This is a genomic window from Brevibacterium permense (assembly GCF_025506275.1).
GTDB classification, from domain to species: domain Bacteria; phylum Actinomycetota; class Actinomycetes; order Actinomycetales; family Brevibacteriaceae; genus Brevibacterium; species Brevibacterium permense_A.
Genome location: NZ_QYCP01000078.1, coordinates 1 through 86,284, shown reverse-complemented (window position 1 = coordinate 86,284; position 86,284 = coordinate 1). Strand labels below are relative to the sequence as shown.

Here is an 86,284-nt window from a genome sequence, read left to right as displayed (position 1 = left end):
CGACTGAGACTGGCCGACTGAACCGCAGCCGCCACCCGCCGCGCCCGCCCGGCCACACAAACGAACGCACCTCCTGACCACCGACCACCCGACACACTCCACACCCCCAACAAGGAGAGACCAATGCAGATCATCGACCTCCTGGTGATCATCGCCTATCTCGTCGCAACGGCGTGGCTGGGACTGGCACTGAGCGGCAAGCAGAGCAGCCTCAAGGGCTACTTCCTCGGCGGGCGCGACCTGCCGTGGTGGGCCGTCTGCCTGTCCGTCGTCGCCACCGAGACGAGCGCGCTCACCGTCATCGGCATCCCCGTCATGAGCTACCTCGGCGACCTCAACTACCTGCAGCTCGGACTCGGCTACATCCTCGGCCGCGTCATCGTCGCCTACTTCATGCTGCCGCGCTACTACGACGGTGAGATGATCACCGCGTACGCCTACCTGGGCAAGCGCTTCGGCCAGTCGACGCAGACCACGGCCGGCGTGACCTTCCTCTTCACCCGACTGCTCGCCGACGGCATCCGCGTGCTCGCCGCGGCCATCCCGCTCAAGGTCATCCTCGACGGGCTCGGCATCCACACGAACTACTTCGTCATCATCGTCGTCCTCTCGCTCGTCACGATCGTGTACACGTTCATCGGCGGCATCAAGGCCGTCATCTGGGTCGATGTCGCACAGATGATCCTCTACGTCCTCGGCGGGATCCTCGCGATCATCATCATCTCCGCATCGATCGGCGGCGGATGGCTCGCCGAGGCGGTCGAGGCCGGAAAGACGAACATCTTCGTCTTCGAGGGCAATCCGATCTCCGCGGACACCTCGTTCATCCCGTCGGTTCTCGGCGGTGCCGTGTTCGCGATGGCCTCCCACGGTTCCGATCAGCTCATCGTCCAGCGCCTGCTGTCGTGCCGGTCGAAACTCGAGGCGCAGAAGGCCCTCATCACCTCCGGATTCGTCGTGGTCGTCCAGTTCGCGATCTTCCTCGCCGTCGGCCTGGCCCTGTGGGCCTACTACGATCACGCGCTGCCTGCCGACCTCGGCCTAACCCGCGACGACGAGATCTTCCCGCTGTTCATCATCGAAGGACTGCCCACGGGAATCTCCGGACTGCTGCTGGCCGGCATCCTCGCCGCCGCGATGTCGACGCTGTCCTCGTCGCTGTCGGCCCTGTCGTCGTCGACCGTCAACGACGTCTACGCGAAGCTCAAGCGCACCCCGATGACCGACGAACAGGGTTTCAGGGTCGGCCGCTGGGCGACGATCGGCTGGGGCATCGCGTTCATCCTGCCCGCAACGGTCTTCGAATCCGACTCCGGCAACATCGTCATCCTGGCGCTCGGCATCGCCGGCATCACGTACGGCGGTCTGCTCGGTGCATTCGTCTTCGGCATCGTCAACAAGCGGGCCCGTGCCGTCGACGCGAACATCGCCTTCGCCCTGGCTGTGGCCGTCAACGCGTTCTTCTTCGTCATGGAGAAGTACGTCACCGGCGAAGTGTGGGTGGCGTGGCAGTGGTACCCGCTGCTCGGCGTCATCGTCACCTTCATCGTCGGCGGCCTGCTCGGTCTGCGCCACAAGACCAAAGTCGAAGAGCCCACCATCGCCGAGGTGGAAGGAAGCCCCCGTCCATGACCTCCTCCCAGCCGGGCTCAGCCCACCCGACCTCACCGACGTCGGAACCGACCCTTCCGACGTCGGCTGGACGGCCGCTGTCCCCGACCGAGCAGCGCAATCCGGCGAGCTCCGGACTCGACGGCCTCGACACGCTTGGAGTCTTGCGGGTCCTCAACGCCGAAGACCACGCCGTCATCGATGCGGTCGCCGCGGCCCTGCCGCAGCTGGCCGAACTCGTCGACATTGCCGCTGACCGCATGCGCCGAGGCGGCCGAGTCCACTACTTCGGCGCAGGTACCTCGGGGAGGTTGGGCGTCCTCGATGCGAGCGAGCTCCTGCCGACATTCAATCTCGAACCAGGGCGGGTCATCGGTCATATCGCCGGCGGTCAGGCGGCACTGGTCAATGCGGTGGAGAACGCCGAGGACTCTGGGACCGACGGGTCCGCGGCCGGTGCCGAGCTCGGACCTGACGACGTGGCCATCGGCATCGCCGCGAGCGGGTCGACCCCGTACGTCGGCGGGGCGCTCGACGCGGCGCGAGCCAACGGCGCTCACGCTGTGCTCATCTCGAACAACCCGCACGCCTCGCTGGCCGACAAGGCCGATGACCACATCGTGCTCGACACCGGCCCCGAGGTGATCACCGGATCGACCAGGCTCAAGGCCGGCACCGCCCAGAAGCTCACCCTCAACGGTTTCTCGACCGCACTCATGGTCGCTCTCGGCCGGACCTGGGACAACCTCATGGTCTCCGTCGTCGCGACGAACGCGAAGCTGCGCGAACGCACTGTGCGCATCCTCCGCGAGGCCGCCGACCTGGGAGACGCCGACGCGCGAGCCCTGCTCGAGCGCTGCAATGGCGATCTCAAGATCGCCATCGTCGTCTCCTTCACCGAGGCGGCCCCCGCCCTGGCTGCGTCGACCCTTGAGTCCCATGACGGATCGGTCAGGGCCGCGATCGCCGAGCTTGTCCGGGTGGGCGCATCGTCCGATGTTGGAGCCGGCTCCGGACCGGAAGATTCCGGCCAGGACACCCCTGGGCCGGGTACCGTGGGCGCATGAGCCTGATCCTCGGCATCGATATCGGCGGCACCGGCAGCCGTGCCGCGCTCGGTGACGTTGGCGACGTATCTGACCAGCGGGGCAATGCCGCCAGCGGAACGTGCGCCGCCGCCGGTGCGGACTCCGCCCCACGTGTCCTTGACAAGATCTCCGGCCCACGCATCGAGATCGGGCCGAACGGCAGCAACGTCCTGCATGTCCTCCGAGAACTCGTGGAGTCGGCCGCCGATACCTGGTCGGACCGTTTCTCTGAGGTCAGCGGCATCGGCGTCGGTGCCACTGGAATCGCTTCCCTCGCCGCCGATCCAGCCGAGGCGCTCGCCGAGATCTCAGCCGAGTTCGGAGGGCCGGCCGTCGCGGCCATCGATGCTGTCACCGCCCACCTCGGTGCGCTGGGCGGTACCGGAGGAGCGATCACCGTGCTCGGCACTGGAGCGATCGCCATCGCCCATCCGGGTCCGGACGATGCCGGCCACTGGTCAGCCGAATGGTCACGAGCCGATGGCTGGGGACACCTCTTCGGCGATCGCGGGGGAGGAGCATGGCTGGGACGTCATGGTCTCGAACGCGCTTTGCGCACTCACGACGGAATCGACGAACACGGCCGTGCTTTGCTCGAGACGGCAACCAGACGATTCGGCCCACCCGACTCGTGGCCGGGTCAGTTCTATACCCGCAGCGACCGGGCCGGACTCCTCGCCGAATTCGCCGTCGACATCGCCGAGACTGCTCGAACCGGCGACACAGCATCTGCCGACCTGCTCCGCGAAGCTGGACAGGAAGCGGCCCGCAGCGCCGTCGCCGCTCGAGCGCGAGCCACGGGTAAGCCCGCGCGCATCGCAGTCACCGGCGGAGTTGCGGCCGCGGGGAGCCGCCTCGTCGAGGGATTCCGCACCGAAGCCGCACGACTGGATCCGACCATCACCATCGTCGAGCCCGCCGGCGGTCCGCTCGAGGGGGCACTCACGCTCGGTCACCTCGGTGCCGGTGGGACACTGGGCGCACAGGATAAGGTCCTCTGGGCCTGATCGGGCGTCAGTCGCCCCTGGCCTGCCGCACCATCCGCACCTCGCGCACCCCGTCGTACTCGTCGGTCTTGACCGTGCCGTCGGCGACGAACCCGTTCTTTGAGTAGAACGCCTGGGCACGGGGATTCGGATCCGCCACCCACAGCGCAGTCGTCACGGACGGATCGATGACGGCGTCGAAGAGGTCCTGGCCGGCGCCGGTGCCGTGCATGGATCGATAGGCGTAGAGAACGTAGAGGTGCCGGTCTTCGACGCTTCCGTCGGTTTCCGGCGGTCCGGACATGGCGATGCCGACGATCTCACCGTCGGATTCGGCGACGGCGCAGGTGAACTTCGATGGAGCCGCCTCGGCGAGGATCTGCGTCCACATCTGTCGGCGTCGATCGATGAGGTCGGGAGCATCGAGGAGTTCGTCGGGCATGATCCCGCGGTAGGTCTCACTCCAAGTGTCGACGTGGACGCGCGCCATTCCGGCGACGTCGGCAATGGCTGCGGGGCGGACTGCAAGTGTCATGAATCGACTCTACCCCTGAGTGCCGATCGTTCTCCTGGCCGACGACCATTCACAGCACATGCTGGAGCCCCGGTCGCCGGCACGAAATATTCACCTGACCTGCACCTGCCGACAAACCGCTGTACAGCCGGGGCACCCAGGATCGAGAGAGTGAGAGCGAACCGCCAACCAGTCACCTCCGTCGAATCGCCGACATCGGGCCACCCACTTCCTCAACCGCTCCGGCCGTCACCACCCGGTCCTCGGACCACCGGCGGGGGAGCCGTCGCATTCGAGCCGGTCGCAGCACCACCGCCCACCGACCTCGAGCTGCCGATGGGCCCGCGTACCCGGCTGTATCGCTTCTTCGAAGCCCTGCCGGCGGCGATCAGCTTCACCGCGGTCGGGCTCGTGTTCGTCCTCCCCTTCGTCGACGCAATGCTCGGAGCGGTCTATGTGCTTTCGATCGTCGGGCTGATGTTCGTCCGCGCCATGTTCGGCGCGATCGACGTCGCCCGCGGGTTCCTTCGCTACCGACGCAGCGCTCGCGTCGACTGGGCGGCACGCCTGACCGATCTCGAGCGGGCCCTGGACGGTCGCCCTTCCTTGTCTCATCCTCGGGGCGGGTTCTGTGCTGCCGACCATGCTGCCCTCGTCGCGAAAGTCAGCGCCGATCCGACCTCGATCATGCGTCCATCGACCCTGCTCCACGCGGTCGTCGTGGCCGCGTTCAACGAGCCCTATCCGGTCATTGCTGACACCATCCGCACCCTGCTGCACACCTCGACGAAGCCCGAACAGCTCCTCGTCTTCTTCGCTTATGAGGAACGCGGCGGACCTGCGATGGCCGAGACGGCTCGCCGCCTCGAAGCCGAGTACGGCCACCGCTTCGGGGCCTTCGTCCTCGTCGAACATCCAGCCGGATTGCCCGACGAGATCGCCGGCAAGGGAGCGAACATCACGTACGCCGGTCACCGCCTGGCCGAATGGGTGCGTGACGAGGCCATCGACCCGCGTCGGGTGATCGTCACGAGCCTCGACTGCGACAACATTCCGCACGAGTCCTACTTCGACTGTGTCGCCTACGAATATGCGACCGCGCCGGACCGGGAGCGTCTGTCGTTCCAGCCGATCAGCCTCTACATCACTAACATCTGGGACGTGCCCGCTCCGTCGCGAGTGGTCGCCAGCGCGAACTGCTTCTGGAACCTCACGACCACCGTCCGGCGGTTGGCGCTGCGCAACTTCGCCTCCCATGCGCAGCCGCTGACGGCTTTGGTCGAGATGGGCTTCTGGTCGAAGCGGACCATCGTCGAGGACGGTCACCAGTACTGGCGCAGCTGGTTCCACTTCGACGGGGACTACCGAGTCGTGCCCATCCACGTCCCGATCTTCCAGGACGCTGTGCAGGCGGGGACGTTCAGGGCCACCATGATCGCCCAGTTCAAACAGCTCAGTCGCTGGTCCTACGGTGCCTCCGACGTTCCCTATGTCGGGGTGCGCGTGTTCGCTCCCGCTGCCCGCGCGCCGTTCTGGCCAGGCGTGCTCCGGTTCTTCTCCCTGCTCGAGGGGCATGTCAGCCTCGCTTCGATCTCGATCATCATCGCCATCGGCGGCTGGATCCCCTTCGTCGTGGCCACGCAGACGGGGCAGGCCTCCTCGTTGGTGGAGCGCATGCCGATGACCGTGGGCATCGTTCAGCAGATCGGCATGATCGGTCTCATCGTCTCGATCGTCGTGTTCAATGCGCTGCTGCCGCCTCGGCCGATCCACGTTCCGCGCGAACGCCGCGTGACGATGTGGCTGCAGTGGCTGCTCTATCCGCTCACCCTGCTCGTGTTCAATTCCTCGACCGCGCTGTACTCGCAGTGGTGCCTGCTCACCGGCCGCTACCGCGAACGCTTCGACGTCACGGAGAAGATGGCCGGCGGACGCTCCAACTGACCCGTCGCTGAGGCAGTCAGCCGACTGGCCGGATCACGTTCCCCATTTCCGTCGCCCGGTTCGAGGTCTACGCTGGGAACTGAGCGCCAGCGTTCACAGAGTCAACTGTGCCGCCGGTTCCCGGAGCCGCAGTGCCGCCCAGCCGAGGAGAGTGTCATGGCCGACACCGACAGCACACACGCCGCCCGACACGACATCGAGCATTTCGGCTGCATCATCAGCGGAGGCGGCCCTGCCGGAATCGTGGCCGGCCTGCTGCTCGCCCGTGGCGGGGTGAGAGTCGTCGTTCTCGAGAAGCACGAGGACTTCTTCCGCGACTTCCGCGGCGATACCATCCACCCGTCCACTCTGCGCCTCCTCGACGAGTTGGGCCTCTACCATCGGTTCGCCCGCATCACCCACCGTCGAGTGAGCAATATCAGCCTCCAGGATCGGAAGGGCGAGGATTTCGTCCTCGGCGACCTGTCGCGGCTGAACACCGCGCACCCTTTCATGACCATCGCACCGCAGTGGGACTTCCTCAACCTGCTCGCCGAGGCGGGAGAGGACGAACCGGGATTCGACCTGCGGATGGGCACAGAGATGCTGTCCCTGATCTGGGAGGGCGACCGTGTCATCGGCGTCCGCGCGGTCGGGGTCGACGGCGAGATCGAGTTCCGGGCGCCACTCGTCGTGGCCGCCGACGGTCGCTGGTCGAAGGCGCGGGAGGAGGCGCGACTGCCGGTCCGCGAACTTCATTCCGGGATCGACGTGTGGTGGTTCCGGATCGACACCGAGGCGGAGTTCCCTGATTCCGTGGCACCCCGCTCACACGACGGCAGCGTCTTCGTCGCCATTCCGCGGGACGGGCACGTGCAGATCGCCCGGCTCATTCCGAAGGGAGAAGACGCACGCTTCCGAGCGGAGGGCGTCGAGGCGCTCCGCAGCGCGGTAGCCGGAACCTTCCCCGCCCTCGCCGAGGATGCTGCAGGAATCGAGATGGACGAGGTGAAGCTGCTCGACGTGCGTCGAAACGAGGCACCGAGGTGGTTCGTCGACGGTCTGCTGTGCATCGGCGACGCGGTGCACGCGATGAGTCCGCTCGGCGGAGTCGGCGTCAACCTCGCCGTCCAGGACGGCATGGCCACGGCTCGACTGCTCGCCGACTCGCTGCGCGCCGGCGAAGTGCCGATACGGCAGCTGCGACGGGTCCAGCGCAGACGCCTGTTGACGACGAAGGCAGTCGAACTGCTCCAGGGCGGCATCCACCGGATGATCGAACCCGTCGTCCACCACGGCGGCGACGTCCGCCCGCCGGCGCCGTTGGAATGGCTGCTGAGGACCTTCCCCGCGCTCACCGTGGTGCCGGCGCGTATCCTCGGCATGGGAATCACCGCAGAACACGCCCCGGAGTTCGCGAGACGCGAGGAACCGGCATTCGGAGGAGCACGATGAGCCAGATCCTCCAACTGCGACCCTTGGCTCCCGCCGATGAAGCGGTGATGAGGGACTTCCATGAGCAGCTGCGCGCCGACGACTTCGCATTCCTCCAAGCCGAGGGCACCTGGGACGACATCATCGCCACCCACGAGCGCGAGGCTCGCGGTATCGATCTCCCACCGGGGCGAGTACGCGCGGAATTCCTCGTCGCCGCGGTGGACGGTCGACCTGTCGGTCGCACCTCCATCCGATACGAACTCAACGACTTCCTGCTCGATCTCGGCGGGCACGTCGGATATGCGGTCGCCCCGGAATTCCGTCGCCGAGGATACGCCCGGCAGATCCTGTCACGTTCGGTCGAACGTCTGCGATCGGCCGGAGTCGAGAACGTGCTCGTCACGTGCGATGAGACGAACACTGCTTCGGCAAGTGTGATCGAACGGTGCGGCGGAGTCCTCGAGGACGTGCGTGCGAACGGAGACGAACCGGCCAAACGGCGCTACTGGATCGGCGCGGATCCTCGGGAAGCGCATCAGCGCCGAACACGCACCGGACTCTGCGCACCGGAGTCCGGAGCGGTCTGAGCCTCAGTCCCTGGCCCGACGCTGCCTAGACAGCAGAGCCGTCAGCTGACGGCATTCGGACGCGGACATCGTGCCGAGCCCGAAACGGATGTCGGCGACGAGGTGGCTGGCACGGTCGGTCAAGGTCCGCCCCTTCGGAGTGAGTTCGGCGACAACCTCTCCGTCATCCCAGGGTTCCAGACTCCGCTTGATGAGGCCGTTGTCCTCGAGCCACCTCACTGAGTGGAACGACGAGCTTGCTTCGACCTGAAGTCGGTCGGTGAGTTCGACGAGGGGGATGGCCCCACTGGACTCGAGGAACAGAAGGAGGAGGATCTCGTACCGCGCGTAGGACAGCCCCAGGGGGCGCAGCTTCTCATCGAGATCGGTGATGAGGCGTCGGTGGGCGTGCATGAGTTCCGTGGCAGCCTGCATCCGGTTGCGTTCGGGCCAGCGCAGCTCCCATTCGCCTGCCGCTGCTGAGACGGAGTCCTCGAGAATTGGCAGCGCACTGCCGACTCTGAACTCCTCGGAGTCGCTATGTCGGTAGCTGGCGTCGATCTCTATCGTGTTCCACTCTTCGGTGTTGACCGTTGATTCGGTGCCGTTGCCGAAGACGGGCTCGCTCTCCTCGTCGCTCTCGCGGCTCTTGGCTTGGGAGTCGAGAGCCGCGAGGTCGTCATCGGTCAGGAGGTCGTCGACTGTGCTGTCGTCGTCATCATCGTCATCGGCGTTGGAATTGAAGGACTTGATGGTCGCCCGCAGTCCGGAACGCTGGATGACCGTCTGGATGGTGAGGTCCCGCTCATCGGGTCGACCGACGTATCTGATATCGCGCAGCCCCTGGTCCTGGGCGGCAGATTCGAAGACGAAGTGCCCGTAGCGGAAAATCCGGCCCAAGAGCGGTTTATGGACGGAGATGTCGAGGATTCGCGCCATCGGCATCGTCGCCTTGTGCTGCGTGAAGATCCCGTGTATCCGAAACACCCGCATGTTCGTGATGACGAATCGGTCCATGTGCACGAAGAGCGCGCGGTAGACCCCGAAGAGCATGACGAGGCAGCCGATGCCCAGGGGGACCGTGGCGAACTTGAGCGGAACAGTGAAAGACAGGGCGGCGAGCGCGAGTCCCAGGAGGATGATGAGTGTGGGAGTGACGAAAGCAAGCGGATGACGTCGCACTTCGTCGACGATGACCTCACCTTCTTCGCTGATGAGGTGGTTCTCGACCTGTGGGTCGGTCAGCGAGCTCAACACTGTCGCCTGCGCACAGATCCGCTATGCGGAGAGTGAGGTGAAGAACGTAACCAAGGAGCCGACGCCCGTGCCGACTGCGGCAAATGCGGTTCTGACCGCCTCCGCGGAATCCTCCGGCCGGCTGAACAGATAGAACGCCACGAAAACAACAACGAGTGTGAGAATGGCCTTCTTAACCCACTTCACAATGGACTCCTCTGTGCCGCGTCGCTGAGGCAGCGGAAGCGGACATTTGATTGCACAACTCAACCAGCGTAACGGCCCATGTACTTTCGAGTCCGGTGGACGCGCCAGGGAATTGTGACCGCTGTCTCACTGACTGAGATTGTGACTGGTGGGTAGCTTACAGGGTCCGCTTCCAGCGACTCGGATTCCGGTTTTCCTCAATCGGCCTCGACGGTCACCACCAGTGCCGCGATGAAGTCCGATCCGTAGAGTCGAAGACATGAACTCACTATTCGACTCCATCCGCAGAATTGGTTTCCGTCGCGGCCCCGACCGCATCCTCGGTGGTATCGCCGGGGGCCTCGCCGAAGTGACCGGCATCAACGTCTGGGTCATGCGACTCATCGTCCTCGCCTCGTTCCTGCTCCCCGTGCTCGGAATCGGTGCCTACCTCGTCGCTTGGATCCTCACCCCGTGGCAGGACGATTCGATCCCGCTGCAGCAGGTCTTCGGCGGTCGCTCGCTCGAGTGATCCCAGGCTAGTGATCGCTTGATGCGCAAGAATGAGGGCATGAGCGAAAGCGAATCCTCCGCATCGGCTAACCGCTATCCGGCAGCCGATGAGTGGCAGGCGGTCGACAGGTACTTCGCTGAAATCCTCGTCGAGGAAGATGCCGCCTTGATCGCAGCGCGCAGGTCCGGCACAGACACGACAATGCCGAATGCGGAAGTTGCGGCCAATCAAGGGGCGTTCCTCGGGCTCCTGGTCACGATCGCCGGGGCGAAACGCGTCCTCGAATTCGGCACGCTGGCAGGCTATTCGACCATCTGGCTCGCACGAGCCGTGGGAGAGGGCGGGCGCATCGTCACGCTCGAACTCGAACCACAGAACGCGGAAGTCGCCGAGGAGAACTTCCTGGCCGCCGGCGTCGCAGACCGCATCGAGACGATCGTCGGGCCGGCGGCCGAGACTTCGGCTCGACTCATCAGCGAAGGTGTCGAACCGTTCGACTTCGTGTTCATCGACGCTGACAAGCCGAACAACCCTGCCTATCTCCAGGCGGCTCTCGAGCTCACCCGGCCGGGCGCGGTGATTGTCGTCGACAACGTTGTCCGCAATGGGGCAATAGTCGACGACAGCAGCGCCGATCCGCGGGTCCACGGAGTGCGAAGCGTCGCCGACGCAATCGCTGCGAGCCCCGATCTGGAGGCCACGGCACTTCAGACGGTCGGCGAGAAGGGATGGGACGGACTCATCATCGCGCGACGGCGGTGACCCGATTCGGAAGCGGCGGCCAGGTGCCTACCAGACCGGTGGAGCCCTGCGGTCATAGACGTCGATCGAATCGAGGTCCATCGTCGGCGCGTCGAAGAACGTCCAGATGAGGAGAACGGCCGTGATCGGGAAGAACGCGACCGCCAGATAGCGCGTCGTGCCCCTCCAGAATCCGACGCGTCTGCCGCTGTGTTTGAGCGTGACGACCCCGCACAGCACCTGGCCGGGGGAGACGGTGCAGCCGTAGAGGGCTCCGAACACCAATGCCATCAGCGGATAGCTGGCGAGAGCGACTCCGGTAGCTGCATCGAGCGAGACGATGTTGATCCCGGTGAGGGCCAATGCAATGCCGATGAGCATCCCGGTGCAGAAGAGGACGAAGATCGCGTCGATGACCCTCGCCCACCAGCGCCTGCCCGACGGAGCCGGAGTCAACGGACCGCGGTTGCGCCAGGGTCCGGGGCCGTGGACGGCAAGCCCAGCCTGGGCACGGTAGTTCCGACTCAATGTGTATATCCTTCTTGCTGCTGCCCGGTAGACGACTCCGACTCTATGAGGTCGCCTGCCTGCAGGGGGTGTTCGTCGGGAAACATCCTGTGCCAGTCCCGGTACAGCCTCACTCGACTACCCGTGGTCGGACCGAGAACTGAATCGTCTGCTGGAAATGACGCACCCCCGAAGCTCGTAGCTTCGGGGGTGCATCATTCCTGTTCAGGACGGGTGGGCCCCGTGGGGATCGAACCCACGACCCGCGGATTAAAAGTCCGCTGCTCTACCAACTGAGCTAGAGGCCCCGCCCCATCACGAGCGCAGTACACAGGCCTGCTGACGCATGATGGAGACGAACCAATAGTAGAGGTTCGAGATCGAATTACTCAAACCAGGAACCGCCGTCGAGAGGAGTCCCTTAACTTCCTCCCGACGAAGCTCCGCGGCTCACTTCTCCAGTCCGCGCCGATCCTCAGCGGTGTACGTACGAGGCAGACTGTCCGGGGCCTCGAGCTCCTCGGTGTCCGTGGGTTCGATGACGTCGGACTCGATGGCCTTGTTCTTTTTGACCTTCCCGAGCAGAGCCGACACGTGCTTGAGGTTCGACAGCAGCTTGTGATCTTTCTTCGGCGCAACGTAGTCGGGGTCTGTCTCGATCGGGAAGACCGTCGGCGCAGCGCCGAAGGCCTCCTTCGATTCCCCAGCGACCTTCCGCGCCATCTGCGCATTCACCACGGCGCCGATGACCGCGCCGACACCGAAGGGCAGCAGGCGGCCGACCAGCGAACCGCCGGCACGGGCAGCGAACTTGCGGATGAAGGTCTTGCGCAGCTTGCGCACGAGCAGATCGACCAGCGGGGCCGGCAGCTGCTTGGTCACGGTGGCGCCCCAGCTGCCGAACATCGACTCCACGCCGCCGTTCTGCTTGCCGAACTTCTGGATGAGGTTCTTCCCGTCCTTGCCCAGCATGAGGCCGAGGACCAGCGCGTTCGCCCGCTTGGCGTCGGCCACCGGCAGTCCGTGGATTTCGGCAATGGACTGCGCAAACAGTGCAGTGCCTTCCAGGAAGCCAGCGGTCTCGACGCTGGCGACACCCAGTGCGGCCGTCGTGCCCAACCCCGGAACGGCCGCGGTCGCACCGACCGCGGCTCCGCCCGAGGTCGTCAGGGTCAGATAGTGCCGGCGAATGATCGTGATGAGCTCTTCGGGGGTCGCGTCCGGATGTCGGCGGCGCAGACTGCGCACATAAGCCAGGGCGACGGGCCGCTGCACGGACAGCAGACGCGACAACATCGACTGGGCGCGGGGATTGAGGGTCCCATCGTCATTGACTGCCAACTTCGCAGCCTTGTCGAGACCCTTCTTCGCCACTGATGATTTTGCCACGAGAGTTCCTCCTCGTTTCGGTCACTCGCGACTGCCGGTCGCAGTCACGAATCAGACCCAAGTTTAATAGCGTCCGTTGTGAGTCCTGGGAGCAGAACCTGACCGTGCGGCGAAAGCCCGAATGTGCTCCACGTCCTAGTCCGCGCACCCTGACAGGGACTAAACTGCCCTGACCATGTCACAGCGCGCATTCCACCGTCCCGTTCCTCTGGCCGACCTCGACTCCATCGGTGCCGTCGACGATCCCGTCGCCCGGTCGGAGACCTCGCACGCCACCGCGGCACTGCTGCTCGGCGATGCAGAGGGAAACCGCGACGAGGCTGCCACCAGGCGCTTCGTCGAACTCGCCGATGACATCGGCTTCGAGATCATCGCCGAGATGTGGTCAGCCGCTCCCGCCGTCTCCGCACCCGGCGCACTGTGGCGCCTCTACGCCCTGCGCCAATGGATCAAGTCCGCACCTCGCGAACTCGCCGAGATGTTCTCCGACGGCCAACGCCGCATCACCGAGGGCATCGGCTACGACGAGATCCTCGCCGGCGTCGAACTGCCCGCCGGACCCGACGAAGTGGCCCACGCTATCGACGAGATCCTCGTCGGCGCCTTCCGCGGTGACGTCGTCATCGCGCTGCTGCGCGCCTCCGCCTTCGTCGGCATCTGCGCGGCAGGCGCCGACGACCACGACACCGCCGTCCGCCTGCGCCAGCTCTCCCAAGACCTGTCCGACGCCGCGGTCGCCCATCGCCGAGGCGGCCTCGACTGATCCTCAGCCCGCCGGCAATCCCCTCGCCGAGGCGGCCCCACCCGACCGAATGAGCGCGGTCCCCGTATGGACCGGATATTCCCGCCCGACCACGACATCGACTGTGAGATTCTCAACGGACGAAGAGCCGCCTCGGCGGTGGATTCATAAGCATGAACGAGTATCGTAGGGGGTGGCCTTCGGGCCACCGGACGCTGGATCGCTGAAGCCCCGGGCTCCAAATTCAGCCGCTTCGAGCGGCCTTCCGCCGAGAGGCGCTCTCGGTTCAGCGTCCGGCACATATCATTGAGGCATCATGCATATTCGTCCGGCTTGTCCGGGCCCCGGGCAGGAGGAGCGCATGCGGCTCAAGCGGGTACCGCAGGACAAAGTGTTCTATGAGCGGTTGTCCGATCTCGTCTCACAGATGCGGCAGTGCAATCTGGTGCTCGCCGAACTCTCCGGAATCGAAATCAGCGAACGACGCGACGTCGCCGACCGCCTCCGCGAGATCGGAGACAGGGCCGATGAGGACATGGGCGCGATGCTCCGTGCACTGCGCGAGAACTACATCACCCCGTTCGACCGCAACGACCTCTACCTGCTCAGCCACCATATGCGCGATATCTGCCACCGGCTGCACGGAGTCGGTTACGTACTCGCCTCCGGAGCCTTCGACCCGCTGCCCTCCGGCGTCCCCGAGACCCTGGCCGTGCTGTCGAATCAGACTGACCACACCTCGCGGATGATCACCCGCCTGCCGGGCAAGCTCGACCAGTGGGACTACGTCGACGCGATCAACCGGCTGACCTACCAGGTCGAGAGCCTGCAGTGGCGGATGTCGGACGCGGTGCCGAACTCCAAACGGGGACTGACATATATGGCGGCCGTGTCCCAACTCGGGCAGGCCTTCGTCCGGGCCGCCCACGGGTTCACCGAACTCGGCAAGGTCGTCGCAGCCATCGCGATCAAGGAGTCGTAGTCCGTGGAGCTGCTCTTGGCGGCAGTCGTCATCGTCGCGGTGATCTTCGCCGGCTCGAACGGATTCCACGACGCCGCCCTGACCGTCGGCAACGCGGTCGTCGGACGAGCGATGCGACCGGGCTGGGCGCTCAGCCTGGCCGTCGTCTTCAACTTCATCGGTGCGCTCCTCGGTGAGGGAATCGCCATCGTCGTGGCCAACCAGATCGTGCTGTTCTCCGGTTCGAGCGACCTCATCCTGACCACCTTGCTGATCGCCTTCGTCGCAGCGACGACGTGGAGCCTGTTCACCTACTATCTCGCGCTGCCTGTGTCGTCGACCCATTGTCTGATCGGCGGTCTGCTCGGCGCGGGAGTCGTGTTCGGGTTCTCTGTGAATACCGGCGAAGCGATGGACTCCGTGGTGTGGCCGCTGGTGCTCTCACCGATCCTCGGGTTCATTCTCGCGTGGGTGCTCACGCTCATCCTGTCGAAGTCGCTCGCGTCCACTCCGCCCAAGCCGCTGTTCCGGGGTGCGCGCATGGTCGACTCCGTTCTCACTGCGGCCCTGTCGCTCGTCCACGGGGTCCAGGACGCGCAGAAGATCGCGGCCCTCGTCATGGTCGCCATTCTCGCCGTCGACACGCAGCAGCACGATGTCCTCTCCGTGGTCGACATCTCCTGGCCGGTGCGCCTGCTCATCGCCGCGGCTCTGGCTCTGGGCACCGGATTGAGCGGGTGGCGAGTGGTCCAGACACTGTCCGTGCGCATGGTCCGCCTCGACCCCCTCAAATCCTCCATCGCCGATGGCGCGGCCACGATCCTCATGTACACCGCAGCTCTGATCATGCGGGTTCCGGTCTCGCTGACCTTCGTCCTCGGATCATCGATACTCGGCACCCAATACGCCGGGCGCAAGGGCCACGCCAGAGCCCGGTACTTCGTGCCGATGTTCGCCGTCTGGCTTCTGACGATCCCGGTTGCCGCGCTGTTGGCCGTGGTGCTCGGGTGGATCGTCAAGGCCTCCGTCGGGCTCTGACGGGCCACCCGGTTCCTGCTGTTCGCTCCCGCCGGAGCCGAACCCGGGAGCGCGAGGCGCCCGGGCTCGGCTCTGCCGAAATCGCTGACCACGGTGCTGACGAATCAGCCCCGAGGCTTCCGCCCGAAGACGAAGCCGGTGGTGATCATGGCCGCGGCGAGGACGAAGTGCAGCCAGTTGTCGGCGGTGTTGAGCCCGACGAAGTTGCCCATCGACTCCATCGGAATCACCATTCCGTAGATCCACAGCACCGCATAGATGATTCCGCCGACGACGAGGTAGTTCTTCGCCAATGCACGTGAGCGGAGTCCGATCATCCCGACGACTCCGAAGAGCAGGTGGACGATGTTGTGGAGCACCGTGACCTGGAAGAGGCCGAGCAGCGCCGCGTCGGTGTGATGTCCGACGAAGCTGATCGAGCCGAGATTCGCGGTGATGCCCGGGACGAAGCCGAGGATCCCCACGAGCAGGAACACTGTACCGAAGAGCCCGGAGACCATCTGCACCTGCGAACGCGCACCGCGTGGAGCGGCGGGCGACTGTGACGACATCGAGATATTCACGACGATCCTTTCCCAAAGTTGGCTGGTATCGGTGATTCGGAGCAGATGCCGATTCGGATGGCTGACGGGCGAAACTTTCCGGCCGCCGTCTCATGTCGGCCCGCCGCTGTAGTCTGGTGGCAATGGGAGCTTGGGCAGCGAAGCTGTGGCGCAGACTGCTGGTCCTTCTGATCGGCGGGGTCATCGCCGTGCCCTATATGGCGGTCATCATCTGGGCCGTCTCCGCGTGGAACGAGGTCAGCGATCGGTCTCTGGCGTTCGGCATGCTCGCCTGCAGCGCCGTCGTCCTCGTGCTCTTGTGCATTCCCGCGTTCCTTGCCGTCATCCGCGCACTCGAACGGACCCTGGCAGAGCAGCTCCTCGAACTGTCCATCCCCACCCCGCCGAGGCGGCCGACCTGGTCCGATCGCCTCCGCGGTGCCCTGTTCTACTTCGGCCACGCCTTCGCCGGTGCCCTGCTCCTGATCACGGTCGTCGTGGTCCTTCCTTCCGTGCTGCTGATGGTTGCGGACCCACAGCAGGCCTCGGAACTGTCGAACGGACTCCTCGGCATTGCGGGCTCCCCAGCCGGGTCGACTGCTGGATCGCCGGCCGGAAATGCCGATCCGTCGGCCGGCACCGGTGCCGAGACCGTCGTCGTCCTGTCCGCCGGGCTCGTGCAGATCCTCGCGCCCGTGATTCTGCTTCTCCTCACGGCCACGATCATCGCCGAAGGCTACTTCCTGCCTCACTACGCACAGATCCTGCTCGGCCCCTCGGCCGCTGACCGGGCTGAGCTCGCCGGGGCCGAGCGAGTACGTCGGTTCCGCCGCACCGTCCTCGCCCGCGAAGTCCACGACTCGATCGGTCACGCCCTGACCGTGACGACGATGCAGGCGGCCGTGGCCAAACGTGCCCTGCATCAGGATCAGAAACTCGCCGAGGCGGCCGTCGACGAGATCGCTCGCACCAGCCGTGAGGCGGTGGCCGAGTTGGACCACGTGCTCGCGCTGCTGCGTGCGGAGGCCGACGGCGCGGGCAGCGATGAAAGCACCCTAGGGGACGCCGACGCCCTGGACAGCGCTGATGCCATCGATGGTGCCGAGGGCGACGCCGTGGAGTGCGGAAGGAATGCGGGGGACGGCGACAGCGAAAGTGCACGGCCGCCTCGGCGGACAATGCTCGACATCACCCGATTGGCCGAGGAGGCCCGTGCGATCGGGCACCCCACCCGACTGACGGTCAGCGGGGATGCCACCGGACTGCCGCCGACCGTGGTCCACGAACTCCACCGGATCGTGCGCGAGGCGGTGACGAACTCGCTGCGGCACGCGACGAGACCCGGCCTCGAAGTGGCCATCGACATCGGCGCCGACTGCGTACAGGTGGTCACGCGCAATGCCGGCGCGGCTACCGGCCTGGTGCTCGGCTCATCGAAGAAGGGACGGACCGATGGGAAGGCCGCGACTGACGAGAAGGCGGCGGGCGCTGCGAAGGTGGCAAGCGATGCGAAGGGGATGGCCGCCTCGGCGAGGCAGTCACGCGGACTCGTCGGCATCGGTGAAAGGGCCGCTCTGTTCGGCGGAAGCGCCGACTGGGGAATCGAGAACGGACAATGGATTCTGCAGGTGAGGCTGCCGTACTCGGAGGGAAAGACGCCATGACCATTTCGGTGATCCTCATCGACGATGAACCGCTCGTGCGTGCGGGTCTGGCCGCGATCATCGACTCCGACCCGGGACTCGAGGTCGTCGGGGAGGGCGATGACGGGGCGGAAGCACTCGATCTGGTGACTCGGTCGGATCCTGACGTCGTGGTGATGGATGTGCACATGCCCCACCTCGACGGATTGGAGGCCACGCGCCTGCTCATGAGCAGGCAGGAGCCGCCTCGGGTGCTCATCCTCACGACCTTCGACAGCGATGACTACGTCTTCGAAGCTCTGCGCGTGGGCGCGGACGGCTTCGTCCTCAAACGGGCTCAGCCGTCCGAACTCGTCCGGGCGGTGCATACCGTGGCCGGAGGGGAGACTCTGCTCTACCCGCAGAAGATCCGGGACATGGCCGCACGGTCGCACCGAGCCGTCGATCTGGTGAGCTCGGCTGAGCTGAGCAGCCGGGAACAGGAAGTCCTCACTCTCATGTCCAGAGGAATGAGCAACGCCGAGATCGCCGGGGAGATGTTCCTCGGGGCGGAGACGGTGAAGACCTACGTCAGTTCGCTGCTGTCGAAGCTCGGGGCAAGGGACCGAACGCAAGCCGTGATCAAGGCTTTCGAATCGGGGTTCGTCGAGACCTGATCCCAAAGTGAGCAGGCAGCAAGGCCGTTCACCCGCCCGGTGTGTGCATTCACTCTCTCGGGAGCCGGCTTCACCCTTGTGGGGGAGCCCCCGGCGGGCCTTCGGGGACGAGCCTGGATTCATGACACGGAAACAGCTCACTGAAACTGCCCATCATCCATCACAGAACAAGTCCGTCGCCGTACAGGCGGGACTGACGGCCGCCTTGGCGTGGTCGCTCTTCCTTCTCGTCATGTCGGCCCTCTGGGGGTTGGGGATCGTCGCCTCACCCCTGGCCGGATCCGAAGAGTGGACGTTCACGTCGATGATCGCCGCACTTCCGGGACCGTTCGCGGGGCTCATCATCGGTGCCGTCGCCCTGCTCAGCTTTGTCGGCTCGGCGGCCCTGCTCACCGCGCCCCGCCTACGGCAGCGCTTTTTCGACAGAAGCGGGGCACGCGTTCTCGGGGTTGTCGTTCTGGCCTTCGCCGCTGTGGTCACGGTCATGCTCACCGACACCTTGCTGCTGGCCTACCTCGGCTATGCGCTCAGCCTGCAGTTCCCACCAGTCCCGACTCCGGTGATCTGGCAGGGGGTCATGCTGCTTGGTCCGCTGCTGTGGATCATCGTGTGGGCCGGTGCGGAGAAGACCAGTCGTCGGATACACGAGGACAGTCATCGTCATCTGACCGAGACCGTTCAGGTTGAGGATTCCGCCGCCGGTCACAGGCGTGCAGACGGTGACGGTGCCGGACTCGTGAGGAGATCGACGTCGGTCACCGCAAGCGCGAAGATCGCCGTCGCCGTGGCTGTCATCGTGCCGGGCTTCTATGCCCTGACGCGGGTCCTCTGGGCCGTGGGAATTCCCTTCGGCCTGAGTTCCGGACTCTTCGAGGAAGGGCAGCGCGTCGGACTCTGGCATTCGGGACTCGCGCTCGCCTTGGCCGCCATCGGTGGGATCCTGCTCACCCTCGGTCTCATCCAGAGATGGGGAGAGCGGCTGCCAACATGGCTTGGGCCTCTGGGCGGAAAGCGAGTGCCGATCACCCTGGCGACGATTCCCGCGACGATCGTGTCGTTGGCGATCTTCACCGGCGGAGTCGGCCTGGTGCGCACAATCTTCTCAGAGACCCCCGAAATCTTCGCCGACAGCTGGTGGGTGACGATCGGGCCGACGTTGCTCTTCCCGCTCTGGGCCGTGGCGCTCGGCTGGGCGACCTATGCCTATCGAGCACGCCGGTTGGCAATCGACGCGGAATCAGTCACTGAGTCGCGCAGCTGACGCAGAGGCACGCCGGATTGCGGAATCGCGGTGCTGATTCTGAAACATCGAGGTGGATCCACCCGCAGGATCAGCCGGGGAACGGCCCGTAGGTGGCCAGCAGGTTGCCCCTGCTGGTCCGCTGCACATCCTTGAGTTCCAAGCGAGTCGTCGTTCCGCCCTCGAAGAGGGACCGTCCGCTGCCGGCGACGACCGGGTGGAGGGCAAGCGTCAACTCGTCGACGAGGTTCGCTTCGACGAGCTGACGGACGATCGACATCGATCCCTCGACAGCGATCTTGCCGCCGTCGCCGGCCTTGAGCTCGCGGACGAAGTCGACGAGCTCGCCCTGGATGAGCCTCGAATTCTCCCAGCTGAGATCGGCCTGCGACAGCGTCGTCGAAGCGACATGTTTAGGCGTCGAATTGATGAAATCGGCGAACGGGGCGTCCTCGCCTTCTGTGTGGTTCGGCCAGTAGCCCTCCCACTCCTGATAGGTGACACGGCCGAGAATGCAGTCGTCGACTCCTCCGATGGCAGTGGTCATCCACTCGCCCATCTCCTGGTCGAAGGAATCGAATTGGAAGTTGAACGGATCGGATGCGATCCCGTCGAGCGACTGGAACAGTGCGGCGATGACAGTGCGGGGCATGGTGATCTCCTCATCGAGTAGTCGTGTAGGCCGTTGCGTTGCGTTCGCCCGAAATCGTGTCCGGCGGACCTGTTAACGCAAAGTGGTCGTTCTGGTCGCGTTCGGCTGAGCAGAACGTGACCAGAACGACTACTTACTGCGGGGTCCACCACTGAGGAGGCACCCGCCGGTCGGGCGAGCTCTCAGATCATCCGAAGCGACCGGAGATGTAGTTCTCGGTCTCTTCCTTGTCCGGGTTCGAGAAGATCGTCGAGGTCTCGTTGAACTCGATCAGCTTTCCGGGCTTGCCGGTGCCGGCGATGTTGAAGAACGCGGTCTTGTCGGACACTCGAGCTGCCTGCTGCATGTTGTGCGTAACGATGACGACCGTGTACTTGTCCTTGAGGTCGTTGATGAGGTCCTCGATCGCCAGGGTCGAGATCGGGTCGAGAGCCGAGCACGGTTCGTCCATAAGCAGGACCTCGGGCTCGACGGCGATTGCGCGGGCGATGCACAGACGCTGCTGCTGACCGCCGGAGAGACCCGAACCGGGCAGGTTGAGGCGGTCCTTGACCTCGTTCCAGAGGTTCGCGCCGCGCAGGGCGCGTTCGGTGAGATCGTCGGCCTCGGTCTTCGACAGACGCTTGTTGTTCAGGCGCACGCCGGCGAGCACGTTCTCCTTGATGCTCATCGTCGGGAACGGGTTCGCCCGCTGGAAGACCATGCCCACCTCGCGGCGGACGTTGACCGGGTCGACGCCGGCACCGTAGATGTCATTGCCGTCCATGAGGACCTCACCGGAGACGCTGGCGCCGGGGATGACTTCGTGCATGCGGTTCAGCGTGCGCAGCACCGTGGACTTGCCGCAGCCGGAGGGGCCGATGAAGGCGGTGACGGAGCGCGGCTTGATCTGCATCTGCACTCCGTCGACGGCGCGGAAGTCGCCGTAGAAGATGTCGAGATCCTTGATGTCGATCTGCTTGGACATTGTGTTTCCTATCCGTGGAAATGGGTGAGTCTGGAGGTCTGTGGGCAGTCGCCGGTCAGCGGCCGGCCTTCGGTGCGAGCACCTTCGCGATGATGCGGGCAAGCAGGTTGAGCACCATGACGAGGGCGACGAGCACAAGGGCTGCGGCCCAGGCGCGTTCCGAGCTGGCCAGGGCGGCGGCTCCCGGCGAGACCGGGCGCAGCTGTGAGTCGTAGATGAACGTCGGCAGCGTCGACATCCAACCGGAGAAGAGGTTCCAGTTGAGTGTCTTGGCGAACCCGGCGGTGACCATGATGGGTGCCGTCTCACCGATGACGCGGGCGATGGCGATGGTGACACCGGAGAGGATTCCCGACACCGAGGTGGGCAGAACGATCTTCACGATCGTCTTCCACTTCGGCACGCCGAGTGCGTAGGAGGCCTCGCGCAGGTCCATCGGCACCAGGCGGAGGATCTCCTCCGTATTGCGCACGACGATCGGGATCATCAGCACCGACAGCGCCACGGCCGCGGTGAAGCCGGTCTTCGCGATTCCGGCCGCGCCGGGCAGGAGCACGTTGGCAATCGTGGAGAACAGAGCGAAGGCGAAGAGACCGGCGACGATCGAGGGGATACCGGTCATCACGTCGACGAGGAAGGTGATCGCCTTGCCCAAGCGGTTCTTGTTCGAGTACTCGACGAGGTAGATGGCGGTGAGGACGCCGATCGGAATCGAGATCACGCAGGCGGCGAGTGTGATGAGCACGGTGCCGACGATGGCGTGGTAGAAGCCGCCGGCCAGAGTGGCCTCACCGGCGACGTACTGCTGATCGAGGACGCCCTTCATCCCGAGCATGGTGCGGGTGAGCAGGTCACCGCTGATGGCGGCCCCACCCTTGGACACGGTCAGCCACAGCAGCGAAATGAGGGGAACGCATGCGAGGACGAACGTCGAGGTGACGATGGTGGTCGCGATCCGGTCGACGGCCTTGCGGCGACCTTCGTAGGACGCGGAGACCGCGAACACGGCGATCGCGTTGATGAGGCCGGCGAGGACGGCCACGACGGGGATGTTGAAGCCGCCGAAGGCGATGAGGCTGATGACGATCGCCACGATGATCGAGGCGACGGCGACGATCCACGGGGTGGCCTTCGGGAGCTGTTTGGAGGTGAGCTTCGCCGGTTTGGACACGGCCGCCTCGGTGGTGGTGTTCATGGTGGTCATTGGTCTCAACTTCCCTTCACCGAGGTGCGGGCGACAATGGCGCGGGCTCCCATGTTCACCAGCAGGGTGATGACGAAGAGCACGAGGCCGACGGTGATGAGCTCGGACAGGCGCAGGCCCGCGGCCTCGGGGAAGTTCTGCGCGATCTCGGAGGCGATGGTCTGGTTGCCGCTGACGACGAGCGAGGCGGTGAGGACGCCGGGCGAGAGGATCATGGCCACGGCCATGGTCTCACCGAGGGCGCGGCCGAGGCCGAGCATCGTGGCCGAGACGATTCCGGACTTGCCGAAGGGCAGCACGGCCATGCGGATCATCTCCCAACGGGTAGCGCCGAGCGCCAGCGCCGCTTCTTCCTGCAGGCGCGGGGTCTGGAGGAAGATCTCGCGGGTCAGCGAGGTGATGATCGGCAGGATCATGATCGAGAGCACGAGCGAGGCGGTGAGCAGTGTGCGGCCAGTCTGCGACACGGATCCGTCTGCGGCCGGAGCGAAGATCGGAATCCAGCCGAACCACTTCGACAGCCACAGGTAGAAGCCGGTGAGGTTGCCGGCCAACGCGATGCCCCATAGGCCGTAGACGACCGAGGGGATGGCGGCGAGCAGGTCGATGACGTACCCGAGCACCGGAGCGAGCTTGCGCGGGGCCATGTGGGTGGTGAACAGCGCGATGCCCAGCGAGAAGGGAGTCGCAACGATCAGTGCGATGGCCGCGGAGATGAGCGTGCCGATGACCAGCGGCCAGACATAGGAGAAGAAGCCCTTGCCGCCGGTGATCTGGGAGGGATCGCTGATCTGCGCCGTGATGGTGTCCTTCGACTGAGCGAGAAGGAACAGGGCGACTCCGGCGAGGATCACCAGGATCAGGATGCCGGCGATGAGCGTAGCGGCGGAGAAGATGCGGTCACCGGGTCGGACGACGGCCTTCTGCTGCCGAGGCGCGGGGCTCTGCGGCGGCTTCTGCCCGGACTCGGGCGTGGAGCCGGGCCCTGTGGGGCCTGACTCAGTGGTCTGTGTGCTGATCGGCACAAGTACTCCTCATGTGACTTGTGGTGAAACCGGGGTGGTTCCACAGGCGCGGAAAAGCGGCGCAGGGCTTCTGCGCCGCTCCCGACTGGCTATATCTCCAGGTCAGAGACTGAAATCAGCCTTCGACCTTGATCGAGTCGATGACTTCTTCGATCTGCTTGCGCAGGTCGTCCGACAGCGGTGCGGACCCGGCGGAATCGGCAGCGGACTTCTGTCCCTCTTCCGAGACCACGAACTTCTCCCAGGCCTTGACCATGTCCACGGTCTCCTGGTCCTTGTAGGACGAGCAGACGAGGTGGTAGGAGACGAGCACGATCGGGTAGGCGCCGGACTCGGTGGTGTCGCGGGCCAGGTCGAAGGCGAGGTCGCCTTCGCTGCGGCCTTCGACCTTCTCGGAGGCGTCGACGACCTTGGTCGCGGCTTCCGGGGAGAGCTCGACGAACTCGTCGCCGACCTTGACCTTGGCGGTGGAGAGTTCACCGACGGCCGAGGCATCCGCGTAGCCGATGGCTCCGTCGGTGTCGGAGACGGTCTGGATGACACCGTCGGTGCCCTGCGCGGCCTCGCCGCCGTACTCCTTCGGGAAGTTTCCGTCGACCTCGGCGTCCCAGTCCTTCTCGGCGGTGGCCTTGAGGTACTCGGCGAAGTTCTCCGTGGTGCCCGAATCATCGGCGCGGTGAACGGCGGTGATCTTGAGGTCCGGCAGCTCGGCATCCGGGTTGTCGGCCTTGATGGCCTTGTCGTTCCAGTTCGTGATGTCGCCCTTGAAGATCTTTGCGATCGTTTCGGGGGAGAGGTTGAGCTCGTCGACGCCCTTGACGTTGAAGGTCACGGCGATGGGGGAGATGTAGACGGGGAACTCGTAGGCTCCGTCGGCGCCGCAGGCTTCCTCTCCGGCCTTGACCTCGTCGTCGTCGAGGTGGGCGTCGGATCCGGCGAACTGCGCGTTGCCGGCGAGGAACTGTTCACGGCCGGCACCCGATCCGTCGGGGGAGTAGTTGACGGTCACACCGGAGTTCTGCGAGGTGAAGTCCGCTGTCCAGGCATCCATGGCCGCCTTCTGCGAGGAGGCGCCGATGCCGGTCAGGGTGCCCTGCAGGTCACTGCTGCCGCCGGAGGCCTCTTCGCCGGTGGCGGACTGTCCGCCGCAAGCCGAGAGGGTGATGGCGCCGACCGCGAGGATCGCAGCGGAAGGGGCGAGATGCTTCATCTTCACGAAGATGCCTTTCATGTTTGTGGACACAGTTCGAGAGTTCTCGATTGCTCGTCATCCACGCTAAAGATCACCCGTGAAGTGCAAGGAGTTGAAACGTGAATGGAAGATGAATGAGGGGCGAAGGGTTGGAGCCGCTGTGAGTGCTCCATCACAGACTTCGTCTGTTTCATGAAAGGATTATTGTCGGGACCGGCATTCCCCGCCGAGGCGGCCCGCCCAACGCGCGTGCTCGACCGTCGAGGCGGCCCGCCCAGTACGCATGCTCGACCCTGAGAATCGGCTCGCTCGTGGGCCGTGCGCCTCGGCTAGCTGTCGATGGGGCGGACGCGTTCGATCTCGACGATGCGCGGCACCGGTCCGGGTCGCACATAGGCGATGAGGACCTCACCGGGTTTGAGGTACGGATCGTCCTTCGGCAGCTTCGCTTCCACACGTTTCGGGGAATGAGCGGCGTAGACGGAGAAGATCGTCGGCAGCACCGGCCGGTGCGTGCAGTAGATGACGGGTTTGCCCTTCGCCAGCAGCTTCTCGATATAGCGGGCGGTCTTGTCCGGGTTCGCGGCGGTGGCCTTCTCGCTGAGCGTCGACACCTTCTTGATCGACTTGCCCGTCGCCGCCGACAGCGGAGTTAGCGTCGCCACGCAGCGCTTCCACGGACTCGAGACGAGCTTGCGGACGCCCCAGGCTCCCAGCAGCCCGGTCAGTGCCATGGCCTGTCGGGTGCCGAGTTTGAGCAGGGGCCGCACATGCTCGGTTTCGTACCACTTCGCACGTGGGAACGCCTTCCCATGGCGGACGAGGATGAGCGGCCACGCTCGCAGCGCGTCCGTCTCGGCGAACTTCTCCAGCGCATCGAGCTGTTCCCGGTCCGCGAACGACGTCAGCTTCGAACGGGCCTTGTCGACAGGGAACCAGCCGGCGGTGTCGACCTCTCGCTTGTTCACCGGGGCGAAGTCCGACTCGTCCTTGACCTCGGCCGACCAGTAGAAGACCTTCTTCAGCGTGTTCTTGCCGACCGTGTACTCGGCCGACGGCAGAGGGATGCCGAGGTGGATGTCGAACCCCGTCTCCTCCTTGACCTCGCGGATCGCGGCCTCCGGCAGCGTCTCACCCGGGTCGACCTTGCCCTTGGGCCACGACCAGTCGTTGTACTTCGGGCGGTGGATGAGCACCACCTCGAGACCTTTCGGACCGTGTCTCCAGCAGACGGCCCCGGCGGCGAGGACATCGGCGGTGACGCGCGATGATGCCTGTGCCGAGGCGACCTCGGACCGGCTCACGCCTCATCCCCGATTCGCCGACGCTTCCGGTGCCGACGGATGAGCTCCGTCTGATAGTCGGCGAGGATGCTGCCCTCGTCGTCGTGGGTCCGCCGGGTCCATCTGCCGTCACCGGACAGATCGAATGCCGAGGTGCTCGGGGCGAAGACAAGATCGAAGAGTTCGATGATCTCCGCCCGGTGACCGTCATCGACGATCTGCACGAGCGCTTCGACCCGACGGTCGAGGTTGCGGTGCATCATATCGGCCGACCCGATGTAGACGATCGGATCGCCGTTGTTGCCGAAGACGAAGGCGCGGGAGTGTTCGAGGAAGCGTCCGAGCACGGATCGCACCGTGATGTTCTCGCTCAGGCCTTCGATGCCCGGGCGCAGGGCGCAGATTCCGCGGACGAAGACTTCGACGGCGACCCCGGCCCGGGATGCCCGGTAGAGGGCATCGATGATGGCCTCGTCGACGATCGAGTTGACCTTGATCCGCACCTGCCCCTGTCCGCCGGACTGAGCGATCGCGATCTCGGCGTCGATGAGATCGATGAGTCCGGTGCGCACATTGCTTGGGGCGACGAGGAACCGTGAGTATTCGGACTTCGGCGCATAGCCGGAGAGCTGGTTGAACAGCTTCGTCAGATCATCGGCGACGGCCCGATCACGGGTCAGCAGCCCGAAGTCCTCATAGCCGCGGGCGGTCTTCGGGTGGTAGTTGCCGGTGCCGACATGACAGTACCGGGCCAGCCCGTCGGCCTCCTGACGGACGACGAGGGAGAGCTTCGCGTGCGTTTTGAGCCCGACGATTCCGTAGACGACGTGGACGCCGGCGCGCTCCAGTTTGCGGGCCCAGGTGATGTTGGCCTCCTCGTCGAACCGGGCCTTGATCTCGACGACGGCGAGCACCTGGATTCCCGCCTGTGCGGCGTCGACGAGGGCGTCGATGATCGGCGAGTCTCCGGAGGTGCGGTAGAGCGTCTGCTTGATCGCCAGAACGTTCTTGTCCGACGCCGCCTGTTCGAGGAAGGCCTGCACGCTCGTGGAGAACGAATCGTAGGGGTGGTGCAGCAGGATGTCCCGGCTGGCCACCGCGTCGAATACGTCGACCTGATCGCTGGACTCCCGCAGCGACAGGTCCTTGTTCATCTGCGGAACCATCTTCGGATAATGCAGGTCATCGCGCGGGACATCGGCGATATCGGACATGCCCGACAGGTCCAGCGGGCTGGGCAGATGGTAGATCTCCGAGTCGTGGATGCCCAGTTCGTCCTTGAGCATCTCGAGGACACGAGGGTGGATGTTCTCCGTGATCTCCATCCGCACGGCCGGACCGAAACGGCGGCGCAGGAGCTCCTTCTCCAGAGCCTTGAGCAGGTTCTCCGCGTCATCCTCCTCGACCTCGAGGTCCTCGTTGCGGGTCACCCGGAAGGTCGAATGGTGGACGATGTCCATGCCGTCGAAGAGAGTGCCGAGGTGCTCGGCGATGATGTCCTCGAGGGCGACGAAGCGGGCGGGGACGTCGCGTCCGGCGGGTCGGTCGGTCGCCTCGGCGACGTTGAAGAACCGGGGCAGACGCGGGGGGACCTTGACACGGGCGAAGAACTCCTTGCCCGTCTCCGGCGACCGCAGGAGCACACCGAGGTTGAGCGAGAGACCCGAGATATACGGGAACGGGTGCGCCGGATCGACGGCCAGCGGCGTGAGGACGGGGTAGACGTGGCCGAAGAAGAATTCGTCGACGCGGTGCCGTTCATCCTCGGTGAGGTCCTCGACCTGGACCTTCGTGATCGATTCCGCGTCGAGGCGGGGCCCGATATCGTCCTTGAGCAGGGCGGCATGCCGGCTCATCAGCTCGAATGCGCGCACCCCGATATCGTGCATGACCTGCGCGGGCATGCGGCCGGTGACGCTGGGCACGGCCAGACCGGTGTTGATGCGGCGTTTGAGGCCGGCGACGCGGACCATGAAGAACTCGTCGAGGTTGGTCGCGAAGATCGAGAGGAACCGGACGCGTTCGAGCAGCGGGATCTCCGGATCCGAGGCGAGATCGAGGACACGTTCGTTGAAGGCCAGCCAGCTGAGTTCACGATCGAGGAAGCGATCTGCCGAGTCGGGCAGTCCCAGCTCCTTACCCGAAGCCGCGATGTCGTACAACGCTCTACTCCTTCTCGTCCGTCGACGCCGTGCTCGCAGATTCAGTGCCGGTGACCTTTGCGGAGGCCGGTGCATAGGCCACGTGCGCGACCGCGACATGGAAACCCAGTCGCTCGTACAAGCCTAGCGCTGGGGCGTTGTCCGATTCGACGTAGAGTTCGATCGTTTCGGCGCCGGCGGTCACCATCCGCCTCATTCCCTCGACCGTCAGCGCCTTGCCCACGCCCTTGGCGTGGATGCGCGGATCGACGCCGACGACATAGACCTCGCCGAGGCGGCCCTCATCATCCGTGTCCGCGATCTTCGTCTGGTGGAATCCGATGACCTTGCCATCGCGGGCGGCGATGATGAAGGTGGTCGGGTCGAAGTCGGCAGCGGTGACGACGGCATCGATATCGGCGCGGGTCTGGCCGCCCTGTTCGGGATGCCAGTCGAAAGCGGCGTTGTTCACGGTCAGCCAGCCGTCCTCGTCGCCGGGAGCGAAGGAGCGGATCTCGACCCCGTCGGGGCTCTGCGTCTCGGGGAGGCCGTCGAGGCGCAGACCGGTATCGGTGCGCATCTGGTAAAGGACTCGATCGCGGCCGAGCCCGTGCTTCTGTGCGAGGTGGGCCGCGGCCGGGTGGTCGCCATGCGACCAGCACCAGGCTTCGGGCTCTTCGTCGAGGATCGTTCTCAGCAGCTGTTCGCCCAGGCCCTGACCGCGATGGTCGGGGGCGATGAGGAACTCGGCGGCGTGACGATCCCCCTGCAGGGCGCGGATTCCGAACCCGATGAGCTCGCCGGTCGCGTTTTTGCCGGCGGGGCCGGAACCGTCTGCATCGTCGGCAAAGACCCGCCAGAGGCTCGACGCGGTCTGCGCCTCGTGGGCGGTGTCCTCACCGGTGGCGACGGCCATGAGCCCGCCGGAGATCTCGGGGGCGCCATCGGTGGCCGCCACGTCATCGAGGAACTTCAGCTCATCCTCGGTGAGGGTGTCGATCGGGGTGGAGGTGATTGCTCCGCTGGCCTGGATTCTCATGCCGTCACGTCCTCTGAATCTGTGTCTGTGACGCTGTCGGCGCTGAACCGGTAGCCGACGTTGCGCACGGTGTGGATGGCGTTCTCAAGGTCTTTGCCGAGTTTCGCACGGAGGCGGCGAACATGCACGTCAACGGTGCGGGTGCCGCCGAAGTAGTCGTCGCCCCACACGGCGAGCAGGATGTCGTCGCGGGTGAAGACGCGTTCGGGGTGCATGGCGAAGAACTTCAGCAGGGCGAACTCGCGGTAGGTGAGGTCGAGGCTGCGTCCGCCGAGCTCGGCGGTGAACGCGGTCTCGTCGATGCGCAGGTCCCCGGTGACGACGACCATCGGTTCGCCATCGGCATTCCACATTTCCTCGCCCGTGTCGCCGAGGCGGCCGGACGTTCCGGCTCCGCCTCCTCGGGAGGTGCCGACGGGGCCGCGTCCGGTGCGAACCGGTCCCCAGCCCCCGGCGTCGCCCTTCGCACCGAGCCGGCCGGACCCGGCATGCAATCCGCCGGGGAATCCGCTGCCGGAATGAGTTGACGCGGATGCGGCGTGACGGTCACGGGCCACGCGCAGCCGCGCTTCCACCTCGGCGGGGCCGGCAGTGGTGAGGACGAGGTCGGACACGTTCCATTTCGCCGAGGCGGTCGCCAGTCCGCCCTCCCCGAGGACGACGATGACGGGGGCGGTGATCCGTGCCTCGGCGAGGAGGTCGGAGATGCGCGGGGCCAGGGACAGATCGAGGCAGGCGTCGGCGATGACGACGTCGACCGCGGCGGATTCGGCCCTGCGGCTGGGCAGGTCCTCGGCGGCGCAGCGGTCGATCTGGTGACCGAGGTACTGCAGGGATTCGGGAGCGAGCGGGGCGTCGAGCCTGGCCGTGGGGCAGATGTGCAGAATCCGCATGTGCTGCATCCACCTCCTCGGCGCCCGTCGTCTCGCCCGTCGTCTGAGGAAGAGTATAGCGAGGCCCCGGACGGGGCAGCTCCGACGCGCTGCCACCGGTGGTTACCGCGGGTGTCGCCGGATAAGGCACGATAGTGCTGTGATCAGATGGATTCGAGTAGCCGTCGCCCTGGTGCTGGTGTTGGCCCTCAGTGCCTCCGTGTACTGGGGCTATACGCTGTTCCTGCTGGCGACCGGGCTCATCGTCTTCGGCGTCGCCTATGGTTGGCCGCGTCTGACGGACTCCCCGCAGCCGCGGGCGACCTCGATCATGCTCGCCCTCTTCGGCGTCGGCGGACTCTACGCCGCCTGGCAGGACTCTACGGCTCCCTACCTCGACTGGCTGCCCGTGCTCGCGGGACTTGGTCTGCTGTGGACCTTCGTGCAGAACCTCACCCGCGGAATCGGTGCCTCCTATGCAGTGGCGAACGTGTCCGCGCAGGTCTCCGGTCTCGTCATCGTCCTGTCCGCGAGCACCTGGGTTGCGGCGATCACGGTCCCCGGTGACAAGGAGGCCATCGTCATCGGCCTCGCCTCGCTCATCGTGGCGCAGTGCATGACCGCGCTGCCGTGGCCGGCGATCTACACCTCGCCGTTGGCCATCGCCATGTCCACGGCCGTGGCGGGGATCCTGTCTGTGCTCGTGTTCGCACCGGCGATCTCCTTGGCCATGGCGCTCATCCTCGGTGTCGTCATGGGCCTGCTCGTGGCAGCGGTCGATCGGATGCTCGGGCTCGTCGCCTATGCGAAGTTCCAGGCCGCCAACCTCGAGGCCTCACAGAACATCGAGGTGAAGAAGAACGTCGAGAAGGCCCGGAGCTTCGCCGTTCAGCTCGCCCTCGGTGCTGCCCCGATCGCGCTCGGCGGAGTCGTCGTCTACGCACTCGAACGCGTCGCCTCATGACCTGGGTTCGTGATCTGCGTTCCTGATCTGCGTTCACGATCTGTGCGGCAGGGGTGCTTTCCCGGGTGCTCCCATCAGGTGCTTTCGGTCTGGGCGGCCATGGATCGCGTCACCGGGCTGAATGCACATCACTTTGTCAGGAACTGTAGACTGGGAGCATGGAAAATCTTGTTGCTCTCGAAATCGTCTTCTCCAGCCTCGTCGGCATTGCCGCACTCGGCGCCCTGGGTGTCGGGATCAAGGTCGTCACGGCGCTGTTCAAAGACAACCGCTGATCCCTGATGGTGATCGAACTCGATGCCTCGGTCCACCCCGAGCTCGTCCCTCTGTCCTGGCTGATCGGGTCGTGGGAAGGCGTCGGTGTCGTCGGCTATGCGGACACTCCTGAGAAGCAGTTCGGCCAGCGCATCGACTTCGTCGCCCATGAGGGCACGCCCTTCCTCCAGTACACCGCGCATGCTTGGCTGCTCAGCGAGTCAGGTGAACTCGAGTCGACCCTGACTCTCGAGACCGGAATCTGGCAGCTCGTGCGTCAGCACGACGACGGCGACGTCGGCCCGGGGATGATGGTGCCGACCGAACCGCAGTCCTTCACCTCGGCCGCAGCGGTCGAAACCCTGCGCACGAACGACGACGCCTTCGAGGTCGAAGCCGAGATCGTCCACCCGCACGGAGTCATGGAACTCTACGCCGGCACCGTCAAGGGACCGCGCATCGATCTGGCCACCGACGTGGTGGCCCGGACCAAGACCGCGAAGGAATACACCGCCTCGACGCGGATGTACGGCCTCGTCGGCGGCGAACTCATGTGGGCCTGGGACATGGCAGCCATGGGCCACGAACTCGCCTCCCACTCCTCTGCCAGATTGAAGAAGCTGTCTTAAGATGACTGATCCCGTGTCGCCGAATTCTGACTTCAGCGATTCGCCGTCGCCGGAGAACACCGATACCCCCACCGGGGCGGTTCGGCGCTCGTCGCTGGCCCGCGGGCTGAGTTCGACCGCGGTGCTGGGGGACGGCGATCTCGCTGAGACTCCCATCCACTACGGAGCTCCTCTGCGAGAGCAGCGGGTGCTCGAGGAGAAGGACGGTCTCGTCGACCTCGCTCACCTCCGCGTGCTGCGTCTGAGCGGACCCGACCGTCTGACCTGGCTGAACTCGATCACCACGCAGAAGATCGACACCCTCGCCCCCGGCGTGTCCACCGAAACCCTCGTGCTCGATCCGAACGGTCGCATCGAAGGCTGGCTGAAGCTCGTCGACGACGGTGAGGCGCTGTGGGCGATCAGCGACCTCAACACCGATGCGACGCTGGACTTCCTGCGCAAGATGGTCTTCATGATGCGCGTCGAGATCGAGGACCTCAGCGACGACTATCAGTGCTTCGGCGCCATCACCGCTCTGCCGGAGACCCTGCCCGTCACCCGGACCTGGTCCGATCCGTGGCCGCACATCGGAAGCGGTTCTGCCTCATACGCGCAGATCGACATCGGGCACGACGTCGCCGGAACCGACCACCCGGGTCTCGAGACTCCGTTCGTCATCGGCATCGTCAAGCGCTCTGACCTGCAGGGGCTGTCGGAGAACAGCTTCGACATGGCCGGCTTCGACGCCTGGGAGGCCCTGCGGATCGCCGCCTGGCGACCGGGCCGAAATGAAATCGATCACAAGGCCCTCGTCGGCGAACTCGACCTGCTGCGCACGGCCGTGCACCTGGCCAAGGGCTGCTACCGCGGCCAGGAAGCGGTGGCACGCGTCCACAATCTCGGTCAGCCGCCCAGACGTCTGACCTTCGTCCATCTCGACGGGTCCGGGCACATCGCCCCGGATCCCGGCACCGAGGTGCTCGCTGAGGTCCGCGGGTCCGAACGATCCGTGGGCACTCTGACCTCGGTGACCGTGCACTGGGAGCTCGGACCGATCGGTCTGGCCGTGGTCAAACGGAACCTCGCCCCCGAGGCGCAGCTGAGCTTCGAAATCAGTGACGGCGAACGCGTCATCGGTGCTCAGGAGACGATCGTTGTGCCGATGCGCGAGCACGAGCGCGTGCTTCCGGAACGGAACAGGGACGTCGACGCCCGCAGCCAGAACCGCTGATCACAGGGAGTCTGGGGTGCGGCCAGGGGTTGCTTCTGCCTTCGGTGCCGACGGCCCGACTAGGGGATTCGGCGGCCTGTGAACGGCTGCTGATTTCGTACCCGAACTGGACCGAATCCGCGCGTTCGTCTCTCCAATGCGGGCGGTTCTGCTCAGCCCTCGGACGGCAAGTGACAAAAAGCGTCGATAACCCCTATTCTTCCCCTTATGACAGCTTTGGAAATTGGCGGCGAAGCTCTGCCGCAGGAACGTAAGATCGTCACCGAGATTCCGGGACCGAAGTCCCGTGAGATCGAGGAACGTCGCAAGTCAGCCGTGGCGACCGGTGTCGGTTCGAGCCTGCCCGCCTACGTGGTTGCGGCCGGCGGCGGCATCCTCAAGGACGCCGACGGCAACCAGCTCATCGACCTCGGCTCGGGCATCGCCGTGACCACGGCCGGCAACTCGAACCCCCGCGTGGTCGAGGCCGCGAAGGCCCAGCTCGAGGCCTTCACCCACACCTGCTTCATGGTCAACCCCTACGAGAGCTACGTCGAGGTCGCCGAAGCCCTCAACCGCCTCACTCCGGGTGACCACGAGAAGCGCACCGTGCTGCTCAACTCCGGTGCCGAGGCCGTCGAGAACGCTGTGAAGATCGCTCGCGCCCACACCGGTCGCGACGCCGTCGTCGTCTTCGACCACGCCTACCACGGTCGGACCAACCTGACCATGGCGATGACTGCGAAGGCAGCGCCCTACAAGGCCGGTTTCGGTCCCTTCGCCGGTGAGGTCTACCGCGCACCCATGTCCTACCCGTACCGCGACAACGATGCGGCCGGCACGAAGATCAGCGGAGAGGACGCAGCCAAGCGCGTCATCACGATGATCGAGAAGCAGATCGGTTCCGAATACGTCGCCGCTATCGTCATCGAACCCATCCAGGGTGAGGGCGGCTTCATCGTCCCGGCCGAGGGCTTCCTGCCCACACTCGTCGACTACGCCCGCGAGAAGGGCATCGTCTTCGTCGCCGACGAGGTGCAGGCCGGATTCGCCCGCACCGGCAAGATGTTCGCCTCGGAGTGGGAGGGCATCGTGCCCGACCTCATCACCACGGCCAAGGGAATCGCGGGCGGTCTGCCGTTGTCGGCCGTGACCGGTCGCGCGGACATCATGGACTCGGTCGGTCCGGGCCGCCTCGGCGGAACCTACGGCGGCAACCCCGCCGCCTGTGCCGCAGCACTCGGTGCCATCGCCGCGTACGAAGAGGACGGACTGCCGGAGCGCGCCCTGGCCATCGGTGAGATCATCGTCGACCGCCTGACGAAGCTGCAGTCGAAGTACCCCGAGGTCGGCGACATCCGCGGCCGCGGTGCCATGATCGCCGCCGAGTTCGTCGAGCACGATTCGATCGAGCCGAACGCGGATCTCGTGAAGAAGATCGCGGACTACTGCGCGAAGAACGGCGTCCTCGTGCTCACCACGGGAACCTTCAGCAACATCCTGCGCTTCCTGCCGCCGCTGACGATTTCCGACGAGCTTCTCAACGACGCCTTCGACGTCATCGAGGCAGCCCTCGCCGAACTCCTCGGCTGACCCTCCTCCCAATTGCTACCTGACGGCGGCCCAGCAACCTCGCGCGAGGTTGCTGGGCCGCCGTCAGGTAGTTCGGGGGATGCAGTTGTAGCACAATAGAGGCCATGACTTCAGAGATCGACAGCGCGACCGGCACGTCGGCGAGCGTCCCGGCCCGAATGTGGCACTTCCTTCGGGGGCAGCGCTTCGTCGATCTGCCGATCCGTCTGCTGGCCCTCATCATGGGTCTGACGATCCTCGTGCCCGGGTCGTTCGAGATCACCGAACCTCGCTACGCAGGCCTGCTCATCCTCGCCTACGGACTCATCGTCTTAGCCGGCTTCCTGCCGCTGAGCATCGTCATCGCGACGACCGGACTGGGCATCGCGTTCTCCATGCTCTACCCGGACCTGGAGAACATGTTCCCCGAGGCGCTCATCCTCGCCACCGCGGTCCTGATCAGCCGCCGCCGCTGGATCGGTTTCGCGCTGGGCACCGTGGGACTGGCCGTCTACCTCGGTGCATCGACCCGACTCGGATCCTACGACGCCGGCTTCGAAGGACTCACCGACCTCGGCTACGGCTGGCTGACCTACTCGATCCTCGGCCTGTGCGCGTCCTTCGTCGAGGCTCGAATCCGCAGTGAGATCGAGCGTCGCGAACGCGCCGCCGTCGACCACGAGAAGTCACTCGATGCCATGCGCGCCCGGTTCACCAGCGACATGCACGACACCATCTCGCACTCGCTGACCACCGAATCCGCGATCATCCGCACCCTGGCCAAGGAAAGCGATCCCGAGACCGCGGACCGCCTCCTCGCCGAGTTGGCGCTGGTCAACGCCGAGGCCACGAAACGGCTCCGACAGCTGGTGACGAGCCTGAGCAGGTGGGAGACCGAGGCCTGCACCGGGGACTCCGCCACCTCTCGGGTTCGGTTCCGCGCCGAGGCGGAGCAGCTGACGACGGCGATCGAGGACGGGTGTGCGGCCGGTTCCGTTCCGCTGACCACTGAACTCTCCCCGCTGCCGACCCACGCGACCGGCACCATGTCACACCATTTCCGGGCCGTCATGCTCGAGCTCGCCACGAACGTCATCCGCCACTCCGTTCCGGGCACCCCCGCCACCCTCGCCGTCGAAATGCGAGGTGAGCGCGGTGACCGGGCCGAACTGCTCTGCCGCAGCACGAACGAATCCCCGACCGCCCTGACCAAGGCGCCGCGGTCTCTGTCCCGCCGGGCCACGGCCGTGGGCGGCGTCTGCCGGGTGGACGAGGATGAACGGAGGAGAACCGTCGTCGAGGTGGCCCTGCCGATCCGTTTTATCACCCCTTCAGCTCCGGCTCCCTCGAAAGCGGAAACCGCGCGGTCTTCCTCGAACGCGGACATGATCGACGTCGTCGATGACGACTTCGACACCAGCGCAGGGGCAACAGGTACGTTGCCGATCTCTGCCGAGGCGGCCGCCACCGACGCCCCCGTCCGACTCACGGGCACGGACACCGCTGGTTCCGCCCTCTCGGGCGACGAGACCTACCGCCTCAGCAACGGCAGCCTCAGCAACGGCAGCCGCACGAAGGGCGGCCGGGACAAGGTTGACGCCTGATGACGTCGCACTCCCACGCGGCCCCGCACCGGACCTCGGAGGCGGCCCCTCACGTGGGACCGGAGACGACCATGCCGCAGGCCGACCACTACATGACCCCTGACTCCGCCGCACGCACCTCCGTGCTTGTCGTCGATGACGATTCGTGGACGACCCGAGCGGTGGCCCAGGCGCTCGATGATGCGGGTTCCTTCCGTGTCCTCGACCCCGTCCACTCCGGCGAAGAGGCCATCGCCGCCTTCGATGCCGAACGGCCCGACCTCGTCCTCATGGACGTCAACATGCCGCCGGGAATGAGCGGCGTCGATGCGACGGCGGCGATCATGGACCTCGACTCCGAAGCCCGCGTAGTGCTCCTGACGACCGTATCGCCCGGTCCGGGAATCGCCCGCGGGCTCGAAGCCGGCGCACTCGCCGTGATCAACAAGACGGCCGGGGAGAGGGAACTCGTCTCGATCGTGCGGGCCGCCTCGGCGGGGGAGAGCCCCGAACTGCTCAGAGGGCTGGCCGAGGATATCGTCATCAGCGGAGATCCCCTGCCGGACGCCCCCGACGAGGCACCGCAGCTGACCGCCCGCGAGATGGAGCTGCTCACCCTGCTCTGCCAGGGCCACAGCTATGAGGAGATCGCCGCGGACCAATCGGTGGCCATGTCCACCATGAAGTCGCACGCCCGCAACCTGCGCCTCAAACTGGGGGCGCGCAATCTCGCACAGCTCGTCGTCCGCGCCCTCCAGTTCAAATTCTTCTCCCCGGAATGATCTACCCCTGCCGAGACGGATGGTTGATTCGACTCAGCCCCACCCCGCCGAGGCGGCTGACCCGTCCGGTTCATCCCACCCCGCCGAGGCGGCTGACCCGTCCGGTTCATCCCCGCCGAGGCGACCGGTTCCGTTGATGCGGATCCTCCCGACCGTGGGCGCTCGTTGACTACAGTGGGAGCATGACCGACACCGCGAGTCCGCGACTGTCCCGCCTGATACGGGACACGGAGGGGTTCCTCCTGCCGCTGACGGAGGTGGCCGACGACGTCGCGGTCGCGCGAGTCGAATTCGGCTTCGACCTGCCAGCCGCTTCCACAGAGCCGTCGGCCGCAGCGCTCACTGCTCCACGCACGGCTCCGCTCACTGCTCCACGCACGGGTTCGACCGCCGAGGCCGCCGACCACGGCTCCTTGAACGGCACAGTCGTCCTCGTCACCGAACCGGTGCGCAGCCCTGCCGGGCTCGATTCCGTGCTGACCGACTATGCGGGAGCCGCCGCCCTCGTCGTCCCGCCCGGAACGCACAGCCACCTCGGCGACGAGGTCGACCTGCGGGGGAGTTTGGGCCGGGCTCCGGTCCTCCTCGAACGATCGCCGCATGTGACGTGGTCGGAGATCCTCGTCCATCTGCGACAGCTCATCGAAGGGGCGACGAGCGCCCTGGCCTGGCCTGATGTCGACGACCTCAGCGCCCTGGCCGCCGTCATCGCCGAAACCACGGGCGCCTCGATCACGATCGAGGACCCGGCCTCGCGAGTGCTCGCGCATGCCAACCTCGGCGACGAACTCGATGAGATCCGTCGCGAGACGATCCTGTCCGGGGCCATTCCCGACTGGCGGATCGCCGAGCTTGAGGAATCCGGGTTCCTCGACACGATCCGCCGTTCCACCGATGTCGTCGAACGTCCCGCCGAAGGCACATCACCGGCCCGATCGGTCATCGCCCTGCGCAGCGAGGGCGAGCTCATCGGGACGATCTGGGCGGCCTACCCGGCCGAGGTCGACCCCGAACCGCTGCGCGAGGTGCTGCGCGACGCAGCCCGCGCGGCCCTGCCGGTGATGCTGCGGACCCTGCGCCGGTCACCGTTCGAGAAGCGCATCCGCCGGGAGGCTCTCGGCGGGATCCTCGCCGGCTCGGCCGATCTCGGGCCGTCGGCGACCCTGCTGTCGCTGCCGTTCTCGGGTAGCTTCTGCGTGCTTGCCTTCACCGAGGTGGCCCCCGACCGAGAGCCCGTCCTGCGGTTCCATCTGCGGGCCGCCTTCGCCGATGCCGTGCTCGCGCACGTGAGCTCCGCCGGTGCCGCACATGCCGGATATGGTTCTGTCCCTGTCGGCCCGGCAGATGTCAGCATGGGTCGATCCGGAACCGGGGGCCGGGTCCACCTCGCGGCATTGGTGCAGATGAGCGAGCCGATGAACGCCGGTCAGGTGCGCGATCACGTCATCGCCGCTCTGCGCAGGTCCCTGCCGAATTCGGAGACCCTGTGCTTCGGAGTCGGCACCCCGGTCGACCGCCTCGATGCCGTTCACCGGTCGTGGACCGAAGCCGCATACGTTGTAGACGCCGTGCAGACCGTCACCGAGGCGGGTCCTGGCGAGGACGACGGCGAGGACGTGGACCCGACCCCACAGATGAGTTCGGGCACGCTCCGAAGTCCGAGTGCTCACGGCCGAATCGTCGGGGCGACCATCCGCGACGTGGCAGCGAGGGTCGTCGGTCTGCGGGTCGCCGATACGCTGCTGGCCGCAGATGAGCGCGTGATCGGCGGCGGGCCCGGACCGGCCGACGGGCGAGCACCCACCGGCCACCGGACTCCGTCGGGCGCCGGAGTGCTCGGTCCGGCACAGGCACTGGCCGCTCACGACGGTCAGCACAACGGCAGCCTGCTCGAGACCCTGCGCGTCTACTTCGCCACGGTCGGCAACTCGGCCGAGGCCTCCCGCCGACTTCATGTGCACACGAATTCGCTGCGACATCGCCTCGGCCGGATCGAGGAGATCACCGGTCTCTCAACGGCGGAACCGGCCGAGCGGCTCTGGCTCGAACTCTCCGTGCTCGCTCACGACCGGTCGTGAGAAACCTACAATCAGCCCCCGCGAACATTGGCGAATTATCGTGCGTTCTTCGAGGTCAGCCGTCCTAAAGTGACAACAGATCTCGAACAAAGGACGTTATGCCCAGTCACCACCATGCGATTCCGAACCGTCGCGCCCGAGCAATCCGAACGATCGCAGAGAACAGTGTGTCGCCTCACCGCTCAGCCGATCCGGCGCAGTCGGCACATGTCTCCGCGCAGTCGGATTCGGCTCCTGCACCGCTGGCAAACGCCTCCGCGCAGTCGGACAACGTTCCCGCGCTGACCGATGAAGCGGCCGTGCTCGGGCTCATAGATCTCGACTGGGTCGACACCGCCTTCCACCGGCTGACCTCGGCATTCGCATCGGACCGCGAGGTGCTCCACGCAGTGGCGTGCAAGGCGGTGCCGCTGCCGTCGCTGCTGCGCCGATTCGCCGAGGCGGGAGCCGGCTGCGAGGTCGCCAGCCCCGGCGAACTCGAACTCGCACTCTCGGCCGGGTTCGCCCCCGACCGCATCGTCTTCGACTCCCCGGCCAAGACCTGGGCCGAACTGTACCGAGCCGTCGACCTCGGCGTCTCGATCAACGTCGACAACTTCGACGAACTCTCCCGCCTCGACACGATCCTGGCGGATCGGAACAGCACGGCCGCCTCGGCGAAGATCGGAATCCGCATCAATCCGCAGTCGGGCACGGGCGCGATCGGCGCCTTGAGCACAGCCACCGAAACCTCGAAATTCGGTATCGGACTCGCCGACCCGGGCCTCCGCGAGGTCCTCATCGAGGCCTACCTCGCTCGCCCATGGCTGAGCCAGATCCACGTCCACTCCGGCTCGCAGGGCATCAGCCTCGACAAGGCCGCCGTCGGAATCCGCGCCGCCGTCGACCTCGCCGAGGAGATCAACTCCCGTGCCTCGACCAGGCGGATCACGCGCATCGACATCGGAGGGGGACTGTCGGTGAACTTCGACGGTGAGGACATCAACCCGACCTTCGCCGACTACCGCTCGGTTCTCGAGGAGGAGGTGCCGGGCCTGTTCGGCTTCGACATCGTCACCGAATTCGGCCGCGCCCTCCTCGCCAAGGCCGGCACCATCCTCACCCGCGTCGAATACGCAAAGACCACCGGCGGGCGCCGGATCGTCATGACCCAGGCCGGTGTCCAAGTCGCCACCCGTACCGCCTATGCCCCGAACGACTGGCCCCTGCGGATCCTGCCGTTCACCCCGGACGGGAACCCCAAGACCGCCGAGGAGGCCGACACCGAGATCGTCCCGACCGACGTCGCCGGACCCGCCTGCTTCTCCGGCGACCTCCTGGCCCGGGATCGGATGCTGCCGCGTCTCGACGCAGGTGACCTCGTCGCCGTGCCCGAGACAGGTGCCTATTACTTCTCGAATCCGTTCTCCTACAATCTGCTCCCGCGAGTGCCGATCTTCGGCTACCGCACTGCTCCTGACGGCGGCATCGAGTTCAGCATCATCCGCCGCGGGCAGACGATCGCTGAAATCCTCGCCGAGGCGGGCGAGACCGAACTGCGCCCGCTGAACCCGGATGATCGCGAAACCGCCGCCGAGCCCCTTGCCCACGGCAGCTGATTTCGAGTCGCCTGTGGCATCTGCACAGTGACCGGCAGGCATATTTGTGCGTTGTTGTGCCGTTTTCACGTCACTTCGAACGTAGAGTGATGGAGAACACATCTGCTCTGACCCGGGAGAACACCCCGATTCACCCGGGTCAGGGGAGGACAAGTGAATCACCGCACGAGAAGAAAGACGAAGATGTTCACTTCACACTCACTGCGCAGAGGCTGGCAACGGTGCCTGGCCGGAGTCGCAGCACTCGCCCTTGCCGGATCGATGGCCGCCTCCCCGGCGCAGGCCGCCACCTCGGAGGCTCCGGCCTCCGAGAACGTGCTGCGGATCGCCACCGACGGTTTCATCGACTCCTTCAACCCGTTCACGTCCTTCTACCTCGTGCCGACGAACACCTTCCGGTACATGTACGAGAACCTCGTGGCCAACGACGCCAAGGACGGTTCGGTCACCGAGGGGCTCGCCACCGAATGGAACACGGACTCCGAGGGCAAGGTCTGGACCTACACGATCCGTCCGGACATGAAATGGTCCGACGGTGAACCGCTGACCTCGAAAGACGTCGCCTGGACCTACAACCAGATGATGGAGAAGGAAGAGATGGCGGTGGCGAACGGCAGCCTCGTCGAGAACTTCGACAAGGTCGAGACCCCCGACGACGACACCGTCAGGATCACTCTGAAGAAGCCGCAGGCGAACAACCCCGGCCAAGAGATCCCCGTCGTGCCCGAGCACGTCTGGTCGAAGATCGACAAGCCCGGCGAGTTCAAGAACGATGAGAAGTCCGTCGGCTCGGGACCCTTCCAACTCGAGAGCTACCAGGCGAACAAATCGATCACGCTCAAAGCGAACCCGAACTTCTGGCGCGGCAAGCCGAAGCTCGACGAGATCCAGTACCGCTACTACACGAACTCCGATGCGCAGGTGCAGGCGATCCGCTCCGGCGAAGTCGACTTCATCACAGGGCTCAGCCCCGACCAGTTCACGGCGCTGGAGAACGCGGACAACGTCGAACTCAACGACGGCAACGGCCGCCGCTTCAACGGAATCTCCATCAATCCGGGCGTCGCCGACGCCGAGGGCAAGGAATTCGGCACCGGCAATGAGGCGCTCAAGGACAAAAAGGTCCGTCAGGCAATCCGCGCCGGCATCGACACCGAGACCCTGCGCAAACAGGTCATGCAGGACTATGCGCAGCCGGCCACGAGCTTCATTCCCGCCGTCTACCCGGACTGGGCACTCAAGTCCGACAACTCCGTCATCAGCGGATTCGACGTGGCCAAGGCGAAGAAGCTGCTCGACGGCGCCGGCTGGAAGGAAGGATCCGGCGGCATCCGCGAGAAGGACGGTGAGAAGCTGCAGCTGCGCTTCCTCACCGACGCCGACGCGCCGATCGAACAGAGCACCGCGAAGTTCATCAAACCGTGGATGAAGGACATCGGCATCGACCTGAAGAACGAGTCCTCTGACGTCGACACGGTGTCCGAACGCACCACCAAGGGCGACTACGATATGTACTTCTCCGGCTGGTCGATCAATCCCGATCCCGACTACCAGCTGAGCATCAACACCTGCGGTCAGCGCCCCGACGCCGACGGCAACGGCGGCACCAGCCAGGACGGCTGGTGCAACAAGGAATTCGACAAGCTCTATCAGGCTCAGCACGTCGAGCTCGACCAGGCCAAACGTCAGGACCTCGTGCAGAAGGCCCAGGCCATCCACTACGAGGAAGCCCCCTCGGTGACACTGTGGTACCCGAACCAGCTCGAGGCCTACCGCTCCGACCGGTTCGACAACTTCACCAAACAGCCCAGCGACGGCGGTGCTATCGCCAACCAGGTCGGCTACTGGGGATATTCCTCGGTCGAACCCGTCAGCGAAGAGGAAGCCACCGGAGGCGGAATGGGCGCCGGCGGCTGGATCGGCATCGCGGCAGCGGTCATCGTCGTCCTCGGCGGAGGCGGCTGGCTGCTCAGCCGTCGCAAGAAGTCCGACGACCGCGAATAGTCCCCACACCCACAGTCCGGGTGCCGCACCACCCGCACTACCCGCACTACCCGCACCACCTGCGGCACCCGGGCCCACGGGCCCGTCCCCACCACCGGGAGCACCACAGTGAGCACACCCACCCACGATCCCCATTCCGGGGATCGCCCTGACCGAGGACCGGGCACGTCGAACCCGGGCACCGACCCCACGAACCCCAGTCCCGCCTCGGCGAGGGGATCCGCGGCAACCGCCGACGCGGACCCCGCCAACCCGGCGAACCCCGCCACCGCCGATATGGACGAACCACCGGCCGGCGGATCGTTCACCCGCTACTTCCTGCGCAAGCTCGGCGGGGCCGCGACCTCGATGGTCCTCGTCATCGTGCTCGGTTTCTTCGCGTTCCGGATGCTGCCCGGCGATCCCGTGCTCAAGATCGCGAAGGAACGACCGATGTCGCCGGCGCAGATCGCCGAACTGCGCAGCCAGTACGGACTCGACAAACCCGTCATCGTCCAGTTCTGGGACTACCTCGTCGGCATCGTCACCGGCGACCTCGGCGAGTCCTACGTGTACCGGAAGTCCGTGTCCGCGCTCATCGGCGAATACCTCGGCCCGACCCTGCTGCTCACCGCCACCGCGGCCGTCATCGCCATCGTCCTGGGCCTGTGGCTCGGGCAGATCTCGGCCTGGCGACGCAATTCCCTGTTCGACAAGCTCGCGTCCTCGACCTCGCTGATCTTCTGGTCCGTGCCCACGTTCTGGCTCGGCCTCATCCTGCTCATGATCTTCGGCGGCACCCTCCAATGGCTGCCCACCGGCGGCATGATCACCCCGGGGCTCGACCCCTGGTCACCGGCCGGAATCATCGACGTCATCAAACACCTCATCCTCCCCGTCATCTCGCTCGTCGCCGTCGTCTATGCGCAGTTCCTCATGATCATGCGCGCCTCTCTGCTTGAGGAGATGAACGAGGACTACCTCACGACCGCCCGCGCGAAAGGCCTCACCGAGGATGAGGTCCGCCGCCGTCACGCCGTGCCCAACGCGCTGCTGCCGACCGTCACCGTCGTCTTCCTCCACATCGGCGGGCTCATCGCCGGCGCCGTCACCGTCGAAGCCGTGTTCTCGTGGCCGGGACTGGGCAAACTCACCTTCGAGGCCATCCGCGGCCCCGACCTGCCGCTGCTGCAGGGCACCTTCGTCGTATTCTCGGCGATCATCATCGTGATGAACCTCGCCGCCGACATCGTCTACCGATTCCTCGATCCCCGCGTCAGGAGGGCCTGATGAGCGCGAACACCCCCGCCGAGGCGGCCCCCGGCCCCTCATCGAACGAACCGAATCCGCGTGGTTCGGAAACCCGGGGATCCACACCCGCAATCGACGGCGCGAAGCTCGTGCGCGAACGCCGGCTGAACAACGCGAAGAAGAACTGGGCGCTCTTCCGCTCCGACGTCCCGGCGCTCATCGGTGCCGTCGTGCTCCTCTTCTTCATCGTCATCGCGATCGCCGCACCGCTCATCGCCCCGGCCTCGATGCTCGATGTCACGAAGCAGCTCGACGTGCCGCGCTATGCCCCGCCGAGCCTCGACCACCCCTTGGGCACCGATGACCTGGGACGCGAGCTGTGGGTGCGCATCCTCTGGGGAGCGCGCGTGTCGATCCTCGTCGGCGTGGCCGCGACCGTCATGTCGATGATCATCGGCACCATCATGGGACTGGCCGCAGGTCACTTCACGGGACTGTTCGGCGGCATCATCATGCGCATCGTCGACTTCTTCATCGTCCTGCCGTCCCTGCTTCTCGCGATCGTGCTCTCCTCCGTGCTCGAGCGCGGTGTCTTCACGATCGTCGTCGCCATCGGACTGACCTCATGGGCGTCCACGGCACGGATCGTGCGCTCGCAGACTTTGAGCGTCGAATCTCGGCTCTACATCGAAAGGGCGCGCATCCTCGGTGCCGGTCATTCCCATATTCTGTTCCGTCACCTGCTTCCGGCGGTGATGCCGCTCGTGCTCGCGAACACGACGCTGACCGTCGGTGGGGCGATCATCGCCGAATCGACGCTGTCGTTCCTCGGCCTCGGGGACACGTCGAAGGAATCGTGGGGCACGATCCTGAAGAACTCGATGGACGTGTCCGCGGCGACCTCCGGCTACTGGTGGTACGTGCTCACCCCGGGTGTGGCGATCCTGCTCGTCGTGCTCGCCTTCACGATGGTCGGGCGCGCTTTCGAAGCCATCATCAACCCCGCCCTGAGGAGCCGCTGATGACCGACCTTCAATTCGAGAACGTCTCGATCACCTACCGCTCCTCATCAGACCGCGGCGACGTCGTCGCCGTGCAGGACGTCAGCCTCGACCTGCCCGCCGGTGCCACTCTGGGCATTGCGGGGGAGTCCGGGTCGGGGAAATCGACCCTGATCATGTCGGCTCTGCGCCTGCTGCCGAAGTCGGTTCGCCTCGAGGGGCGGGTCCTGCTCGGCGGGCAGGACATCCGGGAGCTGAGCTTCGGCCAGATCCGCGCGGTCCGGTGGGCGCAGGCCTCGATCGTCTTCCAAGGAGCTCTGCACTCTCTCAATCCCGTCCGCGAGGTCGGGAGCCAGATCATCGAAGCTCTCGAACATCACTCGAAGGGCACGTGGACGACCCCGCAGAAGCGCCGCGACCGGATGTTCGAACTCCTCGCCGAGGTCAACCTCGAGGCATCGAAGTCGAGCGCGTATCCGCACGAGCTCTCCGGCGGGCAGAAACAGCGCATCATGATCGCCATGGCGCTCGCCTGCGAACCCGATATCATCATCGCCGACGAGCCGACGACGGCTCTCGACGTCATCGTGCAGAAGCAGATCCTGTCCGGCCTGGCCCGCCTCGTCGCCGAACGCGGGATCTCGCTGCTGATGATCAGCCACGACCTCGCCGTGCTCTCCGCCGTGTGCGCGAATCTCGCGATCATGCGCCACGGCCGCCTCGTCGAATACGGACCCAGCGACGAAGTGTGCCTGTCCCCGCAGGAGGACTACACGAAGCAGCTGGCCGGAGCGTTTCCGCAGATCGGGGACCCCGAATCCCGGCTGAATCCTCGAACGCTCAAACCCGCCGAGGTGGTCCGGGCCGAACCGTTCAACATGACGGATGAGGTGGTGCTCGAGGCGAAGGATCTCAGTGTCTCCTTCGACACCCGGCGGGGTCGTGAACGGGCGGTGCGCGGAGTGGATCTGCAGCTGCGGAAGGCGGAGATCCTCGCCGTCGTCGGCCAGTCCGGTTCGGGGAAGACGACTCTGGCGCGGTCGCTGCTCGGTCTGCAGGAGGTGGAGGCGGGTTCCCAGCTGTCATTCGCGGGCAAGGCTCTGCCGAAGAAGGCGAAGGAGCTGCGAGCATTCCGGCGGAAGGTGCAGATGATTCTGCAGGATCCGGCCGGATCGCTCAATCCCAAACGCAGCGTGTACGAGGCCGTTGTCGAGGGCCTGAAGGTGCAGGGGATCAGGGACCGGGAGTACGAGAGGGTCATCGGCGCGCTCGAAGCCGCCGAGCTCACCCCCGCCGAGGACTATCTCGAGTCGACTCCGCAGGAGCTCTCCGGCGGACAGCGGCAGCGCGTCGTCATCGCCGGCGCACTGGCGCTCGACCCGAAGGTGCTCATCGCCGATGAGCCGGTGGCGTCGCTGGATGCCTCGGTGCGCGGGGAGATCCTGTCGCTGTTCCTCGCACTGAAGAAGAACCTCGGAATGAGTGCGCTCATCATCACCCACGACCTCGGGCTGGCCTGGAACATCGCGGATACGGTGGCCGTGATGAAGAGAGGCGAGATCGTCGAATACGGTGAGGTCGACAGGGTGCTGTCCGATCCGCAGCACGAGTACACGCAGGAGCTGCTCGCCGCGGTTCCCCGACTGGGAAGCCAGAGTCTGGTGAGGAATGAGTAAGCCGAGCCCCTATCTCGATTCTGCGCCGCTGGCGCCCGGTGACACCGTTCGCCTCATCGCGCCGTCCGGGCCCACCGACGAGGATTCGCTGCAGCGAGCCATCGCCCAGCTCGAAACATGGGGGCTGCGCGTTGTGACCGGTGAGCACATCCGCGCCCGCCACCCGAGGGTGAAGTACCTCGCCGGCACGGATGCCGAGCGCCGGTCCGACCTCGTCGACGCGTGGTGCGATCCGGACACGGATGCGGTGATCGCGCTGCGTGGCGGCTTCGGAGCCATGCGCCTGCTCGACGGCATCGACTTCGACCTCATGCGTCGGCACATGCTGCGCCGCGACGGCCGTCCCAAGCTGCTCACCGGCTCCTCGGACATCACCGCACTCCACCAGGCCTGGGACCACCAACTCGGTGTCGCGACCCTGTTCTGCCCGATGGTCGGCAACGACCCGTTCAAGAACTCGACGGTCGTCCCCGACGAGGTAGCCTCGTGGCTGGTTCATCCCTGGGGCGGCCGCGAACTCGGCTTCCCCGCAGAGGACGCAGCGGGGGCTGCCGCTGAGGCTGCGGCGGGGGCTGCCGCTGACGCTGCGGCGGGGGCTGCCGCTGACGCCTCGGCGGACGAAAATAGGTCACCATCGGATACTTTCGGCGCCGAAAAGTATCCGAAAGCGACCTCTTCTCTGTCGGAGGCTGTCGAACCGTCGCTTAAGCGGTCGAAATGGTCGCAGGAAACCGTCGGGGACGTGACCATTTCGACCACTCAAGATCGTGCGGCGGAGCAGACCGCTGCGACCCGCCCGCTCAGCCGGGCGCAGACGTTGGTTCCGGGGTCGGCGAAGGGCCGCCTCGGCGGGGGAAATCTCAGTCTCATCGCCGCTGGGATGGGCAGTCCCGAGCTCATCGACGTGCGGGAACGACGTGACCGTCGGGGTCCGAGCATTCTCATGCTCGAAGACGTCGACGAGGAGCTGTACCGGCTCGACAATCTCATGGTGCAGCTGATCCGCGGCGGGTGGTTCACATCGGCGGATGCGGTGGTGCTCGGCTCGTGGGAGGACTGCGCGCCCGTCCACGAGGTGGAGGCGCTGATGATCGACTACCTCGGCGGTTTGGGAATACCGATCGTGTCGGAGATGGGCTTCGGCCACGATCCCGATGCGCCGAGTGCCCCACTCGGCGTCGACGTCACGCTCGAGGCGAAGCCCGGGGAACGGCCGCGGCTGTGGGTCGATCGCGCGGATGGGCAGGCATGACGGGGCAGACCAGGTGTCGGTGGCCCGACTCGACGGGGCAGACCCAACGGGGTTCTCACTGCTTCGTGAGGAATCAGACATGAACGAAACGAGACTGACAGGAGCACGCTGATGAGCGAACTGAGATTCGATGGACTGCCCGGAGTGCGCTTCAGCGCTCTGGCCTTCGACGTCGACAGCGGGGAACGGGTGTTCTCCCACAACCAGAACGACGAACTCGACACGGCCAGCATGGGCAAGGTCTTCCTGCTCCACACTGCCTTGCAGATGTATAAGGACGGCACGCTTGACCTGGAAGAACGCCTGCATCGGCGGCCTTCGGAGAGGGTCGACGAGTCGGGGATCTGGTACCTCATGGAGCAAGACGACCTGAGCATCTTCGACGTGGCCCTGCTCATCGGGGCGTTCAGCGACAACTTCGCCACGAACGTGCTCATCCGCCGAGTCGGGCTGGAGAAAGTTGCGGATCAGGTGGAGAAGCTCGGGTACCGGAACTCGGGTCTGCACGACTTTCTGCGCTGGCCGCGCCCGGCCAAGGCACCGCGGACTCTGTCGACGGGCACGGCCGCGGAGCTCAGTGATTTCATGGCCAGGCATGCCAAGGACGAGTTCTGGGACGAGTCGACGAACGAAGTCTTCCGGCGCTGGTTGGGAGCCGGCGCGGACACCTCGATGGTCGCCTCGGCGTTCGATCTGGACCCGCTCGCCCACTACAACTACCAGCGTGATGTGTGGGTGTGGAACAAGACCGGCACGAACGGGACGATCCGGGCCGATGCCGGGATCGTGATGACGCCTACGCGTCGCGTCGCCTATGCGGTGTTCGCGAACTGGGAACCGGGCACCGACCGCGTCGTCGACGTCATGCCGATCATGCGGCAGGCCGGCGACGCGATCCACCGGTTCCTCTGAGCGTCCACTGAGTTCGTCTGCCGCCGATGGGAACTCGCCTTTCGCCGGACGAATGTCCCCGGCGGCAGTCGTCGCCTGTCGGGCGACTCGCGGCCGCTCTGGGAGCGCCCTGGCTGCTTTCGTACCGGTCTCGGCGCGGAGAGCCGTGGGGTAGTCTGGTGGGCGATGTCCGATACGATCTACCTCACAGGCGAAGCGAAGGCTCCGTCGAACAACCCGATCACCAACCAGTTCGGTCTGTTCTACGTGGCGTTCGAGATCCAGCCGGACACCCACCGAATCCTCGATGTGGACTGCACGGCGACGTTGGCTCTGACTCGGAACTTCATTCGGAGCCTGTTCGTCGATGCCGACATCACGGACCCTGGTCGACTGATAGAGCGCATCCAGCGCCGCTACCACGGATCCTCGCAGAAGGCGCTGATCACAGCAGTGAACAACGCCGCGAAGAAGTACCGCGAGGTCACCGCTTAGGCAGCGCCTTCGACCACCCCGATTGCCCGGGCCCTCACCGGACCGGATCCGATCGACAACTGCACATTGCTCCATCCCGGAGGGCATGCCCCGCACCGGGATGGACGGATTCAATGAGGAAGTGTCGTTAGTGATCACGGACGGTTTTCTATTCATCAGCCTGCTTCTGGCGATCTCCGCAGCGCTCGTCGTCGCGGACCGGAGCGGGCGCTTCAAACTCTTCAAATATGTGCCCGGCTTCGTCATCCTCTACATCGTGGCGGCGCTGCTCAACACCTTCGGCGTCTTCGACCACGACGGCGGAGACATCACCGCGGTCGGTGACACCCTGCGCGAGGTGATGCTGCCCGCGATGATCCTGCTCATGCTGTTCAAGTGCGATATCCGGCAGATCATCAAGCTCGGCCCCAAACTGCTGCTCACCTTCGCGGTGACCGCGGCGAGCATCATCATCGGCTTCGTCATCAGCTACCTCATCCTGCATTCCAGCCTCGACCCGGAAGCGTGGAAGGCTCTCGGCGCTCTCAACGCGTCCTGGACGGGTGGTTCGGCGAACATGGTCGCGGTGCAGGAGGTCCTCCAGGCGCCGGAGAACGTGTTCGGCTACGTCCTCATCGTCGACACAGTGCTCTACTCCTTCTGGCTGCTGCTCATCTTCTCCTCTGTCACAGTCTCCGACAAGTTCGACAAGTGGACGAAGGCCGATATGTCGAAGCTCGACTTCACCGACAGGGTCTCTGCCGAGGAGGAGAAGCCGATGACGCTGTCATCGATCTTCGGACTCATCGGATTCGCACTGTTGGCCTCGGCCCTGGCGATCCGCCTCGGCGAACTGCTGCCCGAGGTCGGAGCAGTCATCGACGGCACCGCGTGGACGATCCTCATCGTCAGCGTCCTCGGGCTCGCCATCGGATCGACTCGGTTCGGCAAGACCGCAGGATCCAATGAGCTCGCGACGATCCTGCTCTACCTCATCATCGGCATCATCGCCTCGGGCTCGGACTTCACTTCCCTGGCCGAAGCGCCGCTCTACCTGGTGGCGGGCATCATCGTCCTCGTCGTCCACATCGCCATCATGCTCATCTACGCCAAGCTCACGCGCACCGAGCTCTTCAGCATCGCCGTGGCCAGCACCGCGAACATCGGCGGAATCGCCTCGGCGCCGGTCGTCGCGGGAGCCTTCAACCGACAGCTCGTCCCCGTCGGTGTGCTGTTCGCGCTGATGGGCACGTTCCTCGGCACGTTCCTCGGCCTGTGGTCGGCCCAGATCCTGTCCGGGCTGGCATGATGAACGAACCGAACCCACCTCGCTGAGGCGGCCGACCCCCCCCATCGTGGGCGTGCCGCTCCATGCACGCACCGTGTATGCCTGATCGGGTCTGTCCGTCCCGACGGCCCCGGCAGTTCGCACGTGCCCGCCGCGGCAGCTCGCATCCGCACGCCTCGGCGGCCTGCATCCGTCCACCCCTGCACCGACCCAATCCGCCCGACCGGAAGGACCCAACCATGATCGCACCCAACACAGCCTCCGCAGCCGGACCCGACACCGAATCCGCACCCGCCGTCGACGTCTTCGACGGACACAACGACCTCGCCTGGTACCTGCGCGAGGAACGCGACTACAGCGTAGAGGGGCTCAACGATCCAGCCGTCTCGCCGTTCACCACGATGGATCAGCTGGCTGCCGGACACGTGGCCGCGCAGTACTGGTCCGTCTACGTCCATTCCTCGATCACCGGCGCCGATGCGATCAAGGCCACATGGGAGCAGATCGACGCGGTCCAGCGTGTCGTCACTGCCTACCCCGAACGACTCGCCTTCGCCCGCACCGCCGCCGACCTCCGTGCCGCTCGCGCCGCCGGAAAGGTCGCCTCCCTCATGGGCGTCGAAGGCGGTCAGCAGATCGACGAGTCCCTGGCCGTGCTGCGGTCATACGCCCGCGCCGGCGCCCGCTACATGACTCTGACCTGGTCGACCACTCATTCCTGGGCCGACTCGGCCACCGACGAACCGGTCCACGGCGGCTTGAGCGCCTTCGGCCGTGAGGTCGTTGCGGAGATGAATAGGATCGGCATGATCCTCGATCTCTCCCACGTTGCGCCCACCGTCATGCACCAGTCGCTTGACCAGAGCACCTTGCCGGTGCTCTTCACCCACTCCTGCGCGTACGGTCTCAACCCGCACCCACGCAACATCCCGGACGACGTCCTGGACCGCGTGCCCGACAACGGGGGAGTGGCGATGATGACGTTCGTACCGTCATTCGTCTCGAACGCCCGCCGCGAATGGGTCGACGCCGGAGAACAGGGAACCGCCCCCGAGGTGACCGTGGACCAGGTCGCCGACCACTGCGATTACGTACGCGAACGGATCGGCATCGACCACATCGGACTGGGCGGCGACATCTGCGGAGTCGATGAGCTGCCGACCGGACTCGGCGACGCCGGCCAGTACCCGAACCTGTTCGCCGAGCTCGCCTCGCGCGGATGGTCGCAGACCGACTTGCGCAAGATCGGCTTCGACAATGCGATGCGCGTCCTCGACGCGCACGAGAACGCGTACACCGCGTTCCTCGGCTCGGCGGTCGACGCACCGTCCGCGGCCAACGGCACGGCCGCCTCGGCGACGGGGGACGGCGGCACCGGCAACGCCGGGCCTGCAGGCAATGGTTCGTCCTCCTCGGCGGGGGCGGAATCATGACTCGGCTGCTCGTCATCGTCAATGACATCGAATCCCAGCCGGGGCTGCTGACACGGTGGATGATCAGCGAGAACGTCGAATTCGACCTGCGCATCGGCGGGGTCTCACCCCTGCCGGCGCCGCAGGATCTCGATGCCTATGACGGACTCATCATGCTCGGCGGCGGGTACATGCCCGATGAGACCGATCGTGCCCCGTGGTTGGCCGATGAGGCCGAACTCGTCCGCCGTGCCCTGGCCACGGACCTGCCGCAGTTCGGGATCTGCCTCGGCGGGCAGCTCATCGCCCACGTCATCGGGGGCGATGTGCGGGCTCGGACCGGGGCACCGGAGAAGGGATATACGCGGATCGACACCACCGTAGAGGCGGCCGCGGACCCGGTGTTCTCCGCGATCCGACCGCGGACGACGTTCGTCGAAAGCCACGTCGACCGCATCGTCGCCCTCCCCGAGGAGGCGACCCTGCTGGCCACGAGCGAGGCCTGCGAATTCCAGGCGTTCCGAGTCGGCCGGGCATGGGGGACGCAGTTCCATCCGGAGTCGACGCGGGCGAACATCGAGCGCTGGGATGCGGAGAAACTGCAGACTTTGGGGTTCGATAAAGATACCCTGTTGGAAGAAGCGATGGAGCTCGGGCCGGAGAGCGAACGTGATTCGAAGGCCCTGTTCTCGGCGTTTCTCACGGTGGTTCGGAACTGAAGCTTGTGTGTCAGGCTCGTGTCTGAGGCATACTAGGCGAGGCTCTGACCACAGTCAGGGTTGCCAGGTATGCGGCACAGCCGCCGCATTGGACACGGAGGAATCGTGAGCGACAAAGAACCCACGACGACAATCGACCCCGGTGACGGACACCAGGCCGAGACCCTCAAGCGGGTCATGGGGCCGAAGCTGCTGCTTCTGTTCATCGTCGGTGACATCCTCGGAACCGGCGTCTATGCTCTGACGGGCAAGGTGGCCGGGCAGGTCGGCGGTGCCGGTTGGGCACCGGTGATCCTCGCCTTCCTCATCGCGCTGGTCACCGCATTCTCCTATATGGAACTCGTGACGAAGTATCCGCAGGCCGCGGGTGCAGCGCTGTATACGCACAAGGCCTTCGGAATCCACTTCGTGACGTTCCTCGTCGCCTTCGCCGTCCTCAGCTCCGGAATCACCTCGGCATCGACGGCGTCGAATGTCTTCGCGGCGAACCTCGTGGCCGGCTTCGGCTGGGACGTCGCCGGCACAGGGGTGATGTGGATCGCGCTGGCGTTCCTCACCCTCATCGCGCTCATCAACCTCCGCGGAGTCGGCGAGAGCGTCTGGTTCAACGTCGTCCTCACGCTCATCGAACTGAGCGGTCTGCTGCTGGTCATCGTCGTCGGCTTCTTCGCTCTCGGTTCGGGCGATGCCGACTTCTCGCGCGTGATGATCTTCGAGACGGAGGGCGACAAGAGCGTCTTCCTCGCGGTCACCGGTGCCACTGCGCTCGCTTTCTTCTCCATGGTCGGTTTCGAAGATTCGGTCAATATGGTCGAGGAGACGAAGGATCCGCGGATCTTCCCGAAGATCATGCTCTCTGGTCTGACGATCACTGGCATCATCTACGTCCTCGTCTCGCTGGTCACCGTCGCAGCAGTGCCCATCGGCGTGCTCACCGAGAGCGAGACGCCGCTGCTCGAGGTGGTCCGCGAGGGTGCTCCGGGCCTGCCGATCGATACGATCTTTCCGTTCATGACGATGTTCGCCGTTGCGAACTCGGCCCTGATCAACATGCTCATGGCCAGTCGTCTGCTCTACGGTATGGCCAAGCAGAACGTGCTCCCGCCGGTGTTCGCCAAGGTCTTGGCCGGCCGCCGCTCGCCGTGGGTGTCGATCATCTTCACGACGCTGATCGCCTTCGCGCTCATCTTCTTCGTGACCACGATCCTGCCCGAGACGGTGACCGCATCCCTGGGCGGCACCACCTCGCTGCTGCTGTTGGCAGTGTTCGCCGTCGTCAACGTCGCCGTGCTCATCCTGCGCAAGGACAAGTCCGGCAATGCCGAACACTTCAAGGCACCGACGATTCTGCCGTGGATCGGCGTCATCACCTGCGTGTTCCTCGTCGGCCCGTGGGCCCGCCTCGATGAGCTCATCCAGTATCAGATCGCAGCGGCGCTCGTCGGCATCGGCGTCGTTCTGTGGGCCGTGACCTGGTTCTGGAACCGTTCGACGAAGGGCACGAGCACCCGATTCCGCAATCCCGAAGAGCTGTCGTGAGCTCATCCCCTCGCCGAGGCGGCGCGGCCTGGGCCGCCCGCCGACCCATGTCTGTATCGCTCGATATGCTGGGACGGTGGGTTCCCGACCTGCGCGCTCGGATCTGTACAGCTCAATCCAACGAAGGTGAAAAATGACAGTACTCGTCGGTTACGTCAACAATCCCGCCGGACACGCTGCTCTCGATGCCGGCATCGCGCAGGCGAAGAAGGACGGCAAGGAGCTCGTCGTCGTCAATGCGTCACGGTCGGCGCAGCGCAGCGACTCCTACCGCCTCGGCGAAGGGGAACTCAAATCGGTCAACAACTACCTGACCAGAGCGGAAGTCGAGTTTCGTGTGCTGACCTTGGGCAGCGAGTACGACCCGGCCGAACAGATCCTCGACACCGCCAACGAGGTGGGAGCCGAACTGATCGTGCTCGGAACCCGGAAGCGCACCCCGGTCGGAAAATTCCTGCTCGGGTCGACCATCCAGAAGGTCATCCTCGACGCCGAAGCCCCGGTGCTGTGCGTGAAAGCCGCGCACTGAGGGATTGACCGCGGCGGCGGGTCCACGCTGTGCACGCGTGATGTCTGCGTGACCTGCGGAAGCGGGCCGTGCCGCAATAGCGTGCACGTCTCAGCCGAGCCGCTCCATGATGAGATCGGCGTTGACATGGGCGCCGGCCATCACCCCGCTGGCGGTGCTGGCCACGACCATCGCTGAGACATCTGCGCTGTTTCCGACCGCCCAGACGCCGGGCACACCGGTCTGTCCGGCCATCTGCGTCGGAATATAGGTGCCCATCCCGCTCGGGTGAGCGACGACCTCGCCCCCGAGCTGGGCGAACAGGTCGGCATTCGCTCGACCATACGCACCGACGGTGAGCGCATCGAAGGTACGAGATTCCGCTCCGTCCGCGGATTCGTCGGCCGCCAGGGAAACGACGGTGTCGGACTCGGTGCCGGCCACATCGGTGACGGTGGAATTGATGAACTCGATGCCGAGCGTATCGAGCATTGCCGTCTGTTCGGAATCAGGGGCGGGAGCGTTGTGCCGGATGAAGCTGACGTGGTCGCTGAGCTGGGAGAACAGCATCGCCTGGTGGTATGACATGGCCGTTGTGCCGATGACCCCGATGCGCTGTCCGCGCACCTCGAAGCCGTGGCAGTAGGGGCAGTGCAGGACCGTGTCGCCCCAGCCTTCCGCGAGGCCCGGGATGTCCGGAAGTTCGTCGCTCAGCCCTGTGGCGATGATGATGCGGCGGGCTCTGACATCGACCCCCGCCGAGGTGGTCAGTTCGAACCGATAATGCAGGGCCTCCTCGGCGGGGTGGTGTTCCGAGTCGACTGTGCGTGCTTGCTGCACAGTCGCATCGATGAAGGCAACGCCGTATTGCTCGGCCTCGGCGCGGCCTTTCGCGACGAGATCCTGAGGTCTGATGCCCTCGTGGCCGAGGACGTTGTGCGCGTGTGCGCTCGAGGAATTGCGCAGCTGGCCGGAGTCGATGACGACGACGGATCGCAGCGACCTGGCCAGGGCGATCGATGCGGCGAGGCCGCCTGCGCCACCGCCGATGACAGCGACATCGTAAGAGCTTTGCGCGGATTCGGCCGACGAGTCGGGGGCAGTTGGCTGGGAGTTTACGGGTGCAGTTTGGGCGGTCATGATTCTCCTGTAGACGGGTGAGCGGGTCGGCATGATGTGGTGCCGTGGTGGCGCGCCGGTGCTGGATCGGCCGGAATCGCGGCGCTGGTGAGAGCGGCGGTCGTGGTCGATGCGTTCAGAACTCGGCGGCAGTGAATTCAGAACGCGGCGCCAGCCGTGCTCCGATTTCGGTGACTGTTCGAGTGTGCTCCCGATATGCGCGCAAGCGCAAATGTGTTTGCAGAAATAGCAAATCCTGAAATGATGGGGGGCATGGAAGAGCCAAGAGAGTCAGGGGAGCGTGCCGCCCGTGCGACGAGTCGGATGTCGGAGATCCGCTCCGATGGGTCTGCCCCGGTTGAGGCGCAGGAGGCCATCCGGCAGTCCTTGGCCGGTGTCGGCGCTCGCCTGCGAGGGCTGCGGCAGGAGCAGGGGCGCACCCTCGACGAGGTGGCTGAGCTTGCCGGAATGTCGACGAGCACACTGTCGCGACTGGAATCCGGGAAGCGCAAGCCGAGTTTGGAGCTGCTGCTGCCGCTGGCCGGAGTCTATGGGCTCCCGCTCGATGAACTTGTGGGGACTCCTCCGATCGGGGATCCGCGCATACATATCTCACCGCGGAAGTTCCACGATCAGACGATTCTGCCGCTCAGCCGCGGAGCGATCGGAGTGCAGGCCTTCAAGCACATCGTCGACGGTCGGCAGACACCGAAGCTCGGTGCGCTGAAGACTCACCCAGGATTCGAATGGGTATATGTGATCCGCGGTCGACTGACCCTCATCCTCGGCGATCGGACGATGGTCCTCAGCGCCGGAGAGGCTGCGGAGTTCGATACGCGCACTCCACATTGGTTCGGGGGAGCCGATGACGGCGGGGTCGAGTATCTCAGCCTGTTCGGACCCGAAGGGCAGCGCGTTCATATGAAGAGCTGACTGGAGCTGCAGGCCCGCGTATTCGCTCGTGGATGCGACGGGGCGTCGCAGGCGCTCGCGTCGGTGGCGAGAAGTAGTCTTGCCCCGCTTCGCTGACACCGTAGGTGCGAGCCCCTCTTCTGGCCGTCGCCGGCGATCGTTGTCAAACACAGCACTCCGAGTGAAATCTCCACTCGACCAGCACAAATAGTACAAAATAGTAATTCAGGGAGAATATCTCAAATAAATAGCACAGAACTATCGACTCTGTTCGATTCAGGGATTAGAATAGAGCCAAGCCGAAGACATCAACGATGATGAACGGATAAAGCGAAGATGGCTCTCATCCCCGACCGAAGGTACGACGAGCACAACGACTGCGAAGCAGAAAAGGCTTCGCAGGCACCACCCCCTCAAGGTTCACTGCCCAGTGACCTCCCTCCAACTGCAGCCGGCACTTCTGTCAGGTCTGCCGACAGTGACGCCTCCAGGTCGACTTACCGGGAGCTGCTCGCTGAGGCCGGATTCGATCTGACCGGTCATCCCCTCGCCGACAGATTCGACGGGATCGCCGACAACCTGACCGACGGCGAAGCGGTCGCCGACCAGGCTGGTGACGGACAGAATGACGTCGTCGAGGACAGCAGCGATGCAGTCGTCGACGGCGTCGTAACTGCGGAAGGCGGCGGTCAAGCAACTGCTATCGAGTCTGACGCAGCGGCGCCTGCTCTTCCGAGCGGCGATATCTACGCCGGGCAGGGGCCCTGGTTGAGCAGGACGACGATGCCGGAGAGCGAGGCAGAGGTCCAAGCATGCATCAAAGAGATCGAAGCGCGCCAAAGCGCGTGGATGACTTCAAAGCGCGAAGAACGTGAGGCACAGAAAGCTGCGGAGCGTGAGGAATTCCTGAAGAAGAACCCGCAGGCCCGCGCAGAGGACGAAGCGCTCGCGCGCGAAAGAGCGGAGTGGAACGCCCACGTTGAGCGGTACGAAGCGAAGAGGCGAGAGCAGGAAGAAGCCGAACGTATCGCTGAGGCAGAACGCGCGGAGCGACACAAGGCACTCGCCGAACGGTATGACTCCGAAGCTGACGCGCATCCCCTGCTCGACGAGTTTCGCTGGTCAGACTTGAAGCACGCAGCCCCAGAAGTCACAGAAAGCATCTGCGCGCTGCAGGGCCTGCTCGACGGGCTCCACGACTTCACCCGCCCAATGGGGCCCGATGATGCGGTGACTCTTCTCGACGGTCTTGAGACCTTGGACCGTCTGACAGAGTCCCTGTCGGTCGTGACCCTCTCCGTGTTCGAACGTGTCGGCACGCCCCGCGACTACGGGGCGAAGACGACGAAGGCGCTGGTCCAACATCGGCTCAACCTGTCTGCACAAGAGGCCTACCGCCGCACTCAGCTCGCTGAGTGCCTGGGAAGGCAGACCAGCATCAGCGGGGAATCGATCGAGGCTCAGTTTCCGATTCTCGCAGCGGCTCTTCGTGAAGGAGTGCTCTCGGCAAACCAGGCGTCGACGATCTCCAAATGCTTGAAGAACCTGCCTGTGAACGTATCGGAGGACGACAAGATCACGGCTGAAAGTCTGCTTGTCGAAAAGGCTCAGGCGGTTCGCGTCTGCGATATCCATGCACTCTTCGAAGAGATCCTGGGCTGGATCGATCCCGACGGCCAGGAACCGAAGGAAGCAGCAGACCGGGACAGCTTCGCAGTCAACCTGCGCCAGGCGAAGGACGGAACGTGGACCCTCAAGGGTCGCCTCGACGAGGAGACCGGTGGGATCCTCAATGGCTTGCTGGTTTCGCGCATCAAAACCGATTCTCCGTCGGACGAGGACAACTGCGCGAACGCGGCGGGAATCGATGCCGCTCCCGCGGATGGCGAACGCCCAATCGACGGAGCGAGCGCCACCGACGATACCCGTTCTGCCGACGACGCCCGCTCCGCAGCCGAAAGCGGAGGTGACAGTGTGAGCGACCTCGACCAGGAAGTCGTCGACGCCTATACGGAGGTTCTGCGCGGCGACCGCTCGGACTGTCTCGACCCCTCGCTCGACTTCACCCCGCCGCAGGTCGGCGCGAATGGTGAGATCCCGCAGGGGGCCGGGGTGAGGCAGGACGGCTCACTGGTGACGATGGCCGCTGAGCAGCCGAGTGTCCGGCGTCGCATCTACGAGCGCTTCTCCAGCGTCATCGGCAGCATCGAAATGAACCGCATCAAGGCCGGAGCGGCCTACGCACTGGTCGTCACAGCCAAGGCAGAAGACCTGGCGAACCAGACCGGCAAGGCCGTCACTGGAGCCGAAGCGCCGTTCCCGATCGATTCCGCTGCACTGGAAGGACTGAACGGATCGGTCTTCTTCCACCTCATGGGCGAGAGAGCGAAATCGTTGGCACTGGCGACAGAACGACGGTTGGCCACAGAGAAACAGCTGGCAATTCTCGCCAGCCGTGACCAGGGATGCACTTTCCCCGGATGCGACACTCCTCCCGGCTGGTGCGAAGCGCACCATATCGTCCCATGGGCGCAGAACGGCAAGACCGACGTCAACAATCTCACTTTGGCCTGTTCAGCGCACCACCACCTGCTTGATCACACCGATTGGGACTGCAGAATGCTCATCGACGGCCGGCCCGCGTGGGTGCCACCGGCGACCATCGACCCAGCACAAGAACCGGTGCTCCACGCTCGGTTCATTGCGCGGGAAATCGGAGAGACTCTCTTCGGCTGACAAGCACCTGAGTTCGGCCGACAAACACCCCGGCAGTATGACTTCTATTCGCAGGAAACGTGGCCGAGACCGATGGTGCGGTTCATCATCGGCATGAACCGCGAAGAACGGAATGTTCTTCTCACATGCACTGTTGCCTCGTTATGAAGCTTTCGATCCTCGACCTCGTTCCTGTCCGTACAGGACAGACGACAACAGACTCCTTCGCCGCCTCAAAGCAGATCATCGACACGGCTGACAAGCTCGGATTCACCCGCTATTGGGTCGCCGAGCACCACAACATGCCCTCGATCGCATCGACGATGCCTGGGCCCGAACTCATGCACCTCGGCCAGGGAACACAGCAGATCCGCCTCGGTTCCGGTGGCGTCATGCTTCCCAACCATGCCCCGCTGGCGGTCGCAGAGCTGTTCGCTCTGCTCTCCGCTGTCTACGGCGATCGCATCGATCTGGGAATCGGTCGCGCACCGGGAACGGACCCGATCACCTCGGCGGCAATGCGCGGCCACCTCGGAGAGGGGCGGATGGTCGACCGCGAAGGTCGGGCAATCGATCCCGTCGAGCAGTTCCCCCAGCACGTGATCGACACTCTCAGCCTCATGCGGCCCGAGGGGATGCGAGTTCCGCTTCACGGTGGACGCGAACATGTGCTCAAGGCGACTCCCGAGGCAGTCCCGGGAACGCAGCCTCTGCCGTGGCTGCTCGGTTCATCCGGTTACTCGGCCAGGCTGGCAGCTGAACTCGGCATGCCCTATGTCTTCGCCAACCACTTCGCATCCGGTGCCACCACCGGAATGAAGATCTACCGCGACAATTTCACGCCTGGCGCCTATGGTGACCAACCACAGACCTTTGTCACGGCCAACGTCGTCGCCGCACCCACCGAGGAAGAAGCGCGGCTGCGCTCGGAGCCCTTCATGCTGCAGATGGCCAGAATGCGCACCGGCGGACCGATGGAGAAGCTGCACCTGGCCGGCGACGACGTGCGGTCGGTGATGACCGACCAAGAGCGTATGGTCGGCGAAGAGCTCTCCGACAACTGGATTATCGGCGACACGAAATCCGTGTCCTCTCAGCTCGAGGAACTCGCTGAGCGCTTCCAGGTCGACGAGATCATGATCCAACCGATCGCCGGCGCCATGGAAGGCGAAGAGGTACGCGAAGACCCGGGACGGACTCAGACGATCGACCTGCTTGCCGCGGAATTCTTCGGCTCTGCCGGTACTTCCGGCGTCGCTGATGCAGGCACTGATATGTGACACCTGACGGAAGACTGTCCCCGGAGCCGGTCGGGGCCGATATCGGCCATCGGCACCGGGCCGAAGTCTCAGGTCAGCATCGATTCGGGCAAGCGGACTTCAATCCACGACCAGTCCGCGTTATCCTGTCACAGTGTCATGAAAGCTGACGGTCGTGTGACAGCCAGTAGAATCGACACCGTGCAGAACCTCGTCTACGGCGAGACCGCTCCTTGCGGAGAGGTCGAAACGGAGGCGAATTCTGTACGCCGAATGCGCTCGCGCACCTTCGGAGACTTCCCCCACGCGGGCCCCGGCCTGCAGACCGAAAGAGAAATGATGCGTACCAAAATTGCTGTTTCGGCAGCACTTGGGGTCGGACTGGTTTTCGGCGCCGGTGCTCCCGCACTGTCGAGTAATCTGTCGTCGACCGACGCCGCAGAAACGTCCGGCATCTCCGCTGATGTCGTGCCCGGCCAAGAACTCGAACGAATCACCGACGGCAAGATCGAAAAGGGCGAGACCGCCTACGTCGATGTCACGGTCGCGACGCTGTGGACCGACCCGAAGGCCCCTCGCAAAGTCGACAAGCCTGCACTCCAGCACCCCGTCGACCTCAAGAAGTGGAACAAGAACCTCGGATCCACCGATGTGCGCCGAGGCCTGACTGGAAAAACCGAGACCCAGGCAACCTACGGTTCGGAAGTCTCCGTCCTCGAAACCAAGGGCAGCTGGGCCAAGGTCGCCGTGACCGACCAGAAGACCCCGAAGAACAAGAAGGGCTACCCGGGCTGGCTGCCCAAGAAGCAGCTGGTCGAAAACGACCGCTTCGGAAAGCTCGCCGAAGAACAGCCCCGTGCAGTGGTCACGAAGCCCAAGAGCAAACTCGAAGGCATCGAATTCACCAAGGACACCGGTGCCGACGTCAGCTTCAACGTCGACCTGCCGCTCATCGCCCAGGACGTCGACGATGTCCGCGTCGCCCTCCCCGGGGGTGGAGCCGCCTGGATCGACATCGACGACGTGGATGTCTACGATGTCGGCGACAAACCCGAAAAGCCCAGCGGCAAAGACCTCGTGAAGACCGCCAAGCAGTTCGAGGGCCTGCGCTACCTGTGGGCCGGAGTCTCCGCCTACGGATTCGACTGCTCCGGATTCACCTACTCCATCTACAAAGCCCACGGCATCGATCTGCCTCGCGACTCGGGAGACCAGGCAAAGGCGGGTAAGGCGGTCTCTTCGTCAAACCTCAAGCCAGGCGACCTGCTGTTCTTCTCGACCAGTTCGGGAACGGTCCACCACGTCGGAATGTACGTCGGCGACGGTAAGATGATCCACTCGCCGAACGCGTCGAAGGACGTCTACGTCACCGACTGGAAGAAGTGGGACACCGGAAACGAATTCTCCGGAGCTCGCCGTATCCTCTGATCTGGGCCGCGTCCTCTGCTCTGGATCGAGTCAGATGGTCCCGGCACCAACCAGGATCTGACCACGTCAGTCGAGTGACCTGCCGACACGCTGATGGCCGGTGCCCTGAGGAGGGCACCGGCCATCAGTGATTTCAGAGTGTCATCGCCAGGGGAGCTTCGCCAGGTTTGCTGAGCATGGCGATTGCCGAGAGGCCTGGCCACGGGAGGGGCACCCGCCGCGGCGGCGATGGACCGTCGTCCCGATTTCATCGAAACTCGCGCACCGATGCGGGGCCGGTCGCTGTTCCCGAGACGACCGCCGGTCAGTGCCGCGAGCTCTGAGTGGATTTCAGGAAGATGGCACGGGCCAGATCATCCCGACGTTCGATGACCAGTCGGCGCAGAGCCGCAGGTGCATCGTCGTTGGCTGCCAACCATGCGTCGGTCTTCTCGACCACAGCCTCCTCGTCGACGGACCACCGGGGATAGAGGCCGAGCACCAGGCGGCGAGCGATCTCAATCGAATTGTCCGTCCAGAACCCGAGCAGACCATCGAAGTACTCATCGACATACTCCTCGATGAGCGGCATCGCGCTCGGCGCGATGAACCCGGCGATGATCGCCGACAGAACATCATTGCTCAGTGCTCCCGCCTCGCGGATCGCCTCCCAGGCACGGATCTTGACGATCGGCAGAGGCAATGCGGCACTGGCCGTCTCGGCGTGAAGTCGACCCGAAGAGCTGGGATCCGAATGATTCTCCCGCGCGATATCCGTCTGATCCGCCCACCCGAGGCAGACGAGCGCCGTCAGCGCATTCCACCGCAGCGCATGATCATTGATGAGACCCCGGAACGGCAGCGTCGCAGTCGAATGTTCGGCGCCTCGACCCGTGCGGACACCACCGGAAGCTTCGGCCGACTGACTCACCGAATCGGCCCGATCGGCAGAACCAGCCTGCCCAGCCGATCCTGCTTGCCCAGCCGAACCGGCCCGATCAGCCGAACCGGCCTGACCAGCCGAACCGGCTTGCCCGGGCGCTCCGGCATACATCCGGTCGATCTCCTCGCCGACTGGCACCGCTAGGATCTGGCTGGCGAACCCACGACCCATGGCCACCGCGGAGCTGCCGGCGGCACAGCGAGCCGTCCGCGACGTCAGCGCCAATACGAGATTGGCCAGATGCAGCTGAGCATCCGAACCCGCCTTCGCCGCAGCCAACGCATCCAACGCGGCTCCCAGAAGCCCCATGATTGCGGCATCGAAATTACGATCCGCCACCCACTGATCGATGCAGGTCAGAGCGGTCTGACTGAGCCCCGCCATGATCCCGGCATGACTCTCCTTGCCCAAGCTGCGGGCATAGGCGGTGAGGTACTTCTGCACCGGCATGAGCCCATCGCGCACCGCATTGTCCAACGCTGACCACACCAGGGCTCGTGACAGCGGATCCGTGATCCGCGACGCCGAGGTGACCGCCGCCTCCGTCGATTCCGGATCGAGGCGCACCCGCGCATAGTCCAGGTCGTTGTAGTTGAGCAGAGTGATCACGCCGGCACTGCGACCGATCAGCTGCTCGACGTCGGCCGACTCGGTCGAGAACTCGAAACGGAAGGAATCGAGGGGAACGATCTCCCGCCCCGACCGCCCGAGCGTGGCGATCTCGATCGTGTGCGGCCGCAGCAGGGCCGTGCCCTCGGCCGAATCGGACTGAGTGATCGTGGCACCCGTGACCTGTTCCGAACCGGACCGTCGCCGAGGCGGGTCCACCCTGCCGCTCGACCCGGAGCCTGCCTCGTGAGCGGCGCCGGCAGCCCCGTCGAAACCGTCGTCGACCGTATCCGGGCTGCGCAGCCTTGCGCCAGAGCTCGAAGCCACGAGCCTCCTGCGTCCCGAGCTCTGTGCTGCGACGTCGGAACCGGCCGAAGTTCGTTCGGCCCCGATTCCGGCCCCACCCTGCGAGAACGCGGCCGACCCGACCGTGGACCCTGCCGACCCGGCCGCAGACCCAGCCGAACCATCCGGGGACCCTGCCGACCCGACCGTGGACCTAGACGAACCGTCTGCCGTCGTGAGCTGCAGGGACAGCTCCGAGACTCCGGACGTCCCCAGCCACGCGGCCGCCCAGTTCGCGATGTCCCGGTCGGGAGCCGCCTCGGCGAGGCATTCGAGGAAATCAGCCAACTCTGTGTTGCCGTATTCGAACCGTCTGAAATACAGCCGCGAACCGGCGAAGAAAGCCTCCCGGCCGACGAACGCGACGAGCTGCTTGAGCACGGATGCGCCCTTGGCATAGGTGATGCCGTCGAAGTTGAGCTTCGCGGCCTCGACATCGGGGATGTCGGCGACGATCGGGTGCGTCGTCGGATACAGGTCCTGCGTGTACGCCCACGCCTTGCGGCGCAGCGCGAAGGTCACCCACCCATCGGTGAACCGCGTCGCCTCGGCCAGCGCGAGACCGCCCATGAAGTCGGCGAAGGACTCCTTGAGCCACAGGTCATCCCACCACTTCATCGTGACGAGATCGCCGAACCACATGTGCGCCATCTCGTGCAGGATGACGTTGGCGCGTGACTCGTAGTTCGCGTCCGTGACCTTGTCCCGGAAGATCAGATTGTCCGTGAACGTCACCAGGCCAGGGTTCTCCATAGCGCCGAGGTTGTACTCGGGAACGAAGATCTGATCGTACTTGCCCCATGGGTAGGGGTAGTCGAATTCGGAGGTGAAGAAGTCGAGGCCCGCCTTCGTGACACCGAAGATATCATCCGCGTCGAGGTGGTCGACGAGGCTCGCGCGCGTCCATGCGCCCAGCTGCACGGTTTGCCCGGTGCGCGGATCCGTCCACGAATCCGTCGCCCCCTCGTAGGGACCCGCGGTGATGCAGGTGATGTAGCTCGACTGCTTGAGTGTCGGTTCGAAGTAATGGGTGACCGCGGCCGCCGAGGCGGCCCCCGCCGAACCATCGGCCGGTTCCGTCCGTGCCTCGGCCCGGTTCGAGAGAACCTGGAAATGTGCGGGAGCGGTGACCGTGAAGATGAACTCGGCCTTGAGGTCGGGCTGGTCGAAATTCGCGAAGACGCGACGGGCGTCGGTGGGTTCGTACTGTGTATAGAGATAGGTCTTGCCGTCGGCCGGATCAGTGAACCGGTGCAGACCCTCGCCCGAGGTGGAATAGCGAGCCTGCGCCTCGATCGTCAGGGAATTGCGGCCGGCGCGGACGGGGAACGTGACTCGGGCACCGTCGAAGACCTCGGCGGGGGAGAGGCTCTCACCATTGATCAGAACGGAGCTCACGGAGTCGGCGATGAGGTCGATGAATGTCGAATCGACGAAGCGGGCGGAGAAGTCGACGACAGTGCGAGACAGGTACGTGTCGGCATCGGTTTCGGCGTTGCTGACGTCGATATGGACTGAGTAGGAATCGACCTCGAGCAGCTGTGTTCGACTCTGGGCTTCGCTTCGGGTGAGATTCGTTGTCATTCAATAGCCTCCTCGGCGGACAGACTTTAGCATGCCACATTTCCGGTATTCTGAGTACAGCACCAGCGAGCGGCAGAGGGGACTGATGGCGGACAATCGGGTCAGCGAACTGCCTCGGCGGGGGTTCAACGTCGTCGCCCACCGCCTGCGCTTGGGGCTCAAGCGGGTGTGGGTGAACTCCGGTCAGCTGATCCAGATCCCCATCGCCGCGACTGCCGCCTATGCTTTCTGCGTCTACGTGCTCGGCCACCCGTATCCGTTCCTCGCCGCGGTCGCCTCCGCCGTCGGCATCGGCCCCGTCGTCGACCGTCGCCTGCGCCGCGCTCTCGAGATCGGCATCGGAGCGACGTTCGGGGTGCTCGTGGGCGAGATACTCGTCAATTTCTACGGCTCCGGCATCTGGCAGCTTGCCCTGACCCTGATCATCGGCCTGACGATCGGCACGATCCTCAACTCCGGCGGCATCTTCATCACCCAGATCGCCGTCCAATCCGTCTACGTCGTCGTAGTCCCTGCCAGCGCCACCACCATGCCGTTCCCACGTACCCTCGACGCTCTCACCGGGTCCGTCTGCGCGATACTGTTGGCACTGCTGATCCCGCGCGACGCTCGAAAGGCTCCGCGTCGCCTTGCCGCGGACATGCTCGAGGAGGTCGACGCCGTCCTCAGGATGATGAAACGAGCCCTGCGCGAAGCCGATGTGACGATGGCTGGTCGAGCCCTCGAGCGCGCTCGCGAAACCCAGGACATCATCGATTCCTGGGGCTCATCCCTGCGGATCTCCCGTGAAGCCGCGAAGATCAATGCACGTGCCCGCCGACATGCGGCCGAAGTCACCCGCCTGTCCCGTGCCCACACATTCTCCGACCGCGCGATGCGGACCATGCGAGTCATCGCCCGCCGCGTCGTCGGCATCACCGAGCTCGGCGTCGCCAAACCCGTCATCGCCGACTATGTCGGATCCTTGGCCGACGGTGCGAAGAAGCTCGAGATCGCTCTGCGCCGCGGCACCGACCGTTCCCTCGCCGAGGCGGCCCTGTCCGAGGCGGCGGGTGCATTGGATCCGCGAGCGAAGCCCGATTGGGACATCCACGACGAGTCGATGGTCCTGCTCCTGCGAACTGTCGCCGTCGACCTGCTGCAGGCCGCGGGACTCACTCGTGAGGAAGCCCAGTCCCGGCTTCCACCGCTGGCCGTGAACGCCGATGAGGAAGACGGACCGGCCGTCGAATAACCGTCGAGGCGGTCAGCTGCTTTCGACGACGAAGACGGCGTTGGTGCCGGGTTCCAGAGCTGTGAAGCGATGAGGCTGATCGCCCGGATGGGTGAGGTAGTCGCCGACGCCCAATTCGTAGGACTTGCCGAGCACTTCGATGCGTGCGGCCCCGCGGCCGAGAATGACATGTTCGATCGTGCCCTGCGGGTGCGGCTGAGACTCCCTGGGTTCACCCGGTTCGGCCTGGATGAAGTAGACGTCGCGTCGGGCATTCGTCGGCGACGGTGAGAGCAGAGTGGCCACATAGTTTGCGGTGGTCGAAGGCAGGCTGGGCATATCGCCGACGTGTTGGAAGGCGACCTCGTGCGGGGGCGGGTCGAGCAGGCGCGCAAGAGGGATGTCGAGCGCAGCGGCCAGAGCCCACATCGTCTCCAGGCTCGGATTTCCGCTTCCCGTCTCAAGCCCGGACATCGTCGACTTGCCGATGCCGGCGCGCCTGGCGACCTCAGAGAGGGAGAGTCCGGCGCGCAGTCGTTCACGTTTCAGTGCCGCCGCGATCTGCTGACTCGGCGAGAGCGCCGAGCCGGGGGCTGTGGCGTCGGTATCGGTGACGCTAGGAGCGGACTCGGTGTCGGAGTCGCCCTGAGCGTCATTCAGCGAATCGTCGTTGCTTCGAGAAGTCATGAGTTCACTATAGCGGTTAGGCCGTTCGGGTTGACGAACGATGGCCGAGGGTGCACTGTATAGAACATGGGTTCATTATTTCGCACGGCTGATCGGGTGCTCCCCGGCTCGACCTATCGTGCGGTTGCCATCGTCACCGTCACGATCATCGCAGTCGCGCTGTCGTATGGGGCGATCTCCGCGGTCTCCGGATTCGCCTGGTGGCAGACTTTGCTGCTGGCGATGTTCGCTCTCGGCGGCGCCGCCGAATTCACCTTCGTCGGCGTCATCGCCGCCGGCGGTGCCCCGATCCTCGCGGTGCTGGCGGGTCTCCTCGTCAATTCCCGCAACTTCGCCTTCGGAGTCGCGGTCGGCCCTTTCTTCCCACAGGACTGGCGAGCTCTCATCGCCTCCCATTGGATCAACGACGAATCCACTGCGATCTCGCGCCTTGGGCACAACGACCGGGCGAAATGGCATGCTTTCCTGCTCATGGGCGCTGCAATCGCCATCATGTGGCCCGGTGGTGCCATGGTCGGACAGTGGCTGGGCAATGTCATCAACGCGGACCTGCTCGGTCTCGACGCGGCCTTCCCGATCATCCTCTTCTGCCTCATCCGCGGGGACCTGAAGAACCGGGTCACACTCTCGCTGACCGTCATCGGCATCCTCATCGCCGTGGGCCTGACCCCGCTGCTGCCGCTCGGGCTGGGTGCCGTGACCTCACTGTCGGTCTTCGTCTTCGTCGCTGCCGGCTGGGCCGTGCGCTGGTTCTTCCGACACCGCCGCTCCGGTGACAACGCCGCAGGCCAGTACGATGCCGAACACTCGCAGCACTCAACTCGAGAGGAGAGCCGCCGATGAGCGCCGTCAGCTTCCTCATCGCCCTTGCCGGGCTGAGCCTCGGAACCTATCTCATGCGCTTCGCCGGTGTGAAGGTGGGAGCGGCCATCGCCACGAAGGGGCGCCGGCGGGCCCCGGCGACCGCCTCGGCGGGGGCTGACTCCTCCGCGGGTATGGACGGGCGGGGCGCAGCCGCCCCTGCAAGGGTCGACGGACAGGTCACAGCCGCCTCGGCGGGGGCAGGTGATTCGGCCGACTCGACCGAGCGTTTGACGATGTGGATGGACCGGGCCACGGTCGTGCTCATCGGCGCCGTCTTCGCCACCACCGCGGTCTTCGACGGCACTGACATCGCCGATCCGGCCCGCCTCATCGGCGTCGGTGCCGGCGTCCTCGCCTCGATTCTGCGCGTGCCGATGTTGCTCGCCGTCGTCATCGGCATGGGCGTGTGCGCGCTCATCCGCACCACCGGGATCCTCTGAGCAGGGGCGGCACGCACTGACCGCGGTCCCGAGGCAGCGAGCCGCCACCACAGCCCTTGGGGAAGCACGCACCGACCGCGGTCCCGAGGCAGCGAGCCGCCACCGCAGAGGTGGGGCGGCACCTACCTGCAGCGGTCTACCGGCTACCGCCTCGGGGCGACACGCACCCACTGTGAAAGCCGTGGGATGCGGGTGGGCAATTGCCGAGGATCTCCAGCCCGGAACTGCCCCGAAAGCCCGAGATTGCTAGGCTGGGGCCATGGAATACATCGCGGGCTTTCAGCGTCTCGTCTTTCTTGCCCTGACGGTGGCCGCATTCGTCGTCCAGCTCTGGGCGTTCATCGACTGCCTCCGCTTCAAGGACGAGAACTACCGTGCCGTGGACAAACAGAGCAAGAAGTTCTGGGTAATCCTCCTCGGCGTCGGACTCGCGCTCGCCCTCATCGCCCTGCCGCCGATGGGCATGAGCATGATCTTCCTCAACATCATCGCCCTCGTCGCCGGCATCGTCTACCTCACCGATGTGCGCCCGAAGGTCCGCGCCGTCGACCCGCGCTACCGCAATCGCTGACCGGCTCGACGCCGCCACAGCATTCGCCGACCCGGTCGGCAGGCGCCCAGCACACGCTGACTAGACTCACCCTATGAGCACCGACCTCAACCTGCCGGGTCCCGAATCCGGCTTCATCGCCACGTTCGGAACCGGCGAACCGCACACCCTCTTCGGCCACGGATTCGCCGGCGCGATCCGCGACACCCGCCCCTTCGGCACCGGCATCACCGGCACCCGCCACTTCCTCCACCTGCCCGGCCACGGCGGCCGCCCCTCACCTGGCCCCGGCTGGACCTACCCGCAGATCGCCGAGGTGCTCGCCGACGCCGTGAGCACCACCTCGGCGAGCCGGGCGCTGGGCGTCTCGATGTCCGCTGGAGGACTCCTCCACCTGCTGAGCATCGCCCACCCCGTGACTCGCGGCCTCGACAAGGTCGCCCTCGTCCTCCCCGCCTCCTTCACCGGATTCCCCGCCGAGGTGGCCGCCGCCAACCGCTCCCACCTGGAGAGACTGCGCCGCCTCGTCGCCGATGAGGATATCGACGGCATCGTCGAACTCATGCTCTCCCGCGAACCCGCCGAGGTGGCCCAAATGCTTCCCGCGCGAGCCTGGACGAAGGCGAAGGCCGAGAACCTCGTCCACACGGACATGTCCGACGGACTCGGACTCGCCCTCGAAATCGCTGTCGTGGACACCGAGGAGGCAGCCCGGAACCTGCGCTCCTTCCCGGGCGACGTCCTCGTGCTCACCCACGAAGACGACCCGGCACATCCGGTCCCCGTCGCCGAAGACATCCACCGTGCGATTCCGAACTCCCGCCTCGAGGTGCTCCCTGCCGGATCGATCCTGTGGCGCGGCCGTCACGACGTGCGGCGCATCCTCGGCGAGTTCTTCGGTTAGGCGCCGGCTTCGGTTAGTCACGTTCTTCGGTTAGGTTCTGGATTCGGTTCAACACTGGCTTCGGCTGGTCACCTGACAGAGGTCGTTGGCTAGACTGTCTCCGTGCGCATCTCCGTCCTCTCCCTCCACACCTCGCCCGTCGCCCAACCCGGCCAGGGCGACGCCGGAGGGATGAACGTCTACGTCGACCAATCCGTGCGCGCGCTCGCCGCCGCCGGACACCGAGTCGACGTGTTCACCGCCGACCCCGGCGGACTCGACGGCACGGGAGGCAGCGCAGAAGTCGCTGTCGACGGAACCGGCGCTGGTCGGGGACGCGGCGCGGGCCCCTCCGCGGGCCAGAGTGCGAGGCTGGAGATCACCGAATCCATCACCCTCCACCACCTGCCGGTCGGCGCCGCGACGAAGGACGAGCTCGCCGACGCGATCGACGAACTCGCCGACCTGCTCCATGCCCACCCCGATTTCCGCTCCGCCGATCTCATCTGGAGCCACTATTGGATCTCCGCCGAGGCGGCCCTGCGCGCCCGTGACAACGCCGTCGACAACCACGCCGAGTCCGGAGACAGCGGCACCGAGTCCGGAGACAGCGGTGCCGTCGCCGTTGCCGGGCAGGACCGTGCGGCGCAGGCTCCGATCGCGGTGAGCATGCACACGATCGGGGCCGTGAAGAACCGCGATTCCGACACCAGCCACGAACGACCCCAACGACTCGAAGCCGAAGAGCACATCGCCGCCGAGGCCGACCTGCTCGTCGCCGCCACCCCCGCTGAACGTCGCGACCTCGTGTCGGAACTCCACGCAGACCCCGACTCGGTCGTCGTCGCCCGACCGGGTGTCGAACACGCGCTCTATGCACCCGACTCACAGTCGGACGCGCGCAAGCGTCTGGGATTCGACTCGGACGAGGCGATCGTCCTCTACGTCGGGCGTATGCAGTTCATCAAAGGCACGGACGTCGCCGTCGACGCCCTGGCCGATCTGCGGGAACGCAACCCGCACCTGGCCTCCCGAACCCGCGGTATCCTCCTCGGAGCCGCCTCAGGGGTAGGCGTCGAAGCAGGCGGGGGAGCGGTCCGGCCGTCCTCGACGTATCTGCGGGAGCTGACCGCGGCGATCGCGAGCGAACCCAGCGTCGAGGTCCGCCCGCCCGTTCCCTCCCACATCCTCGTCGACTACTACCGGGCCGCGGACGTGCTCATCGTCCCCTCCCGCAGCGAATCCTTCGGACTCGTGGCCGCCGAAGCTGCCGCCTCCGGTCTGCCGGCGATCGCCTCGGCGGTGGGAGGACTCCCGGAGATCGTCGAACACGGACATTCGGGACTGCTCGTCGCCGACCACAACCCTCACCACTGGGCGACGGCGATCGAAACGCTGCTCACTGATACGGAGCTGCGAGCCGAACTCGCCGGCCATGCCGTCGACCGTGCTGAACGCTTCGACTGGGGCCACACCGTGGCTGCCGTCCTCGACTCTGTGCCGGACATCTCCGGCGTATCTGCGCGGCGCTCGGAAGCGCTGGGAGCGTGCTGAACGACTAGAGTCGGCGGTGAGCACGAGAGCCGAGCGAAAGGCGTGAGAGCATGAGCACCGACACCGAGGCGATCCTGTCCGGAGTGCGCACCTGGGCCGAGAACAACGACGTTCCCGTCGACTCGATCGAGGATGCGGAGATCGTCGTCACCCTGCCCGGAGAGAAGAAGCTCAAGACGAACGTGGCGATCAGCGTCTTCGCTCGCACCGCCCATCTGCAGGCGTTCGTCATCCGTCATCCCGACGAGAACTCGGCCGCATTCAATCGGTGGCTGCTGCAGAAGAACCTCAAACCCGGGCCGGTGGCATTTGCGATCGACAGCCTCGGCGATGTCTATCTGCGCGCGAGCGTGCCGCGAGAGCATCTGCTCGATGACCTCGACGGACTTCTCGGGGCGATACTCGCCACGGCGGATTCCTCATTCAACGAGCTTCTCCAGATCGGATTCCTCACCGGAATGAAGAAGGAGTGGGCCTGGAGGGTCGGCCGGGGCGAGTCGACGCGCAACCTCGCGGCCTTCGAGAAGGTGCTCAGCGGGGATGACAACGAATTCCTCGGCACCTTCGGCGACGCCGATTCCGAACCCCCGGCGGTGTCGGCGGAGGCGGCCGATCGTGCGAGTGAAGGGGCTGGCCAGGTGGGTGAGAGGGCCGAGGAGGCCTCCGACCGGAGGGGTGAGGGGACCGGTGAGGAGTCCGAGCAGCCGGGTGGAGGAGCAGAGGAGGAGTCCGTCCCGGGCGCTTCGCGGGGTTCTGCCGACGGTCCGAGCCAGGGCCCGCGCTCATGAGTGCGGCCGCCTCCAAGCCGGCGAGCGTCGACGAATACATCGCCTCATTCGACGACGAGCGACACCGAGCCTTCCTCACCCGGCTGCGCGAGCTCAGTCGTGCCGCCGCACCGCGGGCCGAGGAGAGTCTCAAATGGGGCAGCCCCGCCTACGCCCTCGACTCGATCCTGTTCGTGTTCGCCGGGTACAAGAAGCACGCGAACGTCGTCTTCACTCCGAGTACAAAAGACGCCTTCGCCGACCGTTTGCAGGTCTTCGACACCGGCAAAGGCTCGATCAGACTGCCGTATGACGGAGAGATTCCGACCGAGCTGCTGACCGAGATGATCACCCACAGGATCCGCGAATTCGAGGTCGACGGAGTGAAGTGGATGTGAGGATGCGCCGGTGTCAGCCGAGGGGCAGTTTCATTCCCTCGTGGCTGGCGACATAGCCGAGTCGGTCATAGAAACGCTGAGCACCGGTGCGCGACTTATCGGTGGTGAGCTGAACGAGTCCGGCGCCGAAGCGACGTCCGCACTCGTGAGCCCATTCGAAGACCGCCGTGCCGAGCCCGATGCCCTGAGCCGAGGGGCCGACTCGCACCGCCTCGATCTGCAGGCGGAGCGTGCCGCGGCGAGACAGGCTGGGCAGCAGACTCAGTTGCAGGGTCCCGACGACGGTCGAGCCGCCTCGGGTCTGGCCAACTGATCGGGGCTGTTCGGCTGACTCGGCCTGTTCGGCTGACTCGGCCCGGTCTGCGATGTCGGCCTGGCCTGGCGTGTCAGCCCGGCCCGTCCGGTCGGGCTGACCGGATGCTTCGGTGACGGCGACGAGGAGCTGATTGGGGTCGGCGTCGATGAGCGCGAACGCACGAGCATAGGGGGCCGCATCCTCGGCGCCGGGGTTGGCAGGTGCAGCGTCGGCTCCGACAGCGCCCGCACGGTCGACCACTTTCACGTCGGCCTCACGGGCGGCCCCGAGCACGTCGTCACGCAGGAGCGCGACAATGGCAGGCACATCGGCCTCGGTCGCGCGGCGGATGACGAACGTCCGGCCCGCCAGGTCCAGGGTCTGACGGGAGAACCCGTCGAAGCCTCGGCTCGATTCGCCCTGACCCGATTCGCCCTCGCCCGGGGCGGCCTCGGTGGTCATCGGCTCGCGATCCCAGCGGAGGTCGCTCCGGCAGTGGCCGGCTCACGGTTGGACGCATCGACCGGCGGCTTGCCGTAGGGACGACGAGCGAAGAGCGAGGCCAACACGGCGCCGGAAACGTTGTGCCACACGCTGAAGACGGCTCCGGGCAGTGCTGCCAGCGGTGAGAAGTACGTGGTGGCCAGGGTCGATGCCAGACCGGAGTTCTGGAGTCCGACCTCGAACGACAGCGCGCGACGGGTTGGGGTGTCGAGACGGCAGGCCGCGGCCACACCGTAGCCGACGCCGACCCCGAGCAGATTGTGTGTGACGACGGCCAGCAGAACGAGCACACCGGCAGTGGCGATCGAGCTCGCGGATCCGGCCACGACGATCGAGACGATATAGGCGATGGCGATCGAGGCCAGCCACGGCAGCACCGGCGATATCTTGTCGACGAACTTCGACGCGAACACGCGGACGAGGACGCCGACGATGACCGGCACGAGCACGGTCTGGCAGATCGAGACGAACATCGACCAGAACGGCACGTCCATATACGAACCGGCCAGCCACAGAGTCAGCAGCGGAGTGAGCACCGGAGCGAGCAGCGTCGACAGGGTCGTGATCGACACCGACAGTGCCGTATCTCCCTTGGCCAGATAGGTCACGACGTTCGATGCAGTGCCGCCGGGCGCGCAGCCGACGAGGATGACGCCGACGGCGATCTCGGTCGGAAGCGAGTACACGGTCACGACGAGGAGGCCGAGCAGCGGCATCGCTACGAACTGAGTGACGACTCCGAGCACCGCGATCCACGGCCGCTTCGCGATGCGGGCGAAGTCGGGCAGCGTCAGGGTCAGGCCCATGAAGAACATGACCACGCCGAGCGCCCACGTGATCGACGGCGCCAGAGGTGTGAAGGAATCGGGCAGCAGGAACCCGAGCACTCCCGCAATGACGACGAGGACCGGCAGAGCCGTGACGGCGATGATCGAACTGCGATCGGCAGCGGGAGCGCCTGTGCCTCCGGAAGCCTGATGTGCTGGCGTTTGTGACATGGGTCCAGGCTACTCCGCCGATTTTGTCATTCGAGACACGCGCCCAGAAATTGAGACCCGATCGGCGAGGAGGAGCCGCGGAGCGTTGGCGGGCCGCCGCCGGAGGAGACCGGCGGTGATGACGGTCGTCGGCGACCGAGACTGAGCGGTCGTGTCAAAATGGAGCCATGACGTATAACCTCATCCTGCTGCGCCACGGCGAAAGCGAATGGAACCAGAAGAATCTGTTCACCGGATGGGTCGACGTGACCCTCACCGACAGGGGCCGTGCCGAAGGCAAGCGTGCCGGCGAACTGCTGCGCGAGAAAGACCTCATCCCCGATGTCGTCTACACCTCGCGGCTCAAGCGTGCGATTCTGACCGCGAACATCGCACTCGAGGCAGCGGATCTGTCCTGGCTCGACGTCCACCGCAGCTGGCGCCTCAACGAACGCCACTACGGCGCACTGCAGGGCAAGAACAAGAAGGAGATCCGCGACGAGTTCGGCGAAGAGCAGTTCATGACCTGGCGACGCTCCTTCGATACCCCGCCGCCGGCACTGGCTGACAGCTCGGAATTCTCACAGGCCGGTGAACCCCGCTACGCCAACCTCGGCGATGCGCTGCCCCGCACCGAATGCCTCGCCGACGTCATCGATCGCCTGCTGCCCTACTGGTACGACACCCTCGTGCCCGAACTCACCGTCGGCAAGACCGTGCTCGTGGCCGCCCACGGCAACTCGCTGCGCGCGCTGGTCAAGCACCTCGACGGGATCTCCGATGCCGATATCACTGGGCTGAATATCCCCACCGGCATTCCGCTGCACTACGAGCTCACCGAGGACTTCACCCCGGTCACCCCCGGCGGAACCTACCTCGACGCCGAAGCGGCAGCGGCCGCCATCGGCCAGGTCGCCAACCAGGGGCGCTGAGCCCCGGCCCCACTGCAGACGGGGCGGGATCCGTTCGGGTTCGGGCGCCGAGACGACACTCGGACGCCGAACCACGGCCCCACTCATGCACCGATCGACTCGGCCTTCCCGGCGATCGCCTTCATCTCTTCGAGCAGAAAGGCGATCGCAGGGGAGGCCGACATCGACTTCCGCCACACCAGTGAGATCGTGCGGGCAATGCTCGGATCATCGAGCGGCACCGCCACGGCATCGGCCGGAAGATGCGGCCTGCCCAACCGCGGCACGAGCGCCAACGCTCCGACAGCTCGGACGAACTCGATCTGCGTGTCGTACTCGATGGCCCAATAGTCGATCTGCGGCTTGCTGCCGAGCTCCTCGAACAGCGCCGTCAGCCATCGATGGCAGACGGCATTGCGCGGAGCCGATACGAACATCTCGCCGAGCAGATCGCTGCGGGTCACCTCGGTGCAGGCGGCCAGATGATGATCCCGGTGCATGACGATATCGGCCCGATCCACGGTGATCGTCTCCGAGATCAGCGTCGCAGGCAGGTGCAGCGAGGACGAATCCCAGCCGAAGACGAGTGAGGCGTCGATCCGGCCGGCCGTGACCATCTCGATGAGCTCGTCCGGCTCTTCCTCGAAGTTCGACACCGTCAGCTCCGGCGCCGAGGCGGCCAATCGCGGCAGCGCGGGCACGAGCAGTCCGCGGATCCCCGTGGAGAACCCGCCGACCGTGATCCGCCCCCGCGGCTCACCTGACTGCGCTCGGGCCGCGGTCTCCAGACTCTCCAGCTCCTCCAGCAGCCCGACCCCGCGCCGGCTGAGCTCCCGGCCCACCGGTGTCAGCGCAATGCCGCGGCCCGTCCGCTCAGTCACCGGTGCACCGAGATAGCGCGAGAGCTTCTGCAGCTGATGGCTCACCGCCGCCGGCGTATATCCCAGAGACTCGGCCGTCGCCGTGACCGAACCGAGCGAATCGAGGGCGACGAGGGTGCGAAGTGCAACGGTATCGATCATCAAATTATCTTAATGAAACAGTAGACAGACTTTCAATGGAAATTTGACGACGGGGCTGGAATGCTGGAGGCATGCGCTCGGTCCATTACATGCTCGCCCTTCTCGTCGTCGTTCTCTGGGGCGTCAACTTCATCTTCATCGACCTCGGTCTGCGCGACTGGCCCCCGCTGCTCCTCGTCGCCGCCCGATTCACCTTCGTCGTGGTGCCCGCGATCTTCTTCGTCCGCTTCCCCCGCGGCTCCTTCGGTCGCATTCTCCTCATCGGCACCTTCATGTCGGCCGGCCAGTTCGGCCTTCTCTACACCTCCATGGCGCTCGGCCTGCCCGCCGGCCTGACTTCGATCGTCATCCAGATCCAAGCCGCGTTCACCGTCATCGTCGCGGCTCTCGTGCTGCACGAGATCCCGAGTCGCCGCCAGATCATCGGCATCCTCATCGGACTCGTCGGCCTGGCCGTCATCGGTCTGAGCCTGCAGGCGAACGTGCCGATCGTCGCCTTCCTCGTCGCCGTCGGCGCCGCCCTGTCCTGGGCGACGGGCAACGTCATCGCCCGCGGCGTGAAACCCGGCACGAACGGAATGCAGATGACGGTGTGGTCGGCTCTCGTCGTCCCGATTCCGATGGTCGCACTGTCGACGCTCATCGACGGACCCGCCGAGGTGGCCCACGCGCTCACGCACCCGACCTGGGGTGTCGTGGCCTCGGTCGTCTACACCGCCGGACTGGCGTCGCTGGTCGGCTATGTCATCTGGAATTCGCTGCTCGCTCGCTTCCCGGCCTCGCAGGTTGCGCCGTTCTCCCTGCTCGTCCCGCCGGTCGGAGTGCTCTCCGCCTGGATCGTGCTCGGAGACCGCCCGAGCATCGCCGAACTCATCGGCGGAGTTCTGCTGCTCCTCGGTGTCGCCGTGACGACGGGAGTGCTCAAGAATCTGGCCCGCGGCATCAAGAACGGGCCCAGACGGAGGCGAAAGGTCGTCGTCAGTCAGACGCCGGAAGAGGTCTCGGCCTCTAGCTGAGGCTTCGAGTGCGTCAGTGAACCCCCGTCGCAGAACGCGCGAAGCGCGCCGAAGCCGCACCGGATGCCGCACCGGATGCAAGAAGCGCACCGATGCCGCACCGGATGCAAGAAGCGCACCGATGCCGCAGCGGATGCAAAAAGCGCCCCGACTATGACGGGGCGCTTCTCTGTGTCGGGGCGCTTCGCTCGATTCGTGCTTCTTCGAGCCGGGTTCCTACTTCTTCGACAGGTAGGGTTCCCAGTTTCCGGTGAGCAGGTACTCGACCTTCTGCGACACGGACACCGCGTGATCACCGAAGCGCTCGTAGTAGCGCGAGAGCAGGGTGACATCGGCGATATGACGGGGAGCCAGCGAACCGGCCGGAGCTTCGCCGAGCTTCCCGAACACGCTCAGGTGAAGCTCGTCGAGTTCTTCGTCGATGGCGTTGATCGTGGGCACATCGGACAGGCCGGGATTCGAGAGCAGGCTCTGCGTCGCCTCGGCGATCCTCTCACCGGACTCGCCCATCCGCGCGAACGTCGATTCGAAGCCCTCGGGGATTGCGGACTCGGGATAGCGGATGCGCACCTGCTGGGCGATGTGACGGGCGAGGTCGCCCATTCGTTCGAGCGATGCCGACATCCGCAGCGAGCCGATGACGGCACGCAGATCTGCGGCCACCGGAGCCTGGAGGGCGAGCATCTCGGCGGCCTGCTGATCGAGGGTGAACTGCATATTGTCGATGACGGAGTCGGCCTCGATGACCTGCTCCGCCAGCTCGAGATCATTCGAATGCAGCGACTGATTGGCCAGGCGGATGGCGTCGAGGACCTTAGTGGACATGCCGACCAGCTGGGTGGCCAGATCGTCCAATTCGTTTCTGAAGACTTCGCGCATGAACTGCGGTTCCTTAACTCTCGATTGTGACAATCGGAACTGACTGTCGGTGGTGCATGGTGTCATGAGGGGTGCCGGCGCTTCCGATCCGCACCCTCAGCGGGGGAAAGCAGAAGGCAGGAACGGCAGGGAGCGCAGGCACACAGACGTCAGCATCGCACGATCGAGTGAACGACTCCAGACGGGAAGGTGAATTCCTCGGCAAATACTTCCAGCAGAAGTGAATTCGGTGCGCCGGGACGATGGGCAGCGCCTAAGCTTGAGACTGTGGATCTCTTAGTCGTGGCGGTCCTGACCGGCGTCGTCGGCCTGGGCCTGGGTATAGCGGGAATTCTTGCGTTCCGATTCAGCGAACGCTCCCGCGATGCTGCCGATCTGCATTCCGAGGACGACCTGCCCGAAGGCATCGCCGAAGTGCTGGCAGTACTGCCCTCGGCCGCGATCGTCATCGACGCCGGTGACGACGTCGTCAAGGCGTCGCCGGCCGCATACACGTTCGGCCTGGTCAGGGGGCATTCGCTGGCATCGCCCGAGATGCTGCGGGTCGTCGGCCGCGTCCGCGCTCGCGGTCTCATCGAAGAGATCGACCTCGAGCAGACACGGGAGAACTCCGATTCCGTGATCCGCTACCTCCACGCCCGCGTCGCTCCCTTGGGCACCTCCTTCGTCCTCGTCCTCTGCGACGATCAGACCGAATCCAAGCGCGTCGACGCCGTCCGCCGTGACTTCGTCGCCAACGTCTCCCACGAGCTCAAGACGCCGATCGGTGCGATGGCACTGCTCGCCGAGGCCGTCACCGACTTCGCCGACGATCCGGCCGCTGTCGAACGCTTCGGCGGGCGGATGCAGCGGGAGTCGAAGAGGCTGACCCAGCTCGTGCAGGAGATCATCGACCTCTCCCGCGTCCAGGACCACGCCGCTCCCGCGACGACCGAGAAGATCTCCGTCGCCGAGGTGGTCGACGATGCCGCTGACCGTGCCCGGACAGGGGCGGAAGGCAAGAACATCCACATCGAGGTCTCCCCGCCGAGCGATCTGCTCATCGAAGGCAACTACGAACTGCTTGTCAACGCGGTGCGCAACCTCATCGACAATGCCGTGAACTATTCGCCGGAGGGCACCCGCGTCGGCGTCGGAGTCGACCTCGTCGACGAGCGCATCGAGATCGCCGTGACCGATCAGGGCATCGGCATGACCGCCCAGGACACCGAGCGCGTCTTCGAACGCTTCTACCGAGTGGACCCGGCACGCTCCCGGATCACCGGCGGCACCGGGCTGGGGCTGAGCATCGTCAAGCACATCGTCGCCACCCACGGCGGTGAAGTGCGTGTGTGGAGCCAGCTGAACAAGGGATCGACATTCACGATCGTGCTCCCGCTGGCCGGAACTGCGACGGAAGCCTCCGCTGCCGATTCGGCCCCGGCCGGTGTCCTCATCGAACATTCCGCGGATTCGACCGGGACCTCCTCGGCGGATGATGACGAACTGACCGGAGCCGCCTCGGCGACAGAGGACGATCACTCGGAGTCCGCCTCGGTGGGCGAAGACGCCGCCGTCGGGACCGCCTCGGCGGATGACGATGGGCACGGAACCGCCGCGTCCGGCGCAGACGACCCGGCCGGCGACAACGACGAGCCCTCCGGTGATAATGGAGACGGCGGGGCGACCGCCGACCCACCCAAGGATCTGACCGAAGAAAGCGAACAAAGGAAGCTCACAACGTGACTCGTATTCTGCTTGTCGAGGACGAAGATTCGTTCTCGGACCCGCTGTCGTACCTGCTCGGTAAGGAAGGGTACGAGGTGACGGTCGCCGATGACGGGCTCAAGGCTCTGGCGGAGTTCGACCGCACCGGCGCCGATCTGGTCCTGCTCGATCTCATGCTGCCCGGTGCTTCCGGCACCGAGGTGTGCCGCGAGCTGCGCGCGAAGTCCAATGTGCCGATCATCATGCTCACGGCCAAGGACTCGGAGATCGACAAGGTCGTGGGGCTAGAACTCGGCGCCGATGACTATGTGACGAAGCCGTACTCCTCGCGGGAGCTGCTGGCTCGCGTGCGAGCCGTGCTGCGCCGCAATGTCGAGACCGAGGAATTCGAGGACGAGTCCGTGCTCGAGGCCGGGGGAGTGCGCATCGACGTCGAACGCCACGTCGTGTCCGTGCGTGGTGAAGAGCAGTCCATGCCGCTCAAGGAGTTCGAACTGCTCGAGATCCTCGTGCGCAACTCCGGCCGCGTGATGACCCGTGGTCAGCTCATCGACCGGATCTGGGGCGAGGACTACGTGGGCGATACGAAGACTCTCGACGTCCACGTCAAGCGACTGCGTGCGAAGATCGAAGAAAACCCCTCGGAACCGCGTCTGCTCACCACGGTGCGCGGACTCGGGTACAAGTTCGAAGCCTGAGGGCGCCATCCGGCGAAGCCGGGTTGGTGAGGCCGGGATCGCTGGCCGGGCGTGAATGCAGAAGGAGCCGCTCACATGATGAGAGCGGGGATCAGACCGAAACCGCGAGAATTCGGGGGACTACCAGCCCGTTGAACCCGTCCAGACGACCTGAACGGACACTTCCGGGGATCACTGGGGGATCACGAACCCCCGAGCTATGATGCCCTTATGGCATTCACGCGACAGCTCCCCTCCGGTAAATGGCTCGGCATAGCCAAGGACGGGCGCACCCGTCTCGGATCCAAGACGTTCCCCAAGAAGTCCGACGCACTCGCCTGGGCGCAAAGACTAGAGACCGCCGCAGCAGGAGGTCTCGACGTCAAGGCAGGCAAAGCACGAATCAGCGCACTCCTGCCAATGTGGCTCGAAGAACGCGAGCACACTATGTCAGCGAATACCGTGCGTGCCGATCGACTCATGAGCAAAGCACTCACCCCCGGACTCAAAGCCCGGGCCGTGTCATCGATCAAACGCCGAGATATCGAAACCTGGCTCCAACAACTCCACCGGCGAGGACACTCCCACGGCACCGTAACCCGACACCGGGCATCACTCACCGCATTCTTTACCTGGCTCGTGGACGATAACCGCATCAACGAGAACCCCGCAAAAGGGGCACGGCAACCGGCAAAGGTTGCCGAGCAAGCCGAGATGCATCCATTCACCGAAGCCGAGCTTGACCAGCTCGTCACGACACTAGCCAAGACTGACCAGCGAATCGCGGACATCGTTCTCGTGCTTGGATGGACCGGACTCCGCTGGGGCGAAGCCCGAGCGCTCAAAGTCTCCGACATTCGACGTGGACCCGATAGAACCCTGGCAAACATTCGTGTCCAGCGCTCGCAATCCGAGGGCCGCGAAGTCAAAGGCACTAAAGGACGGTCCGCCCGAACCGTCCCCATCCTCGACATCATCACACCAGCACTTCACAGGCTCACCGACGGGAAGCGCAGCAACGACCTTGCGCTAACCTCCGAGCGCGGAGGACAGCTGTGGCGAGGGCGATTCAAGAAGCAAGCCCGATGGACCGAGCTTGCAGCAGGCCGAAGACCACACGACCTCCGCCACACCGCCGCCTGCCTATGGCTCTCCAAAAGCGTAGACCTCAGTACCGTCCAAGCATGGCTGGGACACTCATCCGCAACCACCACAAACAAGTACCTGCACTACCTCGGCACATCGGCGGACAGCGCCGCCGTTGCGCTCATCAACGCTTCGACCAAGGACCGGCAACCCGAGAACTAGACCAGAGGCCCAACAGAAACCCAACACGCCCACAAGCAAGAAAGTTCAGCAAGAAAGAACCACGCCAGTACTGGGCAAGCGGTGAGTGAGAGGTGTGAACAACAGTCACCCGCGCATGGTGTACCGCAGACATCCTGGTACACTCGATTTCACACAGCACAACAAAGCCCAAAATCAAGGGCTGTCATAACACTACACCCATCCGCCCAGCGGATGCAACCGGCCCAGCAGGGCCGGACAAACGCGGCAGCAACGCTTACCGGGGGAACGAGCCGGACGGCCAGGCCGCGACACATAGGGGACCACGATGACAGTAGAGACTGTCATCTCAGCAGCGGCAACCGATCGCGCCAGAAACCACTAAAGGAGGTGGACACCATGAAGCCGAACCGCACAGGTTCGGCCTGGCACAAGGAACATAGTGAACGAAATCATCCAAGCGGAAGTCATCCGCACCGGCCCCGAATGGGCCAGCATCATCCGCAACGACCTCAGCCGCGCAGTCGAAGGAATCGTCTCGGCAGGACAGCACCTGGCCCAAGCCAAGGCTGAAGTCGGCCACGGCGAATGGGGACCGATGCTCCGAGGCATCGGGATCAGTCAGCAGCACGCCCACAAGCTCATGCAGATTAGTCAGAACGAAGCCATTTCAAATCACTCATGCGTGAGTGATTTGCCCCGAGCTGTGACAGCACTTTATGAACTATCCCGCATCGACCCAGACGAGTTCAAGCAAGGCATGGAGGACGGTGTGATCCACCCCGACATGACCGCTCAGGACGCGAAGAACCTGGGGGCAGGATCAGGCGAGTCATCCGCCTTTGACAAGGCTCGAAAGAACCTCTCCGCGTTCGAGAAGAACGCCACCAGCATTGCCGACCTGGACCAGTGGGACCAGCTCATCAACGAAGCCGACACCACGTTCCGCCGCATCGGAGGCGCAACCTACCTCCGACTCAAGGGGGAACAGTGAAGACGATGACGCAAGCCATGCACGGCGCTCCCAGCACCACCACAGCCCAACGCAACCTATTCGCATTCCACGCCGAACAAGACGAGTGGCGACGAGCACGCCTAGTAGCCTGCTCCGTCGAACAAATGTCATCCAACGGCGTAGTTATCCGGCCATACGGGGACGTCGGGAAAATCATGATCGAACAAGCATCGGAACTCATCGGAGTCCCAACCAAAGCGCTCAGGGACTACCTCCAGAAATGGAACCACGCGGCCATTACGGGCCGCTGCACCTCAAGCGGAGGACTCACGCCGGAAGACGGGCTGACGGCCCGCCTACCAGGAGAAGAAGAACCACAAGAGGAAGAACACTAAGGGCACAAGCAGGCTCCGGCTAAGGCCTCTGCCTGCACCAACAAAAACACCAAACCAAGGGGCGCAGAACCGGTGGGACCACAAGTAATGCCCATCAGCGAGACCCCCGTAAAAATCAGCCAGAGAATAACGCCCCGCGCCTAGAGATGGCGGGGCAGGATGTGAGAGCGAGACTTAGTGGCGAAACCCAATACCAAACCGACCAAGCGGTCAGTAATTAGATCGAAGCCAATCCCCTGCCAAGGCTGGGACAAGGGTGTCGGTAGGTGCGGAGCTGAGACCCCGTACTCGATCACTTACCGGGTTCGCGGCACCAAGATCGCCCACACGTGGCACTTCTGCAAGCGCCACTACGGCAAGCAAATGCGGAAGAAATACGGCACCTGCTCATACCGAGAGCGCCGTGCGGACGGCACGCTCGACAACTGCACATCACTGCGAGCCACCAACACGAAGCCCAGCGCGCGAAAGCTCAAGGGGTTTTGCCGAAAGCATGAATCCGAGTTCTTAAAATCGGCCGGCGTAGCGGGTCAGCGCAGGGCACTCGACAGGTTAACCGAACTGATCACAGCCAAGACAGACACCGGCTGTTGGGTCACCACACCGGGCACTGGCAGCAATAACGGGCGACGCAACATTGGTTGCGGCGGCAAGAACTGGACCACCTACCGGCTCACTTACGTCATGTTCTACGGTGGACACCCCAACGGCATGGAGCTGTCGCACGACTGCGATAACTCCGCCTGCTGCAACCCAATGCACATCACGCCAGTACGGCCACGGCAGAACCGGGACGCAGAGCACGACGGTGCGCTCGCCGTCTTCTGGGCCATGGCAGCCACAATTAAGCGGCCACCGCCGGAGCTGCAAGAGTGGGCGGACTCTCACAGCCTGCCCCTCTACGGCACCGAAACCACGAGGATAGCGGAAGCATTCTTCCCTAGCGAGGAAGAACTGAATGCACGGTACTGGGCAGACCTCGAGGCCGACAAGCAAGAGGACGCCACAGCGCTCGCCTCATAGCCCCGATCACGCGATGACTACTAGATCACCTGAGGAGGTGAACGACATGCAGCCCCGTCCGGGGCGCTCGGCCACCCGGCCGATCATCGCACAGAAATGAACAACCGAAATTGAACATCACAGAAGAACACCCGTCGATGGTGTGGAGCACCCTCGACGAATTATCCATCGGGGACCACTACTGCCTTGGCCCTGCATCACCGACAACATACCTTGTCGTTGACCGCGCGCGAGGACGAGCAGGACGGCTCGAGATTGACGCGGTTCTACTGATTGGTCCCGGGTCTAAGCCGATTAAGCGCACCTACTGGCACCGAGACCAGCAAGTCCTCATCATCGAACCCCAGCACGTAGGCCAACGGCTTGCAGATGCAGCCGTCGCGTTTGCTCAGCCCGATCGCCTCGGCTCAGACAGGATCGAACTCTCCGCGTCCTCGTGGCCCGCATGCCTCGAAGCCGAGATCGAGGGGGCCGCGTGAACATCAACCTCGACACACGAATGCTCCGAGACTACGCCAGCCACCTCGAACGCCGGTTTAACCGTCTCGAAGTCAAGGAACTCAAGGCTCCCGACCGTCGGCGCGAACAGCAGATGGAGCGGTACCTCAACGAGATTGAGGCTGTGCTCAGCCTCATCGACCGTATCGAGAACCCGGGCAACGGCCCCGCGTTCACGTCACGGACCATGCACTAAGAGGCCCAGGAGCGGGCCGTACAGGCCCGAATAGCAGGCCAGGGCAACTATTTTAGCCACCCTGCCACCGTCGGCGCTCTGAGCGCCACGGCACTACCGGACACGAACAGAGAGAACACCTTGAACAACACCATTGGCGCCACCCACGAAGACAACGCACGCCCCGCCCATGACTCCGCCAAGTCGGCACTAACCAAAGCTCATGACGCGCTCACCAAGGAACGCGAAGCCCTCAGCAAGGCACAAGATGCCCTGCAGGTCTTCAACCGCAAACTCGACAGCTCCGACAAGCTGCCGAGGAATGCCGCACACGACGGCGGCGAACTGGAGGCCGCGGTCAGCTTCCACTCCAAGCGAGTAGATCGCGCCGAGCAGGCCGCGACCGAGGCTCAAACACAACTCGACCTGGCCCACCATCTTCTCATTGAGGCCCAGGTGCTCGACCGAGCCGAGGCGGTAGCAGCATTCGACTATGACGAACTGGTCGCAGGCTTCCAGGCCGAGACGAAAGAAATCGTAGACCGCTACATCGGGCGCGTGTACGACATCGAACAAGCCCAGAACGAAGCGATCAGCCTGGGCCGATCCATCGGCCTCGACGATCGTCTAGTCAATCCCGAGAATCGAGCAAGAATCAGCACGAGCAGCGGACGCCCGGTCATTCACCTCGACCACAGCCCGCTCTACCCGGTGTTCCCGTCACAAGGCCTCGACCGACTCCGCGAGTCGATCCGAGACCAGCGAGCCGACGAAGCTCGGGCCGAGGCGATTCGAGAGGACCAGGAGCGCCGGGCAGCAGAAGCCGCCGAACGGCAAGCCCAGCGCGAAGCCGCCGAAGCGGCACGGCTAGCCCAGACTGAACCGTCAGAATTCCGGTACACCGGAAGCGGTGGGCGACCAATGAAGTTCCTGACCGACACACAGGCCACGCCGATGGGCGCGGCTGTCGCGGGGCGCGGCACTGCAAACCACCCCGCCGGAACTAAGCGCCACGGCTGAACGAATAACTAACACCTGAGGATGCCCTCGACCCTTTCCGGGGTCGGGGGCTTTCTTGCATTCACAGGCGGTTCCATCGGCTTCCCCGCTGTTCTGAAAATTTTCTAGAGAGCAAGGGTCAACGAAGCGACCCACCCCCGACTGTCGAGGCC

At 65.1% G+C, this 86,284-nt stretch carries 76 protein-coding genes and 1 tRNA gene; 55 read left to right on the top strand and 22 right to left on the bottom strand.

Features of this window, described 5'->3' with window-relative positions; translation table 11 throughout:
- Positions 1–123: 123 nt before the first annotated feature.
- Genes D3I60_RS05380 through D3I60_RS05370 form a run of 3 tightly spaced genes read left to right on the top strand, consistent with a single transcriptional unit; the run spans position 124 to position 3,706 of the window.
- Complete coding sequence (locus D3I60_RS05380; RefSeq protein ID WP_262775116.1) at positions 124–1,632, top strand: sodium:solute symporter; 1,509 nt, start codon at positions 124–126, stop codon at positions 1,630–1,632.
- Entirely contained in the window at positions 1,629–2,678 is a 1,050-nt protein-coding gene (murQ, locus tag D3I60_RS05375) for an N-acetylmuramic acid 6-phosphate etherase (protein WP_262775115.1), read from the top strand. The genes D3I60_RS05380 and murQ overlap by 4 nt, the downstream gene beginning before the upstream one ends.
- Positions 2,675–3,706, top strand: coding sequence for an N-acetylglucosamine kinase (locus D3I60_RS05370; protein WP_262775114.1), 1,032 nt, complete (start codon positions 2,675–2,677; stop codon positions 3,704–3,706). The genes murQ and D3I60_RS05370 overlap by 4 nt, the downstream gene beginning before the upstream one ends.
- A gap of 7 nt (positions 3,707–3,713) precedes the next feature.
- Here D3I60_RS05370 and D3I60_RS05365 read toward each other — a convergent pair whose 3' ends face one another.
- Entirely contained in the window at positions 3,714–4,220 is a 507-nt protein-coding gene (locus tag D3I60_RS05365) for a GNAT family N-acetyltransferase (protein WP_262775112.1), read from the bottom strand.
- A gap of 150 nt (positions 4,221–4,370) precedes the next feature.
- Between D3I60_RS05365 and D3I60_RS05360 the strand changes: the two genes are divergently transcribed.
- From D3I60_RS05360 to D3I60_RS05350, 3 genes are all read left to right on the top strand, one after another.
- Positions 4,371–6,143, top strand: coding sequence for a hypothetical protein (locus D3I60_RS05360; protein ID WP_262775111.1), 1,773 nt, complete (start codon positions 4,371–4,373; stop codon positions 6,141–6,143).
- A 156-nt stretch (positions 6,144–6,299) separates the two neighbouring features.
- Positions 6,300–7,577 (top strand): FAD-dependent oxidoreductase, encoded by a 1,278-nt coding sequence (locus D3I60_RS05355; RefSeq protein ID WP_262775110.1) that lies wholly within the window; start codon positions 6,300–6,302, stop codon positions 7,575–7,577.
- Complete coding sequence (locus D3I60_RS05350) at positions 7,574–8,146, top strand: GNAT family N-acetyltransferase (RefSeq protein ID WP_262775109.1); 573 nt, start codon at positions 7,574–7,576, stop codon at positions 8,144–8,146. The genes D3I60_RS05355 and D3I60_RS05350 overlap by 4 nt, the downstream gene beginning before the upstream one ends.
- A 3-nt stretch (positions 8,147–8,149) precedes the next feature.
- Here the strand turns inward: D3I60_RS05350 and D3I60_RS05345 are convergent, their stop codons facing one another.
- Positions 8,150–9,379 carry a PH domain-containing protein gene (locus tag D3I60_RS05345; RefSeq protein ID WP_262775108.1) on the bottom strand — a complete coding sequence of 410 codons (1,230 nt, stop codon included), beginning with the start codon at positions 9,377–9,379 and terminating at the stop codon, positions 8,150–8,152.
- 448 nt (positions 9,380–9,827) lie between these two features.
- Between D3I60_RS05345 and D3I60_RS05340 the strand changes: the two genes are divergently transcribed.
- Together D3I60_RS05340 and D3I60_RS05335 are read left to right on the top strand one after the other, a co-directional pair.
- Positions 9,828–10,079 (top strand): PspC domain-containing protein, encoded by a 252-nt coding sequence (locus D3I60_RS05340; RefSeq protein WP_262775107.1) that lies wholly within the window; start codon positions 9,828–9,830, stop codon positions 10,077–10,079.
- Between the two features lie 39 nt (positions 10,080–10,118).
- Positions 10,119–10,823 carry an O-methyltransferase gene (locus D3I60_RS05335; protein ID WP_262775105.1) on the top strand — a complete coding sequence of 235 codons (705 nt, stop codon included), beginning with the start codon at positions 10,119–10,121 and terminating at the stop codon, positions 10,821–10,823.
- A gap of 27 nt (positions 10,824–10,850) precedes the next feature.
- On the opposite strand, the gene D3I60_RS05330 is transcribed toward D3I60_RS05335, so the two are convergent.
- The 3 genes from D3I60_RS05330 to D3I60_RS05320 form a co-directional block, all read right to left on the bottom strand.
- Positions 10,851–11,330 (bottom strand): RDD family protein, encoded by a 480-nt coding sequence (locus D3I60_RS05330; RefSeq protein WP_262775104.1) that lies wholly within the window; start codon positions 11,328–11,330, stop codon positions 10,851–10,853.
- A 214-nt stretch (positions 11,331–11,544) separates the two neighbouring features.
- Positions 11,545–11,617, bottom strand: a tRNA-Lys gene (locus D3I60_RS05325).
- 142 nt (positions 11,618–11,759) lie between these two features.
- Entirely contained in the window at positions 11,760–12,698 is a 939-nt protein-coding gene (locus tag D3I60_RS05320; protein WP_262775103.1) for a hypothetical protein, read from the bottom strand.
- A 175-nt stretch (positions 12,699–12,873) separates the two neighbouring features.
- Between D3I60_RS05320 and D3I60_RS05315 the strand changes: the two genes are divergently transcribed.
- From D3I60_RS05315 to D3I60_RS05305, 3 genes are all read left to right on the top strand, one after another.
- Positions 12,874–13,461, top strand: a complete 588-nt coding sequence (locus D3I60_RS05315) for a hypothetical protein (RefSeq protein WP_262775102.1) — start codon at positions 12,874–12,876, stop codon at positions 13,459–13,461.
- A gap of 340 nt (positions 13,462–13,801) precedes the next feature.
- On the top strand, positions 13,802–14,422 hold the full coding sequence (locus tag D3I60_RS05310) for a DUF47 domain-containing protein (protein WP_101543807.1): 621 nt from the start codon (positions 13,802–13,804) through the stop codon (positions 14,420–14,422).
- Between the two features lie 3 nt (positions 14,423–14,425).
- The gene (locus tag D3I60_RS05305; protein WP_262775101.1) at positions 14,426–15,439 is read left to right on the top strand and encodes an inorganic phosphate transporter; all 1,014 of its coding nucleotides are present in this window, start codon (positions 14,426–14,428) and stop codon (positions 15,437–15,439) included.
- Positions 15,440–15,543: 104 nt separating this feature from the next.
- On the opposite strand, the gene D3I60_RS05300 is transcribed toward D3I60_RS05305, so the two are convergent.
- On the bottom strand, positions 15,544–15,990 hold the full coding sequence (locus D3I60_RS05300) for a DUF4383 domain-containing protein (RefSeq protein WP_440588560.1): 447 nt from the start codon (positions 15,988–15,990) through the stop codon (positions 15,544–15,546).
- 134 nt (positions 15,991–16,124) lie between these two features.
- Between D3I60_RS05300 and D3I60_RS05295 the strand changes: the two genes are divergently transcribed.
- The 3 genes from D3I60_RS05295 to D3I60_RS05285 all read left to right on the top strand — a co-directional run bounded on the left by D3I60_RS05295 (position 16,125) and on the right by D3I60_RS05285 (position 19,541).
- On the top strand, positions 16,125–17,645 hold the full coding sequence (locus D3I60_RS05295; RefSeq protein ID WP_262775100.1) for a sensor histidine kinase: 1,521 nt from the start codon (positions 16,125–16,127) through the stop codon (positions 17,643–17,645).
- Positions 17,642–18,280, top strand: a complete 639-nt coding sequence (locus D3I60_RS05290) for a response regulator transcription factor (RefSeq protein ID WP_262775098.1) — start codon at positions 17,642–17,644, stop codon at positions 18,278–18,280. Before D3I60_RS05295 ends, D3I60_RS05290 begins: the two co-directional genes overlap by 4 nt.
- A 121-nt stretch (positions 18,281–18,401) precedes the next feature.
- Positions 18,402–19,541, top strand: coding sequence for a hypothetical protein (locus D3I60_RS05285; protein ID WP_262775096.1), 1,140 nt, complete (start codon positions 18,402–18,404; stop codon positions 19,539–19,541).
- 70 nt (positions 19,542–19,611) lie between these two features.
- Here the strand turns inward: D3I60_RS05285 and D3I60_RS05280 are convergent, their stop codons facing one another.
- From D3I60_RS05280 to D3I60_RS18995, 9 genes are all read right to left on the bottom strand, one after another.
- The gene (locus tag D3I60_RS05280; protein WP_262775095.1) at positions 19,612–20,172 is read right to left on the bottom strand and encodes a dihydrofolate reductase family protein; all 561 of its coding nucleotides are present in this window, start codon (positions 20,170–20,172) and stop codon (positions 19,612–19,614) included.
- 187 nt (positions 20,173–20,359) lie between these two features.
- Positions 20,360–21,139 carry a phosphate ABC transporter ATP-binding protein PstB gene (gene pstB / locus D3I60_RS05275; RefSeq protein ID WP_101543804.1) on the bottom strand — a complete coding sequence of 260 codons (780 nt, stop codon included), beginning with the start codon at positions 21,137–21,139 and terminating at the stop codon, positions 20,360–20,362.
- A 55-nt stretch (positions 21,140–21,194) separates the two neighbouring features.
- The gene (pstA, locus tag D3I60_RS05270; protein WP_262775120.1) at positions 21,195–22,334 is read right to left on the bottom strand and encodes a phosphate ABC transporter permease PstA; all 1,140 of its coding nucleotides are present in this window, start codon (positions 22,332–22,334) and stop codon (positions 21,195–21,197) included.
- A 14-nt stretch (positions 22,335–22,348) separates the two neighbouring features.
- Positions 22,349–23,239 carry a phosphate ABC transporter permease subunit PstC gene (gene pstC, locus D3I60_RS05265; RefSeq protein WP_101544086.1) on the bottom strand — a complete coding sequence of 297 codons (891 nt, stop codon included), beginning with the start codon at positions 23,237–23,239 and terminating at the stop codon, positions 22,349–22,351.
- Between the two features lie 244 nt (positions 23,240–23,483).
- Positions 23,484–24,584 (bottom strand): phosphate ABC transporter substrate-binding protein PstS, encoded by a 1,101-nt coding sequence (gene pstS, locus D3I60_RS05260; RefSeq protein WP_440588559.1) that lies wholly within the window; start codon positions 24,582–24,584, stop codon positions 23,484–23,486.
- A gap of 305 nt (positions 24,585–24,889) precedes the next feature.
- Entirely contained in the window at positions 24,890–25,864 is a 975-nt protein-coding gene (locus D3I60_RS19145; RefSeq protein WP_262775093.1) for an NUDIX hydrolase, read from the bottom strand.
- Positions 25,861–28,005: an RNA degradosome polyphosphate kinase gene (locus D3I60_RS05250; RefSeq protein ID WP_262775092.1), complete on the bottom strand. Its 2,145-nt coding sequence runs from the start codon at positions 28,003–28,005 to the stop codon at positions 25,861–25,863. Before D3I60_RS05250 ends, D3I60_RS19145 begins: the two co-directional genes overlap by 4 nt.
- Positions 28,006–28,009: 4 nt before the next feature.
- Positions 28,010–29,023, bottom strand: coding sequence for a mycothiol synthase (gene mshD, locus D3I60_RS05245; RefSeq protein ID WP_262775091.1), 1,014 nt, complete (start codon positions 29,021–29,023; stop codon positions 28,010–28,012).
- Positions 29,020–29,925, bottom strand: a complete 906-nt coding sequence (locus D3I60_RS18995) for a winged helix-turn-helix domain-containing protein (RefSeq protein ID WP_276584405.1) — start codon at positions 29,923–29,925, stop codon at positions 29,020–29,022. Before D3I60_RS18995 ends, mshD begins: the two co-directional genes overlap by 4 nt.
- A 130-nt stretch (positions 29,926–30,055) precedes the next feature.
- Between D3I60_RS18995 and D3I60_RS05235 the strand changes: the two genes are divergently transcribed.
- From D3I60_RS05235 to D3I60_RS05140, 20 genes are all read left to right on the top strand, one after another.
- Positions 30,056–30,859, top strand: a complete 804-nt coding sequence (locus D3I60_RS05235) for an ammonia permease (protein ID WP_262775090.1) — start codon at positions 30,056–30,058, stop codon at positions 30,857–30,859.
- 281 nt (positions 30,860–31,140) lie between these two features.
- A complete protein-coding gene (locus D3I60_RS05230; protein ID WP_262775088.1) occupies positions 31,141–31,743 on the top strand; it encodes an FABP family protein in 603 nt (200 codons plus the stop codon).
- Position 31,744: 1 nt separating this feature from the next.
- Positions 31,745–32,956, top strand: a complete 1,212-nt coding sequence (gene ygfZ, locus D3I60_RS05225) for a CAF17-like 4Fe-4S cluster assembly/insertion protein YgfZ (RefSeq protein ID WP_262775087.1) — start codon at positions 31,745–31,747, stop codon at positions 32,954–32,956.
- Between the two features lie 207 nt (positions 32,957–33,163).
- A complete protein-coding gene (gabT, locus tag D3I60_RS05220) occupies positions 33,164–34,528 on the top strand; it encodes a 4-aminobutyrate--2-oxoglutarate transaminase (RefSeq protein ID WP_262775086.1) in 1,365 nt (454 codons plus the stop codon).
- A 104-nt stretch (positions 34,529–34,632) separates the two neighbouring features.
- The gene (locus D3I60_RS05215) at positions 34,633–36,111 is read left to right on the top strand and encodes a histidine kinase (protein ID WP_262775085.1); all 1,479 of its coding nucleotides are present in this window, start codon (positions 34,633–34,635) and stop codon (positions 36,109–36,111) included.
- Positions 36,111–36,872 carry a response regulator transcription factor gene (locus D3I60_RS05210; protein ID WP_262775084.1) on the top strand — a complete coding sequence of 254 codons (762 nt, stop codon included), beginning with the start codon at positions 36,111–36,113 and terminating at the stop codon, positions 36,870–36,872. The genes D3I60_RS05215 and D3I60_RS05210 overlap by 1 nt, the downstream gene beginning before the upstream one ends.
- A gap of 182 nt (positions 36,873–37,054) precedes the next feature.
- A complete protein-coding gene (locus D3I60_RS05205; protein ID WP_262775083.1) occupies positions 37,055–38,950 on the top strand; it encodes a PucR family transcriptional regulator in 1,896 nt (631 codons plus the stop codon).
- Positions 38,951–39,048: 98 nt separating this feature from the next.
- A complete protein-coding gene (locus D3I60_RS05200; protein WP_262775082.1) occupies positions 39,049–40,548 on the top strand; it encodes a diaminopimelate decarboxylase in 1,500 nt (499 codons plus the stop codon).
- A gap of 183 nt (positions 40,549–40,731) precedes the next feature.
- Positions 40,732–42,552, top strand: a complete 1,821-nt coding sequence (locus tag D3I60_RS05195; protein WP_262775081.1) for an ABC transporter substrate-binding protein — start codon at positions 40,732–40,734, stop codon at positions 42,550–42,552.
- Between the two features lie 108 nt (positions 42,553–42,660).
- Entirely contained in the window at positions 42,661–43,821 is a 1,161-nt protein-coding gene (locus tag D3I60_RS05190; RefSeq protein ID WP_262775079.1) for an ABC transporter permease, read from the top strand.
- On the top strand, positions 43,821–44,804 hold the full coding sequence (locus tag D3I60_RS05185; RefSeq protein WP_262775078.1) for an ABC transporter permease: 984 nt from the start codon (positions 43,821–43,823) through the stop codon (positions 44,802–44,804). The genes D3I60_RS05190 and D3I60_RS05185 overlap by 1 nt, the downstream gene beginning before the upstream one ends.
- On the top strand, positions 44,804–46,459 hold the full coding sequence (locus tag D3I60_RS05180; RefSeq protein ID WP_262775077.1) for an ATP-binding cassette domain-containing protein: 1,656 nt from the start codon (positions 44,804–44,806) through the stop codon (positions 46,457–46,459). The genes D3I60_RS05185 and D3I60_RS05180 overlap by 1 nt, the downstream gene beginning before the upstream one ends.
- A complete protein-coding gene (locus D3I60_RS05175; protein WP_262775076.1) occupies positions 46,452–47,711 on the top strand; it encodes a S66 peptidase family protein in 1,260 nt (419 codons plus the stop codon). Before D3I60_RS05180 ends, D3I60_RS05175 begins: the two co-directional genes overlap by 8 nt.
- A gap of 111 nt (positions 47,712–47,822) precedes the next feature.
- Positions 47,823–48,623, top strand: coding sequence for a serine hydrolase (locus D3I60_RS05170; RefSeq protein ID WP_262775075.1), 801 nt, complete (start codon positions 47,823–47,825; stop codon positions 48,621–48,623).
- Positions 48,624–48,788: 165 nt separating this feature from the next.
- Entirely contained in the window at positions 48,789–49,097 is a 309-nt protein-coding gene (locus tag D3I60_RS05165) for a DUF3870 domain-containing protein (protein WP_139468103.1), read from the top strand.
- 130 nt (positions 49,098–49,227) lie between these two features.
- Positions 49,228–50,385: a DUF819 family protein gene (locus D3I60_RS05160; protein WP_262775118.1), complete on the top strand. Its 1,158-nt coding sequence runs from the start codon at positions 49,228–49,230 to the stop codon at positions 50,383–50,385.
- A 218-nt stretch (positions 50,386–50,603) separates the two neighbouring features.
- Positions 50,604–51,797 (top strand): dipeptidase, encoded by a 1,194-nt coding sequence (locus D3I60_RS05155; RefSeq protein WP_262775073.1) that lies wholly within the window; start codon positions 50,604–50,606, stop codon positions 51,795–51,797.
- Positions 51,794–52,495: a type 1 glutamine amidotransferase gene (locus D3I60_RS05150; RefSeq protein ID WP_262775071.1), complete on the top strand. Its 702-nt coding sequence runs from the start codon at positions 51,794–51,796 to the stop codon at positions 52,493–52,495. Before D3I60_RS05155 ends, D3I60_RS05150 begins: the two co-directional genes overlap by 4 nt.
- A 105-nt stretch (positions 52,496–52,600) precedes the next feature.
- Complete coding sequence (locus D3I60_RS05145; RefSeq protein WP_262775070.1) at positions 52,601–54,034, top strand: APC family permease; 1,434 nt, start codon at positions 52,601–52,603, stop codon at positions 54,032–54,034.
- Between the two features lie 133 nt (positions 54,035–54,167).
- Positions 54,168–54,563 carry a universal stress protein gene (locus D3I60_RS05140; protein WP_262775069.1) on the top strand — a complete coding sequence of 132 codons (396 nt, stop codon included), beginning with the start codon at positions 54,168–54,170 and terminating at the stop codon, positions 54,561–54,563.
- A gap of 90 nt (positions 54,564–54,653) precedes the next feature.
- Here D3I60_RS05140 and D3I60_RS05135 read toward each other — a convergent pair whose 3' ends face one another.
- Positions 54,654–55,682 carry an NAD(P)/FAD-dependent oxidoreductase gene (locus D3I60_RS05135; protein ID WP_262775068.1) on the bottom strand — a complete coding sequence of 343 codons (1,029 nt, stop codon included), beginning with the start codon at positions 55,680–55,682 and terminating at the stop codon, positions 54,654–54,656.
- Between the two features lie 252 nt (positions 55,683–55,934).
- On the opposite strand from D3I60_RS05135, the gene D3I60_RS05130 reads away from it, so the two are divergent.
- From D3I60_RS05130 to D3I60_RS05115, 4 genes are all read left to right on the top strand, one after another.
- On the top strand, positions 55,935–56,594 hold the full coding sequence (locus D3I60_RS05130) for a helix-turn-helix domain-containing protein (protein WP_262775067.1): 660 nt from the start codon (positions 55,935–55,937) through the stop codon (positions 56,592–56,594).
- A 315-nt stretch (positions 56,595–56,909) separates the two neighbouring features.
- Positions 56,910–59,309, top strand: coding sequence for an HNH endonuclease signature motif containing protein (locus D3I60_RS05125; RefSeq protein ID WP_262775066.1), 2,400 nt, complete (start codon positions 56,910–56,912; stop codon positions 59,307–59,309).
- Between the two features lie 143 nt (positions 59,310–59,452).
- Complete coding sequence (locus D3I60_RS05120) at positions 59,453–60,568, top strand: LLM class flavin-dependent oxidoreductase (RefSeq protein WP_262775065.1); 1,116 nt, start codon at positions 59,453–59,455, stop codon at positions 60,566–60,568.
- Positions 60,569–60,883: 315 nt separating this feature from the next.
- A complete protein-coding gene (locus D3I60_RS05115) occupies positions 60,884–61,975 on the top strand; it encodes a C40 family peptidase (protein ID WP_262775064.1) in 1,092 nt (363 codons plus the stop codon).
- A 304-nt stretch (positions 61,976–62,279) separates the two neighbouring features.
- Here the strand turns inward: D3I60_RS05115 and pepN are convergent, their stop codons facing one another.
- Positions 62,280–65,435: an aminopeptidase N gene (pepN, locus tag D3I60_RS05110; RefSeq protein WP_262775062.1), complete on the bottom strand. Its 3,156-nt coding sequence runs from the start codon at positions 65,433–65,435 to the stop codon at positions 62,280–62,282.
- A gap of 85 nt (positions 65,436–65,520) precedes the next feature.
- On the opposite strand from pepN, the gene D3I60_RS05105 reads away from it, so the two are divergent.
- Positions 65,521–66,669 (top strand): FUSC family protein, encoded by a 1,149-nt coding sequence (locus D3I60_RS05105; RefSeq protein WP_139468111.1) that lies wholly within the window; start codon positions 65,521–65,523, stop codon positions 66,667–66,669.
- Positions 66,670–66,681: 12 nt separating this feature from the next.
- Here the strand turns inward: D3I60_RS05105 and D3I60_RS05100 are convergent, their stop codons facing one another.
- Entirely contained in the window at positions 66,682–67,335 is a 654-nt protein-coding gene (locus D3I60_RS05100; RefSeq protein ID WP_262775061.1) for a helix-turn-helix domain-containing protein, read from the bottom strand.
- A gap of 66 nt (positions 67,336–67,401) precedes the next feature.
- On the opposite strand from D3I60_RS05100, the gene D3I60_RS05095 reads away from it, so the two are divergent.
- The 7 genes from D3I60_RS05095 to D3I60_RS05065 all read left to right on the top strand — a co-directional run bounded on the left by D3I60_RS05095 (position 67,402) and on the right by D3I60_RS05065 (position 72,791).
- A complete protein-coding gene (locus tag D3I60_RS05095) occupies positions 67,402–68,178 on the top strand; it encodes an AzlC family ABC transporter permease (protein ID WP_262775060.1) in 777 nt (258 codons plus the stop codon).
- Entirely contained in the window at positions 68,175–68,639 is a 465-nt protein-coding gene (locus D3I60_RS05090; RefSeq protein WP_262775059.1) for an AzlD domain-containing protein, read from the top strand. Before D3I60_RS05095 ends, D3I60_RS05090 begins: the two co-directional genes overlap by 4 nt.
- Before the next feature lie 259 nt (positions 68,640–68,898).
- Positions 68,899–69,210, top strand: a complete 312-nt coding sequence (locus tag D3I60_RS05085) for a DUF2516 family protein (protein ID WP_092010787.1) — start codon at positions 68,899–68,901, stop codon at positions 69,208–69,210.
- Between the two features lie 73 nt (positions 69,211–69,283).
- Positions 69,284–70,093, top strand: a complete 810-nt coding sequence (locus D3I60_RS05080; protein WP_262775058.1) for an alpha/beta fold hydrolase — start codon at positions 69,284–69,286, stop codon at positions 70,091–70,093.
- A 102-nt stretch (positions 70,094–70,195) separates the two neighbouring features.
- Positions 70,196–71,626, top strand: coding sequence for a glycosyltransferase (locus tag D3I60_RS05075; protein WP_262775057.1), 1,431 nt, complete (start codon positions 70,196–70,198; stop codon positions 71,624–71,626).
- A gap of 50 nt (positions 71,627–71,676) precedes the next feature.
- Positions 71,677–72,414, top strand: coding sequence for a YbjN domain-containing protein (locus tag D3I60_RS05070; protein ID WP_346659552.1), 738 nt, complete (start codon positions 71,677–71,679; stop codon positions 72,412–72,414).
- A complete protein-coding gene (locus D3I60_RS05065) occupies positions 72,411–72,791 on the top strand; it encodes an iron chaperone (RefSeq protein ID WP_262775056.1) in 381 nt (126 codons plus the stop codon). Before D3I60_RS05070 ends, D3I60_RS05065 begins: the two co-directional genes overlap by 4 nt.
- A gap of 13 nt (positions 72,792–72,804) precedes the next feature.
- Here the strand turns inward: D3I60_RS05065 and D3I60_RS05060 are convergent, their stop codons facing one another.
- A complete protein-coding gene (locus D3I60_RS05060) occupies positions 72,805–73,548 on the bottom strand; it encodes a GNAT family N-acetyltransferase (protein ID WP_262775055.1) in 744 nt (247 codons plus the stop codon).
- Positions 73,545–74,588, bottom strand: a complete 1,044-nt coding sequence (locus D3I60_RS05055) for a bile acid:sodium symporter family protein (RefSeq protein WP_262775054.1) — start codon at positions 74,586–74,588, stop codon at positions 73,545–73,547. The genes D3I60_RS05060 and D3I60_RS05055 overlap by 4 nt, the downstream gene beginning before the upstream one ends.
- 167 nt (positions 74,589–74,755) lie before the next feature.
- Here D3I60_RS05055 and D3I60_RS05050 point away from each other — a divergent pair, with 167 nt between their 5' ends.
- A complete protein-coding gene (locus D3I60_RS05050) occupies positions 74,756–75,499 on the top strand; it encodes a phosphoglyceromutase (protein WP_262775053.1) in 744 nt (247 codons plus the stop codon).
- Positions 75,500–75,582: 83 nt separating this feature from the next.
- On the opposite strand, the gene D3I60_RS05045 is transcribed toward D3I60_RS05050, so the two are convergent.
- Positions 75,583–76,500, bottom strand: coding sequence for a LysR family transcriptional regulator (locus D3I60_RS05045; protein WP_262775052.1), 918 nt, complete (start codon positions 76,498–76,500; stop codon positions 75,583–75,585).
- A gap of 71 nt (positions 76,501–76,571) precedes the next feature.
- On the opposite strand from D3I60_RS05045, the gene D3I60_RS05040 reads away from it, so the two are divergent.
- Complete coding sequence (locus tag D3I60_RS05040) at positions 76,572–77,516, top strand: EamA family transporter (RefSeq protein ID WP_262775051.1); 945 nt, start codon at positions 76,572–76,574, stop codon at positions 77,514–77,516.
- Positions 77,517–77,732: 216 nt separating this feature from the next.
- Here the strand turns inward: D3I60_RS05040 and phoU are convergent, their stop codons facing one another.
- Positions 77,733–78,395 carry a phosphate signaling complex protein PhoU gene (gene phoU / locus D3I60_RS05035; protein WP_139468122.1) on the bottom strand — a complete coding sequence of 221 codons (663 nt, stop codon included), beginning with the start codon at positions 78,393–78,395 and terminating at the stop codon, positions 77,733–77,735.
- Positions 78,396–78,662: 267 nt separating this feature from the next.
- Between phoU and D3I60_RS05030 the strand changes: the two genes are divergently transcribed.
- From D3I60_RS05030 to D3I60_RS05000, 7 genes are all read left to right on the top strand, one after another.
- Positions 78,663–80,120 carry a sensor histidine kinase gene (locus D3I60_RS05030; protein WP_262775050.1) on the top strand — a complete coding sequence of 486 codons (1,458 nt, stop codon included), beginning with the start codon at positions 78,663–78,665 and terminating at the stop codon, positions 80,118–80,120.
- Positions 80,117–80,800 carry a response regulator transcription factor gene (locus D3I60_RS05025; RefSeq protein WP_039208435.1) on the top strand — a complete coding sequence of 228 codons (684 nt, stop codon included), beginning with the start codon at positions 80,117–80,119 and terminating at the stop codon, positions 80,798–80,800. The genes D3I60_RS05030 and D3I60_RS05025 overlap by 4 nt, the downstream gene beginning before the upstream one ends.
- Positions 80,801–81,010: 210 nt before the next feature.
- Positions 81,011–82,087 carry a tyrosine-type recombinase/integrase gene (locus tag D3I60_RS05020; protein ID WP_262775049.1) on the top strand — a complete coding sequence of 359 codons (1,077 nt, stop codon included), beginning with the start codon at positions 81,011–81,013 and terminating at the stop codon, positions 82,085–82,087.
- Between the two features lie 421 nt (positions 82,088–82,508).
- Positions 82,509–83,060 (top strand): DUF3102 domain-containing protein, encoded by a 552-nt coding sequence (locus tag D3I60_RS05015; RefSeq protein WP_262775048.1) that lies wholly within the window; start codon positions 82,509–82,511, stop codon positions 83,058–83,060.
- A 533-nt stretch (positions 83,061–83,593) separates the two neighbouring features.
- Positions 83,594–84,439: an HNH endonuclease gene (locus D3I60_RS05010; RefSeq protein WP_262775047.1), complete on the top strand. Its 846-nt coding sequence runs from the start codon at positions 83,594–83,596 to the stop codon at positions 84,437–84,439.
- Positions 84,440–84,914: 475 nt separating this feature from the next.
- Positions 84,915–85,133, top strand: coding sequence for a hypothetical protein (locus tag D3I60_RS05005; RefSeq protein ID WP_262775046.1), 219 nt, complete (start codon positions 84,915–84,917; stop codon positions 85,131–85,133).
- A gap of 120 nt (positions 85,134–85,253) precedes the next feature.
- Positions 85,254–86,132, top strand: coding sequence for a hypothetical protein (locus tag D3I60_RS05000; protein WP_262775045.1), 879 nt, complete (start codon positions 85,254–85,256; stop codon positions 86,130–86,132).
- Positions 86,133–86,284 lie beyond the last annotated feature (152 nt).

Bases quoted from the DNA above. Each gene is read 5' to 3' on its own strand.
- D3I60_RS05150 (WP_262775071.1), top strand. From the start codon at position 51,794: ATGACTCGGCTGCTCGTCATCGTCAATGACATCGAATCCCAGCCGGGG.
- D3I60_RS05350 (WP_262775109.1), top strand. From the start codon at position 7,574: ATGAGCCAGATCCTCCAACTGCGACCCTTGGCTCCCGCCGATGAAGCG.
- D3I60_RS05020 (WP_262775049.1), top strand. From the start codon at position 81,011: ATGGCATTCACGCGACAGCTCCCCTCCGGTAAATGGCTCGGCATAGCC.
- pepN (WP_262775062.1), bottom strand. From the start codon at position 65,435: ATGACAACGAATCTCACCCGAAGCGAAGCCCAGAGTCGAACACAGCTG.
- D3I60_RS05120 (WP_262775065.1), top strand. From the start codon at position 59,453: ATGAAGCTTTCGATCCTCGACCTCGTTCCTGTCCGTACAGGACAGACG.
- D3I60_RS05310 (WP_101543807.1), top strand. From the start codon at position 13,802: ATGCGGCTCAAGCGGGTACCGCAGGACAAAGTGTTCTATGAGCGGTTG.
- ygfZ (WP_262775087.1), top strand. From the start codon at position 31,745: ATGACTGATCCCGTGTCGCCGAATTCTGACTTCAGCGATTCGCCGTCG.
- D3I60_RS05100 (WP_262775061.1), bottom strand. From the start codon at position 67,335: ATGACTTCTCGAAGCAACGACGATTCGCTGAATGACGCTCAGGGCGAC.
- D3I60_RS05155 (WP_262775073.1), top strand. From the start codon at position 50,604: ATGATCGCACCCAACACAGCCTCCGCAGCCGGACCCGACACCGAATCC.
- D3I60_RS18995 (WP_276584405.1), bottom strand. From the start codon at position 29,925: ATGCAGCACATGCGGATTCTGCACATCTGCCCCACGGCCAGGCTCGAC.
- mshD (WP_262775091.1), bottom strand. From the start codon at position 29,023: ATGAGAATCCAGGCCAGCGGAGCAATCACCTCCACCCCGATCGACACC.
- D3I60_RS05115 (WP_262775064.1), top strand. From the start codon at position 60,884: ATGATGCGTACCAAAATTGCTGTTTCGGCAGCACTTGGGGTCGGACTG.
- D3I60_RS05285 (WP_262775096.1), top strand. From the start codon at position 18,402: ATGACACGGAAACAGCTCACTGAAACTGCCCATCATCCATCACAGAAC.
- D3I60_RS05135 (WP_262775068.1), bottom strand. From the start codon at position 55,682: ATGACCGCCCAAACTGCACCCGTAAACTCCCAGCCAACTGCCCCCGAC.
- D3I60_RS05140 (WP_262775069.1), top strand. From the start codon at position 54,168: ATGACAGTACTCGTCGGTTACGTCAACAATCCCGCCGGACACGCTGCT.
- D3I60_RS05210 (WP_262775084.1), top strand. From the start codon at position 36,111: ATGACGTCGCACTCCCACGCGGCCCCGCACCGGACCTCGGAGGCGGCC.
- D3I60_RS05295 (WP_262775100.1), top strand. From the start codon at position 16,125: ATGGGAGCTTGGGCAGCGAAGCTGTGGCGCAGACTGCTGGTCCTTCTG.
- D3I60_RS05370 (WP_262775114.1), top strand. From the start codon at position 2,675: ATGAGCCTGATCCTCGGCATCGATATCGGCGGCACCGGCAGCCGTGCC.
- D3I60_RS05170 (WP_262775075.1), top strand. From the start codon at position 47,823: ATGAGCGAACTGAGATTCGATGGACTGCCCGGAGTGCGCTTCAGCGCT.
- D3I60_RS05205 (WP_262775083.1), top strand. From the start codon at position 37,055: ATGACCGACACCGCGAGTCCGCGACTGTCCCGCCTGATACGGGACACG.
- D3I60_RS05045 (WP_262775052.1), bottom strand. From the start codon at position 76,500: ATGATCGATACCGTTGCACTTCGCACCCTCGTCGCCCTCGATTCGCTC.
- D3I60_RS05280 (WP_262775095.1), bottom strand. From the start codon at position 20,172: ATGCCCCGCACTGTCATCGCCGCACTGTTCCAGTCGCTCGACGGGATC.
- D3I60_RS05180 (WP_262775077.1), top strand. From the start codon at position 44,804: ATGACCGACCTTCAATTCGAGAACGTCTCGATCACCTACCGCTCCTCA.
- D3I60_RS05175 (WP_262775076.1), top strand. From the start codon at position 46,452: ATGAGTAAGCCGAGCCCCTATCTCGATTCTGCGCCGCTGGCGCCCGGT.
- D3I60_RS05065 (WP_262775056.1), top strand. From the start codon at position 72,411: ATGAGTGCGGCCGCCTCCAAGCCGGCGAGCGTCGACGAATACATCGCC.
- gabT (WP_262775086.1), top strand. From the start codon at position 33,164: ATGACAGCTTTGGAAATTGGCGGCGAAGCTCTGCCGCAGGAACGTAAG.
- D3I60_RS05380 (WP_262775116.1), top strand. From the start codon at position 124: ATGCAGATCATCGACCTCCTGGTGATCATCGCCTATCTCGTCGCAACG.
- murQ (WP_262775115.1), top strand. From the start codon at position 1,629: ATGACCTCCTCCCAGCCGGGCTCAGCCCACCCGACCTCACCGACGTCG.
- D3I60_RS05200 (WP_262775082.1), top strand. From the start codon at position 39,049: ATGCCCAGTCACCACCATGCGATTCCGAACCGTCGCGCCCGAGCAATC.
- D3I60_RS05300 (WP_440588560.1), bottom strand. From the start codon at position 15,990: ATGTCGTCACAGTCGCCCGCCGCTCCACGCGGTGCGCGTTCGCAGGTG.
- pstA (WP_262775120.1), bottom strand. From the start codon at position 22,334: ATGAACACCACCACCGAGGCGGCCGTGTCCAAACCGGCGAAGCTCACC.
- D3I60_RS05040 (WP_262775051.1), top strand. From the start codon at position 76,572: ATGCGCTCGGTCCATTACATGCTCGCCCTTCTCGTCGTCGTTCTCTGG.
- D3I60_RS05230 (WP_262775088.1), top strand. From the start codon at position 31,141: ATGGTGATCGAACTCGATGCCTCGGTCCACCCCGAGCTCGTCCCTCTG.
- D3I60_RS05105 (WP_139468111.1), top strand. From the start codon at position 65,521: ATGGCGGACAATCGGGTCAGCGAACTGCCTCGGCGGGGGTTCAACGTC.
- D3I60_RS05095 (WP_262775060.1), top strand. From the start codon at position 67,402: ATGGGTTCATTATTTCGCACGGCTGATCGGGTGCTCCCCGGCTCGACC.
- D3I60_RS05125 (WP_262775066.1), top strand. From the start codon at position 56,910: ATGGCTCTCATCCCCGACCGAAGGTACGACGAGCACAACGACTGCGAA.
- D3I60_RS05355 (WP_262775110.1), top strand. From the start codon at position 6,300: ATGGCCGACACCGACAGCACACACGCCGCCCGACACGACATCGAGCAT.
- D3I60_RS05335 (WP_262775105.1), top strand. From the start codon at position 10,119: ATGAGCGAAAGCGAATCCTCCGCATCGGCTAACCGCTATCCGGCAGCC.
- D3I60_RS05340 (WP_262775107.1), top strand. From the start codon at position 9,828: ATGAACTCACTATTCGACTCCATCCGCAGAATTGGTTTCCGTCGCGGC.
- D3I60_RS05070 (WP_346659552.1), top strand. From the start codon at position 71,677: ATGAGCACCGACACCGAGGCGATCCTGTCCGGAGTGCGCACCTGGGCC.
- D3I60_RS05185 (WP_262775078.1), top strand. From the start codon at position 43,821: ATGAGCGCGAACACCCCCGCCGAGGCGGCCCCCGGCCCCTCATCGAAC.
- phoU (WP_139468122.1), bottom strand. From the start codon at position 78,395: ATGCGCGAAGTCTTCAGAAACGAATTGGACGATCTGGCCACCCAGCTG.
- D3I60_RS05060 (WP_262775055.1), bottom strand. From the start codon at position 73,548: ATGACCACCGAGGCCGCCCCGGGCGAGGGCGAATCGGGTCAGGGCGAA.
- D3I60_RS05050 (WP_262775053.1), top strand. From the start codon at position 74,756: ATGACGTATAACCTCATCCTGCTGCGCCACGGCGAAAGCGAATGGAAC.
- D3I60_RS05165 (WP_139468103.1), top strand. From the start codon at position 48,789: ATGTCCGATACGATCTACCTCACAGGCGAAGCGAAGGCTCCGTCGAAC.
- D3I60_RS05215 (WP_262775085.1), top strand. From the start codon at position 34,633: ATGACTTCAGAGATCGACAGCGCGACCGGCACGTCGGCGAGCGTCCCG.
- D3I60_RS05085 (WP_092010787.1), top strand. From the start codon at position 68,899: ATGGAATACATCGCGGGCTTTCAGCGTCTCGTCTTTCTTGCCCTGACG.
- D3I60_RS05195 (WP_262775081.1), top strand. From the start codon at position 40,732: ATGTTCACTTCACACTCACTGCGCAGAGGCTGGCAACGGTGCCTGGCC.
- pstB (WP_101543804.1), bottom strand. From the start codon at position 21,139: ATGTCCAAGCAGATCGACATCAAGGATCTCGACATCTTCTACGGCGAC.
- D3I60_RS05130 (WP_262775067.1), top strand. From the start codon at position 55,935: ATGGAAGAGCCAAGAGAGTCAGGGGAGCGTGCCGCCCGTGCGACGAGT.
- D3I60_RS05090 (WP_262775059.1), top strand. From the start codon at position 68,175: ATGAGCGCCGTCAGCTTCCTCATCGCCCTTGCCGGGCTGAGCCTCGGA.
- D3I60_RS05315 (WP_262775102.1), top strand. From the start codon at position 12,874: ATGTCACAGCGCGCATTCCACCGTCCCGTTCCTCTGGCCGACCTCGAC.
- D3I60_RS05290 (WP_262775098.1), top strand. From the start codon at position 17,642: ATGACCATTTCGGTGATCCTCATCGACGATGAACCGCTCGTGCGTGCG.
- D3I60_RS05055 (WP_262775054.1), bottom strand. From the start codon at position 74,588: ATGTCACAAACGCCAGCACATCAGGCTTCCGGAGGCACAGGCGCTCCC.
- D3I60_RS05080 (WP_262775058.1), top strand. From the start codon at position 69,284: ATGAGCACCGACCTCAACCTGCCGGGTCCCGAATCCGGCTTCATCGCC.
- D3I60_RS05365 (WP_262775112.1), bottom strand. From the start codon at position 4,220: ATGACACTTGCAGTCCGCCCCGCAGCCATTGCCGACGTCGCCGGAATG.